We start from the raw sequence: 111,054 nt of genomic DNA, 5'->3' as shown, positions 1-111,054 counted from the left end.
CGCTGCCGAACGGCAGCAGCCACAGCACGTTGAAGGCGAGATGGGTGAGATTGGCGTGCAGCAGCGAATAGGTGATGAAGGTCCAGACCTTGGCGCCGGCGCCGCCGGCGAACTGCAAATTGACCAGCGAGGAATCGTAGCGCTTCGGGATGAAGCCGAAGACCTCGACGGTCCAGTCCTCCAGTTCCGGCGGCAGCAACACCCGCAGATGGATCAGCGCCAGGAAGACGATATAGGCCGTCAGCGCCAGCGGCAGCGTCAGGATCGGCTCGCGCGGAGCCATCTCGATGACGGCCGGTTCGTCCGGCGGAGGTTGTGGCGGGGAATCCAAGAGCTTCGCTTTCAGGCGCGATCGGAGCAACAGGCTTGACGACAGGCCTTGGAGATAGTCGCCTTTACCCACCCTGTGCAAGTGCACAAAAGGAAAAGGCAGGGCCCTGGGAAAGCCCTGCCTGTCCGTGTCGGCCTTCCGGTGCCGAAAGGAATAAGGAGTATCCCCACCCCTCCCCGCGGCCCGTGACCAAACTGTTTGACGCCCGTGTACAGGCCTCGCCGAGAACCTGGATGAAAGCGGCGAGGCTTGCGACCGCGATCACCATAGCAGTGCCGCGGGCAGCGCAAAGCGCATAGTTAATTTAACGTTAACGACGCAAAGACACCGCCGCAGGCCGCGAAAACGCGCCCGCGGCATGGACGCTGCAATTCCCCTCCTGCACAACAACACAGGGATCTTGGGTGCACTGAAGCGGGACAGCTTTGTCCCGAGAGGTTGCGCCCCGGGGTAAGCGTTCAGACATGAAACATAAGTCGAGCCGAGCGTTCTTCGCGTATTGGGACAAGAAGCGCGGCATTGCGCGGGCGCCGGACCGTGCCGATATCGATCCGTCTGCCGTTCGCGAGCTGCTTGGCGACATCTTCGTTCTGTCCTGCGAACCGAAGCTCGGCTTTCCGTTCCGCGTCGCCGGCACCCGCGTCTGCGCGCTTGCCGGGTGTGACCTCAAGGACCAGAGCTTTGCGGCGATGTTCACCGAAGCCAGCCGCCGCGAGATCGAGGAAATCACGACCGTCGTCGCCGACGAGACACTCGGTGCCATCGCCGGCGTCACCGCCACGCGCGAGGACGGCAGCAAGGCGCATCTCGAGCTGCTGCTGCTCCCCTTCAACGCCCGCCCGCACACGCCGGTCAGCGTCACCGGCGTGCTGGCGCCGTTCGACGACGAATGCGGTGCGCTTGGCCCGTTCACCGTCACCTCCTGGCGCTATTTGCACCAGCCGGAGAAGCTCCTGCCGCGCGCCATCCGCAAATTGCAGATCGCACGCGGGCTGATGGTGTATGAGGGCTTGAGGTAGCTCTCGATTCGATGTGAGCGAGTGCCGCCTGGATCCAGCCTCTCTCACCGGGACGAAACAGCCATGTCCGCCATTATCAATTTCGGCTCGCTTCAGCTCCGCTTCCTGCACAGCAAGGATGACACCGGCGGCAGCGTCGACGTCCTCGAAATGACGTTGCAGCCAAATGCGCGGATGCCGATCCCGCACTATCACGACCGCTGGGACGAAACGATCTACGGGCTGTCCGGCGTCTCAAACTGGACGATCGATGGCAAGCAGAGCGATCTTGGCCCCGGAGAATCCGTCTTCATCAAGCGCGGCATCGTGCACGGCTTTACCAACCGTTCGATGGGACCAGCGACCTGCCTGTGCATCCTGAGCCCCGGGGTGCTGGGACCGCAATATTTCACGGAGATGGCCGCGCTCCTGTCGTCCGGCGCGCCACCCGATCCCGCCAAGATGAAAGAGACGATGCTGCGCTACGGACTGGTGCCGGCGCCGACTGCGTGAACCAGGCTCGCCGTTCGATGAAACAGCGGGCCGCCTTTATTGTCCAGCCAACAGCCGCGTACCGGCGGCGGTGAGCTCGAGTTCGCCGAGCCGCCTGATCGCGTAGCCCAGGTGCACGAGACGCTCCCAGTGCAATTGGGGGATCTCGCTTTGGCGGTCGGCCTGGCCGACCTTGCGCAAGGAGTCGAGTTCATCGCTGCTGAGCGGGGGATGATCGGCCATTAGGCGATCTCGTCGGTCCAGACCCTGAAGCTGACCAGTTCGTTCGGGCCAAAGGTCTGGGTGATCGGAACGTCGCAGGCGTCGCGCCCCTGCGCGATCAGGATGCGGCCCTGCCGCGGCTCGTTGTTGCGTGGATCAAAGGTGTGCCAGCGCCCGCCGATGAAGGCCTCGAACCAGCCCGCAAAATCGCCCACCGCCCAGGGCTGCGGCGTGCCGACGTCACTCAGATACCCGGTGCAATATCGTGCGGGGATGTTCATGCAGCGGCAGAACGCAATGGCGAGATGCGCATAGTCGCGGCAAACGCCCTTGCCCTCCTGGTACGCCTCCCACGCCGTCTTGGTGGCGCGCGCATGCTCGTAGCCGAAGACGATGTGGCAGTGGACGAAATCGCAGATCGCCTGCACCCGCGCCCACCCCGAAGGCGTCTTCTCGAACAACTTCCAGGCGATGTCCGAAAGCCGGTCGGTCTCGCAGTAGCGGCTGCCGAGCAGATAGACCAGCGTATCGGATGGCAGCGCTTCGATCCTGTGTTCGACGGCCGAGGCAAACACCGGGTCCGGCAGACCGCTGTCGCGAACGACGCCGTCGGCGGCAAGGCGCATGCGACCGGCCGGCGCGACCATGCGGCTGCACCAATTGCCGAATACGTCCCGATAGGGTGTGATCTCGACCGCCGGCGTGGCGGTCAGGAAGTCCGGCACGATGATATCCGAGGCGCGCGTGAAATGCGTGCCCAGCACCATGATCATCGGCGTTGGCTGCGGGAAATCGTAGAGCATTTCGAATCCGACACGGAACTTCATTCGAAACGCCTTTCCGGCTGCTGCCTGCTCGAAATGGCTACGAAACCATCGAATACAAGGCAGTCAGCCGGATTTCGCCTGTCCCGCGCAGCGCTCCGCTCGTTCAGCGAGCCTCGCACGGCGGATTACACGGGCCGCGCTCGCCGTCTAGGCAATGACGGAGGCGCGATCCATCACGGCATCGCCAGATGCCAGGCGCCGTTCAGAAAGCCGTCGCCGGTGATGTCGCCGGGCTTCTGGTCCTTGGCGAAGGTATAGAGCGGCTTGCCCTTGTAGGCCCATTGCTTGGAACCGTCGTCGCGCGCGATGATGGTGTAGCCGTCGCCGCCGGCGTCGCTGGCCTCGGCCTTGAGCACCGGCCAGTTTGTCGCACACGGTCCATTGCAGGCCGACTTGCCGCCCGCATCCTTGTCGAAGGTGTAGAGCGACATGCCCTTCGCATCGGTGAGCACCGCGCCCTTGTCGGTCTTGCCGGTCTTGGTCGGCGGTGCGGCGAATGCGGCGGGAATGATCGCGAGCGATGCGGCGAGCGTGAGCGCGAGGCGGATCGGGGATGTCGTCATGGTGGTGTCTCCTGTCATGCAATTGGCTTGCATGGGGTAGGACGCCGCACGGCGCTTCGTATTCCTCGAAGATTGCCAAAGAATTTTTTGCTGTGCGCGGCGACGCGGCGGAATAAACTGCGATCGATGAGACGGAACAGCAGATCGACATGAGCAAGCCGCATTGGCGCCACGCGCACGTCTCCGACCTGCCGGCGATCGGCACGATCGCGGCTCGGATTCATCCCGATCTGCCTGAAAGCCCCGAGGTGTTCGCGGAGAAGATGCGACTCTGCCCGGATGGCTGCCTCGTGCTCACCGCAAACAATGAGATCGTCGGCTACGGCCTCTCGCATCCCTGGATGCAGTACCAGATCCCGCCGCTCGACGGCTTCCTGGAAGGGCTGCCTGATGATGCGGACTGCCTCTATGTGCACGACGTCGCCGTGCTGCCGGATTTTCGCGGCGGCGGCGTAGCACGCGCTTATGTCGCAACGATCGAAGGACTGGCACGATCGTCAGGCATCGCGGCGCTTGCGCTGGTCTCGGTCTACGCCACGCGATCGCTGTGGGAGCATTTCGGCTTCCGAGCCGTGACGGCGAATGCGGAGCTGCGTGCAACGCTCGCATCCTATGGCGAGAGCGCCACCTACATGCTGCGCGATCTCGCTGGTCCGCAACGCTCTGTTAGATAACCAACCTTCCCAAGCCGGTCCGGCTCACGCGGGCGTGAAGCCAGAAGCTTCGAACCGGTGTCGATCAGCCCCGTCGAAGGACTGGCGACTTCCGCTTCCCTTGGACCTTCGCCGACAAATCAGCCGCGATGCTTCTTCTTTGCCTTTTTCCCGGGTGCGGCTTTTGTGGGCCAGGGGGTGACGGCCTGCGACTGTCCGGCGTGGCCGGGCTTGTTGCCATGTTTCTTTTTCTTTCCGAAAGCCGGCCCATCGCCGAATTTCGAGCCGCCTTCGCCGTGTGGTTTGCCATGATGCTTCGGCCCTGTTGCCGCATGCGAGGGATCGCTTCGACGAGCACCGTGATCTGCCTCGCCGGCCTCGCGCCGGGGCGCGTGCGACCGCTTCTCCGAAGGCGCCTGCCCCTGCGGCGCATCCGCCATCGGCTCGAGGCGGATATTGTCTTCCTTGTCCGGACGCTTGATCTTGGCGGCGAAGGATTCCGCCACCCGCTCGGAAATCTCGAACTCGGTGGTGGTGTCCATAATCTTGATGGCGCCGATGTCGCCCTTGTCAATGCCGCCACGACGGCAAATCATCGGCAACAGCCAGCGCGCCTCCGCATTCTTTCTTCGTCCGATGTTGGCCCGGAACCATACGCTGGACTCCGCCATGCCGTGACGCGGCGAGGATTTACCGGGTTTCGACCGCGGTCCAGCAGCGCGATCATCACCGCGCGGCGTCCGATCCTCACGACTGCGATCGTCACGCGGCCGGCCACGCGCCTCGCCGGGATCGAGAATGTCTTCGGGCGACGGAAGTCGCGCGCGATAAAGCCGCGCGAGGGCCGCGGCGATATCCTCGGCCGACCGCTCCGCCAGCAATGCCCGCGCCAGAACCAGATCGTCGGCGGTCGTCTCCTCGGAGAACAACGCGTCCTTCAGCATGCGCTCGTGATCGAGCTTGCGGATGTCATCCGCCTGAGGCGCCGTTCCCCAGACAGCGTCGATGCCGGACAGATTCAGCAGCACCTCCGCACGCCGCCGTCGTACGGGCGGCACCAGCAGGACGCTGACACCCTTGCGGCCCGCACGGCCGGTGCGGCCCGAGCGATGCTGCATGACTTCGGCGTCATTGGGCAGGTCCGCATGAATAACGAGATCCAGGCTCGGCAGGTCGATGCCGCGCGCCGCCACGTCGGTCGCCACGCAGACGCGGGAGCGTCCGTCCCGCAACGACTGAAGCGCCTGGGTGCGTTCATTCTGGGTCAGTTCGCCGGAGAGCGCCACCACCGAGAAACCGCGCTCCAGCAAGGCCGACTGCAAATGCCTGACGGCATCCCGCGTGTTGCAAAACACCAGCGCGCTCGGCGACTCGAAGAACCGCAACACGTTGACGACCGCATGCTCGACATCGCCGGGGGCGACCCGGATGGCGCGATATTCGATATCGGCGTGACCGCCTTCGTCGCCCGCGACCTCGATCCGAAACGCCTGCTGCTGATACTGCTTGGCCAGCGCGACGATGCCGCGCGGAAACGTCGCAGAGAACAGGAGCGTCCGGCGCGTCTCCGGCGTGGTCTTGAGGATGAACTCCATGTCCTCGCGAAATCCGAGATTGAGCATTTCATCGGCCTCGTCGAGGACGACAACTTTCAATTCCGAGATGTCGAGACGGCCGCGCCGCAGATGATCGCACAACCGGCCGGGCGTGCCGACCACAATGTGGGCGCCCGCGGCAAGCTCGCGCTGCTCACGACGCGGATCCATGCCGCCGACGCAGGAGACGACGCGCGCTTCCGCGTGCTGATAAAGCCATGCGAGTTCGCGATGGACCTGCAAGGCGAGCTCGCGGGTCGGTGCAACGATCAGGGCCAGCGGTGCGGCCGCCCGCTCAAACCGCTCGGCATCGCCCAGCAGATCCTTTGCGATGGCCAATCCGTAAGCGACCGTCTTGCCCGAGCCGGTCTGCGCCGAAACCAGGAGGTCGCGGTCGACGGCTTCGTCGGCGAGAACGGCGAGCTGAACGGGGGTCGGTGAATCGTAGTTGCGCTCGGCCAAAGCACGGGCGAGCGGCGGACTTGTGGTCGGGAATGACACGAGAAGGAAAACCTTGGTTGGGTCCAGGCGCGGAACAGTGAGCCGCGCGACCTGAAGCTGCATGCGCGGCAAATGGTTCGGCCGCACGCATGGTGATTTTGATTTGAACGCTCTTTACGCCAAGAGCGGGCAAATCACCATGCTTATGACGCATGGCCTTCTGGCGATGCGGAGAATAAGCTTATCGGCCTGCCCGACCCACTACATCCAGCATTTTCGAGCCGTTTTGCTGGATATAGCGAGATTTTAAGCCAAATCAGGGTCGGAGGACCGCGTCGCCGGGCAAGATCGCCCCGATTGGCTGGCTAAAAGTCTTGTCGCATCCGCAATTCGATCCCAGATCGAGCATCGCCAGAGAGCGGGATATGGGTGAAACATGGCCGACGGGATATCGCTTGCCGACAAACTCGCGACCTTTCAGGACCTCTGGTCTCCGCGCACGATCACGACCTTCAACGATTGCGACGTGATGGTGGTGAAGGTGAAGGGAGAGTTCACCTGGCACAAGCACGACGACACCGACGATTTCTTTCTCGTCCTGAAAGGCAATCTGGACATCGAACTGCAGGATCGCACCGTGACGCTCGGGCCGGGCGAACTCTACGTCGTGCCCAAAGGTGTCGAGCATCGCCCGGTGGCACGCGAGGAGGTTCATCTCCTGCTGATCGAGCCGACCGGCACGCCGAACACGGGCGACAAGGCAACCGCCGCGGCGCGCAAGCTCGCATAGAGGGGAGCTCGCCTGGTCTAATCCCTGGAGGTCACCAGTCTGCTGAAGCCGCCGGCGAGCTTTGCTCTTGCCCGCGCAACATAGTCTCCCGCCGCGTGCCTCAGGGCGCGGACGGTGCGCCAGGCTTCGGTTGCTTGGAGCCATGCCCTCACCTCTGTGAACTTCCCGTACACGCAGGCGAACGCCGGAATCCTCATCAGCTTGTCACGCGTGAGATGAAACAGGCGCTCGACGAGTACGAGCTTGAGCAGCTCAGCGACGATGAAAGTCACTGCCCCGCTCAGAACCTGCCCCGTAGCGGCGAGGTAGGCTGCAACGGGCTTGATCGGCTCCAGAATGATCACGGGCACGGAAAACAAGGCAAGCGAGGGATAGGGCGGTAGCGATCTGATCCAGGCCCGCAATCGCTTGAATTCGAGATGCCGCCCAAGCCAGCGCGATATTGGCCTCGCCACGGCCATGAAGACCGCATCCACCAGGAAGTAGATGGCGGCCAGGATGTAAGTGACGGGTTTCAGGATTCGTTTCACGGTAAACTCTCCCGTGAACTAAAAGCCGGAACTAGGGCCTAAGTTTCACCTCAGCGTGAATAGTTCGCGGATTCTCGATGGAACTTTTTGGGCATGTAGTCGATGACGCGGAAAGGCGACTTGCTTTTGGGACCTTGTTCGTTCGAAGTCTCACTCAACCGTCTTACTCCACCAATTCCGGCCACGGCACGATCGTTGACTTAACCGTCTTCATCGCCACCGCGTCCTTGACCGCCTGCGCGACGCCCTCTTCCGTGAACGGATAGATCGTCTGCATCTTCAGCCACGGATATTTGTCCCGCGTCCGATAGAGCATGTCGACGCCGAGCGGCAGGTCGTTGGCGGTAAAGCCCCAGGAGCCGAGCACATTGAGGTCCTTGGTGCAGATGCGGTGCCATGAGGTCTCGATTGAGCCCGCATCAGTGAACTGGCCCATCTCGACATAGGTGCCGCCGTCACGCAGCATCTCGATGCCTTCGGGGCCCGCGGACGGATGGCCCGAGCAATCCATCACGAGATCGGCGCCGAAATGGCCTACGATCTCGCGCACGCGCGCGATACGCGCCGCAGGCGATTTGAGCTCGTCGATGTTCACCGTCGCCTCCGCGCCAAACTCGCGCGCGAGCTTGAGCCGCGGCTCTTCCGGTGCGCCGACGCAGATCACGCGCCCTGCCCCCATTTCCTGCGCGGCGGCGACCGCCAGAATGCCGATCGGGCCCGAGCCCTGGATCACCACGGTGTCGCCCCAGCTGAAACCACCGGCGCGGCTCGCGCGGTTGAAGGCGCGGATGCAGGAGGTCAACGGCTCCGACAACGCGCCCAATCGCAGCGACATGTCGTCCGGCAATTTGTAGATCTTGGTGCCCGGCAGCATGTCGAGATCGACATAGACATATTCGGCCCAGCCGCCCCACATATGAGGCGGCTTGTCGAAGCCGAGGTAGCGGCCGTAATAGACCGGCGTCAGGCATTTGTTGGCGGTCTGCGGATAATGGATGCAGTAGTAGCAGCGGCCGCACGGCATCAGCGGCGGGATCATCACCTTGGAGCCGACCTTCAGCGGCTTGCTCATGAAATCCTCGGTGAACTCGTCGCCGCATTCGACGATCACGCCGCCGAGCTCGTGGCCGAGCGTGAACGGCCAGGGCAGCGGCTTCGGCCAATGTCCTTTGAGGATATGCAGATCGGTGCCGCAGACGCCGCAGGCGCCGATCTTGATCAGCGCGGCCTTCCGGCCGACCTTCGGCCACGGCACGGTGCGGATGACGGGCTCTGAGCCCGGCCCTGCGTGAGTGCAGACGCGGATGGATTCCATGGTTGTTGCCTCGGCGCGCGCTTGTTGTGATTGATTGATGCGGGCTTAAGCGAAGCGTATGTGAGATGCGCCGGCGTGCCAAGCCGTGGTCTCGTAGCCCGCATGGAGCACCGCGGAATGCGGACCGGCGGTCCCGGATTGCGCTGCGCTCCATCCGGGCTACAGGCTGCCGTTCTTGGATGTGGGATCAAGACATTCGCAGCAAAGGCGACATATCGTGACAAACTGGACCAGTGGAGTCTGCCAAGCAAACGGCATCGATATCCACTATCTGCGAACGGGCGGCGGCAAGCCTCCGCTGATTGCACTCCATGGACTGACCGGAAGCGGCGCTTGCTGGACCCTATTGGCACGCGCTCTCGAAGACAGCTACGACGTCATCATGCCGGACGCCAGAGGCCACGGGGCGTCAAGCGCACCGCTTCATGGTTATCTGTACCGCGATCTTGCCAGCGACGTCATTGGCCTCATCGAAGCACTCGGACTTGTCGCGCCGATCCTACTCGGCCACTCGATGGGAGGCATGACTGTGGCTGTGGTCGCAAGTGAAGTCGGCACGGCTATTCGCGGCGTCATCCTGGCCGACCCGACCTTCTTGAGCCCCGAGCGCCAGCGCGAGGTTTATGAGAGCGACGTCGTCGCGCAGCATCGCCGGCTTCTCAGCTTGGACAAGACTGAAGTGTTGGCTCAAGCACGGCTCCGACACCCGCATCGGTCCATCGAGTTGCTCGAACGCATCATCGATGCGAGACTTCAGACTCAGGTCAAAGCCTTTGAAGTTTTGACGCCGCCTAACCCTGACTTTCGCGATTTGGTCGGCTCGGTTTCCGTCCCGGCTCTTCTCGTCGTGGGGGACAATGGCGTTGTGACCCTCGAAACGGCACGGGAGCTACAGACGCTCAATCAACGCCTGCGGTACGAGCTGATACCGAAAGCCGGCCATGGGCTGCCATATGACAGGCCGGATGAATTTGCGGCGGCGGTCAGATCTTTTCTTGAGACGACAATCGTGTGATGGCCTCTTTCGCGAACGCGTACCTTCGTGGCCCGCATGGAGCGAAGCGGAATGCGGGGGCCAGCATTCCCGGATTTCGCTGCGCTCCATCCGGGCTACGGGCCCTCAAGACGTTCGCCAATCATACCCTGCTCACTCAAGAGCCAAACCGCAGGACTTGCATTTTCACCGAACATGGTCGCCAGCACATCCAGACCGTTCGTTTCGCGTTTCAGGCTGCGCACGGTCGCACGATGCACCACACGCCGAAATGCAATCGTCGGCGTCGTGTCGCGCTCGTCGCTGACCATCACCCAGGTGCTCAGTTTATCGTCGACATATGAGACTGTGGCTCGCCTCAGGGCTTCGAGATCAACGTTGTTGGCTTTCATCATCTCCGATGCATCCGGATCATCCAGCAGCGCGAGTAAGAGATGCTCCAGCGTCGCGAACTCGTGCTTTCGCGCTTTGGCATAGGTGATAGCTCTATTAAGAGTCAGGTCGAGTTCGCGGGAAAATCCCGAAGGCCACTTGATGCTCGCACGCGGCAGCTGAGTCCGGGCCGTATCAGACGCAGGCGGTCCGCGCCGGATAGTGGCAGCAAGCGTATTCCAGTCAGCCAAGCCAAACAGCTCGGCGATCAGTTCGAGGCTTTCGGCAACCGAAAGCTTGAGACCTTTGGAGGCAAGCGAGGCGCGTAGCGTGTGCGCCATACCTTTGGCATCGCGGAAGTCGCGCATGGCTTATTCCTTTGCTTGAACTATTCGGGAAGCCAGTGCTTGCGTTGCTGACCCGCAGTTTAGCAAAGGGGCCAAAACTATGCGTGCGATACGTTCACCATCCCGTAAAGGGTGCAAGCGGCAGGTCGTATCTACCCGGAAAAAAGGTGGCGCGCCGGCCGGCGAGTGTCAATAGTGACACCCGGCGCGGCGATCGGCATTCACTGGTCGCTCGGGCTTTCAGGTGCGTTGCTGCTTCTGCTCAATCAGCGCGCGGCGAAAGGCGTAGTGCCTCCCGCAGCTGCCCGTTGACACCGGCATCGCTCCACCGCAGGGTCATCGCAGCGGCTGGGGAGATGAAGCGTTGCGCAATCGCTGGGCCATTCTTGCGATCCTGTTCTTTGTGCGCCTCACCATCGCATTCCAATTCCAGAGCGTGGCGGCGGTCGCGCCGCTTCTCGAGAAGACGTTCAGCGTTGGGCTGGCCGATATCGGCGTCCTGATCGGGCTCTATTTCACGCCGGGCGTGGTGCTGGCGCTGCCGGGCGGCGCGATCGGCCGGACCTTTGGCGACAAGCCCACGACGATCGCGGCACTGCTGCTGATGACGGCCGGCAGCCTGGTCATGGCCACGACCGACGTCTGGGGCTGGCAGATGGCGGCGGGCCGGCTCGCCTCCGGCGCCGGCGGCGTGCTGCTGACGGTGCAGCTCACCAAGATGGGCACCGACTGGTTTGCCGGAAAGGAGATCGCGACCGCCATGGCGATCTTCGTCAATTCCTGGCCGGCCGGCGTCGCGATCTCCCTGCTGGTGCTGCCGGCCATCGGTATCGCGCATGGCGCGGGAGCCGTGTTCCTGGCGGTCGGCGCGCTGACCGCGGCCGGGATCGTGCTGGTCGCGTTCTATCAGCCTCCGCCAACGACAATCGCGACAGCGGGCACCTCGGCGCGGCTCGATCCCTTGGCGCTGCTGGCCGTGATCGTCGCCGGCCTGATCTGGGGCCTCTTTAATGTCGGCTTCGCCATGATCTTCTCGTTCGGCCCCACGCTGCTGGCCGAACGCGGCTGGAGCATTGCCGCGGCAGGCTCGGCGATCAGCCTCGTGCTGTGGCTGTCGGTGATCTCGGTGCCGGCTGGCGGCTTCATCGCCGACCGGACCGGTCGACCGCTGACGCTGGCGGTCGCGGCATGTCTCGTGGTTGCGCTGCTGCTGGTCTGGCTGCCGCGGACGGATGCGGTGATCGCGATCATTGTCCTGATCGGCCTGATCAGCGGCCATCCGGCCGGCCCGATCGTGAGCTTGCCGGCCCGGGTGCTCGCCCCGGAGACAAGGGCGATCGGCATGGGCGTGTTCTACACTCTCTTCTATGCCGCAATGATGCTGGGACCGGCGGTGGCGGGGCGGCTCGCCAAATCGGCGGGAAGCGCCGCGATCGCGCTCGACCTCGGTGCACTGACGGTCCTCGCCTGCCCGCCATTGATGTGGCTTTTCGAGCGTATTGTGTCTGTCCGTAATCGCCGCACCAAATCATAACGCAGCATTAACCCTATGCACCTTAGGGTCGTCTCGGACTCCGCCCGGGCGGGGGGTCGGGTAGTGAAAATGGCGTTGGCGAACAAAAAATTTCTTCCGGCCGCCGAGGAACGTCGGCGTTTCCAGCGGGTGAAAGTCCACCTGCTCGGCCGCTACATGCTGCCGGACCGCCGCGAATTCCCCTGCCAGGTGATCAACATGTCGCCGGGCGGGCTCGCGCTGCTGGCGCCGGGCATCGGCAATGTCGGCGACCGCGTGGTCGCCTATCTCGACCATATCGGCCGCGTCGAGGGCAAGATCACCCGCATCATCGACAATGGCTTTGCCATGACCGTCGGGGCGACGCCCCGCAAGCGCGACAAGCTCGCGGCACAGCTGACCTGGCTCGCCAACCGCGACATCCTCAATTTGCCGGAGGACCGCCGCCACGACCGTATCGTGCCGCGCAACCCGATCGCGGTGCTGACGCTCGAGGACGGCACCAAGATGACCTGCCGCATCATCGACCTTTCGTTGTCCGGCGCGGCCATCGCCGCGGAAAACCGCCCGCCACTGAAATCGACGATTTTGCTCGGCCGGGTGCAGGGCCGCGTGGTCCGAAACCTCGAAGACGGCTTCGCGCTCGAGTTCTTGCACTCGCAGCCGATCGAGACTCTCGAAGAGAGCGTTACCGCGCGGTAAAGCGCGACGGCGCTAAAACCTCTTTTATTCCAACCTGAAAGGCGGCCTCCACGATGCGGACGCCGCCTTTTTCGCGCGTGGCGACGGCCTCACGCGGGTTAACGCCCGGCCTCTTCGCATGCCGAAACAGCAGTTCCGCCAGCGTTTCCACGTTAATCCATAAAATTTGAATCAATTGCAGTAATATCGAATTTTATTCGAATTATATTCAAGTATAGATCGAATTCGCCGCTCGTTTTACTTGTATTCGTCTCGACTTGACTTGGCTGACTTAGCGGCAACTCAAAAGCTCGGTGCGCAATGTGGTCCCAACAAAAAACGGGGGCCACGATGTTCGACTTCAGGGGACAGGGGAAGGGGCTGGCGATCGCCGCCATTCTCTTCGGGATCAGCGCGGCAGCGCAGGCCGGTGAGAGCCGTCTGCTCTACGCGAGCCTCGGCGACACCACGCGTGCGCCGATCGGCTGGGTCGAGTTCTGTGCAGAGAATGCCGCTCAGTGCCAGAGCGGGCCGACGCAGCCGCGCGACATCGTGATGTCGCAGACCGCGTGGCGCGACCTGACCAAAGTCAATCGCTGGGTCAACGAGACCGTGAAGCCTTTGACCGACCAGGAGCACTGGGGCGCGATCGAGAAGTGGTCGCTGCCGACGGATGGCTACGGCGACTGTGAAGACTACGTGCTGTTGAAGCGCAAGATGCTGATCGATGCCGGATGGCCGCGCGAGGCCCTGCTCATCACCGTCGTGCGCGACAAGAAGGGCGAAGGACACGCGGTGCTGACGGTAAAGACCGACAAGGGCGAGTTCGTTCTCGACAATCAGAACGAGAACGTCGTCGCCTGGACAGAGACCGGCTACCGCTTCGTCAAGCGCCAGTCGCAGAGCGATCCCAACGTCTGGGTCTCGCTTGGCGATACCAAGCCGGCGGTCTCCACCGCCAGCGCCAGAGATCAGTAGTTACGAGAGGACGAGTTACGCGACCCGGTCACATCCCCACCCCTCCCCGTCCCAGACCGGTTCGCGCGCGCCCAGCCATCCCCCAATGGCTGGGCGCAACTTTTTGGGGGAACGCTGAGCGTGAGGCACACTTACAAGGCCTGATCGAGGTCCGCCCCTGTCAACGCGGCAGGATGTTCTTGTAGACCGTGCCGCCCTTCATGATCACCACGAAATTCTTGGCGGGATCTTCGACGAGGGCGATGTTGTCGAGTGGATTGCCGTCGACCAAGAGGAGATCGGCGAGCGCGCCCTCCTCCACCACGCCGAGCTTGCCCGGATAGGGATTGCGCGGACCCGACAGGCTCAGCAACTCCGCATTGGTCGATGTCGCCATGGCCAGCGCCTCGGCCGGCGTGTACCAGCGCGTCAACGCAGCCAGCATTGAGCCCTGCTTGTCCGCCAGCGCCTTCGAGAACAGGACATCGGTCCCGAACGCGGTCTTGATGTGGTATTTCTTTGCGAGCGCATAGACCCTGTCGGTGCCGGCGACCACCTGCCGCATCTTGTCCTGCTCCGCGGGTCCGAGCGCAGCGGCGCCGGAGATATCCAGGAATGGCTGTGTGCTGAGCCAAATCCCCTTCTCGGCGATCAGCTTCGCACTCGCCTCGTCCATGAGATGACCATGCTCGATGCATCTCACGCCGGCTGCGATCGATCGCTGGATCGCGACCGGGGTATAGGCGTGCGTGGCAACGTAGGTCCCCCAATTGTCGGCGGCTTCGACGGCGGCGCGCAACTCGGGTTCGGTGAAGGTCGAGACATCGAGCGGGCTGAAGGGCGACGCGACGCCGCCGCCCGCGGTGAGCTTGACCTGCGAGGCGCCCTGCATCAGCTGCTCTCGCGCGCGCAGGCGAACCTCGTCCGGACTGTCGGCGACCATGCTGCCGCCGATCCGCTCCATGCGGCTGAGCATGCCGCCGATGGTTCGCGGCAGATCGGAGAGCTGCCGGAAGTCGCCGTGACCGCCGGTGATGGTGATCATGGCGCCGGAGGGATAGATGCGCGGACCGGCGACGAGATCCTCGTCGATGGCCTGCTTGAGGCCGAAGACCGGCCCGCCCATGTCGCGCACGGTGGTGAAACCGCGCATCAGCGTCGCCGTCGCTTCACTTGCGGCGAGCAGATTGTTGTAGCCGATATCGCCTGCGAGCACGGCCATCGGCGTCGGGCGCACCAACATCGCATGCCAATGCGCATCGATCAGCCCCGGCATCAGCACACGCCCGCCGCCGTCGATCACCTGGCCGGCGGCGGCGATATCGGCGGTCGAGATCTTCTCGATCTTCCCATTCCCGACGAGGACATTGGACGCGGCTGAGAGCGTGCCGTTCTTTCCGTCGAAGATCCGGACGTTGCGAAACAGGACGGCAGAGCCCTGCTGGGCCGGCGCAGGCGACACGCTGCACAGCATCGCTGCAAGCAACACGGCGACGCCGGCCTGTCTTCTCAGACCCCACATGTTCAATCTCCGATCCGGTGCGCCGCTACGCGGTTGCGGCGGCGGGCCGCCATGCAAAGGTCAGCCAGCCGATGCCGTGCGACAACAGATCGATGCCGAGCAGCATTCCCAACACCCAGAGCCCGGTCATCGGAAAACCCGTGAGAATGACGAGGCCTGCCAGCACACCGAACAGGCCGGACGCCAGCATGATCCACCCGCCCTGCTCCCGGTGGCCGATTCCGATCAGCATGCGCACCACACCGGAGATCAGGAGCGCGAGGCCGAGAACATAGGTGAGCAGCAGCGCGCCGGTCAACGGCTGGCTGACGAGGACGATGCCGAAGGCAATGTAGAGAATGCCAAGCACCACCTGCCAGACGAAGCCGCCCCAGCCCTTGGTCCAGAATGCGTGGAAGATCTCGAAGGCACCGGTGGCGATCGCCATCCAGCCGATGAACAGTGCGCTGATCACGGTGAAGAACGCAACATCGCCCAGCACCATGAGTCCCGTGAACACCATGAAGAGACCCAACAGGACGCAGACCCAGCGGGGCGGTTGCGGCAGGCCAGTAGCGCCCATCGGCGCGCTACGATCGTAAGTCGTCATGACATCCTCCCTCGATTAACGCCAACGCCAGCCGCAATGGCGACGGCCACGATGCCACCAGCACACCCAGCGCCGGCGTCGCCGGTGCAGCGGCGGCCGGGGCCGTGGGCGATGGGCCGGAGCCGGCAACGGGCGGGCAGCTTGCGCATAGGTGGGACCGGCGGCTTCACGCCTGTTCGGGGCGGGCGCGTCGATCAGCGACACATCCGGCAAGGCCGCGGCGTCGCCCGGCCACAGGCTCACGCCTGCGCTCGCGAGGATCACGCCTCCAACCAGTGTGCGTAGCGCGTTGCGGCGATCCATCTCGCTCATGGGGTTCTCCTTCGAGAAATCCCCTGCCCGTTTTCTTTGCTCACGTCTTTGCAGCCGTCTCACCGCTGGGAATCTCGCCCGGCAGATAGTTCGGGAGCCGTCCCGCCGGGATGATCGCAATCAGGGCGAGCCCAGCCATGATCAAAAGTCCGATCTTCAACGCGCGCAGCCGTGCCTCGGTATTCACGCGCACCGCTTCCGCAATCTGCTGCGGCGTCCCGCTCGTGCCTTCAAGCACGCTGCGCAGGCGGTCGTTGCTGACGAAGGTGATGTTGCCGAGATCGACCTGGGCCTGAAGCTCCGGTGTCAGCACTGGACTCGCCGTGATCTTGCCGAGCGCGATGGTGCTGAGCAGGCCGACCAGCAGTGCCCCGGCGACTGCCGTCCCGAGCGCCGCGGCCAGGTTTTGCGTCGTGCCGCGCAAGGAGCCGACGTCACCGGCCAGCGCCTTCGGCGATGCCGTCACCAGGACGTTGAACAGCAACGTCACCAGCGAGCCCTGCCCGATGCCGAACAGCACGAGCCCGAACAACACGGGAATCTCGCTCCAGTCGTTGCGCACGACGAAGGCGAGCCAGACCAGTGCGATGGTACAGAGCGCAAAGCCGTAGCGGCCGATCTGGCGCGGCGTCAGCCGTTCATAGAAATTGACGATCAGCATCGCCGAGAAGAAGACCGTGAGGTTGAACGGCATCATCGCAATCGCAGTCGCGATCGGCGAACGTCCCTGCACGATCTGGATGTAGAGCGGCACTGTGAAATTCAGCGCGGCCTCCAGCGCCACCACCGCAAACAGCGCAAAGACCGCGCAGCGCTCCTCCGGCGAGTCGATCACTTCGAGCGCCAAGAGCGGCGTCTTGCCCGCGGCCTGGCGCCGGTGCGTCCAGAGCAGAAATCCCTGGCCCAGGACGATGCCGAGCACGATCATGATTGGCGCGGGCGACAACCCGAGCAGATCGAACGGCGCATTCGCGGTCGCGACCGCGAGGCCCCAGCCATTGAGATTGTTGAAGCCGAAGCTGATGAGGATGATCGCGCTAGCGGCAAGCGCGACCCCGACGAGATCGATCTGCACGTCCGGACGGCCGCGATCCGGCTTCAGGCGAAAGCTCATCAGGAAAACGATGGCCGAGGCCGCAATCAGGATGCCGAACGCCGGCCGCCAGCCGATATAGGTGCCGAGCACGCCGCCGATGACGAAGGCGAGCACGCCGGCAGCCGCACGTGCCGAGCCGAGTGCGCCGAGTGCGGTTGCCTGTTGGCGGCCCGCATAGTTCTCGGCGATCAGGGCTACGAGCGAGGGCACGATCACCGAACCCGACGCGCCACAGAGCGCCTGCGCCGAGATCATGACCGTCGCCGTCGGGCTGAACGTCATCATGAGCTGAGAAACGAAGAACAGCACGACCGCGCCGCGGAACACCTGCAAGGCGCCAAAACGCTGAGCGAGCTTGGCACCGAGCATCACGAAGCCTGCGACCAGCATGGAGTAGGCCACGATCCCCGTCGCGACCGTGGTCGGCGCCACGCCGAAGCTCGTGACCATGCCGCCCATCGCGACGGGAAGCGAGGCCACGTTGAACGACATAATCATCTGGCCGAGCGCGATCGAAATCATGGGAATCCATGACACGCGTTCTTCCTGGTGAATGCCACCGATCGAGATTGTCTGCGTGGCCATGACGTCCTCCGGCTTGATCGGCGTTGCGATCGGTCAGGCCCGCGAGCCGCCGATCTTTTTTGCGCATTCATTGTTCCGGTTGCGACACGAACAGATCCATTCCCAGCTGCTGCGACAGGAATTCTGCGGCAAGCTGTCCGCGCACGCTGTTGCCCGCGGCATCGAGCGGCGGCGCAAAGGTGCCGAAGCCTCCCTTGCCGGGCGACACCGCGACGATGCCGCCGCCGATCCCGCTCTTGCCAGGCAGGCCAATGTCGTAGAGCCAGTCGCCGGAGGTCTCATAGAGGCCGGCGGTGATCATGACGGCGAGTGCGTAATGGCAGACCGAGGCGTCGACCACGCGCTGCTTGGTGACCGGGTTGACGCCGCCATCGGCGAGCGTCGCGCCCATCACGGCAAGGTCGCGGGCGCTCACGTTCAACGAACATTGCCGCGTGTATAGGTCGGTTGCTTCCTTCGCGTCGCAATAGACGCGGTCATAGCTCTCCAAAAGCCGCGCGATGCTGCGATTGCGGAAATTGGTCTGCGACGCTGACGCATAAACCTCTTCGTTGAGCGGCAGTTCGCGGCCGGCGAAGCGCGACAATCCGTCATGAATGAACTTCCACCGCGCATCAGCCGTGGCTCCCGGCGCGAGGCTGGTGGTCGCAATCGCGCCGGCATTGACCATCGGATTGGTGCGGCCGCCGCCCTGCTCGATCGCGGCGAGCGAGTTGAAAGGAAGCCCGGTCGCGTTCGCACCGAGCTTCGCTCGTGCGTCCTCAGGACCGATGGTCTCGCAGACAAGCGCGAACAGGAACGGCTTTGACACGCTCATGATGGAGAATTCGTAGTCGACGTCTCCGGCGCCGTAGACGCGCCCGCTGACGCCGACGACGCAGACGCCGAACAGCTCGCTGGGAACTCTCGCAAGCGCCGGGTACACCTGCGAATTCTCGCCGTCACGATTTGATTTAAACCGTCGCTGCGCCTCGTTCACCAGAGACTGAACTGTCTCCGGGCCAGGCAAATGGCCGGTCGAGACGTAAGCCGGCTCTCGCTCTTCGGCGACCGAACGCGACGCCATCGCACCACTCCACAGAACGGCTTCGCCTAATGTCGGCGCCGTTCCAGAACTCAACGCAGCAGGGCAATTTGATGCCGACGGCAGACCGGAGTCAATTTCAACTCTAGGGCGATTATGCAATTCAGCCATACGACTTGAAGGGAGACGCATCATCAGAAAAAATGGAAACGACTTGCCGATAAAAGAGTCAGAGCGGCTGTCTCACTTGCATTGAACTCAAATCAAATGCGGATATCACAACCAGCTCGTGATCAACGCCAGATTGCAACTGATGCATCCGAGAGTACGATCCTGCGCGGCCTGCTCGACAGGAGACTTGGGCAAGACCCGGGTTCGAACGCGGGCGCGACATCAAGTGACGAGGCGTAACATGGTGGCACAGGCGAGTGACGGACACATCCTGCTGGTCAAGAAGCTCGGCGGGCTCTTTGCAATCATCATCGGATGCATGCTGACCGCGGTCGGCATGACATTCGAATACTACGGCACGACTTTCGTCGGCGTCCTCTTCCTTGCGCTTGGAGCGATCCTGCTTGTGCTGAAGATCATCAGGCGGAACGAGAGACCTCCGCTGACATAGCGGGCCGCCGCGGTTCGGCTCACACGCCGAGCACGTCCGCGAGCCGCAGCTCGTCGGCGGCAGGATCCTTCAGGAACAGCTCGGTCTCGATCTCGCGGAGATGCGACAGCATCTGCGCGCGCGCAGCCTGCTTGTCGCGTTTGCGGATCGCGGTGACGATCTCGGCATGATGATCGGTGCCGCAGGCGGGCGTGTCGTGCCGGCGGTAGAGCAGGATGATCAGCGAGGACCGCGCGATCAGCTCCTTGAGGAAGCCGAGATAGATGCTGTGGCCGGACATCTCGGCGACGAGACGGTGAAATTCGCCGGAGAGCCGAACCGAGGCGCGCGCGTCGCCACGCAGCTCCGCCTCGCGCTCCTCGGCAAGATGCCGTTGAAGGCGATTGATCCAGGCCGGCGACACCGCGTCGACAGCGTGATCGACAATGGTGGGCTCGATCAGGCGGCGCGCCTCGAACACCTCGCGGGCGTCCGCCGGCGTGGGACGCGCCACGAACGCACCGCGGTTCTTCTCGATGTTGACGATGCCCTCATACGCGAGCTGCTGGAGCGCGGTGCGAACCAGCGTGCGGCTCGCGCCATAGATCTCGCCGATCTCGTCCTCGCCGAGCTTGGTGCCCGGCAGCAGACGATGCTCGAGGATCGCCGCGGTCACGCCTTCCCTGATCCGGCTGACGCGATCGCTCGCGTCTGGCGCATCGGACTTTTGGCGGGTTTTGGCGGCCATGGATTTGAGGGCTCGGGCGGCGAAGTTCGGCCCCAAATGTTAGTCGACGAGCTGTATCCAATCACAGGCGAAACTTTATACAATCTGCGCCCATTTTGTGTGCAGACCGATGCCCACGCGGCGAGCCACGTTGCTGCGCTGGATTCGACCTAACGACCTGACTCCGCTGCACAGTTTTGGAATTCGGCACGTGCGAGGCGATTGGCACGGACCTTGCGGAGAGACGCGGAGCACCGCCCCTCCTTCGGACACGCCATGGCCACTCCCGCCGCTCTCGAACTGGTCGCCGTCACCAAGCGCTATGACACGACGCTGGCGGTCGACAACGTCAACCTGAAGATCCCGGCCGGCACCTATTGCTGCCTGCTCGGCCCGTCCGGCTGCGGCAAGACCTCGACCTTGCGCATGATCGCGGGTCACGAGGCGGTCAGCGAGGGCGACATCATCCTGGGCCCGCAGAACGTCACCGACCTCGAGCCCGCCAAGCGCGGCACCGCGATGATGTTCCAGTCCTACGCGCTGTTTCCGCATCTGACCGTGCTCGACAATGTCGCATTTGCCCTGAAAATGCGCGGAGTCGACCGCGCGACGCGGCACAAGCGCGCCGGCGAATTGCTTGAGCTCGTCGCGATGACCCCCTATGCGGCGCGGCTGCCGGCGCAGCTCTCCGGCGGCCAGCAGCAGCGCGTCGCGCTCGCCCGTGCGCTGATCACCGAGCCGCAGATACTGTTGCTCGACGAGCCGCTCTCCGCGCTCGATCCTTTCCTGCGGGTCAGGATGCGCGGCGAGCTGAAGCGGCTACAACGCGAGCTCGGCATCAGCTTCATCCAGGTCACCCACGGTCAGGAAGAGGCGATGGCGCTCGCCGACCACATCGTGGTGATGAACCATGGCAAGATCGAGCAGCAGGGCTCGGCCCGCGACATCTTCCACCATCCCCGCACCGAATTCGTGGCCCGCTTCATCGGCGGCCACAACGTCCTCAGCGACGCCGGCAAACTCATCGCCGTCCGCGCCGATCAGCTCGGCATCGTGCCGATCGCCGACGGCGTGGTCGGCGCGCCAGCGCTGCTGACCCAGACCGAGTACCAGGGCTCCTACGTCGCCGTCTCGCTCACGCTCGAAGACGGCACCGCCCTGTTCTCCCACCTTCCCGAGGCCGCGTTCGACGTCCACCCGTTCCGTCCGGGCGATCGCGTGCTGGCCACCTGGGATCCCGCCAAGGCGCAGCGCCTGCAATAGCGCCCGACGTTCATGACAATGCGCAACAGAGGAGTGATTGATATGACCGAGACGACCAAGAAGACCGGCGTCAGCCGCCGGACGCTATTGAAAAGCACCGCGGGTCTCGCGGGCCTTGCTGCCGGCTCCGGCGCCATCACCGGCTTTCCCTACGTCATGTCGGCCGAGCCCAAGGTGCTGCGTTATCTCGGCACGGCCGTGAACGAGGGCGACGACATCTCGAAGCAGTGCCTGAAGGACACCGGCATCAAGATCGAATACATCACCGCGACCACCGACGACGTCACCAAGCGCGTGATGACCCAGCCGAACTCCTTCGACGTGCTGGACACCGAATATTTCTCGCTGAAGAAGCTGGTGCCATCGGGCAATATCCTTGCCCTCGACGCCAAGAAGATCAAGGAATTCGACAACATCACGCCTGTCTTCACCAAGGGCGAGACGCCCGGCGGCAAGAAGATCGGCAATCAGGGCACTGCGCCCTGGAAGGTGCTCTATCTCGAAGGCAAGGACTCCAAGACCTTCTCCAAAACCGCCACCGAGTTCGTCACGCTGATCCCGACCGTCTACAACGCCGACACGCTCGGCATCCGTCCCGACCTGATCAAGCGTCCGATCGGTTCCTGGTCGGAGCTGCTCAATCCCGAGTTCAAAGGCAAGGCCTCGATCCTCAACATCCCCTCGATCGGCATCATGGACGCCGCGATGGTCGTGGAAGCCACCGGCAAATACAAATATGCCGACAAGGGCAACATGACCAAGGAAGAGATCGATCTCACCATGAAGGTGATGACCGAAGCCAAGAAGGCCGGCCAGTTCCGCGCGTTCTGGAAGGATTTTAATGAGAGCGTCAACCTGATGGCATCAGGTGAAACTGTCATTCAGTCGATGTGGTCGCCGGCGGTGACCAAGGTGCGCTCGATGGGGATCGCCTGCACCTTCCAGCCGCTGAAGGAAGGCTACCGCTCCTGGGCCTCGGGCTTCTGCGTCTCCAAGGGCGTGTCCGGCGCCAAGCTCGACTGGGCGTATGAGTTCGTCAACTGGTTCCTGTCCGGCTATGCCGGCGCCTATCTCAACCGCCAGGGCTACTACTCGGCCGTGCTCTCGACCGCGAAGGCCAACATGGAGCCCTACGAGTGGGCCTACTGGATGGAAGGCAAGCCGGCCGAAAAGGACATCAAGGCGCCCGACGGCTCGCTGCTCGAGAAGGCCGGCGCGGTGCGTGACGGCGGTTCCTACGAGGACCGCATGGGCGGCGTCGCGTGCTGGAACGCCGTGATGGACGAGAACGACTACATGGTCCGCAAGTGGAATGAGTTCATCGCCGCGTGATGGATACGTCGGAAGACATCCTGCAACAGGCATCCCCGGACCTCGTCCGGGGATCGGAGACGGCGCGTCGCCCGGCGGCGGCGCGCCTGTCGGCGTCCTTCATCTCCTGGCTCCAGGCCGGGCCGATGATGCTGGTGTTTCTCGCCTTCTTCCTGATCCCGCTGGTCTTCGTCGTCATCGTCTCCTTCTGGGACTATAACGAATATCAATTGCTGCCGGCCTTCTCGGGCCGCGGCTACACCGACACGTTCGAAGGCTGCATCGCGCAGCTACCTGATCTCTGCACGATCGGGCGAACCTATGTGAAGACGTTGAAGCTCTGCGTGATGGTGTGGGCGATCACACTTTTCATCGGCTTCTGGGTCGCCTACTTCCTCGCCTTCCACGTCAAGTCCAAGACCTGGCAGATGGGACTGTCGCTGCTCTGCACGATCCCGTTCTGGACCTCCAACGTGATCCGCATGATCGCCTGGATCCCGCTGCTCGGTCGCAACGGCCTGGTGAACTCCGGCCTGGTCAAGAGCGGGCTGATCAGCCAGCCGCTGGAATGGCTGCTGTTCTCCGAATTTTCCGTGGTGCTGGCGCTGGTCCACCTCTTCACCTTTTTCATGGTGGTGCCGATCTTCAATTCGATGGTGCGCATCGACAAGTCGCTGATCGAGGCGGCCTACGACGCCGGCGCAACCGGCTTCCAGACGCTCGTCAACGTCATCATTCCGCTTGCCAAGCCCGGCATCGTGATCGGCTCGATCTTCGTCATCACCATCGTGATGGGCGACTTCATCACCATCGGCGTGATGGGTGGCCAGCAGATCGCCTCTGCCGGCAAGATCATCGAGACACGGGTGAACGCGCTGCAGTTCCCCGCGGCAGCGGCCAATGCCGTGATCCTGCTCGTCATTACGTTCCTGATCATCACCATGATGTCGCGCATCGTCGACATCAAGAAGGAGCTGTAGGCGATGACGGAGGGACGCCCGCGCTCATTCTACGTGCTCGCGATCTTCTTCGCGGCCTATGTGCTGTTTCTCTATGGTCCGATGATCGCGATCTACGTGCTGTCGTTCCAAGGACCGCAGGGCGGCCTCACCTTCCCAATGAATGGCGTGTCGACCTACTGGCTGTCCAAGCTGTTTCAGGGCACCGGCATCGTCGATCTCGGCGCGGCCTTCCGCCGCTCGCTGCTGCTTGGCATCATCGTGATGGTTGTCACCGTCGTGCTGTCGGTCGCCGCCGGCATGGCCTTCCGCCGGAAGTTCAAAGCGCAAAGCATTTTGTTCTACTCGGCGATCGCGAGTCTCATCGTTCCCTCGATCATCACCTCGCTCGGAATCTCGCTGGAATTCCGCATCATCGATGACCTGATCAAGTCACACTGGAACGAGAACTTCGAGACTTCGATGGGCCTGCTGACCTCGGGGCTTGGCGCACACCTGACCTGGACGCTCCCATTCGGCCTGCTCATCATGTTTGCGATTTTCAACCGCTTCGATCCGCGCCTTGAGGAAGCCGCGCGCGATCTCGGTGCGACGCCGTGGCAGGCCTTCCGCCATGTCGTGCTGCCGATCATTCTACCCTCCGTGATTGGCATTGGACTGTTCGGCTTCACGCTGTCCTGGGACGAGCTCGCGCGCTCCAGCCAGGCGATCGGGGCGGTGAATACATTGCCGCTCGATCTCCAGGGCCTCACCACCACCGTGACGAACCCGGACATCTATGCTTTGGGCACGGTGATCTCGGCGGTGTCGTTCGCGGTGATCACCCTTGCGCTCGGCACCATTCACATGCTGAACAAGCGGCAGGCGGCCAAAGGCTCGGACGCCGGCAAGGGGCTTGTCTGATCTGATGCGACTTCATGTCGTCAATCCCAACACCACGGCGTCGATGACGGCGAAGATCGCCGCTGCCGCGCGCGCGACCGCCCTGCCCGACACCGTGATCGATGCGCGCCAGCCGACAATGGGCCCGGTCTCGATCGAGGGGTTTTACGACGAGGCGTTTGCCGTCCCCGGCATGCTCGGCTGCATCCGCGAGGCCGACCGCGACGGCGCGGATGCCCACATCATCGCCTGCTTCGACGATACCGGCCTTGATGCCGCGCGCGCGGCGGCAAAGGCGCCGGTCATCGGCATCGGCGAAGCCGGCTTTCACATGGCGAGCCTGATCGCGGCGCGCTTTGCCGTGGTGACGACGCTCGGTGTCTCCATCGTGCCGATCGAGCACAATTTGCGGAAATACGGCCTCGCCGGGCGCTGCGCCCGCGTCCGCGCCGCCGAGGTCCCGGTGCTCGCGCTGGAAGAGCGCAATGCCGAGGCGCTCGCAAAAATCTCCACGGAGATCACGGCCGCGATCCGCGACGACCGCGCCGAGGCCATCGTGCTCGGCTGCGCCGGCATGGCCGAGCTTGCAACCGAGCTCGCCGCCCAGCATGGCCTGCCCGTGGTCGACGGCGTCGCGGCGGCGGTGACGCTTGCCGAGGGGCTGGTGCGGCTTGGGCTGAAGACGTCCCGGCTCGGGCCCTACGCAGCACCGCGATCAAAATCCTATTCCGGCCCATTCTCGCCGTTTCAGCCATGAGCTCCGCGACGATCCGGCGCCCTGATCAAATTTTATCTTTCTGTCATGAGCGACCCAAGTTTCGCCCGAAGCGTTGATAAGAATTCGGATCGGTATTTTTACGGGGTTTCCATGAAAAAGAACGATGTCACGTGCTCGGCGTGCGGGGCCGGCTTTCGGCGGCTGGAGCTGGCGACACCGCCGGCCAACAGGGGAGAGTATCGCTGTCCGGCCTGTGACGAGGTCGTTGAAACCTTCGACGGCAGCGCGTTCATCGCCTACCGCATGACGATCCAGCCTTCGATGAAGGCCGCTCGTCCCTAGAGCATGTTCCGGAAAAGTGCGAAGCGGTTTTCCGGAAAGGTCATGCTCAAACAATAACCTAAAGCGCGGTGACGATTCATCCTGATCTCATCGCGCTTTAGTGGGTCCGTGACGAACCGGGCCGTCGCAGGACGATCTATCCTACCCAAATACCCGCTCATGCCAAAGTCGGTGTGGGCGGGATTTTTATGGCCTGGCCAATCCCGAACGCCGCCGGCGCCTTTGGGATTGGGCTGACTGCGCTTTTTCCACGTGCGGCCACCTTTTTGTCCCATTTGTTGCTGAACAGTAACACTTTCGAGACGCCCCGGCCGCCCCTTGGGTTGCCGGTCTTCGCCACTCACCAAGTTTCAATTTGGGTTTTGTCAGCGATGATCGATCTCGCAGAGGACAAACCGTCCAATCCCCTCCTCCGTCTCGGCGCGCAGCCCATCGCGCTGACCGCTGCGGCCCTTGTGCTCCTGATCGTCGGCGTCACCTCGATCGCGATCTGGCGCGCCTATACCGGCGCCGCACCGGAGACCGACCGGGTGGTCGCCTCGCGGCAACTCCAGGTCCGCACGGCGCAGGCCTCCGAGCAACTCGTCGAAAAGACCAAGGGGCTGGAGGCGACCCAGCAGGAATCGATCGACCAGCTCCAAGTCGTGCAGGACCAGCTTCAGACCATGAAGCGGCTGCTGGCTTCGCAGCAGGCCGACACCAAGCGCCTGTCCGAGCAGGTCGCCAACCTGAACGAGTCCATCGACGGGTTGCGGCAATCCTTTGCCAGCGCCCGGGCCACCGAGGCCGATTCACCGTCGGTTACCCGGAGGAAACCGGTGCGTCATCATGCCAGCACGAGAAAGCGTGGCGGATCACGGGGTTGATCGGGGCGAGAACACGCCCGACGATTATTTTCACGGCTTGTGAACTGGATCACATTTGTCCGTATGATTCCGCGCGATGATGGCGGCTACCGGATGGCGTGAGCCGATTTCAATATCCGGGGCTGGCAAGGTCGTTGACGGTATACTGCGTCAACGGCCTTGTTTTTTTTAGTGGCCGGCCAGGCGTCTACGCACCTCGCAAACCCTTACTCACAGACCTGGGCGCGGCGGATTTGCCAGCCCCATTGCGTCATGACGCGCTTCCGCACGAGGTAACACGGTCCGTCATAGCCGCCGTCGCCATAGCCGGCGCCGTAATAATAGGGGTCACCGTAGGACGGGTAGCCGTAACCATAGTACCCGCCGTAATAGCCGGCGCCCGCGATGCCGGCGCCGATGGCCAGACCGGGCCAGAAGCCACCGCCGTGCCAGCCGTGGCCCCAGCCTCCGCCATGGAAACCGCCGCCACCTCCCCAATGGCCTCCGCCGCCGAAACCGCCTTGCGCCTGTGCCGCCTGAGGCACCGACAGGCCGACCACCGCGACGGCCAGTGCGGCCAACATCATCTTGCGTAACATCACTCAACCCTCCGCGTGGAAACGCTCCACACACCAAGCAGGGTCAAGGTAATGTCATTCAGGCATTCATGACAGGCGTGCTGGCTCACTTCCGCGCGAGCGTCAGCAGCCGCGGCAGATGCTCTTCATCCTCTTGTCGAGCAATTTGTTCTCGGCATTGACGGTGGCATCAGCATCTGGGTTTGCACCGGAGGCGGTGCCGGTGGTGACGCCGGGCGCCGTATTTGCACCGGACGATTGCGCCGTGCCCAGACTGTTGGTGCCGGGCGGCGGCGCCGGGGAATTGGCAACGCCAGTGGTCGATCCGGCGGCCCCGCCGGTGCCTTGAGCGAACGATACGGCCGGCATTGCAGCGAGGCCGAAGATGACGATCAAGGTCTTGATCGAAATGGTTGCGGGCGATCCGGGCATGGGAAATTCTCCTTGTGGCTCAACGGCGGCGCCAAGGGCCGGTTCCGGAACAAATCCCCTCACATCAGCTTGAAATAGGGAGGCAGCCACGATCATGCGCAAACTGATCGCGTTCGACGAGGATACGTTCGACAAGCTGAAGCAACTGGGCCGCGACAGGATGGCGACGTTTCAAGAACTCGCGGATGAAGCCTTTGCCGACCTCCTGAGGAAGCACGGCATCCCCATCGACCTCAGGGACGCCTTGCGCAAGAGCGCAAGTCTCGACAGCGAGGCGAACAAAGCAACGGCGCGCCCCAGAACCAGAAAGGCAAAATCACGATGAACGATCGCGATCCCTTTGCAGAGGGCGAGCGCGCCGCCCGCGACAACATCCCGGCCGAAGCCAACCCGTACCTCAACGGCAGCGACGAGCATGCGCTGTGGGCAGCCGGCCACGCGAAAATCGCAAGCACGATCGAAGCCCGCGAAACCGAAGGAAGCTGATCTCACCCGATCCGCTTCAGGCCTTTCTTGAAGCGCGGGCCATTGGCGACATAGAATCTCGCCGCGCTCCCCGTCTTCTGCACCTGGCCGTCGTCGAGCGTGCGGATCACGCGCGCGGGCGAGCCGATGATCAGCGAGCGGTCGGGAAATTCCTTGCCCTCGGTGATGACGGAGCCGGCGCCGACGATGCTATTGCGGCCGATCTTCGCGCCGTTCATCACGATCGAGCCCATGCCGACGAGCGCGCCCTCCTCGATGGTGCAGCCGTGCAGGATGACGTTGTGGCCGACGGTGCAGTTCTTTCCGATGACCATGGGAAAGCCGAGATCGGTATGGCAGGTCGAGCCGTCCTGCACGTTGGCGCCCTCGCCGATCTCGATCCACTCATTGTCGCCGCGCAGCACCGCGCCGAACCAGACGCTGGCACCCGGCTTCAGGCGCACGCGGCCGATCACGGTTGCGGTCTCCGCGATGAAATAGTTGCCGTCGGCGGGAAGATCGGGCGCTTGCCCGTCGAGCTCGTAGATCGCCATGGAGGTCTCCTGTCAGCCAAAGCATGACCCGAACCCGAAGGGCCGCGTTAGCGCAAAGTGTGCCGCGGTTTTCCGGAAAGATCATGCGCAAACAAAATTTGAAGCGCGATCATCGCGCTTAGGACCCTGGCATAGCGAAACGGCGGTGAAGAGGCAAAGGGCCGCCTTGCCGGCAGCCCGCGACAGCGAGTGTCAGACCAGAACGCCGGCCGCGCGCAGCGTCATCAGGAAGAAGGTGCCGCTCATCATGCTCCAGAAGCCGGCGATGACGGTCGCCATCATCACGAATTCGAAGCGGCGGCTCTCCACCCGCATCCCGCGCAGCGTGTTGCGCATGATGATGAAGGGCGCGGCGAACACCAGGAAGGGCACCGCCGCAAATGTCTTCGGGGCCACACCCTCCTGCAACAGACCGAAGCCGGCGGGCCGCTCCGCCACCGCCTGGTATCCATTCACGAGCGCACCCGCGAGCGCGAAACCGATGCAGATCGAGAAGAAGGTATTGAGAGCTTCAGGTGTCATCGGAATGGCTCCGCCTATACGCAACGCCGGTACCTTCCTGTGACAAATAGTGCCGGTTAACGCTACATTATCCTTAAGCGAGGGTTAACGGTGCCACCCGGCCCGCGCAGAGCTCTCTCCCATTCCTGGTAGCCAGGAACCTTCCGTGAAATCGCCGCCGCATGGCATATTCGCCGCTGATTCGTCGGCCGCCGGCCGACTTCTGGTTCACTCGCGCGACGTCATGACGGTGTTTTCGGCAGCCACCCCTCGCTCCCCCAGGACGCGCACCCGGGCGCATCTCATCCCGGTCGTGCTCGGCGGCGTGTTCGCGGCGAGCGCGATCGCGCTGGTCGCCTGTCTGTTGTGGCCGACCTGGAGCACCGGCGGCGCGAACGCCCCGGACAAGCTGCCCGTGAGCGTCGGCGGGACGCTGTTCAACGTGCCGACATCAGCGGTCCGGATGAAGATCCAGCGGCACACCGGACCGCAGGAACGCATCGACGTCGATTTCCTCTATCCCTCGCTGGAGCCGCCGGACGTGCCGAGGCACGTCACCGCCGACACTGTGGACGCGGCGATGCAGCCGATCGACCGCATCTTCCTGTCGGTCGCGGCGCATCACGATGCGCTCTCGCCCGAGCAGCGAACGGCCACGATCTATCCCCGTTATCTCGACCAGGCCACGGTGATACCGGAAGACGGGCTGACGATGCGGATGTTCCGAGTCGATACGCCCTATGGCAACGAGGATCTGTATTCCGGAACGAGCCCTACGCTCACCGCGCGCTGCACACGCGATGCGGTCACCCCGGGCATGTGCCTGTCCGAGCGCCGCGTCGACGGCGCCGACCTCACCTTCCGCTTTCCGCGGAGCTGGCTGTTGCAATGGCGTGACGTGGCGGAAGCGATGGACAGGCTGACGGTGCAGTTGCGCGGGCCGCGGAGCTGACGCGCGTCTCGCTTGCACGACATTGACCGGCTGATAGGCTCGTCACCGATACATCAAGCGCGGTGATCGACGTGAGCGATGCGGCAACAAACCTGCCACCGGGCGCCCAACTGCTGGGACGCGAATGGCTTGGTTTCGACGAGAGCGGGCACGCCCTGATCCGCTTCCAAGGCCAGCCCTCGTTCACCAACAGGCATGGGACGATCCAGGGCGGATTCCTGGCGGCGATGCTAGACTCCGCCACCGAGATTTGCGCGCTGGCAGCAGTCTCTCCTGACCTGACCGTGGTCACCAAGAGCCTCGATACGCGCTTCCTGAAGCCCGCAACGATCGGGCCAATCACGGCTCGGGCACAAGTCGTCGAACGAACGGAGCGCGACGTGATCGTGCAAGCCCACCTCGTCGATGCGGAGGGCATCATTGTCGCGGACGCCACAGCGCGGCTGCGGATTCTTGCGAAGAGATAGATTAATGGGGTCACGCGTCCGCGCGGCCCCATTAAGTGACACGATCGACTATTCCTGATCGACGAGATCGTCTTCGAGGATCGCCATCTGGAACTGGAACGAGCGATCATCGTCCTCGTCGTCGACGAAGAGCACGCCGATGAACTCCTCGCCGATATAGACCTCGGCGGAATCATCCTTCTTCGGCCGCGGCACGACGCGGATCTTGGGATTGCCGAATACGCGCTTCAGATACGCGTCGAGCTTCCTTACTTCCTTGACGTCCACGGCAAGTCTCCAATCGAAATCTGGGTTGGCGGGGTTTTAGGCCGAGACGCGACGAACCACCAGCACGAATTGCCAAAGAATTCGGGGACGAAAAGGGCTGGAAAACCCGGCCCTCTTCGAAGTCAAAGACCCGTATCAAATTCCCATGGCGTTGATCATCTGGTCCATGGTGCGCGACGGCTCGGCGCAGCCGGCCTCGCCGACGATCTTGGCGGGCACGCCGGCGACGGTGACATTGTGCGGCACGGGCTTCACCACGACCGAGCCGGCAGCGATGCGCGCGCAATGGCCGATCTCGATGTTGCCGAGGATCTTCGCACCGGCACCGATCAGGACGCCGTGGCGGATTTTTGGATGACGGTCCTCGTTCTCCTTGCCGGTGCCGCCGAGCGTGACGCCGTGCAGGATCGAGACGTCGTCCTCGATCACCGCGGTCTCACCGCAGACGAAGCCGGTAGCGTGGTCGAGGAAGATGCCGCGGCCGATGCGCGCGTTGGGATTGATGTCGGTCTGGAACACCGCCGAGGCGCAGCTCTGGAGATAATACGCAAAATCCTTGCGGCCCTTCAGAAAGAGCCAGTGCGCCAGGCGATGGGTCTGGATCGCGTGGAAGCCCTTGAAGTAGAGCAGGGGATCGATGAAGCGAGAGGTCGCGGGATCGCGGTCGTAGACGGCGACGAGATCGGCGCGGAAGGCGTTGCCGAGATCGGGATCGTCGCGCAGCGCCTCGTCATAGGTCTGCCGCACCAGGTCGCCCGACAGCGCCGAATGATCGAGCCGGTCGGCGAGCCGGTGGATCACCGAATCTTCCAGGCGGCTGTGATGCAGCACCGTCGAATAGATGAAGGTCGCAAGCTCCGGCTCGCGATGGACGATGTCCTCCGCTTCGCCCCGAATCCGGTCCCAGATCGGATCGAGCGATGCGAGCTTTCCTCCCGGATTGACCTGATGCACTGCCATGGGATCTGCTCTTTCGAATTGGCTCGTTTTGTTGGTTCTATAGCACAGTCTAGGCGACAAAGTCCTGGCGGGCTTGCCTGAGAGTGAACAGTGCCTTGCCCCGCGAAAGCACGCCAACGCGTTGAATCACAATAGCTTCTTCTGACGCCCCCAGCCGGCAAGGTCGGCTCAAGGTGGTCAGAGTTTTGCCAAATTCAAGCCGGGCAGCGTCAAACTATTGGTGAATTTCGTCTCAACCGTTATTGCGGGCATGGTCCAAAGGACGACGGAGCCGATTTGAGCATCACCACCGATATTTTGCGCGCCCGCGCCGCGGGGTCATTTTGGCTGCGGCTGGCCGCGGTGACCCTCCCCATCCTGATGATCGCGCCGGCGTTCTGGAACGGCTACCCCCTGCTTCAATGGGATACCGGCGGCTATCTGGCGCGCTGGTACGAAGGCTATCTCGTGCCGAGCCGCTCCACCGTGTTCGGCCTCTATCTGCACTATGGCGAGAACTCCGGGTTCTGGATCAACCTCGCCGTTCAGTCGCTGGCGACGCTGTGGCTGTTGCAACTCACCTTGCGCGTGCTCGGATTGATGCAGACGTTCCGCTTCGTCGCGATCAGCCTGCTCCTGGTCCTGTCGACAGCGCTGCCCTGGCTCGCCAGCATGCTGCTCACCGACATCTTTGCGGGATTGTCGGTGCTGTCGCTGTTTCTCCTGATCGTCGCGGGCAACCGGGTCTCGGGGGTCGAGAAAGCCTCGCTGTTCGTCTTCACGGCCTTTGCCGCCGCGACCCACAGCGCCACGCTCGGCGTGCTGCTTGGGCTCTGCGCCGTCGGCTGGATGATGCGGCCGTTGCTGGGACGCCGTCTGCCACTTGCCGGATTGACGCAGGCGAGCCTCACCATCGTCGCGGGCGGCCTGATGCTGGTATCGGCAAACCATGCGCTGTCCGGTAAATGGGCCTGGACACCCGGCGGCTACGGCGTCGCCTTCGGCCGCATGATGCAGGACGGTATCGTCGCACGCTATCTCAACGACCGCTGCCCGCATGAGAGCTTCAAGCTCTGCCCCTATCGCAATGAACTGCCTGCGACCGCCGACGACTTCCTGTGGGGCAACAGCATGTTCAACACGCTTGGCCGGTTCGAGGGCATGAACGACGAGATGGGCTACATCGTCGTGCATTCGCTCGCGGACTATCCAGCCTTGCAGGTCGAGGCGGCCTTGAGGGCGATGGGGCAGCAGTTGCTTCTTGTCGCGACCGGCGAAGGCACCACTGTCTGGATTCCACACACCTACGGCATCATCGAGCGTTACATCCCCTCGCAAGTCGCGACAATGCGCGCCGCACGCCAGCAGCACTGGGAACTCGATTTCGAATACGTCAACCGGCTGCACGTTCCCGTTGCGCTCGCCTCGATGCTGGCGCTGCTCGGCCTGCTCGCGCATGCGCTGGCAAAGCGCCGGCTGGACGATCTGACGCTGCTGGCGGCAACCGTGACGCTGGCCCTGCTCGGCAACGCCTTCATCTGCGGAATCATCTCCGGCCCGCACGACCGCTATGGCGCGCGGATGGTGTGGGTTGCAACCTTCGTGGTGCTGATGGCGCTGGCGCGCGCGTTCGGTGACGACGCACCCGCGGACGAGATCTCAGCCGCGACGTGACAGGAAATCCAGCACGCCGGTCTTGTAGACCTTGTCGCCGACCGCGCGCATGTGATCGCGGTTGGGTATGTCGAGCACTTCCGAGCCGGGGATGATCGCGCCGAGCGCGCTGGCGGAACCTGCAACGTCGTCGGTGCTGCCGACCGCGATCAGCACGGGCACGTCGATGCGCGCGGCCTCGTCCTTCCTCATGAGGTCGCGCGTGCCGCGCAGGCAGGCGGCGAGCGCGCGGCGGTCGGAGCGGGTCTGATCAGCGAATGCGCGAAACGTGCGGCCCACGGGATCGGTGACGTCATCGAGCGAGGGCGCTTCCAGCGCCTTCGCCACATTCTCGCCGGGCCCGGAGCCCTCGATCAGGCCGCCGATGCCGATGCCGCCGAGGATCGCCGAGCGCAGGCGCTGCGGCTCGTTGAGGCCGAGCCAGGCGGTCATCCGCCCGCCCATCGAATAGCCCATCATGTCGGCCTGCGGAATGCCGAGATGGTCCATCAGCGCGAGCACGTCGCCGGCCATGGTCGGGATCGAATATTGCGTAGGCTCGTAGAGCTTCGCGCTTTCGCCATGGCCGCGGTTGTCCAGCGCGATCGCGCGGCGGCCGTTCTTGCGCAGCTCCGAGACCCAGGTCGGATAGACCCAGTTCACGTTCTTGCTCGAGGCAAAGCCGTGGACCAGGATGATCGGATCGCCCTCGCCTTCGTCGAGATAGGCAATTTCAACGGCGCCGTTGTGAAAGCTCGGCATCACATATTCCGCAGTGTTGAGGGGAAAGGCTGATCTTAAACCTTGAGGGCCGCGCTTGCCAGAGCGGCCTCAGCGGCAATCTGCGCGCGGCGAAGCCTGCGCGCCCGCCTGCGATCGCACCAGGCTTGCGTGAGGCGCTCGGTCGTCGCCTTGATCGATGACAGAAGGCCGAACAGCGTCAACGCCGCGCTGAACAGCCAGAGCGCGAGATCGAACGCGCCGCCGACGAGCAGCAGCGCGCCGCGGCCAAGAAGCTTCATGATCGCACGGGTCTTGCTGCCCTGCGCCTCCGCAAGCCGCGCCGCACGCGCGACGTCCTTCGGGCCCTCGGCGATGCGCAGCGTATCCATGGCGCCGCGCGTGCCGGTCTTCTCGGCAACGCGCGTGACATCCTTGCCGAGCCGAACCAGCGCCCCGGCCTTCTCGACGCGGAACGCGGCCTTGATCGCGCTCACGGTCTCGCCCGGGCGCAGCACCGAGCCGGAGGCGACCGCGTTCTGGAGCATCGGCGTGTCGACCACTTCGCGTGCGGACCTGCCGGCCCATGCGGCGAGTCCCTCGCCGAGCCGCCCGACTTTCCGCGCATCCTTCACCAGCGTCAGCCCGGCGCGCACCGGCGCCGCGCCGCCGACCGACACATAGGTCGCGGCGGTCACCGCAAGGCCCGCGGTTGCAAGGCCCAGCACCAGACGGTCGGTGTCTTCACCCATGGCGAGATGCTTGCCCTCGCGCACGACGTCCCTGATGTCGCCGATCACGAAGAGATCGCCCGCCACCGTGCCGGACAGGCTCGCGACATCGTCGGCGCTGCCGGTAACGAGCCCGGTGGCGAAGCGCTTTGCGAAATGCGAGCTGGAGCCCTCTTCCTTGACCGCATCGCTGACGCGGCTCAGGACGTCGTCGGGAAGCGCGATGTTGCGGTCGCGCGCGAGCGTAACAAAACTGTCGGCGAGGTCGGCGTCGCCCGCCGCAAGCGCGGCCTCGATATTGTCCTGAACCAGAAGGTCGTTTTGCCGCAGAACCGCGTCGAGCTTCAGCTCGGACAACGCGGCCGGATCATCCTGGGCGGCAAAGATGGCGCCGGCCTCGCGGGCATGCGGTACTACCTGCGCGAGCATAACGCCGCATGCCGCGATCCCGGTCAACGCTGTGCTGATTCGCAGCCACTTCATGCTGAAAGCCTGGACATTCGCAGGATCATTTGCTCCTGATGGTTCGTCTTTTGCCGCAATTGCGCGCGCGCACAGACATAGTATGCCAAAATTGCGACACAACGTCCCCGACGAAAGAAGGGCTTTTCTCAGGCCGCAAGATTGTGTCGAATTTGCATGAGCAAATGAGCATGGGGCATTGCGAACCTTTCGGTTCCGCTGGACTAGCAATCATCTGCACCCGTCAGTATGGTCCGCGACGCCTCAAAGATGCCGCGTCAGTTGTTGATTGTGTCTGCCGCCATTGCCACTCCAGGATGAGTTACGATGTCCGATCATGTCGTCCCGCACTTCCACAACGATGCCGGTGTTCCCGTCATCGAGATCGGCTCGCAAGAGTTCATGTGCGTCGGCGCCAACCCTCCGTTCGACCATCCGCACGTCTTCCTCGACCTCGGCAACGACAACGAAATCATCTGCCCCTACTGCTCGACGCTGTACCGCTTCGCTGCCGACCTGAAGGCGGGCGAAGCCCGTCCGCCGGAATGCGTCCTGAAGGACAAGGTGGCCTGACCGGTCCCATCGGTCAGGGGTGGCGCTCTCCCGAACGATTGTCATCGCCGGTGCCGGAATCGGAGGACTGACGGCCGCGCTTGCGCTGGCCGCCCGCGGTCTCCGCATTGTCGTGCTGGAAAAGGCCGAGCGGCTTGAGGACGTCGGCGCCGGCCTGCAACTCTCCCCCAATGCCAGCCGCGTGCTGGTCGAGCTTGGCCTGACGGAGCGACTCAAGCTGCGCGCCGTCGTCCCGGAGGCGGTCTCGATCATGAGCGCGCGTGCCGGCGGCGAATTGCTGCGGATGCCGCTCGGTGAAGCCGCCGCCGACCGCGCCGGCGCCCCCTATTGGGTGGTGCACCGCGCCGACCTGCAATCCGCGCTCGCCGGCGCGGTCTCGGACCATCCCGATATCGAGCTGAAACTCGGCGCGACATTTGAAGATGTCGCGTCTCACGCCAAGGGGCTGACCATCGTCCATCGCAGCGGCACGATCCGCCGTAGCGATCTGGCGAGTGCACTGATCGGCGCCGACGGCATCTGGTCGACGGTACGCCAGCATCTGTTCCCCGAGGTGCAACCGCGTTTCTCCGGGCTGATCGCCTGGCGCGGCACGCTCGACGCCACCCAACTGCCGAAGGACTACACCGCGCGGCGGGTGCAACTCTGGATGGGCCAAAACGCCCATCTCGTCGCCTATCCGATCGCCGGCGGGCGCCAGATCAACGTCGTGGCGGTGCTGCCGGGCACCTGGAACAGGCCAGGCTGGAGCACGCCAGGCGATCCCTTCGAGGTGATGGACGCCTTCGCCGCGCCACGCTGGCCGCCGCCGGCGCGGCTGATGCTCGCCACCGTCGACAGCTGGCGCAAATGGGCGCTGTTCGGCGTGCCCGAGGGATGCCCGTGGAGCAAAGGCCAGGTCGCGCTGCTCGGCGACGCCGTGCATGCGATGCTGCCGTTCGCGGCGCAAGGAGCCGGCATGGCGATCGAGGATGCCGCCGTGCTCGCACAGCATTTGAGCGTTGAGGCCGCCGAGAGCGCAGCCGGCGTCGCGACGGCGCTCAAGCAATATGGCCGGGCGCGTCAGGCCCGTGTCAGGCGGGTGCAGCGGACCGCCCGCCAGCAGGGCCGCATCTATCATCTCGGCGGGCCACTCGCGCTCGCGCGCGATCTTGCGATCCGCGCACTCGGACCGGAACGCATGTTGGCCCGGCAGGACTGGATCTACGGCTGGCGTCCCTGACGGCGGACGCAGTCGAATCGACTCAGCGAACGGCGCTACCGGATTTCGGGGCGGGCTTGATGATCGGCCGCTGCGGAGGAGAAGCCGGTGGCGGTGCATCAGGCGGCGTTTCCCGGCACTTGTTGCGGCGCCAGGCGTCCTCGGCGAGCTGCGTCGAGCCGCGTACCGCGATGTAGTCATTGCGATAGGCGAGTTCGGACACGACCGCGCCGCCGGTCCCGGTCTCCGCCTTGTCCATCAGTTTCTGCAAGTCCGCGGTGCGGCCGGCCAGTGCCTTGCGCTCGGCCTCGAGCTGCTTGCAGTCATACAATTCGTATTTGGCGGGATCGGCAAAGGCCGGAGCGACCGTCTCGCTCATGCTGGCGCAACCGGACAGCGCGCAGCCGGCCGCGAGCAGCGCAGCAGCCGCGCAACACAGGCGCAGGTGATGGGAAAGCGAAGCAGGCATGCCGGATGAATAGTCCCCGTGAATTGAGAATGCCTAAAGCAGGCCCAGATGTCCGGATTGAGGCTTTGCCTTGTGCGGCCGGCTCGCTTAAGGAAGAACCGCCTGCCCGGCCTGCAAAGCGCCAATTCCAGACGGCCGGACAGGACTTAAGTATTTGATCTCGTTGGATCAAGCGGGCATGGCGGAATTGGTAGACGCAAGGGACTTAAAATCCCTCGGTGCGCAAGCGCTGTGCCGGTTCGACCCCGGCTGCCCGCACCACGAGAGCTGACGGCGCGAACTGTGCCAACAGCATGATGCAGAAGCGAACTCTGCCTGCGTTCCGCCCGGCACATCCTGCGCTCCGCTCGATGCGACGTCAGAAATTCGCAACCGTCTTTAGCCCGAACACCAATGCGTTTGAATTCGTGCTCGTGCCGCCTGGGTCGATCACGTACTGGATGTTCGGTCGCACTTGGAGGCCGGCGAGCGGCCGATAGGTGTAGTAAAACTCCAGGACGTATTCGTTGCCTTGCACGGCCACCGGACCAAGGCCGGCCAGGTTCTGCAACTCTTCCGACCAGGCGACGCGGCTGTTGACGTGGGTGGTGCCGACCGCAAATCCGATATCGTCCTCGGGCCGTGACCGGAATGGGCCGGTATAGGTCAGACCGCCTGCGACCTGATAATCGGTGGTCGACGTGCGCCGGTCGGCCACCGTAGCGTTGAGAAAGAGGCTCAGTGTGCCCGCGGAATTGGTTTGCGACGGACGCAGCACCTGCTGAACGAAACTCACATAGGCGCCGTAACGCCCGCGGCTCTGCAGCAGCGGCTGTCCGCTGAGGATCGCCGGATTGCCGTTGATGTCGGTGACCACATCGGGGGCGGTCGAAGTGTCGTACCAGCCGCCGAACTTGTAGCTGCCCTGCAGCTCGCCGAACTTCGGCAGCCATCCGAGCTCTGCCGGGATGAGAAGGCCCGTGGATCCCGAATAGAACACCGGAAGCGCCGATTGCGCCACCTTCAGGTAATTGGGATTGGCGTCGAACACACCGAACTGGAAATAGCCGAAACCCTGCAGGTTGAACTTCAGCCTGGTTGCCCATTGGCTGACTGGCCAATTGTAGATGTAGTTGCCGACGAGGTTGCCGGGCTGCGCGCCGCAAAAGGTCAGGTTCTGGAAATCGCACGCGAACGATGCGAAATCCTCGCCGAAGGTGATTCGCCCGATCTTCCAGTCGACCAGGCCGTCGACGAATTTCTGATCGTACCAGAATTGCGTGAGCCGTAGCGTCTGGCCGCGTCCGAACACCTCCTGCACCTGTTGCAGCGTGCCGAGGCCCGCGTCATCGCTTAGATTGCTGCCGTTGCGATCCGTCCATGTCACCTGGATCGTGCCGCCGGGTACGACGCCAAGCTTGGTCAGATCGAACGTGGTGCCAAAGGTCCATTGATCGGTGTAGGCAACCTGACGCCGCTGACCGCCCGTTGCATTACCGGCGATTTCGCTGGTGTATCCGAACTGGAAATCGATGCCCGCATTCAACAGCCGGGTTCTCGCGCCGTCCCAGTCGCCGAGCAGCCAGGGCACGGGGGCCGGCGCCGGGCTAGTCGCACCGATGGGAATCTTCAGGTCGGCGGCATAGGCGGCATGGCCCCCCGGACAGGCCGATATCGCTGCAACACCCAACCAGAGGTAGAGCGTCGTTGGGCACTTCGCTCGATCACCGGCTGATGCACTCATGGCGACGCTCCCGGGTTCAATCCTTCAATGTGTAGGCGATGACGTAATCCCCGCGCTTGGTGCCGAACGAGCCGTGGCCGCCGGCCGCGGTGACGACATATTGCTTGCCGTCGGCCTCGTAGCTCATCGGCGTCGACTGGGCGCCGGCCGGCAGGCGATCTTCCCAGACCACCTTGCCGTTGCGCACGTCGTAAGCCCGGATCGTGTACTCGTAGGTTCCGGTGTAGAATGCGACCCCGCCGGCGGTCGTGATCGGCCCACCCAGCATCGGAACGCCCATCTTGAAAGGCAGAGGGAGCGGCGTGGTGTCCCTGATGGTGCCGTTGGGATGCTGCCAGACGATCTTCATGGTCCTGAGATCGACTGCGGCCATGTAACCCCATGGCGGCCGGTAGCACGGCACGGAGAGCGGCGAGAGAAAGCTCCAGATATCCACCCCGAACGGCGTGCCATACATCGGCTGCGTCCCCACCTCGCTGCCGACCGGCTTCTCGGCCGTCGGCGCCGGAGGATTGAGCGGGCCGCGTGGAATGAGCCGCGACGCGAACGGCAACGCCATCGGGTTGGCGATGGCGATCTGTCTCACCGGATCAACCGCAATGCCGCCCCATTCGAACATGCCGAGATTGCCCGGGAAGACCAGCGTGCCCTGCAACGATGGCGGCGTGAACGTCCCCTCGTAACGCAGTCGATGGAACATGATCCGGCACAGCAGCTGATCGAAGATCGTGCCGCCCCACATGTCCGCGCCGGTCAGCTTGGCTTCCGGGCGGAATGTCAGCTCGGAAAACGGCTGTGTCGGCGCGGTACGGTCGCCGGGCGCGGCGCCCTGCGGGACCGGACGTTCCGGCGCCGGCACGATGAGCTCGCCGTTCCTGCGGTCGAGCACGAACAAATTGCCCACCTTGGTCGGCTGGATTATCGCGGGAACGACGCCCTTGGCTGTCGCCACGTCGATCAGGCTCGGTTGCGACGGAACATCCATGTCCCAGAGGTCGTGATGCACGGTCTGGTACGACCAGGCGCGCCTGCCCGTGTTGATATCCAGTGCAACGATGGAGCTGGAATAGCGCTCGACGAGCTCATTGCGGTTGCCGCCCCAGATGTCGGGTCCGTTATTGCCGGTGGGGATGTAGACGAGGTTCAATTTCGGATCGAACGCTGCCGCGATCCATGAATTCGGCGAACCGTTGACGTAATGACGCGTCGGCGACGGCATCTCGTTCTCGTCGGCCGCGCCGGAGTCCCAGACCCAGACCAGCTTGCCGGTGTAGACATCGAAGCCGCGGATGACGCCCGACGGCACTTCGACCGCGTAATTGTCGATCACCGCTGCGGCGACGACCAGGATCTTGTCACTGACAACAGGCGGTGACGTCGGCTCGAAGAAGCCCACTGTCTTGATCCCCATCCCTTGCTGCAGGTCGAGGGAGCCGTGATCGCCAAAACTGTCGCAGGGCTTGCCGCTGTCGGCATCGAGCGCGATCATGCGCCCATCATTAACAGGCAGGAAGATGCGCCGGGGGCATTCGGCCGGTGCCGGACTGCCGCTGCTGTCGACGGCGCCCGCCGCGGTTTCGTGGTAGGTGACCCCGCGGCAGGTCATGTGCTGGAACGTCTTGTTGTACGTCAGCTTGGGATCGTATCTCCAGCGCTCCGCGCCGGTCTTGGCGTCGAGCGCAAACAGGATCTGGTGCTGTGAGCAGAGATAGAGCGCATCGCGCACCTTGATCGGAGTGACCTCGAAAGTGGTCTCGCCGGAATCCTCTGGTGTCGGCATGTCGCCGGTGCGGAAGATCCAGGCGACCTTGAGGTTGCCAACATTGTCCGGTGTGATCTGCTTCAGCGGCGAATAGCGTTGTCCGAATTGGGTGCGTCCATACGCGCGCCAATCGCTATCCGGTTGCGGGTCGGCTTCGCTTTGCTGCACGGCAGAGCCGGACTCGACGATCGTGCCGTTGATGTTGTGATAGCTGGAGAACAGCCCGATCACGAGCACGACCGAGGCCAGCACAATGCCAACCCAGAGCGGCGCCGTTGCGCTTCGGTAGGATACTGGCTCGTTTTGCACCAGCCCGCGGACGATCACCGGCGTGAGCAGCCAAAGCGCCATCGGGAACACGATGTCGCCACGCGCCGCGAGCGGCCACCAGTCGAATTGTACTTCGTAAACGGCCCACGCCAGCGTGCCGACCAGCACGATTGCAAACAGCCATAGCGCCGATCGGCGCTGCGCCAGTAACAATGCGCCCGTGGCGAATATGCCGGCGCCGAGGATGATGTAGAAGATCGTACCGCCCAACGCGGCAAGCCAAATGCCACCGCCCGCAAGGACCAAGCCTATCAAGGCATAGATGATAGCCGTGACAAAGACTGCCCTGGATCGCTGCATGATCGCTCCCGGTACGGACAAGGAACCGGGCCTGTCCCGCGCAACCGCAACAGACCGCGTCCGCTTTCGAACAGTTTCGTCCAATCAACCGAAACTAACAACCGTTAGATGCAACATCCGCGGGGCAAAGTTGCGACGCAGCAGCAGAAACCTACAAGATGTGCGTGCAATGTTCAAAAGCGAGCAGGTACTCGGTCGATTAGGCTGCCCGCACCACGAGAACTGACGGCGCGAGCAAGCGCGAGAGCAGTATCCAGAAGCAGACCAGGGCGGTCGCGAGCGGGCCGAAGCCGCCCAAGAAGGCGTTGCCGGAGATCGACGCCGCGGTCGGGAGAACGATGGCCACCGACAGAACCGCCGCCGCTGCTGTGGCGGGAAGGTCGACGATGAGCACAGCAACGTAGAGCGCCAGTTCGAAGAAGGCATATTCTTTCAGCCGAGGTGCGCAAAGATAGAACGCATACATCGCGAGCACGGTCACGCGCATCGCCGCGCGGGGGTGATCCATCAGCCAGCGGTCGAGTGTCGCAAGGCGCGAGCCTACCGCGGCCGAGCGCTGCGCGCTGATCGCGCGCCATACGGACACGGCGAGCGGCGCGAGCACAAGTGCGATAGCGGCGAAGCCGTAGATCGCGGCCACGACCGGCTTGCTGCCGGCGAGTGCAAAGCGATTGGCAAGGATGAGCGACATGAACAGCAGCGACGGATTGACCTCGTTGCCCGGCGCGTGCTGTCCGGGAATTTGGCCGGAGATCGCGCTCAGCCAGCTCTGAAATAGATCTGCGTAGAACACTATCGAGATCAGAATCGGGAGCGAGAACATACCGGCCGCCGCCCCTATCAGGACCAGTTTGCGCGTCCGTGGCTGTGGCAAGAAATAGAGCGCGGCCAGGACTGGGACGAAGACCAGCTTGAACGAGGTGACGAGGCCGAGCACGGCTGCGCCGGCGAAGAGCGGCAGGAAGCTCGCGTTGCCCCGTCCGTCGGATGACAGCGGGCGCAGCAACAGCGCCAGCGCGACGACCGTCAGCAGGCCGCTCAGCATCGCGAAATTGCCGGTAGCGAATACCGATTCGAAGCCGAGGAAACCGCCAAAGGCGAAAACAACCCTCAGCGCGATATCGCGCCGGCTCCGGCGAACTGCGCCGGGGGCGGGCAGCAGAAGCGCGCAGAGCACGGCAAGAACGAGATAGATACCCTGGTAATGTGCGACGAGAAATCCGCCGGCGCAGAGCGGCCGGAAGGCGTCCAGCGTCATCGGCAGATAGGGATAGGAGAGCTTCGTGCCCTTCAGGTTCCGGACGAAATAGGGATCGAGGCCCTCGATGTGAGCATCGACCGCCGCGCAATTCACGCGCGCGTCCCAGCCCAAGATATCGCTTCCGCCGAGATCGATCGCGAGGCCGACGGCGAGCAGGATGGCTACGGCCCAGATGAAGCGCGTCATCCAGATCGTCCCCGGCGCACCGGTCAGGCGAGGCCCTGCTCCCGCGTTGGCCGATGAGGCTGCGACTTGCCCTGTCATGAATGCGGGCCTCGCGGCTCGGCGCGTTCCAGCATTGCACTGAAATCCAGCAGCATGATCCAGAAGCAGGTGAGCGCGACCGCGATCTGGGCAAAACCACCCTCGATCGTATTCCCCGTGATCGAGACGAGCGTTGGAATGGCAATGCCGATGGTCAGCACGGCTGCGAGAGCTGCGGCCGGAAGATCGACGATGAGGACGGCAGCGTAGACCGCCAGTTCGAAAAAGGCATATTCCTTGAGGCGCGGCGAGCAGAGATAAAGTCCGTACATCGCGAGCACCGTGACGCGCATCGCTGCCTGCGGATGATCGATCAGCCAGCGGTCGAGGCGCCTCAGTAACGATCCCTCACCGTTGCGGATCGCGCGCAGCATCGACCAGCCGAGCGGTGCGAGCACCAGCGCGGTCGCCGCCAACGCATAGATGGCGAACACGATCGGCTTGCTGTCGGCCAGACCGATGCGGTCCACGACACTTTGCGCGAGCAGCAACAGCGATGGATTGGCTTCCTCGAGCTGGACCGAATGCTGATCGGGGATTCCTCCCGTGATCGCGAGCAACCAGCTTGAAAACAGATGTGGATAGAAGACGACCGAGACCACTATCGGAAGCACGAAGCTGAAGCCCGCCACCATGATCAGGAGGAGTTTCCGCCGACGCGGCAACGGCAGGAAATACAGCGCGGCCAGCACCGGGCAGAACACCAGCTTGAACGACATGACAAGACCGAGCAATGCAGCCCCCGCGACACGAGGAACGTCATTTCGATCGTCGTGCGCCGCAGACTTTGCGGGGCGAAGCAGAAGCGCAAGTGCGGCGGCAGTCAAGAAGCCGCCCAGGATCGCAAAATTGCCCGAGGCCAATACCCATTCGAAGCCTACGAAGGCGCCGAGCGAGCAGAGCACTCCGAGCCCGACGTCACGCACGCTGCGCGCCCGGCCGAGACCGGGCAAGAGCAGGCCGCAGAGCACGGCGAGGACGACAAAGACGCCTCTGTGATGACCGGCGAGAAAGCCGCCCGCGCACAGAGGACGGAAGACATCCAGCGTTGCCGGCAGATAGGGATAGGAGAGCTTGGTGCCCTTCAGATTCTTGACGAAGTAGGGATCGAGCCCGTCGGCATGCGCATCGACGGCCGCGCAATTGACGCGAACATCCCAGCCATAGTTCACATCCATCGCGGTGTCGTTGGCGAGATTGCCGAGCACCAAAAGCGTCACCAGCGCGAACAGGCAGGCAAGCCAAATGTTCCGCCTCGCAGCCGTGTCGGCCGATCCCAACCATCTTGCTGTACCGGTGACGTCCGACACCTCTGATACCCTGTCTGTTCTGAGTTCCCTTGGCGCCTGGCGCCTAGTCAGGCCACAGTGGACAGGATGCGTTGCGGATTCATCTCCCCGATGTGCCGTCCCCGATCTTATGGTGAATCCCTGGTTTCCAACCCGTGCCTCGGACGGCGGACAATCTCGTCGTTCGACGCTCCCGGGCCATCATGCCCGACGAGAACCCAAGCCCAACAATGATGACCCGCGCCGGCTCCAGCCGCGAATGACGCGATCCCCAGCGCGAAACCCGTCCCAAGGAGACGATCATGCGACAAGAGAAGCGTTCGAAGCTTGGCTCGAATCTGAATTGCGCAATCAGGGGATTCCGGCGACTCCCTCACCAAGTCTTGTTCGGTCCCACCTCGCCTACCACCCATCCCAAAACATGGGTTGTGCATCGCAGCATGGACAATAGATAAAGCCTCCGAAATCAGGGGTGAGCTTTTTGTCCGACGTCAATGCCGACGATTGGGTGTCCTCGGGACACCGTCCGATGGGATTTCCCGAATTCGTCATCGTGATCGCGTCCATCATGGCGCTGAATCCGCTCGCGATGGACATGATGCTGCCGGCGCTGCCCAATATCGGGGCGGCCTTCAACATTCCGGTCGCCAACCATCTCCAGCTCGTGCTGTCGACCTTCCTGATCGGCTTCGGTGCGGGCCAGTTCGTCATGGGCCCCTTGTCCGACCGGTTCGGGCGACGGCCGGTGCTGCTCGGCGGCATGGCGGTCTATGCGGTGGCGAGCGTGCTGGCGGTTGCCGCGCCCTCGTTCGAGACCCTGCTGCTCGCGCGCGCGCTACAGGGACTAGGCACTTCGGCGACGCGCGTGATCGCGACTTCGATCGTGCGCGACTGTTATGTCGGCCGCCGGATGGCGAGTGTGATGTCGCTCGCCATGATGGTGTTCATCGCCGTGCCCGTGATCGCGCCCTCGTTCGGACAGGCGGTGCTGCTGGTCACGCAGTGGCGCGGCATCTTCGTCGTGCTGATGTTCTACGGCCTGCTCGCGCTGGCATGGAGCGTTTGGCGGTTGCCGGAGACGCTGCCTGAGACGGAGCGCAGGTCGCTTGCACCTGCCGACGTGCTCTCGGCCTTCCGCCAGACCGTCACCAACCGCCAGACCATCGGCTACGCGATCGCCGCCGGCAGCGTGATGGGCGCACTGTTCGCCTATGTGTTCTCGGCCCAGCAGGTTTTCACCGGCATCTATCACCTCGGCCCCTACTTCCCGCTCGCCTTCGCCGCGATCGCGGCCGGCACCGCTATCGCCGGCTTCCTCAACGCGAAGCTGGTCGGAACGCTCGGCATGCGCGTGATCTCGCACGGCGCACTGACGCTCTATACCGCCGTGGCAGGCGTGATGCTGCTGACGGAAAGTCTCGGCATACTGCCACTTGCCTTGTTCATGGCGCTGTCGGCCCTGATGATGTTCTCGTTCGGCATGATGGTCGCGAACTTCACCGCGCTCGCGATGGAGCCGCAGGGCCACATCGCCGGCACCGCCTCCTCGCTCTACGGCTCGATCACGACGCTGATCGGCATCGCGGTCGGCACGGCCATCGGCCAGAGCTTTGATGGCACGCTGCTGCCGTTCTCGGTCGGCTTCTTCTTGTCGACGCTCGCGGCGCTCGCGATCGTGCTGGTGGTGGAGAAAGGACGGCTGTTCAAGCCGCACCATCACCCCATCGTGTGAGGAACTACGCGGGTCTCTCGATGTTGTCCTGCAGCAATTCGAAAGGCCGCCTCAATGGAACCGGAACGCAACGAAACCGATCATGCGTCGGAACAGACTGAGGCGCAGCGTACCGCCTCTGCCGTAAAGCAACCCGTCTTGACACCGCCCTTCGCAAGCGAAGGACTTGAACGGTTGCGCGAAAGCCACTGCTGAGGCGCGCCCTATTCCGGACTGCGCTTGCTGGCGCTGAAATCGTCCGCAGCACTTTCAGGCGTTGCCCCGCTGTCCGCGCGTGGCGGCACCATCAGCACGACCACCTCCCGCGTCAGCCCGGGCTTGCCCCACAGCGACGCCTGCACGGTGAATTCCCGCCTGACAAAATTCCCGGCACGCGCGGACACCCATTCCATCCATCGGCCACAATCGTCCTGGCCGCGGAAGCAGAGCGCAGCCCAGCCGCGATCGAGCGTCGTCTTGCGCGGTAGCCCCCATTTGTATTGATAGACGAAGGGCCGCGCGTAATACGGGTGATCCGGACTGTAGAAGGCCGTGGCGAACGCCAGCGAATCGTCGCCGCTCACGGCGCTGAGCGGCTCGCCGGTCAATTCGCGCCATTGCCGCGTGAGCTCATTCGCGGCCGGCGCGTAGAAATTCCGTCCCTCTTCATAACCGTGGATGTTGCGGTAGACGGCGTGGATCGGCGCGGCGACCAGGACGGCGGCGAGCGCGACGCCCGCGGCAATCACTGTGGCATTGACCGTGTAGAAGCGCTCGATCGGGTAGCGGGTGCCGCAGACGACGAGCACGACGAACAGGAACAGCCCCTGCAACGCCCACAGCGAGGGCAGATCCGTGCCCATCGCCAGCGACGTCAGGACCGGCAGCAAGATCGTGCCGATCGCGACATAGAACAGAAGTCGCAGGCCCGGGCTCATTGCGGCGAAGTCGGCCGGAAACTGCTTCAGCCGTGTGCCTGCGATAAACATCCAGGTGACGGCGGACACGCTCACGGCCGCCACCAGTCCGAGCAGAAAATTCCTCACATCGCCAAGCGAACTCACGGCATTGCCGTTGGCGTGGGTCAGCGCGTAGGTGAAGGTCGACGCACCCGTGGTTGCGAGCCAGTAGATGTGTGGTGACAGGAGCGCGAACCCGGTGACGACAGAGATCCAGGGCGAAGCGGAGGTGAAATAGGCGCGTCGCGCCGGATGAGCCAGCGCGGCAAATGCAAAGCTTGCGACCAGGAACACCGAATAATACTTCCCGACCATTGCGAGTGCCGTCGTGCAGCCGACGGCAACCGCCCAGAACGCACTGCGGGTCCCGAACGCGCGCAGGAAACACCAGGTCGCAAGCGGCCAGGTCGCGAGCAGCACGGCGTTGGCGTTGAAGCGCTGGGCGTGGAATTGATAGGCCGGCGTCAGCATCAAAAGCAGCAGCACCAGGATGCGCTTGTGCCCGGTCACGAATTGCCGCGCGATCTGGTCGACAAAAAACAATGCGAGCCCGGCGTTGACCATCGCCATCAATTGCAGCGACCAGTCGCTGACCGGGAAGACCGAGGTCCAAACCGCGGCCACCCAGCCCATTAGCGGCGGATGTTTGTGATAGCCCCAGGCGAAATGCCGCCCCAGCGTCCAGGCCTCGAGGGTATCAGGGTGCAGGCCGCCGCCGGCATAGGCGTTGGCCAGATATAGCGTCCAGACCGCGACGAAGCCGACCAAGAGCAACGGAACGGCCCAGCCCGCCTCCACGCCATCGAGCCAGTGCAGCAGAGGCCGGCGCCACTGCGCCGGTGCGCGATCGGACCGTTCGGCCATCGCCTGGAATGCAAAATCGATTGGCACGTGATTCAAATCGACGGGAGGGAAAGTAAGTAACGTCCGAAGACGAACCATCTATTTCAGATTGGAAATAAATAGCAATGATTGGAAACTGGAAGGGTTAAAAGCTCCACGCCTTTGCGGCTAGCAAAAGACGACGGCGCCGCTGGTGACAGCGGCGCCGCGTAATGATCGAGACAAAGCGCGACAGGCGCGCCCTTCGCTTACTCCGACTTGTCGATGTTCCAGAACACCGGGGTCGCCGGGCCGTCGAGCACGCCGGACAGCGACTTCCGCCACGCGCTCGGCCCCTGATATTGCCCCAGCGGGACGTAAAGCACCTGGTCATAGGCTTCCTTCTGGATCTCGATCGCGATCCTCTTTTGATCCTCCGCCGAGGTCGCGCGAACGAAGGCGTCCTTGAGTTGCTCGACCTTGGCGTCCTCCGCCCAGCCGAACCAGCCGCCCTTCTTGCCCTGCCCGCCGACAGCGACGTTGGAGATCGGATTGACCACGTCGGCGCTGACCCAGTTTGTGATGAACATGTTCCAGCCGCCCTCCTTCGGGGGCTTCTGGCTGGCGCGCCGGCTCACCACCGTCTGCCAGTCGGTCGCCTGCAAGTCGACCTTGAAGCCGGCTTCGCGCAGTTGCTGGGCCACCACGATCGGTTGAGCCTTCAGCGTCAGCACGTCGCCCGGCGCCATGAGCACGACGGGTGTCCCGTCGTAACCGGACTCGGCGAGCGCCTTCTTGGCCGCGGCAATGTCGCCGCCCTTCGCGAGGGTCTCACCGCCAATGTCTGTCGCGAACGGCGTGTCGCAGATGAAGAACGCAGCGCAAGCCTTGTAGTATTTGGGATTGCCGATCAGCGCATCGAGCACGTCCTTCTGGTTGATCGCCAGGAGTGCTGCGCGGCGGACCTTGACATTATCAAATGGCGGATGGAGGAAGTTCATCCGTGCGCCCGTCTGGAATCCGAACTTGTTCAGAATTTCGACTTTGAGGTCCTTGTCGGCTTCAATGGTGGGCAACATTTCGATGGCAGGATTTTCCATGAAATCGATGTCACCCGACTGAAGCGCGTTCAAAGCCGTCTGCGCGTCCGGCATCGTAATCCATTCGACGCGATCGACCTTCACCACCTTGCCGCCGGCGGTCCAGCTCGCCGGCTCCTGGCGCGGCACGTAGTCAGTGTTCTTGACATAGACCGACTTCACGCCCGGCTGGAATTCGCTCTGCACGAACTTGAAGGGGCCGGAGCCGATCTGCTCGGCAATCTGCTTGTCCGGCGGCGTCTCGGCGAGACGCTTCGGCATCATGAAAGCGACCCGCGAGGACGGCTTGCCGATCGATTCCAGCACGAGCGCGTACGGCTCCTTCAGCTTCAGCGTGATGGTCTTGGTGTCGGTCGCCTCGATGCTCGCGGTGAACAGCATCATCTGCTGCCCCATGCCATCGACAGCGGCCCAGCGCTTCAGGGAGGCAACGCAATCTTCCGCGGTGACCGGCGTACCATCATGCCACTTCAGACCATCGCGCAGCGTGAAGGTGTAGGTCAGCTTGTCATCGGAGATCTTCCAGTCCGCCATCTGCGGCTGGATCTTGAAGTTGGAATCCGTCGTGATGAGCGTGTCGTAGACCATGTAGCCGTGATCACGCGAGATATAGGCGCTGGTGAAGATCGGATCGAGGATGCGCAGATCCGAATGCATCACGGCGGTAATGGTCTTACCTGCGGCAACAACTGGCGACGCCAGTGCCGAAAGCGCCACGACCGAAAGCGCAAGCTTGGAGGCGAACGCGCGGCGTCCGCGGCGCATGATTTGGAACATGAAGTTCTCCTGGCGAGCGGCGCCGCCGATGAGCGCGGCGCCGCGCGATGGTCGAGACGAAAGGCGCGGGATGCGCCCTTCGCTTACTCCGACTTGTCGATGTTCCAGAACACCGGGGTCGCCGGGCCGTCGAGCACGCCGGTGAGCGACTTCCGCCACGCGCTCGGAGCCAGGTACTGGCCGAGCGGCACGTAGATCACCTGGTCATAAGCTTCCTTCTGGATCTCGGTCGCGATCTTCTTCTGATCGTCAAGCGAGGCCGCGCGGACGAAGTCATCCTTGAGCTTCTCGATCTTGGCGTCTTCCGCCCAGCCGAACCAACCGCCCTTCTTGCCCTGGCCGCCGATCGAGAGGTTTGAGATCGGGTTGGAGACGTCGGCGCTGACCCAGTTGGTGAAGAACATGTTCCAGCCGCCCTCCTTCGGGGGCTTCTGGCTGGCGCGACGGCTCACCACCGTCTGCCAGTCGGTCGCCTGCGCATCGACCTTGAAGCCCGCTTCGCGGAGCAGCTGCACCGCGACCGTCGGCTGCGCCTTCAGCGTCACGACATCGCCGGGCACCATGACCACGACGGGCGTGCCGTCATAGCCGGACTCGGCGAGCAGCTTCTTGGCTTCCGCCATGCCGTTGCCCTTGACCAGCGATTCGGAACCGACGTCGGTCGCGAATGGCGTGTCGCAGACGAAGAAGGCACCGCAGATCTTGTAGTATTTGGGATTGCCGACGAGCGCGTCGAGCACGTCCTTCTGGTTCATCGCCAGCAGGGCCGCGCGACGGATCTTCGGATTGTCGAAGGGCGGATAGAGGAAGTTCATGCGCCCGAGCGTCTGATAGCCGAACTTGTTCAGCGTCTCGACCTTGAGGTCGGAATTGCCTTCAAGCACCGGCAGCAGGTCCCACGGCGGCACTTCCATGAAGTCAATGTCGCCCGATTGCAGCGCGTTCACCGCGGTCTGCGAGTCCGGCATGGTGATCCACTCGACGCGGTCGACCTTCACCACCTTGCCGCCGGCGGTCCAGCTCGACGGTTCCTTGCGCGGCACGTAGTCGGTGTTCTTGACGTAGACCGCCTTCACGCCGGGCTGGAATTCGCCCTGCACGAACTTGAACGGACCGGAGCCGATCTGCTCGGGGATCTGCTTGTCCGGCGGCGTTTCGGCCAGACGCTTCGGCATCATGAAGGCCACGCGCGAAGAGGGTTTTCCAATTGAGTCCAGCACAAGGCCGTAGGGCTCCTTCAGCTTCAGCGTGATGGTCTTGGGATCGGTCGCCTCGATGCTCGCAGTGAACTGCATCATCTGCTGGCCCATGCCGTCGACGGCGGCCCAGCGCTTCAGGGAAGCAACGCAGTCCTCCGCCGTCACCGGCGCGCCGTCATGCCATTTCAGGCCGTCGCGCAGCGAGAAGGTGTAGGTGAGCTTGTCGTCGGAGATCTTCCAGTCCGCCATCTGCGGCTGGATCTTGAAGTTCGAATCGGTCGCGATGAGGGTGTCATAGACCATGTAGCCATGGTCACGCGTGATGTAGGCGGTGGTGAAGATCGGGTCGATGATACGCAGATCCGAATGCATCACCGCGGTGATGGTCTTGCCGGCCGCAAGCACCGGCGAGGCCAGCGCGGTCGAAAGCGCGACGACCGACAGCGCAAGTTTGGAGGCGAACGCGCGACGCCCCCGGCGCATCAAGCTCAACATAAAAGTTTCTCCTGACGTGAAACTGTTCAAAGGCGGGTTATTGGTTGAGCATTCGGTTCGTTCTTTAGGCGAACTAACCTTATGCAATGCCTTTATCTTTTCGAGACTTACAGACAGTGCCGAGCGCGTCAATCCGGTTTCGGCGCAGCCCATGGCGGCGCGCGCACGGGCTCCACAAAGATCGGTTTGGCTCTACAACGCTGTCCGCCTATCCCGCCTCTCGCGGATGCAATGCGCGTTCCATCTTTCAAAGCTTGAGAGACCTCCCGATGAATCCAACCAATCTCCCCTTCGATTCCGAGGCCATGCTCCAGGGTCTGCGCAGCTGGGTGGAATGCGAAAGCCCGACCTGGGACGCGAACGCCGTCAACCGCATGCTCGATATCGCAGCGCGGGAGATGGCGATCATGGGTGCGACGATCGAGCGCATCGCCGGCCGACAGGGCTTCGGCGGCGTCATCCGGGCGCGCTTTCCGCATCCGAAGCAGGGCGAGCCGGGAATCCTGATCGCCGGGCACATGGATACCGTCCACCCGGTCGGTACTATCGAGAAGCTGAAATGGCGTCGCGAGGGCAGCAGATGCTACGGCCCCGGCATCTACGACATGAAGGGCGGCAACTACCTCTCGCTGGAAGCGATCCGGCAACTGGCGCGTGCCTCCTTCACCACGCCGCTGCCGATCACCGTGCTCTTCACGCCCGACGAGGAAGTCGGCACGCCGTCGACGCGCGACATCATCGAGGCCGAGGCTGCACGCAACAAATACGTCCTGGTGCCGGAGCCCGGCCGCGCCGACAACGGCGTTACCACCGGACGTTACGCGATCGCCCGTTTCAATCTCGAAGCGACGGGCCGGCCGAGCCACGCCGGCGCGACCCTGTCGGCGGGACGCTCGGCGATCCGCGAGATGGCGCGGCAGATTCTCGCGATCGACGCGATGACCACGGACGACTGCACCTTCTCGGTCGGCGTCGTGCATGGCGGCCAATGGGTCAATTGCGTCGCCACGACCGCTACCGGCGAGGCGCTCTCCATGGCCAAGCGCCAAGCCGATCTCGACCGCGGCGTGGAGCGGATGCTGGCTCTGTCGGGCACAGCCAATGACGTCTCGTTCAAGGTCACGCGCGGCGTGACGCGGCCCGTGTGGGAGCCGGATGCTGGCACCATGGCGCTGTACGAGAAGGCGCACGGCATCGCCAGGTCGCTCGGCGCCGAGCTGCCGCATGCAAGCTCCGGCGGCGGCTCCGATGGCAACTTTACGGGCGCGATGGGCATCCCGACGCTCGACGGTTTGGGCGTGCGCGGTGGCAACGGTCACACGCTGGAGGAGTTCATCGAAGTCGACAGCCTGGTCGAGCGCGGGCGCCTGCTGGCGGGACTGCTTGCGACGCTGGAATAATTTGAACCAACTTCGCACTGCACAATGCGTTGGCAGTGGCGGTCGAAATTTAGCCTTGTCCAAAAATGAGGCGTATCGTACTGCTCGATGGTCCACGCGACGATGCGGGAGAGATCGCAGCGAAGGTTTCGGCTTTCGTTGCGGCGCCGACGGAGCAACCGCCCCGGAAACTCTCAGGCAAAAGGACTGTATCGTCAGGACGATCTGGAGAGAGACGGCACGGCCAGCGTGGTCGTGACGTCCACCGAAGGGGATAGTCCGCAAAGGTCTTATGAGGTTCGCCTCGCAAGGTCCCGCGCCGGATCAAGCTCTCAGGTAACCGTGACAGATGGGGCGCCGCCAACGGCCTTATGGCCGGCGGTTAGCCGACTCTAACTCACGGGAGCCCCGAACTCATCATGACTCATATCGTCATCATCGGCGCCGGCATCACCGGCGTAACGACCGCCTATGCCTTGCTCGAACGCGGCTACAAGGTGACGGTGCTCGACAAGCACCGCTACGCCGCGATGGAGACCTCCTTCGCCAATGGCGGACAGCTCTCTGCCAGCAATGCCGAGGTGTGGAATAGCACTGCGACGATCCTGAAAGGCCTACGCTGGATGTTCCGGCGCGATGCGCCGCTGCTGATGAACCCGCGGCCGAACTGGCACAAATATTCCTGGATGAGCGAGTTCGTCGCCAACATCGGCAACTACCGCACCAACACCATCGAGACCACGCGGCTCGCAATCGAAGCCCGCAAGCACCTGTTCGCGATCGCCGAACGTGAAGGCATCGACTTCGATCTCGAGCGCCGCGGCATCCTCCACATCTATCACGACAAGAAGGGTTTTGAATCCGGCCTTCGCGTCAATGCGCTGTTGCAGGAAGGCGGCCTCGATCGCCGCCCGGTAACGCCGGAGGAAATCCGCAGCATCGAGCCGACGCTGCGCAAGGCGTATTACGGCGGCTTCTACACACCTTCGGATGCGACCGGCGATATCCACAAGTTCACGCGCGGGCTGGCAGACGCCTGCAAGCGGCGCGGGGCGACTTTCATCCACGAAGCCAACATCGATTCGATCGCCCGCGCAGGCAGCGGCTTTGTCATCGGCTGGGCCGATCTTGCCGCAAGCGACGCGGCCACGCGCGGAATGCTGAAGGCGGACGGCGTCGTGGTCTGCGCCGGTGTGGCCAGCCGCCACTTCGCCGCCCTTCTCGACGAGCGCGTCAACGTCTACCCGGTGAAAGGCTACTCGATCACGGTGCAGCTCGACTCTGCCGAGAGCCGTAACGCGACGCCGACCGTCAGCCTGCTCGACGAGGCCGCCAAGATCGTCACCAGCCGGCTCGGCGCCGATCGCTTCCGCGTCGCCGGAACGGCCGAGTTCAACGACTTCAATCGCGACATCCGCGCCGACCGCGTTCAGCCCTTGGTCGACTGGGTGCGCAGCAACTTCCCCGCCGTCGAAACCTCGCGGGTTGTGCCGTGGGCCGGACTGCGCCCGATGATGCCGAACATGATGCCCGTGATACGCGCAGGGCGGATGCCGGGCGTGTTCTTCAACACCGGCCATGGCCATCTCGGCTGGACGCTGTCGGCTGCAACTGCGCAGATGATAGCCGGGACCATCGACGGCTGGCGCGGGCTCAATGCGCCACCCACCGTCCCCTCACTTGTGGTTGAGCGCGCGATGCGCCGTGCATCTTGAGTGGTCGAATACCAGTGCGGGGCGGCCCCTTGCGACCGCCCTGCCCTTGGCACACAATTTGCCCCGAAAAGGCGGCATCTCCTGCCGGCTTTTCCAGCCCGAATGACAGGCACGCATGATAGACACGACAGACTCCACGGCCGCCTCAGGCCGCCACAAGTTCCGCAGCCGGAGATAGGTGCATGCTAGGTTATCTCATTCGCCGCGTTCTGGCCGCGGTGCCCGTGATGGGGGTGGTGGCGCTGTTCGTCTTCCTGCTGCTCCGCCTCACCCCGGGCGATCCCGCCGCGATTCTCGCCGGCGACAACGCGACGCCGGAGCGGCTCGAGCGCATCCGCACCTCGCTCGGCCTCAACGACCCCCTGATCGTGCAGTTCGTCACCTGGGTAGGCAAGTTGCTGCACGGCGATCTCGGGACCTCGCTCATCTCCAACCTGCCGGTGATGAAGATGATCGGCCAGCGCGTCGAGCCGTCGATCTCGATCGCGCTGTCGACCATCATCCTCGCCGTCGTCGTCGCCGTGCCCCTGGGCGTGATCGCGGCCTGGAAGCACGGCACCTGGATCGACCGCTTCGTGATGGGGCTCTCCGTGCTCGGCTTCTCGGTGCCGGTGTTCGTGATCGGCTATGTCCTGATCGAGGTCTTTGCAATCGACCTGCGCTGGGTGCCGGTACAGGGCTTCAAGAGCATCAGCACGGGCTTCGGGCCGTTCTTCGAGCGCATCATCCTGCCGACCTGCGCGCTGTCGTTCATCTACGTCGCGCTGATCGCACGCATGACGCGCGCAGCAATGCTCGACGTGCTTGGCGAGGATTATGTGCGCACCGCACGCGCAAAGGGCATCAACGAGGTCGCGGTGATGATGCGGCATGCGCTGCGCAACGCGGCCGTGCCCGTGATCACCGTGATCGGCACCGGCTTTGCGCTGCTGATCTCGGGCGTCGTCGTCACCGAGAGCGTGTTCAACATCCCCGGCATCGGCCGCCTCACGGTGGACGCGGTGCTGGCGCGCGATTATCCGGTAATCCAGGCGATGATCCTGCTGACGTCGCTGATCTACGTCGTCGTCAATCTTCTCATCGACGTCGCCTACACCCTGCTCGATCCGCGGATCCGGTACTGAGGCAACGACAAGGACAAAAATGTCAGTCGATACCCTTCCCCAGTCGTCCATTCCGATCACGTCGCCGCTGCGGCCGCGTTTCGGATTCCTCACCTCGACGCCGATCATCGCGACGGCGACGGTCTGCCTCGTACTGATCGTGCTGATCTCGATCCTCGCGCCGCTGATCGCGCCGCATGACCCGATCCAGCTGGCGCCGTCGCTGCGGCTGAAGCCCTCCTCGGCGCAGTTCCTGCTCGGCACCGACGCCTATGGCCGGGACCTCTTGTCACGCGTCATCTATGGCGGCCGCGTCTCGCTGCTGATCGGCATCGGCTCGGCGATCCTGTCGATCGTCATCGGCCTTGTGATCGGCCTCGTCTCCGGCTTCTTCAAGCTGATCGATTCCGTCCTGATGCGCGTCATGGACGGCCTGATGGCGATGCCGAGCATCCTGCTCGCGATCGCCGTAGTCTCGCTGTCCGGCGCCAGCATCTGGACCGTGCTGATTGCGATCACGATCCCCGAGATCCCGCGCGTGGCGCGCCTGGTGCGCTCGGTCGTGCTATCGGCGCGCGAGGAACCTTATGTCGAGGCCGCGATCTCGGTCGGTTCATCCCTGCCGAAGATCATGTGGCGGCATTTGATGCCGAACACGATTGCGCCGCTGATCGTCCAGGGCACCTATGTCTGCGCGTCTGCGATCCTCACCGAGGCCATCCTTTCCTTCCTCGGCGCCGGCATCTCGCCGGAGACGCCGACCTGGGGCAACATCATGGCCGAGGGCCGCCAGTATTTTCAGCTCAAGCCGACGCTGATCTTCTGGCCGGGGCTTTTGCTCTCGATCGCCATCCTCAGCATCAATTTGATCGGCGACGCCGCCCGCGACGCACTCGATCCCCGCATGAAGCAGCGGGAGGGCAAGTGAAACAAGCAACGCTGTCATTCCGGGGCGCGCCTCTTGGCGCGAGCTCGGAATCCATTTCACCGCTTGTATTGCGGCCCGATGGATTCTCAGATGCGCAATTGCGCATCATAGTTCGCGCTGCACGCGCCCCGGAATGACGAAAGAGCTTGCATGACCAACACAGCCCTCGACATCAACAACCTCGTCGTGTCTATCGGCAAGAAGCCGAAGGGCGCGAACATCATCGATGGCATCTCGATCCAGGTCCATGAGGGCGAGACGCTGTGCCTTGTCGGCGAAAGCGGCTCGGGCAAGTCGGTGACCTCGCTCACCACGATGGGCCTGCTGCCGAAGGGCACGCTGGTTCCGACCAGCGGCAGCATCAAGCTGGTCGGCGAAGAGCTGCTCACCGCCACCGACCGACGCCTGCGGCAGCTACGCGCGACGCAGATGGCGATGATCTTCCAGGAGCCGATGACCGCGCTCAATCCGGTGGTGCCGGTCGGCCGCCAGATCGACGAGGTGCTGCGCGCCCACACCAATCTCGACGCAAAGGCGCGGAAGAAGCGCATCCTCGACATGATGGAGCAGGTGCGCCTGCCCCAGGTCGAGCGCATCTTCGCCTCCTACCCGCACCGCCTCTCCGGCGGCCAGCGCCAGCGCATCATGATCGCGATGGCGCTAGTGCTCGAACCGAAGCTTCTCATCGCTGACGAGCCGACCACGGCACTCGACGTCACCACGCAGAAGCAGATCCTGACACTGATCCGCGACCTCCAGCGCGATCACGGCACCGCCGTGCTGTTCATCACCCACGACATGGGCGTAGTGGCCGAGATCGCCGACCGTGTCGCGGTGATGCGGCAGGGCCGCCTCGTCGAGACCGGCACGCTGGATTCCATCCTGCGCAATCCGACGATGGAGTACACCCGCAACCTGCTTTCCGCGGTGCCGAGCCTGGTACCGCGCGCGCCGCGTGAGGAGAGCAAGGAACCGGTGGTGCTGGAGGCCAACGACCTCAGCAAGGTCTATAAGGAGCGCGCCTTCTTCGGCAAAGGCCGCGAGGTCGTCGCCGCCGACAAAGTGACGCTCACGCTGCGCAAGGGCCGCACGCTCGGCATCGTCGGCGAAAGCGGCTCGGGCAAATCGACGGTGGCGCGCTGCATCGTCCGCCTGATCGATCCGACCTCCGGCGGCGTGCGCCTCGCCGGCCGCGAGATCTCCGACATCTCGCGCAGGCTGCTCCAGCCGCACCGGCAAAAGATCCAGATCGTGTTCCAGGATCCCTACCGCTCGCTCAATCCGCGCGTCACTGTCGGCGAGAGCATCGCGGAAGGTCCGATCAACTATGGCGTGTCGCACGCCAATGCGATGAAGCGCGCCCGCGAGCTGCTTGAACTCGTCGGCCTGCCGGCCGATGCGGTATCGCGCTATCCGCACCAGTTCTCCGGCGGCCAGCGCCAACGCATCGCGATCGCGCGTGCGCTCGCGCTCGATCCCGACGTGCTGGTCGCAGATGAGGCGGTCTCCGCGCTCGACGTCTCCGTACAGGCGCAGGTGCTGGAACTGCTCGACGAGATCCAGAAGCGGCTCGGCATCGCCATCCTGTTCATCACCCACGATCTGCGCGTCGCGGCACAAATCTGCGACGAGGTCGTGGTGATGCAGCACGGCCGCGTCGTCGAACAGGGCCCCGCTGCCGAAGTGCTGACGCATCCGAAGGAGGCCTACACCCGGGCGTTGCTAGAGGCAGCACCGGGTCGCGGCTGGGACTTTGCGAATTTCCGGCCGGTGCCGGAGGGCGTGGCGGCGAGCGCGTAAGGTCTCTCAACACGTCGTCCCGGCGAAGGCCGGGACCCATACCGCGGAATCTATCGATCGCGCGCGGTGGAAATCCCAAACTCCGAGTCTTCGCCAAATTTCTCCCTGGGATTATGGGTCCCGGCCTTCGCCGGGACGACACCGAGAGTGTGGTTGGCGGAGTGACTCACGACACCCACCGCATCCGCAGCATTCCCAAAACAGCTTGACCCCATGCGCTTTCGAATTGCTTCCCGGCTTGCTCTCGCCGCAAGCACAAGGCTAACGTCGCGCACTCTTGATCGACCGGACTGAATTGATGACACGTATCGCCGTCGGCGGCTTCCTGCACGAGACCAACACCTTCGCGCCAACGAAGGCGACGTTTGCGGACTTCCAACATGGCGGCGGCTGGCCGGCGATGACGCAAGGCGCTGACGTGCTGAAGGTGATGCGGCGCATCAATGTTGGGCTGGCCGGCTTCGTCGACAGCGCCGAGGCCAATGGCTGGGAACTCATTCCGACGATTGCCTGCGGTGCGAGCCCGTCGGCGCATGTCACCAAGGACGCGTTTGAGCGCATCGTAAAGGTGATGGTCGACGGCATCGCCGCCGCCGGCCCGCTCGACGCCGTCTATCTCGACCTGCACGGCGCGATGGTGACCGAACATCTCGACGACGGCGAAGGCGAGATTCTGGCGCGCGTGCGCCGCGTCATCGGAAAGGATGTTCCGCTGGTCACGAGCCTCGACCTGCACGCCAACGTCACGCCCGAAATGATGGAACATGCGGACGCGCTGATCGCCTACCGCACCTATCCGCATGTCGACATGGCCGAGACTGGCCGCGCCTCCGCAAAGCACCTCGCTTTGCTCCTGAAGACCAAGCAGCGCTTTGCAAAGGTGTTCCGGCAATTGCCGTTCCTGATCCCGATCAGTTGGCAGTGCACCAACGACCAGCCCACCAAGGGCATCTACGAAAAGCTCACCGCGCTCGAAAACGACACCGTTCCGACGCTGTCCTTCGCCCCGGGCTTCCCCGCCGCCGATTTCCGCGATTGCGGGCCGAGCGTGTTCGCCTATGGCACGACGCAGGCAGATGCCGATCGCGCGGCGGATGCGATCGTGAAACTGATCGAAAGCCATGAGGACGATTTCGACGGCAAGATCTGGTCGCCCGACGCCGGCGTGCGCCATGCCATGGAACTTGCCAAGGGCGCGAGCAAGCCGATCATCATCGCCGATACCCAGGACAATCCCGGCGCCGGCGGCGATTCCGATACCACCGGCATGCTGCGCGCGCTGGTGCGCAACAGGGCCAGCGCCGCCACCGGCGCGATCTACGATCCGGAGTCGGCCAAGGCCGCGCACGCGGCCGGCGCCGGCGCCACCGTGACGCTCTCGCTCGGCGGCAAATCCGGCATTCCCGGCGACGAGCCCTATCGCGAGACCTTCGTGGTCGAAAAGCTCTCCGACGGCCGCTTCATCGCGCCCGGTCCCTATTACGGCGGCCGCGAGATGGAGATGGGCCCATCCGCTTGCCTTCGCATCGGCGACGTCCGCGTCGTCGTCTCCTCGCACAAGGCGCAGCTCGCCGACCAGGCGATGTACCGCTATGTCGGCATCGAGCCGACCGCGCAGAAGATCCTGGTCAACAAGAGCTCGGTGCACTTCCGTGCCGATTTCGAGCCGATTGCAGAGAAGCTGATGATCTGCGCCGCGCCCGGCGCGATGCCGGCCGATACCGCTTCGCTGCCCTGGACGCGCCTGCGGCCGGGCATCCGCATCAAGCCGAACGGCCCCGTTTTCACTCCCCCCTCACGCTAACTGGACAGGATCACATGCCCACCATTGACCGCATCGACGGCTATGCCGACGAACTCACCGCCATTCGCCGCGACCTCCACGCCCATCCGGAGATCGGCTTCGAGGAAGTGCGCACCTCCGGCATCGTCGCCGACAAGCTGAAGGGCTGGGGCATCGAGGTGCATCGCGGCCTCGGCGGCACCGGCGTGATCGGTGTCATCAAGGGCAAGGGCGGCAGCGGCAAGCGGATCGGGCTTCGCGCCGACATGGACGCGCTGCCGATGGAAGAGAACACCAATTTGAAATGGCGTTCGACCATTCCCGGCCGCTTCCATGGCTGCGGCCATGACGGCCACACCACCATGCTGCTCGGCACTGCGCGCTACCTCGCCGAGACCAGAAACTTTGACGGCACCGTGCATCTGATCTTCCAGCCGGCCGAGGAAGGCCTCGGCGGCGCGCGTGCGATGATCAAGGACGGGCTGTTCGAGAAGTTCCCCTGCGACGAGCTCTATGGCCTGCACAACGCGCCCGACCTCAATCTCGGCGAGATCGCGATCCTGCCGGGCCCGGCGATGGCCGGCGCCGACTTCTTCGACCTCCGCATCACCGGCTATGGCGCGCATGGCGCGATGCCCGAGCGCTCCAAGGACGCGGTGATCATCGCGACCACGCTGGCGCAGGCGATCCAGACCATCGTCAGCCGCAACGTCGAGCCGCTCCAGGCCGCCGTGGTGTCCATCACCCAGATCCATGCCGGCTCCGCCTACAACGTCATTCCCGGCGAAGCCCATCTCTGCGGCACCATCCGCACCTTCTCGGATGAAGTCCGCGCCCTGATCAGCGAACGCATCCGTACGATCTGCGCCGGCATCGCCGCCGCGTATCAGTGCGAGATCGACGTTGACATCCGCGACACCTTTGGCGTGCTGATCAACCAGGTCGAGCAGTCCAAGGTGGTCGAGGACGTCGCGCGCACCATCGTCGATCCCGCCAAGGTGATCACCCGCACCACGCCGAAGATGGGCAGCGAGGACTTTGCCGACATGCTGCAAACCATTCCCGGCGCCTATTTCTGGGTCGGGCACGAGGGCTCGGTGCCGGTGCACAATCCCGGCTATGTGCTCGACGACAAGATCCTGCCAATCGGCGCCAGCATGTTCGCCCGGATCATCGAGACGCGCATGCCGGTGGGCGCCCATGCATAAGAAGGGCGTCGAAGAGGCGGTCACCTCGCTGCACGATCTCACCGCGGTCGATCTGATCGCGGGCTATCGCGCCAAGCAGTTCTCGCCGAGCGAGGTGCTGGAGGAAGTGCTCGAGCACGTCGCTGCGTGGGAGCCGCATCTCAAGGCGCTCTATGCGTTCGATCCCGACAGCGCGCGCGAGGCCGCAAAGGCCTCGACCGCGCGCTGGAGCGGGGGTGAGCCGTCCGGCGCGCTCGACGGCGTGCCGGTGACGGTGAAGGACAACATCGCGACCAAGGGCGTGCCGGTGCCGCTGGGAGCTGCGAGCGTGAAGCTCGTGCCGGCCGAGAAGGACGCGCCGCCCGCCGCGCGGCTGCGCGAATCCGGCGCGATCATCTTCGCCAAGACAACCATGCCCGATTACGGCATGCTGTCCTCTGGACTTTCCAGCTTCCATGCGCTCGCGCGCAATCCCTGGGACCTCTCCAAGAATCCCGGCGGCTCCAGCGCGGGTGCCGGCGCCGCTGCGGCGGCCGGCTATGGTCCCTTGCATCTCGGTACTGACATCGGCGGCTCGGTGCGCCTGCCCGCGGGCTGGTGCGGCCTCGTCGGATTGAAGCCGAGCTTTGGCCGCGTGCCGATCGATCCGGCCTATGTCGGCCGCGTCGCCGGCCCCATGACCCGCACGGTCGACGATTGCGCGCTGATGATGAGCGTGATCGCTAAGCCCGACCGGCGCGACGGCATGAGCCTGCCCGCGGAGCCCCTCAACTGGAAGACGCTGGAGAAGTCTCCGCGAAAATTGCGCATCGGCCTGATGCTCGATCCCGGTGTCGGCCAGCCGCTGGAGAAGCCGGTCCGCGAGGTCGCGGTAAAAGCTGCGAAGGCGTTCGAATCCGCCGGCGCGGTGATCACCGAAGTCGACGGCATCCTCACGCGCGAGATGCTCGACGGCCTCGACAATTTCTGGCGCGCGCGGATGTGGGACGATTTGTCGAAGCTGACGCCGGCCGAACAGGCAAAGGTGCTGCCCTACATCTTCAAATGGGGCGGGTCCGGTGCAAAACTCTCCGGCGTCGACGTGATCCGTGGCTTCAACCAGACCATGGCGATCCGCGCGGCCGCAGCAAAGCTGTTCTTCGACCTCGACTATGTGATCTCGCCGACCGCGCCGAACGTGAACTATCCGGCGGAGTGGGCCTCGCCGACCAATGATCCGATGAAGCCGTTCGAGCACATCGCCTATACCGTGCCGTGGAATATGTCGGAGAACCCGGCCGTCTCCATCAACGGCGGCTTCGACGCCAAGGGATTTCCCATCGGCGTGCAGATCGTCGGCCGCCGCTTCGACGACATCGGCGTGCTCAGCATGGCCAAGGCTTTTGAGAGCCTGCGTGGCCCGCAGCGGCCGTGGCCCAAGCCGCCGGCGAAATAGTCTACACGCTCCGTCATGGCCGGGCTTGTCCCGGCCATCCACGTCTATACGCTTGCGCTGAAGCAAGTACGTGGATGCCCGGGACAAGCCCGGGCATGACGACAGGCTGCGTAAAGAACCAAGAAAGGGAAGGAAACCACCATGGCGTATGAGACGATCAAATACGAGATCGCCGAGCAGGTCCTCACAATCACGCTGAACCGGCCCGACAAACTCAACGCCTTCAACGCGAAGATGCAGGCGGAGCTGATCGACGCGTTCGATGCGGCCGACAAGGACGACAACGTTCGCGCCATCATCGTCACCGGCGCCGGCCGCGGTTTTTGCGCGGGCGCTGATCTCTCCTCGGGTGCCGACACATTCGACCGCGACGCGCGACGCGGCCCCGTCAAGCGCTTCGCCGACGGCAAGGTCGATTACAGCGATCCGCAGGTCCGCGACGGCGGCGGCCAGGTGACGCTGCGCATCTTCAAGTGCCTGAAGCCTGTCATCGCCGCGGTGAACGGACCCGCCGTCGGCATCGGCGTCACGATGCAGCTCGCGATGGACATCCGCATTGCCTCCGATGCCGCGCGCTTCGGCTTCGTGTTCTCCCAGCGCGGCATCGTGCCCGAAGCCGCCTCGAGCTGGTTCCTGCCCCGCATCGTCGGCATCTCGCAGGCGCTGGAATGGTGCTATTCCGGCCGCGTCTTCCCGGCGCAAGAGGCGCTCGCCGGACGTCTGGTCAGCAAGGTCGTGCCGCCGGACGATCTGCTGCCGACTGCCCGCGCGCTCGCCAAGGAATTCGCCGCCAAGACCGCACCGGTGTCGGTGGCGCTGATCCGCCAGATGATGTGGCGCATGATGGGCGCCGACGATCCGATGGAAGCCCACAAGGTCGACAGCCGCGGCATCTACGCCCGCGGCCGCTCGGACGACGTCAAGGAAGGCGTGGTGTCGTTCCTGGAGAAACGGCCGGCGCAGTTCAAGAACAAGGTGTCGAGCGACATGCCGGACTATTTCCCGTGGTGGACGGAGCGGGAGTACAAGTGAGGCATCGTGGGCAAAGCGAAGCGTGCCCACCACTTCGATTTCAATCGCCGATAGATGGTGGGCACGGCGCAAGAGCGCCTTTGCCCACCGTCAATCCATCACCAGCGCCACACGCCCGATCGCCTTGCGATCGATTAGGAGCCGCATCGCCTTCGCGTAATCTTCCAGCGGCAGGCGGTGCGAGATGTTGGGACGCAGCTTGCCCTCCTCCGCCCATGTGAGCAACGCCTTCAGGCGCACCTCGCCGAGCGCCGGATTCTTTCGCACAGCTTCGCCGGCACGGACGCCGAGCACGCTGGCGCCCTTGATCAGCAGCAGATTGGTTTTCGCCGAGCCGACGCCCCCCGTAAAACCGATCACCAGCAGCCGCGCGCCCCAGGCGATACAGCGCATCGAGTTCTCAAAGACCTCGCCGCCGACGGGATCGAACACGACATCCGCCCCGCGGCCATCGGTGATGCGCTTGACGGCATCGCGAAACGGCTCGCGGTCGTAGCGTACGAGATGATCGGCGCCACGCGATTTCGCAATCGCGAGCTTCTCGTCGCTGGAGGCCGTCGCGATCACGGTCGCGCCCAGCATCTTGCCGATCTCGACGGCTGCAAGGCCCACGCCGCCGCCAGCGCCGTGCACCAAGAGCATCTCGCCCGGCTCGACCCTGCCGCGATCGATCAGCGCGTGATAGGCGGTGCCGTGGCCGGCGAGATAGGTCGCGGCTTCCGCGTAGTCAAAATTCGATGGCATCGGCGTGAGCTGCGATGGCGTCACCACGGCTTCATCCGTGAATGCGCCGTGGCGCATCTTCACGATGACCTTGTCACCGACCGCAACGTCTCTCGCCTTTGCGCCCACCTCCGTCACGTCACCGGCGGCCTCCATGCCGGGTGTGAACGGCAGCTCCGGCTTGAGCTGATACTCTCCGGCCGCCATCAGCACGTCCGGAAAATTCAGCCCGGCGGCGCGGATCGCGACGCGCACCTCGCCCGGCTTCAGGGGGCACGACGGAAACTCCTCCAGCCGCAACGTCTCGGGCGCGCCGAGCGCGCGGCAGACGACAGCCCGCACCATCAGGCCGCACTCGCCTTGCGACGCAACAGCGCCTCGCGGATCAGCGGCAGGCGGTCGTTGCCAAAGTACATGTCGGTTTTGCCGACGAAGATGGTCGGCGAGCCAAAGCCGCCGCGCGCGACAACCTCTTCCGTATTGGCCTTGAGCTGATCCTTGATGGCCTGCGCCGAAATGCCGGCAAGGAACTTTTGCTCGTCGATGCCGACCTTCCTGCAGATCTCGGCCAGCACCGCGTCCTGTGAGATATCCTTGTCGCCGCTCCAATAGGTCTCGAACACGGCGGTGGCGAACGGCACCATGTCATTACCAAGCCAGATGCAGCCGCGCATCGCCTTGACGCTGTTCACCGGAAACACCGTCGGCGGCATCTTGATCGCAAGCCCAGCAGAGCGCGCCCAATCGGCGAGGTCCTTCTTCATGTAGCGCGCCTTGAGCGGCACCGGCGTCTCCCGCTGCGCGTAGACGCTCGGGTTGACCGTGTTGAAAATGCCGCCGACCAGGATCGGCCGCCAGGCGATCTCAGCGCCGAGCTCTTTTGCCAGCGGCTGGATGTTGTGGAAGGCGAGATAAGTCCAGGGGCTGGAACAGTCGAAGAAGAAATCGATCATAGCGTTTCCTTTTATTTGTTGGACCTCATCCTGAGGAGGCCGCGTAGCGGCCGTCTCGAAGGATGGCCTCGGGTGACACTCGGGCCGTCATGGTTCGAGACGGCGCTACGCGCCTCCTCACCATGAGGAGCTGGCACTATTTTTTTCCCAACAGCTCCTTAGCTTGCTGCCCAAACATGATCCTGCGTGATTCCTCGTCGAACGGCTCTTTCACGAACTTGCCGATCGCGAGCCCTGCCTGCACTTGTGGCCGGGCGCGCACCTCGGCGTACCACCGTTTCACGTTCGGATAGTCGTCCAACGTAAAACCCTGCGCCTTGTGGGTCATGGTCCAGGGGAAGCAGGCGATGTCGGCGATGGAATAGTCGCCGGCGACATAGGCGCCGGTCTTAGCCAACTGGCGGTCGAGCACGCCGTAGAGCCGCGCCGCCTCGTCGCGATAGCGCGTGATCGCGTAGGGAATCTTCTCGGCCGCATAGAGCGCGAAATGACCGTGCTGGCCGAGCATCGGCCCCAAGCCCGCCATCTGCCACATCACCCATTGGATAGTGGTGGAGCGACCACGCAAATCCGCCGGCAGGAAGCGGCCGGTCTTCTCCGCGAGATAGATCAGGATCGCACCTGTCTCGAACACCGAGAACGGCTCGCCGCCATCAGCAGGCTCGTGGTCTACAATCGCCGGGATCCGGTTGTTCGGGGAGACCGCCAGAAACTCAGGGCGAAATTGCTCGCCGGCGCGGATGTTCACCGGAATCACTTTATAAGGAAGCCTCAGTTCCTCCAGCATGATCGAGATTTTCCAGCCATTCGGCGTCGGCGCATAATGGAGATCGATCATCTCTGTTCCTGCCCGAAATCGCCCGATCGAGCGACTTTTGTTGTTCTGTACCTCGACGTTAAGACATGGCAGGAAGGGGCGCAACACAACCCGCCGGGAGGGCCGCCATGCTGTTTCCAACCACGATCGCCGGCTCCTTGCCGAAGCCGGAATGGCTCGCCGAGCCCAACATGCTCTGGGCGCCCTGGAAGTCGCAAGGCGACGAGCTTCTCCGCGCCAAGCGCGACGCGACCATGCTTGCCGTGAAGGTCCAGGAGGACGCCGGCATCGACATCGTCACCGAGGGCGAACAGGCGCGGCAGCATTTCGTGCACGGTTTTCTCGAGAAGATCGACGGCATCGATTTCGCCCACAAGGTCGAGATGGGAATCCGGAAAGACCGCTACAAGGCGATGGTGCCGCAAGTGGTCGCGCCGCTCCAGCTCAAGGGGCGCGTCCATGCCGACGAGGCGCGCGTCGCCCGCACGCACACTAAGAAGAAGCTGAAGTTCACCCTGCCTGGCCCGATGACGATCATCGACACCATTGCCGATCGCTACTATGGCGACCGCGTCAAGATGGCCTTTGCCTTCGCCGATCTCCTGAACGAGGAGGCCAAGGCGTTGCAGGCCGACGGCGTCGATCTCGTGCAGTTCGACGAGCCCGCCTTCAATGTCTACATGGACGAGGTCAACGACTGGGGCATCAAGGCGCTGGAGCGCGCCGCGCAGGGCCTGACCTGCGCCACTGCCGTGCACATCTGCTACGGCTACGGCATCAAGGCCAACACCGACTGGAAAGAGACGCTCGGCAGCCAGTGGCGTCAGTACGAGCACATATTCCCGGCGATCGACGCCAGCACGATCCAGCAGGTCGCGATCGAATGCCGCAATTCGAAGGTGCCGCTCGATCTGCTGGCGCTGCTCAAGAACAAGATTGTGCAGGCCGGCGTGATCGATGTTGCCAGCGACACCGTGGAGACTGCGGAGGATGTCGTGAAGGTCATCGACGCGGTGTCGAAATTCGTGCCCAAGAGCAACATCATCGCCACCACCAATTGCGGCATGGCACCGATGCGGCGGGAAGTCGCCGAAGCCAAGCTGATGGCACTCGGCGCCGGTGCCGCGCTGGCACGCGAGAAGCTGGGGTGATGGCGGTGATCCGTCCGATACTCGTCGTCGCGACTCTTGCGGCGATCACGCCTGGGCGTGCGGAGGATCGCTCCGTGCTTCTCAATTGCAAGGCCATGGTCGAGCGCGCGTCGAAGGATGCGGGCTCTGCGAGCGAGGCCGAACTCACCCGCTGCCGCCAGGTCATTCGAGAATGGGCCCTGCGCGATGCGCGCACGACGGTCGACGAACAGGGCCGGCCGCTGCGCTAGGATAGCGCAGTTGGATGCAACACGGGCTGATATCCGGCGTTCAGTGTGCGTAGCGTCGATGGCGGCGTCAGCAGCGTTGCTTCGTCAGAGTGACGCTCGACCGCGGTATATCCCGCCGGCGACCACAGCAGCATCCTGCCCTGCGTCACCAGAAAACTCTCCTCCCCCTGCTGTACCATCGCGGCGTCGGGAAGCTGCTCGAGCGGCATCAGCAGCGCGTGCAGCCGCTTCTTGCCATGATCGAGCCGTTCGTGGTGCAGCACCGTGTCGATGTCGTGCATGCGGACGTTCTGCACGCGATTGCCCTTCTCCCACGCGGCCCGGAAGCGATTGGCATCGTCGCGGCGGCAATAGAAACATGGACGGTGCCCGGCTGCGAGCGCAGTGGCCTCGTCGAGGAAGAACAGCTCGGTCCAGCTTCGCTGCGCCATCACCTCGCGGCGCCGGCCGCGGAATTCGCAGGTGCAGGTGAGCCAGGCCGGCGTAGACCAGCGCTTCTTCAGCAGCGTCTTGGTTGCGGGATCGTGGATGATACCGCGATTGCCGGTGAAGAGGCCCCGGTGAGGTGTGGCGATGATGTCGCCTAGCGGCGTGACGCGGTTTTGCAGGGGCATGGCGCCGCTATTCTCCCTCTCCCCGTTCTTACGGGGAGAGGGTTGGGGTGAGGGGCTGCATCCACAGATATGGTGAGAGACGGACTCGCGGAAGCTCCCCTCACCCGGCGCTTCGCGCCGACCTCTCCCCGCGAGCGGGGCGAAGTAAGAAAAAATCACGCCGCGCCGTCGCGGAGCGGCGGGTGGTAGGACAGCGCGGTGTCCCAGGGAAAGAAGATCCAGGTGTCCTGCGACACCTCGGTGATGTAGGTATCGACCAGCGGGCGTCCCTTCGGCTTGGCGTAGACGGTGGCGAAATGCGCGTCGGGCAGCATCTCGCGGACCAGCTTGCCGGTCTTGCCGGTGTCGACGAGGTCGTCGACGATCAAGAGCCCCTTGCCGGTACCGCCACCGAGCTTCATCGCCGCATCCGAGATACCCTTGAGAACCTGCAGGTCGCCCTGCTTGGTGTGATCGTAGCTTGCGATACAGACCGTATCGATCACGCGCACGCCGAGCTCGCGCGCCACAATCGCGGCCGGCACCAGGCCGCCGCGGGTAATCGCGATCACCGCGTGGAACGGGCCAACCTCGTTGAGCCGCCAGGTCAGCGCCCGGCAATCCCGGTGGAACTGGTCCCAAGAAACCGGGAAGGCCTTGCCTGCGCGCTCCTGCGCGCTCAATTCCGGTGCTTCACCAGCCATCATCGTCTCCTGCCAAATCTTCGTCCGGCAGCTCCCTGCTACCGGCTGATATTCAATCCCGCCAGCATTTCCTTCACCGCTGCCATCGCCGCCGCAAGCTTGTCCGCGTCGCGCGAGCGCACCACCAGATTGGTGTTCGGCTTCGAATCCTCGTCCATGAAGGGATAGCTGCCGATGATGGTGTCGGGGTGGGCGGCGGCGATCGCCCGCAGCGGGCTGCCGATGTCGCCTTCCCGCGCATTGGCGCGGACTGATTCGGACAGCATGCGGACGCCGGATTTCAGCTTGGGCGAGACGATATCCATCATCGCCTGCATGATCGACGGCACGCCGGCCATGACGATGACATTGCCGATCTTGAAGCCGGGGGCGAGGATGGTGGCGCTCTGGATCAGCTCGGCCCCGTCGGGGATGCGCGCCATGCGCAGGCGGGCCTCATTGAGGTCCTGCTCGCTCCAGCGCTCGCGAAAGCGGGCGACCACCTCCGGGTGGTGGTCGATGTCGACGCCAAAGGCCTTGGCGACGCTGTCGGCGGTGATGTCGTCATGAGTCGGCCCGATGCCGCCGGTGGTGAAGACGTAGGTGTAGCGATGCCGCAGTGCATCCAGCGCGGCAATGATGTCGGCCTCGTCGTCGGAGACGACCCGGACTTCCTTGAGGTCGATGCCGATATTGGTCAGATATTCGGCGATGAAGCCAATATTCTTGTCCTTGGTCCGGCCCGACAGGATTTCATCCCCGATGACCAGAATGCCCGCCGTGACGATCTCGCTCATAACTTAAGTCCCTCACCTGTCGCGCCGAATTTGCCGGGGTAACGCGTTGAAGTCACGCGCTTTTGCTGCCGAAATAAGCAGTCCTCAGCCATTTTTTCAGGCAAGCCCCCGGCCATCCCCGGCAAAAATCGCAAGTCCATGCTTATCGCGCTGGCCCGGCCCTTGCTACCACCTAGCAAAGTCATGCACTCTTGCCGCATGGCCACGGAGACAAGTCGGGATCTATGGCAGTCGCGTTTGACGAAATGAACATTCCCGGCGGGGACCTTCGCCCTGCCTACCAGGAGCTGGCGCGCTGGCTCAAGGAGACGCCTCCCGAGGCGCTTGAATATCGCCGCCAGGAAGCCGAGCTCCTGTTCCGCCGAATCGGCATCACCTTTGCTGTCTATGGCGATTCCGAATCCACAGAGCGCCTGATCCCCTTTGACGTAATCCCGCGGATCATGTCGGGCCAGGAATGGGCGCTGCTGGAGAAGGGGCTGAAGCAGCGCGTGCGCGCGCTCAACATGTTTCTGCGCGACATCTATCACGGCCGCGACATCCTCCGCGCCGAGATCGTGCCCGACGATCTGATCTTCCAGAACCCGGTTTTCCGGCCCGAAATGAACGGCCAGCAGGTGCCGCACGACGTCTACGTGCACATCGCCGGCATCGACATCGTCCGGGTCGACGCCAACGACTTCATCGTGCTGGAGGACAATGCGCGCACGCCGTCGGGCGTGTCCTACATGCTGGAAAACCGCGAAATCATGATGCGGCTGTTCCCGGATCTGTTCGCCCGCCACAGGGTGGCGCCGGTCGAGCGCTATCCGGACGAACTGCTCTCAGCCCTGCGCTCGGTCGCGCCGCAAGGCGCTTCGGGCGAGCCGACGGTCGCCCTGCTCACGCCCGGCGTCTACAACTCCGCGTACTACGAGCACTCCTTCCTCGCCGACAAGCTTGGCATCGAGCTCGTCGAGGGGCGTGACCTCATCATCAAGAACAACGAAGTGTTCATGCGGACGACCGAGGGGGTGAAACGGGTCGACGTGATCTATCGCCGCGTCGACGACGATTTCATCGACCCTCTCACCTTCCGCCCCGACTCCGTGCTCGGCGTACCCGGACTGATGTCGGCCTACGCGGCCGGCAACATCACGCTCGCCAACGCGGTCGGCACCGGCATCGCCGACGACAAGGCGATCTACTCCTACATGCCGGATATCGTAAAATTCTATCTCGGCGAGGAGCCGATCCTGAAGAACGTGCAGACCTGGCGCTGCCGCGAGCCGAAGGATCTGGCTTACGTGCTCGACAATCTCGGCGAGCTCGTCGTCAAGGAAGTGCACGGCTCCGGCGGCTACGGCATGCTGATCGGACCGGCTGCGACGAAAGCGACCATCGAGGCCTTCCGCGAGAAGCTGAAGCGCGAGCCGGAAGGCTTTATCGCGCAGCCGACGCTGGCGCTCTCGACCTGTCCGACCTGCACCGCAAGCGGCCTCGCGCCGCGCCACGTCGACCTGCGGCCCTTCGTGCTCACTGGCAGCAAGAGCACGACGATCGTGCCGGGCGGCCTGACACGTGTTGCGCTGAAGGAAGGCTCCCTGGTGGTGAATTCGAGCCAGGGCGGCGGTACCAAAGACACCTGGATTTTGGACGAGTAGAGAGATGCTGTCGCGTACCGCCGAAAACCTCTACTGGCTCGCCCGCTACGTCGAACGGGCCGAATATCTCGCGCGCACTATCGATGCGACGCTACGCGTCACAGCACTTCCAGCCGCCTATATCGGCAAGACCAATGAATGGGACTCGGCGCTTTTGACCGCCGGCGTCGCCGCGAGCTTCTATCAGCAGTATGAGGAAGCCAACGAGCACAACGTCGTCGACTACCTCTCGTTCTCGGCGAACAATCCGTCCTCGATCAGGAACTGCATCGAGGCGGCGCGGCTGAACTCCCGCTCGGTACGCACCGCGCTCACCAGCGAGATGTGGGACACCATCAACTCGGCCTGGATCGAATTGCAGGAGGTCTGGAGCAAGGGCACCTCGACGCGCGAGGATCTCGCGAAATTCCTGCGCTTCGTGCAGGAGACCTCGCTGCGCTTCGACGGCTCGGCCTACCGGACCATGCTGCGCAACGACGCCTACTGGTTCTCGCGGATGGGCGTGCATCTCGAGCGCGCCGACAACACCGCGCGCATTCTCGACGTGAAGTATCACGTGCTCTTGCCCGAAGAGGAGCACGTCGGCGGCCCGCTCGACTTCTATCAGTGGACCTCGATCCTGCGTTCGGTTTCGGCGCTGACGGCCTATCACTGGGTCTATCGCGAGACGCTGAAACCCTGGCTGATCGCGGACCTCCTGATCCTCAACGACACGCTGCCGCGCTCGCTTGCGAGCTGCTACGGCAATCTCGTGCGCAACCTCGACCAGATCGGCGTCGCCTACGGCCGCCAGGGCCCTGCCCAGCGCCACGCCCGCGGCATCCGCAACCGGCTCGAACACAGCAATATGAACGACATCTTCCAGCATGGCGTGCATGAATTCATTCAGGAATTCATCGCGGACAATTCAAGGCTGGGCGAAATCATCACGAAGCAGTATTTGATCTGATACTGCTGTCATTTCAGGGCGCGCCGCAGGGCAAGCCCGAAATGACGACGCCAGAACAACGGTCCAACATGCGCCTGCGAATCCAGCACACCACGACCTATCGCTACGAGCCGCAGGCCACCAGCGTGATCCAGATCCTGCGGATGACGCCGTGCAGCCACGACGGGCAATATGTGGCGGAATGGCAGATCGATGTTTCGACCGACACCAAGCTCGACACCCATGAAGACGCCTTCGGCAACGTCACCCATGTTCTGTCCTGCGGGCCCGTTGGCGACATCAAGATCACCGCCGAGGGCCTGATCGAGACCCACGACACCGGCGGCGTGCTGCGCGGCGCCGACGAGCGCTTTCCGGCCGGCATGTTCCTGCGCACGACCGAACTGACCGAGGTCAATCCAGCGATGGCAGCGGTTGCGCGCCAGTTGCGCAGCGAGGCCGAGAGCGACACGCTCGGCTTCCTGCACACGCTGATGACGCAGATCAGCGAGCACATGACCTTCGACGAGGACCCGACCAACAGCGGCACGTCAGCCGCGGACGCGTTCACGCTCAAGCGCGGCGTCTGCCAGGACTACGCGCATATCTTCATCGCCTGCGCCCGCAGCGGCGGCGTGCCGGCGCGCTTCGTCTCCGGCCACTTTTTGCGCTCCGATGGCACGGTGCATCAGGACGCCGGTCACGCCTGGGCGGAGGCTTACGTCCCCGATCTCGGCTGGATCGGTTTCGATCCCGCCAACAGCATCTGCACCACGGACGCCCATGTCCGTGTCGCGATCGGGCTCGACTATCTCGGCGCCGCACCCGTTCGCGGGACGCGCTACGGCGGTGGCGCCGAGACGCTGTCGGTCGCGGTCAAGGTCGAGCAGGCCGGCCGCGGCGGGCAATCGCAGTCGCAATCACAGCGGCAGAGCTAGCCGTACTCGCCACACGGCGCTGCCGGCCGACCGCATGAGCCGTGCTATAATCGCAGGGTCAGACCAGACCCGCGAGGTACCCCATGGCAACCGTAAAGCTGCTTTCGGACGATGAACTTTCCAGCGAGGCGCGCGCCGTTTTCGACGACATCCGCAGAACGCGGCAGTCGGATTTCGTCAATAATTTCTGGCGCGCGGTGGCGCATGATCCGAAGACGCTGCGGCGGACGTGGGAGAGCGTCAAGGAGGTGATGGCGCCTGGGGCGCTCGATCCCAAGACCAAGGAAATGCTCTATGTCGCGGTTTCGGTGGCGCATGGCTGCAGCTACTGCATCCATTCGCACACCGCCAACGCACGGGCCAAGGGTATGACCGAGGCCGAATATGGCGAAATGCTCGCCATCATCGGCATGGCCGCGCAGACGAACCGGCTGGTCACAGCGCTCGGCGTCCCCGTCGATGAGGCGTTTCTCGTCGATGGCCCTGACTGAGGTGGCCAATCGCAGTCTCAGCGGCAGAGCTAGCCGTCATTCCGGGGCGCGCGGCAGCGCGAGCCCGAAATCCATCGGGCCACAGAGTTAGTGGATGGATAGATTCCGGGCTCGCGACTTCGTCGCGCCCCGGAATGACACGGCCTCCCCGGGAATTGGGGTTGGAGCGGCCCCTGAAATTGGCTACTAGTCTCGCGCAAACGTTCGGGGATTGGAAATGACCTATTGTTGCGGAATCCTGGTTCGGGACGGTCTGGTGATGATCGCCGACACCCGCACCAATGCCGGCCTCGACAATGTCTCGACCTTCCGCAAGCTCCACATCTTCTCCAAGCCCGGCGACCGCATCATGGCCATTGCCAGCGCGGGCAATCTCGCCATCAGCCAGTCCGTGCTCTCCACGCTGACCGAGGGCCTCGAAGATCCGACCACCGGCGACATCGAGACGCTGATGAACTCGCCGACCATGTTTCAGGCCGCCCAGCGCATCGGCCGGGCGATCCGCGCGGTGCATGCGACCGAAGGCCCGGCGCTGAAGTCCGAGGATGTCTCCTTCGACGTCTCCTTCCTGTTCGGCGGCCAGATCAAGGGCGCGCGCATGCGCCTGTTCATGGTCTACACCGCGGGCAATTTCATCGAATGCACCACCGACACGCCGTATTTGCAGATCGGCGAGCACAAATACGGCAAGCCGGTGCTCGACCGCGCCATGCATTACGACGTCGAGCTGTACGAGGCGCTGAAGACCGGCCTGATCTCGATGGACTCGACCATGCGCTCGAATCTCGGGGTCGGCCTGCCGATCGATGTGCTGGTGGTGCGCAGCGACGCCTGCGATGCCGACCTCAACCACCGCATCGAGGCGGGCGAGCCTTATTTCCACGATTTGCGCTCGCGCTGGTCGGCGGCGTTGCGCGCGGCACATCAGAACATCCCGCGGCCACCCTACAAGAACGAAAAAGAACCCAAAACCTGAAAGCCCAAATGAACTTGAAGAGAGAAAAGGCAGGAAACGATGAGTGAAGCAAAAAAGATCGCAGTGGTGACGGGCGCCGGCACCGGTGTCGGGCGCGCGGCGTCGCTGGCGCTGATGAACACCGGCTTCACCGCGGTGCTCGTGGGGCGCCGGCCCGACATGCTCGAGGAGACCGCCAAGCTCGGCCCGGCCGGCAAGAGCCTGTGTGTCACCGCCGACATGACCAAACCGGACTCGATCGCCGCCCTGTTTGCCAAGGTGAAGGAGACCTATGGCCGGCTGGACGTGCTCTTCAACAATGCCGGCATGGGCGCGCCGCCGGTGAATTTCGAGGATCTCGGCCTCGAGCAGTGGCAGGCAGTGGTGAACACCAATCTCACCGGTCCGTTCCTGTGCACCCAGCACGCCTTCCGCATCATGAAGGACCAGACTCCGCGCGGCGGCCGCATCATCAACAACGGCTCGATCTCGGCGCATGCGCCGCGACCGTTCTCTGCCGCCTACACCTCGACCAAGCACGCCATCACCGGCCTCACCAAGGCCTCCAACCTTGATGGGCGCATGTACGACATCGCGGTCGGCCAGGTCGACATCGGCAACGCCGCAACGCCGATGACCGACCGCATGGTCGCCGGTCCCGGCGTGATGCAGCCCGATGGCACGATGAAGCACGAGCCGCGCATGGACGCCAAGGCGGTCGGCGATGCCGTCGCCTACATGGCCGGCCTGCCGCTCGATGCCAACGTGCTGACCATGACGGTCATGGCCAGCAAGATGCCTTTCGTCGGACGGGGCTGAACTAAAAAACGCGAAAACAACCCCATGCACAGTAGGCGTCAAGGGGGGATCGATTGTTGCCGGTAGGCGGGGTGAGGCGAAGTAACCCCTCACGCCGCCTCCACAATCGTCATTGCGAGCGCAGCGAAGCAATCCAGGTAACCGGTCTCGTGCCCCGGACGCTGCGCGGCATGAAATGACGCGCTGCTGAGCCGGGGCCCATCTCTCAGCACGGCCAATATGGGTCCCGGTTCTGCAGCGCATCGTCACACGCTGCGCTGCGCCCGGGACACAAGATCTCGTTACTCCAGGCTCTCCACCTGCCGCAGGCTCGGAAACAGCTTCATCCAGAGCAGCGCCACCGCAATCGTGCAGACGCCGCCGAGCACGGCGGCCGGCATCGCGCCGAGCAGTGCGGCCGCCACTCCGCTCTCGAACTGGCCGAGCTGGTTCGAGGCGTTGATGAAGAGGAAGTTGACTGCCCCGACCCGGCCGCGCATCTCGTCGGGGGTCGCAAGCTGCACCAGCGAGAAGCGGATCACGACGCTGATCGTGTCGGCCGCGCCCAAAATGGCAAGCGAGAGCACCGACAGCCACATCCAGGACGACAGCGCGAATACGATTGTGGCAATGCCGAACACGATCACCGCCTGAAACATGCGCAGGCCGACATGCCGCGTGATGGCGTGACGCGCCAACACCGTCGTCATCAAGAGCGCGCCGACCGCCGGCGCCGCACGCAACACGCCGAGCCCCATTGGACCGGTCTGGAGGATGTCGCGGGCATAGATCGGCAATAGCGCCGTGACGCCGCCGAACAGCACCGCGAACAGATCGAGCGAGATGGTGCCGAGGATCGCCGGATTGCTGCGGATGAAGCGGACGCCGGCAAAGATGTTGTCCGAGCTCGTCCCCTCCTTGGCGACCGCCTGCGGACGCGGCCGGATGAAACCGGTCAGGATCATCCCAAAAATCCAGAACAGCAGCATCACGGCATAGGCAAGATGCGGCGCGATCGCATAGGCGAAGCCGCCGAGCGCCGGACCCGTGATGGTCGCGACCTGTCCCGCACCGCTCGCGACGGCCGTCGCGCGCTGCAGCGATCCCTGCGGCGCGATCAGCGGCAAGAGCGCCGCCGTGGTCGGGCTCTCGAACGCGCCGGCAATGCCGAGCACGAAGGTCGCGACGAAAATCTGTACCTCGCTGACCGCGCCGAGATAGGTGATGACGCCGAGATAGAGCGCGGTCGCCGCTTCCACGAGCTGGCAGAGCTGAACGACGCGCTTGCGCTCAAAACGGTCGGCGGCGTGGCCGGCGACGAACACCAGCAGCGCCGTGGGGAGAAACTGGACCAGGCCGACCATGCCGAGGTCGAAGGCCGAGCCGGTGAGATCGTAGATCTGCCAGCCGATCGCGACCGCCGCGATCTGGCTGGAAAAGCGCGACAGGCTGCGCGAGAGCAGGAAGAACAGGAAGGCGCGGTGGGAAAGGAGCGCGCGGGCACTGACCGGCTGATTCGCTGACACCGGCTGCTCTTCGCCTATCTCTTCGCTTGCCTCTTGGCTCACCTGTGGGACCATCCGCGCCTGACGATAACGAGGCCCCGCGTGGCTGACGCAGAGGTGCTTGTCAACAGCGGGACGCCTACCGGCTCTTCCGGCATTGCGTTTGCAACGCACGCGCGGCCATAATCATTGGGGGTTTGGGGACATCATGCTGCGGCTGCAATCGGCACTCGGCGTTTTCGCATTGCTGCTGATCGCCTTCGCGTTGGCGGAGAATCGCCGAGCGGTCTCGCTGCGCCAGGCGGCGATCGGGCTCGCCGTGACCTTCGTCACCGCGATCGTGCTCCTGAAGGTGCCGGTCGTCGCGCACGCCTTCGGCGCCATCAACGATGCGGTCGGCGCGATCTCCGCGGCCTCGCGCGCCGGCTCCTCTTTCGTGTTCGGCTATATCGGCGGCGGTCCCCTGCCCTTTGATCTGAAGGCGCCGGGCGCCGACTTCATCCTGGCGTTCCAGGCGCTGCCGATCGTGCTCGTGATGAGCGTGCTGACGACGCTGCTGTTCTATTGGCGGGTGCTGCCGCCGGTCGTGCGCGGCATGGCCTGGCTGCTCGAGCGCACGCTCGGCGTCGGCGGCGCGGTCGGGCTGTCGACCGCGGCCAACATCTTCCTCGGCATGGTCGAGGCACCGCTGTTCGTGCGGCCGTATCTGGTGCAGATGACGCGCAGCGAATTGTTTCTGGTGATGACCGGCGGCATGGCCGGCATCGCCGGCACGGTGCTGGTGCTCTACGCGACGCTGCTTGCTCCCCTCATTCCCGACGCAGCCGCGCATTTCGTCATTGCCTCGGTGCTGGGCGCGCCGGCCGCGATCCTCATCAGCCTGATCATGGTGCCCGAGACATCCGACAAGCGCACCGGCGGTGCGCTGGAAGATCCCGAGATGGAAGTGTCCAGCACGATGGATGCGATCGTGAAAGGCACGAGCGCGGGGATCGAGCTGCTGATCAACATCGTCGCCATGCTGCTGGTGCTGGTGGCGCTGGTCTATCTCGTCAATGCCATCCTCGGCCTGCTGCCTGATATCGGCGGCGCCGCGATCTCGTTGCAGCGCCTGCTTGGGCTGGTGATGGCGCCGGTGTGCTGGCTGATGGGGCTGCCCTGGGATCAGGCGGTGACGGCCGGGAGCCTGATGGGCACCAAGACCGTGCTCAACGAATTGATCGCCTATGTCGATCTGTCAAAATTGGCGCCGGACGCACTCGATGCGCGCTCGCGGCTGATCATGCTCTATGCGATGTGCGGCTTCGCCAATTTTGCCAGCCTCGGCATCATGATCGGCGGCCTCGGCGTGATGGCACCGGAGCGCCGCGAGGAGATCAACGCGCTCGGACTGAAGTCGATCGTATCGGGCACGCTGACGACGTGCTTGATGGGCGCGATCGTCGGGGTGTTGAGCTAGGCTCTCTCTAAGCCAAAACTCCAGCCACGGTACGAAATGCCATGACCGCGCGATCAATATCCGCATCATCGATATGGCGATGGGTCACACAACGCAAGCGATGCCTGCCCCAAGGCCTCGCCTTCAGGCCCGCCGACTCGAGAGCCCCCGACCACGCGGCGCTGTCACGCCCGGAGAGAGAGACATCGACCTGCACGATATTCGTCTGCGGGATTGTGGCGCTGACCTTTGGACTCAGCACGTTCAAAGCGTCACTCAGGGCTCGCGCACGCCGGTGATCTTCCGCCAGACGCGCACCCATGACCTGAACGGCCTCCAGGCCGGCTGCGGCCAGGATGCCGATTTGGCGCTGCGTGCCTCCCAGCATGCGGCGGAATCTGCGGCTCCTGTCGATCACGGCGCGCGGCCCGGCGAGCACGGCACCGGCCGGCGCGCTCAGGCCCTTCGATAGACACAGGGAGACCGTGTCGCAATGCCTCGCAACCTGAGCCGGCGCCACTTCAAGGGCAATTGCGGCATTGAAGAGCCGCGCTCCATCGAGATGCACCGGGACGCCGCGGGACGAGGCCATGGCGTGCACCGCCTGCATATGCTCCAGCGGCAGCACGGCGCCGCTCGCATTGTTGTGCGAGGTTTCCATCGCGACAAGGGCGGTCCTGAGCTTATGCCCATCGCCCTGCATCGCGTCCTGAAGCAAATTCAGGTCCATCGCGCCGGCGGTCCCGGCAACGGCGAGATAGAACTGCCCCGTAAACGTAGCCGCCCCTCGTTCAGAGGTGTACATATGGGCACTGGATTCCAACACTATCTGTTCGCTGCGCTGCGACTGCGCCAGCGTCGCCAACAGATTGGCCATGGTGCAGCTCGGCACAAACAGGCCGGCGTCCTTGCCCAACGCCGCAGCTGCGACGGCCTCCAATTCCCTCACCGTGGGGTCACCGTCCAGCCCGTCATCGCCGATCGGCGCCGAGGCCATGCGGGCATACATCGCCTCGGTCGGCCTGGTGACCGTATCGCTGCGCAGGTCGATGGGCGGCAACTCAGCGCCCGCCGAGTTCGTCTCGTGTTGATGTGCCATTGCGGGACCTCTAGAGCGCTTGGCGCGTCATTCGTAGACTGCCGGGTCGCCGGAATCGGTCGGGTTGGCCAGCGCGCGCTTGAGGGCGGCGCTCATCGGAAATTTCAGATTGAGGCCGTGCGGCGGGATTGGTGAATTGAAATATTTGTCGTAGAGCGCCGCGATCTGTCCGCTCTTCATCAGGTCGATCACGGCCTCGTCGACCATCTTCTTGAAAGCAGGATCATCCTTGGGTTCGACGATGCCGTAGGGCGCCATCTCGAGACCCTTGCTACCGATCAGGAAGTCATTCGGCGCCCTGGACGAGGCGACCGTGGCATAGGCGAGACCGTCATCGTTGGCTGTGCCGGCCACCCGGCCCGTCGACACCAACAAGAAGGTCTCGGCGGTGTCTTTGGCCGGCACGACCGTGATGCCAAGATTGTTCCTGGCGTTGATCTGCGTAATCACCTTGAAAGTCTGGCCGCCGGCTTGGGCGGCGATGGCCTTGCCGCGAAACGAAGCCGGGTCGTTGACATCGACCCCGCCATCCTTGCGCGCGACGAGGACGACCTGCGCAACGAAGATGGTGGGAGCAAAGGCGACGAGTTTATGCCGCTCGACATTATTGGTCGTGTTGCCGCATTCGAGATCGATCGTACCGTTGGCGAGCAGCTGAATACGTGTCGCCGAGGTTATGGGGTTATAGCGAGTCTCGAGCTTGGGGAGCTTGAGGGCCGTCTTGATCGCCTGCACCACCCGTTCACAGATTTCCACGGTATAGCCGACCGGCTTCTGGTTGCCGTCGAGATAGGCGAAGGGCACCGAGGTCTCGGGATACCCCAATGTGATCGAGCCGCTCTCACGGATCTTGTCCAGCCTGCTCGCACCCTGGGCCATGGCCTCGCTGGAAAGAAGAACTACAGCGACGGTCGCCGTGGCGAGTGCCTTGATCGCTGTCGCTTTCATGTCGTCCCCTTTTTTCGCGAATGTCCGTGACACCGCCCACGGTGGGTAGGCAACGACAGGACCGCTCCGTGCGAACGGCTTCATGCTCTGGACTATCGTCCAAAAGCTCGATCTGATGAAATTCCAGTTTCACACTCCCCTATACGGATTTGATATGGCCACCAGACGCATGGGCTTGAAGCATGTGGAGGCTTTTCGGGCAGTCTTCGTGACGGGATCGATGACGCAAGCGGCTCAGCGCATGCATACCTCGCAGCCCCAGATCAGCCGGCTGATCGGACAGTTGGAGGCGATCACGCAATTCCCGTTGTTCGACCGCAGTGGCGGCCGCCTCCGCCCGACCGTGGACGGATCGCGCTTTTTCCAGGAGGTCGAGAAGACCTTCATCGGCTTGGCGGGACTGGAGGCCAGCGCAGCCAGCATCCGCTCGTTCGGAATGGGTCGGCTAAGCGTTGCGGCGATGCCGCGCCTGGCCGGCGGCCTGCTGACGCGCATCGCGGCGCGCTTCAAAATGGACTATCCGCATGTGATGATCTCGATCCGATCCGGCGCGGCGAGCGCGGTGCACGACTGGGTCAGTTCGGGGCTTTGCGACGCCGGATTGGCAATGCTCTACGGCGAGGTTGCGGGGGTGCATGTCGAGCCGGTGCTCAAGACCCGTTGCGTCGCGATGATGCCGAAGGGGCATCGTCTTGCGCAGAAGAAGACGCTGCGTCCTGCCGATTTCGCCGATGAGGCCTTCATCTCCTTCGCCACGGGGAGTCCGCTCTACGATCGCATCGATACGATCTTCGCGCAGGCCGGCGTCACACGCCGCATTGTTGCCGAGACCGATCTGGGCGCATCGGTCTGTGCCCTGGTCGCGGCGGGCCTCGGCGTCAGCATCATCAACCCGATTGCCGCGCATGACGAAAGCTCTGGCGCGGCTCTGATCACGCGCCCCTTCAACCCTGCTGTCCCCGTTACGATCGCACTGCTCTATCCACCTTATGCCGCGCGCGGCCGGTTGATCGATGCCTTTAGCGAATATGCACGGAAGGTCATGAGCGAGGAATTGGGCTATCTTGAGCGGTAGTCGGCCGGTCCAGGAATGCCGTGAGATCGCCGCGAGGAGATCAACGCTCGGGCTGAAGTCGATTGTGTCGGGGCCCGCTGACGACGTGTTTGATGGGGGCGATCGTGGGGGTGTTGAGTTAGGACGTGTACTCAAATCCGATCAGCCCGCGAACGCATGCGATGTCCGCTATGCCCTCTTAGGGACCAAGCGGCGTGAGGGCGTTGCGCAGCGGCTCGCTGGAAATTTGCATCAAACCCGCAAATGGCTGACCGAGTTCCAGGACCAGGTAGATCGCCCCGGCAGCCGACAGTGCAAAAATGAACAGCGAGCCGAAAACGGTTGCGCCGGGTCTGGCAAACAAGCCGAAGCTTCCAAAGATGATGGTGAGCCAGAAAATCAGCACCACGAGGAACGGCATGGGGATTGAGTTATTCGTCTGTGCGAACAGCAGCAGGCGGGTTTGCGCAATCTCGGTGGCGATCTGTATGGCCCTGGCTTGCAGGGAGCGCTGGGAATCGTTCTGCGGCGAAAGCTGCTGAAGCTTCGCAAAGAATGCGTCGCTTGCGGCGCTCGCCTCGAAGGGGTTGGTCTTGGTAACCTCCGAACTTTTCTCGCGCCACATTCGATCGGCCAGAATGACGATGCTGCGCCGTAACAGGTTGCGTGAGTTGTTCGTCTCCGGTCCATACTGCGCCAGTAGATTGTCGAGCAGGACAACATTGCTCGTCATCTGCGTGACTTGGGTGCTCTGCGTGTCGTAGGAGCCCTTCGCCGAGGCGATCAGCAAGCCGAGGACAAGCGCGGCTATCGTCCCGATGAGGCCCGTGCCCAGCCTGACCACATCCTTGTCATCTGTGCTCAGACGATGTCCGGGAAGGAACATACCGAGCAGAGCGCCGACTGACATGCATATGAACGTGATGCACGATAACGCGATTGCATTCATGATTCACCCGTGTCGCGAGGCAGCGCCCGTCTCTCTGTTGGACATCCAGTTTAGCGGTGTGTCGCCTAGGCTGCGGAGGCAACTGGGGGTCTCTTAGCGATCAATGTGCGTCGGTCGTGAATCAAGCTCTCCAGCCGGTGGGCTGCCACGTTCAGTGTGGCATCATCCACCGCGCTCTCGTCTCCGGCAGCGGATTTGGCACGTTCCGCCGTTAGAATGCCGTCGATTTCTTCTTCGATATCCGACAGCTCGGCCTCGGCTTCGACTTTCCGGATCCGGCGCGCCAGGGCATAGAGAGAATCCAGCGGTCCTTCGGACGCGCGGTTGCCGATGCCCAGAAATTTCCACGCCGCCGCAAGCATGGTCAAAGCGCCGCCCAGCACCATCGGCGCCAAATAGATCCAGTTGCCGTACTCATCCATGAAGCTCTGCGTGGTGCTGTTATAGACGGCTGCCGCTCCAGGGTGCAGCGGAAGGTAGGCATCCTGGTCGGTGCTGGGCGCGGTAATCTGCGCGAAAATCGGCTGCTCGCGCAGAAGATCCCTGCGCACGCGCATAATCGCCTGCGTGAGGCGGGTTACGAGATCAGTGCCAAGCTTCATCTGCGCAACCAGGTATAGCGAGGTCCTCAAGGTTGTCAGATCGTCTTCCGGGACCGGCGGCGATCCCCGCAGCGTACCCTTCGGGACGTCGAAACTTTCAAAGGCACGTTCGGCATCTGCAATTGCGGCCGCGGACTCGATGGGGATCAGCACCGGCACCTTTTTATGGTCGAGCTGAAAAAATCCGCGGACGAGCGAGAGGTATTTTTCGGCGAGCGGGATCGTGACAAGCAGGACACTGACCTGTTTTGACTGAATGGCTTGCCGGACATCCGTCAAAGCGAGGTTCTTGAACGCAACTTTTGCGCTCGCCAGATCATATTCCTTGGTCAACGCGTCGACAATTTTGGCGTTCGCCACTCCGCCGACCACGCCGACCGTGCGTCCCTTCAGGTTGCTCATGCTATCGATGGACGATCCCGGCGGCGCGATGATCAGTACGACCATATGGCTGACGACGACAACGGCCTGCGCCTGCGACAAGTCACCGACATCGCCGCGAACCACGGCGAGATCGACCTTACCCGCGGAGAAGGCGTTAGCGGCCTCAAGCGCAGTGCCGCTGTCCACGACCTTGAGCCGCACCGGCGCATTCGTCGAAACGAGCTCGTCTGCTATTGCGGACATTGCCTTGGCGGCCTCGCCGTCGACCGAGCCGACCGCCACGGTCAGCGTTACCGGGCGAGTGTAGTACCGATAACCAATGAGACCTGCGCCTGCCGCAAAGACGACGACGCCGATAAGCAGAAAAAAACGAAGCCAGACGGGCAATTTTGTCGACATCATGCGCGTCACTCCAGCTCATTAGCTCTTCCGGTCCAAAGCTACGGCGGCGTCTATACAGGCCTCAAAAAACTCTGAACGTTGTTGTTACTCGCGTGGCACTCTCGTTTGGCGCGTCTTCATCTCGACGGTGCCATCAGGACACCGCGCAGATCGCTCGTGCCTTTCGGCTGGCGACTTCCGCGGGACAGCGCGGCAAGATCAGCTGTACCGCGATGAAATACGTCTTTTCACTTAGCACCGTGAAGCGCGAGTAATGAACCGTGCCAATCAAATCATTGGCTCGGAACAGCTCCGGCATCAGGGCAGGAAGCTCATCTGCCAGCAGCTTTGCGTCTGTCGAGAATTTCAGTGGAAAGCTAAGAGTAAAGTGGTTTTGATTCATCTGCACAACCCCTGGCGATTCCCGCAAGCATGCTGCGACCCATTTTCATGGCGGAGAACTCCCGTTGAGAGCTGTGCCTTGGAAAAGATAAGGTCTCGCAATCTCACAAAGATGGTCGCCTTGAGCGAGCGAACCTTGACTCAGATCAAACGTACAGGTTGGACAAGGTCGGGACGATTTGACGGTAGAGGGAAAATTTATGAGGTCCGGCAGAGGAATGTCCGGTCCGGGTCAAACGGCGAAATGGCCGGAGTGGCTGCTCGAGCCTGCTTCACACCTAGAAGCGGACATCTCACTTTGGACATCTCACTTTTATGAGTCCGCGCCCTAGCTAGTGCGCTCTGGCCGGGCTTGTCCGGCCATCCACGTTCTTCCCTGGGGCCAAGAGGTGGATGCCCGGGACAAGCCTGCGCATGACGAGTGAGACCGTGCCTCCGTCGGAGGCCTACGCCTTCAACTCCACCGTCTTGAACTCCGCCGGCAAGATCACCTCCAGCAGTTCGACGTCGTCCGAATAGTCCAGGATCATGTGCTTGATCTTCGGCGGCTGGGTCCAGGCACTGCCTTCCTTCATCAAGGTCTCGCCCTCTCCGTCCATGTAGGTCTTCACCCAGCCCTTGAGCACATAGACCATCTGGAATTCAACGTCGTGGAAATGCAGCTTTGACACCTCGTCCGGATTGCAGGGGCCTTGCAGCCGGATCACGTGCGCTTGCGCGAGGCCGTGGCTTGCGGCGGCAATGCCGAGATCGCGGTATTTGGCGTAGGCGCGCAAGCCGTCGGCCTTGAAGTCTTCCTCGCGATGATGGCTGATCGCGATGCGCTGCTTCGGTCGTGCGGGTTTCTTGACGGATGATTTTGCCGGTGTCGCGCGTGCTTTCGACTTCACCGCCTTGCGCGCGGATGATCGCGTAGCCGCCTTGGCTCCGCTTCGCTTCTTCACGGCGGCTTGCGTTGCGCTGCGCGATTTCACCTTCTTGGCCATGGGGGCCTCCCTTGTTGTTATGGGCGGAGGCTAGCACAGAATGCGAAATCGGAGGGTGCGCAAAGCGAAGCGTGCCCACCATTGCCAAATGAGATCGTGAGCGATGGTGGGCACGGCGCGCAAGAGCGCGCCTTTGCCCACCCTACGAGTCCGCGGCTGGTCTCAATGCAGCCGGAACACGCCATCCACGGCGCGCAGCTCGGCCGGCTTGATCAGCTTCGAATGCGCCACTGTCACCGAGAACAGGGGACCGTCGAGCTTCTGCTGCCAGAACGCCAGGAAATCCGTCAGCGCCGGGAATTTCGGAAACATGTCGTAGTCCTGCCAGACGTAGGTCTGAAGCAGCGAGCGATGATCCGGCATCCGATAGAGAATTTGCGCCGTCGTCAGCCCGTAACCGAGCACCTGTTTCCGGAAGTCGTCGGAAACAACCCCAACCCGCGAGACCATGCCAACCTCCTTTGCAGGAGCGCATATTCAAGGGGTGGCTTTCCGGTACGCCTCTACGAGCCACCCGGTGGAGATGCGCTCACATGAGAGAAATGTGACGCAAACTGACAATCCATCTCAAGCCCAAAAGTTTAACAAGTTGTTGAAATTCAATGCGTTAGCAGCAGAGGCGGCACCGTGCTAATACGGGCCCGCCAACCGGTTAACGATGGTAAAGAATTCTGGCAGACAGGCCTTCTGAGTGCCGATTTTTCTGCTAGAAGCCCTTGCTCCCGCAAAAATCCTGGCCTATCTCAGCTGTGCCCGCATTGGCACTCGCGGGCATCGATTGCTAACACCCTCAAAACATCAATCCGAGCAAAAGCTTAGGAGGACTGCATGAAATTCCGTCCGCTTCACGACCGCGTCGTGGTCAAGCGCATCGACGCAGAAGAGAAGACCGCTGGCGGCATCATCATTCCCGACACCGTCAAGGAAAAGCCCTCCCAGGGCGAAATCGTCGCTGTCGGCCCCGGTGGCCGCGACGAAGCCGGCAAGCTGATCCCGATTGACCTGAAGGTCGGCGACCGCGTGCTGTTCGGCAAGTGGTCCGGCACCGAGGTCAAGATCGACAATGAAGACCTGCTGATCATGAAGGAAAGCGACGTCATGGGCGTCCTCGACGTCCCCGCTTCCAAGAAGAAGGCGGCCTAAGAGCCCCCTTCTCCCCACCAGCTAAACACCTAAGGAAAAATCCAGATGTCAGCTAAAGAAGTCAAATTCGGCGTAGATGCGCGCGACAAGATGCTGCGCGGCGTCGACATTCTCGCCAACGCGGTGAAGGTCACGCTCGGCCCCAAGGGTCGCAACGTCGTCCTCGACAAGTCGTTCGGCGCCCCCCGCATCACCAAGGACGGCGTCACCGTCGCCAAGGAGATCGAGCTCGACGACAAGTTCGAGAACATGGGCGCGCAGATGGTGCGCGAAGTCGCTTCCAAGTCCGCCGACGCGGCCGGCGACGGCACCACCACTGCGACCGTGCTCGCGGCTGCGATCGTTCGTGAAGGCGCCAAGTCGGTTGCCGCCGGCATGAACCCGATGGACCTGAAGCGTGGTATCGACCTGGCCGTGGAAGCCGTGGTCGCCGACCTCGTCAAGAACTCCAAGAAGGTCACCTCGAACGACGAGATCGCCCAGGTCGGCACCATCTCGGCCAACGGCGATGCCGAAATCGGCAAGTTCCTCTCCGACGCCATGAAGAAGGTCGGCAACGAGGGTGTCATCACCGTCGAGGAAGCCAAGTCGCTCGAGACCGAGCTCGACGTCGTCGAGGGCATGCAGTTCGACCGCGGCTACATCTCGCCCTACTTCGTCACCAACGCCGACAAGATGCGCGTTGAGATGGACGACGCCTACATCCTCATCAACGAGAAGAAGCTCTCCTCGCTGAACGAGCTGCTGCCGCTGCTCGAGGCCGTGGTGCAGACCGGCAAGCCGCTGGTCATCGTCGCCGAGGACGTCGAGGGCGAAGCCCTTGCCACCCTCGTCGTGAACCGCCTCCGTGGCGGCCTGAAGGTCGCGGCCGTCAAGGCTCCGGGCTTCGGCGATCGCCGCAAGGCCATGCTGCAGGACATCGCGATCCTGACCGGCGGCCAGGCGATCTCGGAAGATCTCGGCATCAAGCTCGAGAACGTCACGCTCAACATGCTCGGTCGCGCCAAGAAGGTGATGATCGACAAGGAGAACACCACGATCGTCAACGGCGCCGGCAAGAAGGCCGACATCGAGGCGCGCGTGGCCCAGATCAAGGCGCAGATCGAGGAAACCACCTCGGACTACGACCGTGAGAAGCTCCAGGAGCGTCTTGCCAAGCTCGCGGGCGGCGTCGCGGTGATCCGCGTCGGCGGCGCGACCGAGGTCGAGGTGAAGGAGCGCAAGGATCGCGTTGATGACGCGATGCATGCGACCCGCGCGGCGGTCGAGGAAGGCATCGTCCCGGGCGGCGGCGTCGCCCTGCTCCGTGCTTCCGAGCAGCTCAAGGGCCTGCGCACCAAGAACGACGACCAGAAGACCGGCGTCGAGATCGTGCGCAAGGCGCTCTCGGCTCCCGCTCGCCAGATCGCGATCAACGCCGGTGAAGACGGCTCGGTGATCGTCGGCAAGATCCTGGAGAACAAGACGTACGCCTACGGCTTCGACTCCCAGACCGGCGAGTACGTCAACCTGGTCACCAAGGGCATCATCGACCCGACCAAGGTGGTGCGCACCGCGATCCAGAACGCAGCCTCGGTTGCGGCGCTGCTGATCACCACGGAAGCCATGGTCGCCGAGCTGCCCAAGAAGGGCGGCGCTGGCCCCGCGATGCCTCCGGGCGGCGGCATGGGCGGCATGGACTTCTAAGTCCAGCCGTTCAGGCACACCACAGAATGCGAAACCCCGGCAGCGATGCCGGGGTTTTTGTTTTTGGGACGTCTCTCTCCGCTCGTCATTCCGGGGCTCGCGCCAAGAGGCGCGCCCCGGAATGACGGGAGCGCCTCACCACACCTTCCCCAGTCGCTCAAAGCGCGGCTCGCCGTTGGCGTTGAGCGACCAGAAGATGCGTGTCGCGCGGCCGACGAGATTGTCCATCGGCACAAACCCCATCGCACTCATCGCGCGGCTGTCGGTCGAGTTGTCGCGGTTGTCGCCGAGCACGAAGAAATGGCCCGGCGGCACCGTGTAGACATTGGTGTTGTCGTAATAGCCGTTGTCGATGCAATCGTAGGTCAAATAGCTCGCGCCGTTCGGCAGCGTCTCGCGCCAGCGCTTGACCTTCGCACCGGCCTCCAACCCGCAGGCGGAGCCGCCGGCGAAATCCCGGAGCGCTACGCGAGTCACCGGCTTGTCGTTGAGGACGAGCTGCCCCTCCCGCATCTGGATGCGGTCGCCGGGCAGCCCGACCACGCGCTTGACGTAATCGACGGAGGTGTCCTTCGGCGAGCGAAACACGGCGATATCGCCGTAGTCGGGCTCCGCGGCGAAGATGCGGCCCGAGATCCATGACGGCGCGTAGGGAAACGAATAGCGGTCGTAGCCATAGGCATATTTCGCGGCGAGGACGTAGTCGCCGACCATCAGCGTCGGCTGCATCGACCCGGAGGGGATATTGAACGGCTGATACAGGAAAAAGCGAAACAGGAAGGGTGGTGACCACAGCACCGGGATCAGCAGGATCAGGACGACGATCGCCTTCCATTCCCTGGATTTGGCCTTCGGCCGGATGGTGTCCTGAAGAGTGGTCATGCGCCTGCCCTGCCCAAGATCGTAGCGATCACAAGATTACGCAACCTGCGGTCGTGCGCAATCCCTGCTTCATGGATTTGATCGCGCGGCTTGCGGACTGCGTTCAACAGCGCCGAACCGCGTGACCGCCACAAGCGATCAGCCGTGTGACAGATCCCTGAAGCAGTGGCGGATCCATTCGATCGCGAGGCGCGTCGCCGGGTCGCGCTTGAGATGGTTCTGCACCAGCAGCCAGACGTCGCGGCGCCTGGTTAGAAGCGTCGCGCGCAGGCTCCGGTCGGAGAGCAACGCTCCGCAGCTAAGCTCGGGCAGCACGCCGACGGCCTGATGCGACTGGATCATGGTCCTGACAATACGGACATTGTCGGTGACGCAGCGCGCGTTCTTCACGCGCCTGCTGCGCAGGAACTGCGCTTCGGGAATGGCGTCGAGCTCATCCGGAAAGACGCAAGCGATCGGCTCGCCATCCGGGCTGTCGACGGGCTCGAAGAAATACAGCCGCAGATCGGCGAGTTTCGAGATCGTGAAGTCGCCCTTCTCCGGCTTGCGCAGTCGAATGGCGAGATCGGCCTGCCAGCGCGAGAACTTGACGTTGCCGCTGGAGGTCAGGAATTCCAGGGTCAGCCCCGGATTGTCGCGCAGGAAATTCTGCGCATGCGGCGCCAGCAGCTCTTCGGCCACCGCATTGGTCGAGGCGATGCGGAGGCGGCCGACCGGCCCGGGCTCGCTCTCGCCCAGGCGACCGATCGCAGCAACATGCGCGGCCATTACGCCGACATGTTCGAGCACCGCCTCGCAATGGCGCGTCGGCCGGCGCAGACCATCCACCGCGTCGAACAGCGGCACGCCGAGATCGCGCTGAATGCGCGCGAGACGCCGGCCGACGGTGGTCTCGTCGATGCGCAGCCGCGCACTGGCGCCGGCATAGGTGCCCTCGTCCCTCACCGCGGCGATGATGCGCAGATCGTCCCAGTTCATCGTGGGCCGAGCCTAGCAGGCACAGTCCCATCCTGCAAATTCGCAGCCATATGCTGCAATATTCCTGCACAACGGCAGGCCGCCATCGCGCTAGTCTGGCGCCATCCGATCGTCTCGAAAGGCCTGACCGGCATGACCGCCCCCAAAACCCTGCTCGAACTCGCCGGCGCCGACCTCAATCCACCGAAGCTCGCTGACACCTGTCTCGTGCTGATCGACATCCAGAACGAATATTGCGCAGGTCCGCTTGCGTTGCCGGATGCGGAGGCCGCGATCGCGAACGCCGCGCGCCTGCTTGCACGCGCGCGGCTGAACGGCGCTGCGATCTTCCACATCGCGCACAAGGGCCGCGCCGGCAGCCTGTTCGACCGCGAGGCCGAGCGCGGCGCGATCGTGGACAGCCTGGCGCCGCGCGCGACCGAAACCGTGATCGAGAAGGCGCTGCCGAACGCCTTTGCCGGCACCGACCTGCAGGCACGGTTAGCTGCGACCGGGCGCACCAACATCGTGCTGGCGGGCTTCATGACCCATATGTGCGTGAGCTCGACCGCGCGCGCCGCGCTCGACCTTGGCCTGCGGACCACCATCGCGGCCGATGCCTGCGCCACGCGCGATCTGCCCGACGGCCGCGGCGGGGCGATTGCAGCACGAACCATTCACGAGGTCGCGCTGGCCGAATTGTCGGATCGTTTCGCGGTCATCGCGCGCAGCGATGCGTTGACCTGATCCGGGAGAGAAGCCACATGCTGCAACTCTATTTTTCGCCGATGGCCTGCTCGCTCGCCAGCCGCATCGCGCTGATGGAAGCTGGCCTCGATGCGCGCTACCACCTCGTCCATCTCTTGACCAAGAAGCGCATCGAGGACGATGCCGATTTTCGCACCATCTCGCCGAAAGGCGCGGTGCCGGTCCTGATCATGGAGAACGGCGAGCGGCTGACCGAAAGTGCGGCGGTGCTGCAATATATCGCCGACCTGAAGCCGGAGGCCGGCCTCGCGCCGCCGCCCGGACATGCCGACCGCTACCGGCTCCAGGAATGGCTGAGCTTTATCGGCAGCGAGATCCACAAGGGATTTCTATTCCCGACCTTCTGGTACAAGGAGGATGCGCCCAAGGCCGCGCGCGAGCGGATCGAGCAGAGCATCGCGTTCGTCGCCGATCATCTGAAGGCGCGCAGTCATCTCGTCGGTAACAGCTTCACGGTGGCGGATGCGCACCTCACCTGGGCATTGCTGCTGCTCCGCTATGCGCGGGTCGAGATCGACCGTCATCAGTCGCTGGCCAGTTATCTCGACCGCATGCAGGCGCGGCCCGCCGTGAAGGAGGCAATCGCCACCGAGACGGCGCTGCGCAAGACGGTGACACCTGCCCCGGCGTGACAGGATGTCACGGCCGACAAATCCGACGGCTTCATGAAGAAGGCATTGATGTCGGCGCAGCATGCGCTAATCTGGACGATATTTTTTGATATTTCCTCCGAGGGCATTCATGCGTGCTCTTTCCAGGTTATGCCTTGCCGGATTTTGTCTTGCCCTCGTCGCCTGTTGGCTGGGCCTTTGTCCCGCATCGGCGGAAACGCGGGTCGCGCTAGTCATCGGCAACGGCGCCTATGCCAGCACGGCGCAGCTTCCGAACCCACCGCACGATGCCGAAGACGTCGCGGCCTCGCTCAGGCGCAGCGGTTTCGAGGTCTTCCAGGGTGTCGACCTGCGCCAGGCCGACATGCAGGATCTGACCATCCGCTTCGCGCGCGCCGCAAGCAGAGCTGATGTCGCCATATTCTACTACAGCGGGCACGCGATGCAGTTCAACGGCGTGAACTATTTGATGCCGATCGACGCCGTGCTCACCGACGAAGCGGATCTGAAGCGCTTCGTGCGAGTCGACGACATCGTGAACGACCTGCAACAGGCCAAGAACCTGCGCATCCTGGTGCTCGACTCCTGCCGCGACAATCCGCTGGCCGAAAGCCTCAAGCGCTCTGCCAGCATGACACGCGCCGCCTCGATCGGACGCGGGCTGTCGAAAGTAGAAGCGCCGCGCGGCACGATCGTGTCCTTCTCGACCCAGTCCGGGCAGACCGCGGCGGATGGAAGCGGCCGCAACAGCCCCTACACGACCGCGTTCCTGAAGCACATCGAGGAACCGCAGGAGATCGGCGACGTCTTTCGCGACATCAGCAGCGACGTCTACGACACCAGCGGCAAGACCCAGCTCCCCGAGCTTTCGCTGTCGATCATCGGCAAGTTCTACCTGAACGGGCCGGTATCCGTCACGATTGCACCGACGGCTCCGCAGGCCGCGCCGCGGCCTGATCCCTGCGGATCAGCGGAGGCGCACTGGAAGGCCGCCGACACCATCGGCACCGTTGCCGCCTTTGAGGATCATCTCGCACGATTTTCGAATTGCAGCTTCGCCAATCTTGCCAAGGCGCGTCTCGACGGCCTGAAACAGAAGACGGCGCTGGCGCCTGCCGGCAACACAAAAGCCGGTGGCAGCAAGGACTTCGACGGCAACTGGGACGTGACGTTGAACTGCGCGAGCACCGGCAAGGCGCAGGGCTTCACCAGACCTCTGTCTGCCACCGTTGCGAACGGCGTGTTTCACGCCGAGGCTCAGGGTCAGGGTGGCGTCAACCGGCTGGATATCGATGGCCAGATCCCGCCGGACGGCAAGACCACCTTGAGCGCGCGCGGTTCGACTGGGGCGAGCACTTATACCCTCAATAACCTGCCGCCCGGCTCGCCCTACGCCTTCACGATCGACGCGCAATTCGATCGCAGCCGCGGCACCGGCAAGCGCAACGAAGCGCGGCCCTGCAGCCTGGTTTTCGTCAAACGTTAGCCGTGCAGGAAACGGCGAGGCGCGCGGCGCCTCACTCCACCCGTGCCAGCACCGCGAGCCTGCGGATGCCCTTGTTGCGATAGGCGTCGAGGAATGCGTAGTAGTCCTTGAACGACACGCAGCCGTTGGAATCGCCGTTCGGCCCGAGCATGAAGGTGTGGGCCAGCAGACCATCGCGGCCGTAGATCGCATTCTCGCCGCCGATCGGGGTCAGGCGCAGCGCGGGCACGCCGTGGAACAGCGCTTCGCGCGGCTTCAGCTCGTAGATGTGCGGCGGGGTCACGCCGCGCATGCGGACGCGCGAGGAACGCGGATCGTCGAGGTTGGAGCCGAGGCCGGAATGCGCCTCGAGCCTGGTGCCATCGGGCAGGTACACCGTCTTGGCGGTGATATCGTAGACGGCGGTCGAGCGGTCATAGGGCGGCGAGCCGCCCAGCATCGGGTTCTGTTCCTTCGGCGCGATGCTCGCGGTCACGCTGGCATCGGCCGAGGCATAGGCGAGCAAGCCGCCGGAGGGCTCACGCTTGCCCCAGAGCTTTTCCACCATCGACTGCCGCGGTCCGGTGATCGACATCACCGCGGCCTTGGCGCGATCGGCGAAGGATTTTGCGGGCTTCGCCTCGGGCGCTGGCACAATCTCGGCCGGATCGGCCGAGGCAAGCTGCACCGGCGCATCAGCACGTTTGGCCTTGGCAGCATCCGCGATCTTGTCGGTGATCCTGGCCGGTCCCTGCGGCTTCAGCGCCTCCGCAACCTTCGCGATCACAGCCGGCTTCGCAGTGTCCCTGGCTTCGGCGACCTTCGTTGCGGGCGCCGCGCTCGCCGCGTTCGAATCCACGCCCTGGGTGGCGGCGGCGGCGAAGCGCTCGTTGAACATCTCGCGCGTGATCGGCGTGACCACCTGCACCCGGTCGGGCAGCAGCGCGAAGGCTTCCTTGACGGCCTCGCCCGCCTCGCGCAGCGCAACCTTGGGCGCGCGCTTGATCACGGGCTCATCGTAGCCAATGCTGCCGACGGTCGGATAGACGCTGGCGGCAAGAATGTTGTTGTAAACGGTCCAGCCGGCGCCCAACACGACGCAGCCGATCACGGCGGCGCCAAGCACGTTTTGGGTGGTCATTTTCCGGGAAGGCTTCCGATAAAAATTCTTGGACTTCCGTGCCGCGTTACTATGCGCAGCGATACTCGTACTCATTCGCCTTGCGTCCAGGACGGTGTCACTCAGTCCCCCTTCGAAGTGCCGCTGGTCACGTTCCGGGAACAGCATCTCGCAGAGGGTCGGAGCGGCATTAAGGCGCCTTTTAGTTAAATGCGGATTAAGTTCTGGCAGATCTGGGGCAACTCGTTAACGCTGTCCCATTTCGAGAAAAAAGCCCGCAGAATTACGGACTTAGTCGCGACTGTTAACCATGTTTCTCGGCTGGTTCGGCGCGACGAGCTGACCTCTCGGCCGCGTCCCCAAGGCGCATCCAACTGCGTCCTTTCCGTGGTCGCCAAGGCGACCGAACGATAGCAACGAAGCGTTGCGCGAGGCTGGCGGTGCGCGGTCTTCCATCCGATGCGCACGAGCGGTCGACGCTCGTCGCCGCAGGCTCGCGCGAAAAATGCCCGCCTGACCGAAAGTTGATCGCGCCGGTCTGGAAAAGGCCGCAGCGACAAAATAGCTCCCACCACGGCACTTCTCAGCAGCCTCCACGCGTGATACGGCACCGTATCAACATCGCCTTGAGATGTGCCGAGCGCTGACATGGAGGCTGGCATGACAAAGGTTGCGCGCGCCGGATTTTTCGTCTTGGCGTGCTGGTTGCTGTTGATCGGATCGGCTGCCGCGCAGCCCGCGGCCAATGCGGGCTGTACGTCGTCGGCGTCGGCCGCCGGCACGCAAACATGGCGCTGCGACAACGGCATCACCATCGTGGCAGAAAATGGCGCCAGATTTGAACTTAAGGACGCCAACCGCGACGGACATATTGACTCGATAGAGTTGAGCAGCAAGGCGCTGCTGATCGACGTGCCCAAGAAGCCCGGCGGCAATCCCTTCAAGGTGCTGACGCCGCAGGCAATCGCCGCGGTGCGCGGTACCAGATGGGCCGTCGACGTTGCTGACGCCAAAACCTCGGTGTTCGTCGCCGACGGCCGTGTCGGCGTAGCTCGCAGGGTGCGCGGACGCGGCGTTGTGCTCGGCCGCGGCGAAGGCGTCGACGTCGAGGCGACCGGTCCGCTGACCGTCAAACAATGGGGCCAGCCGCGCATCGACGCCTTGATGGCCAGGCTCGGACAATAAGGCTCGGCCGACAAGGCTCGGACGTTAGAGAAGATTGCAGTACGACGTGATGAATAGACGCGTTCAGATCCTGGTGGCCCTCGTCCTCACCACGCTGTGGGGCGCCGGCATCTATTTGGCGCACGCCAACGGCCATCTGCGCTTTCTCGATCGGCTCGAGGCGACGCTGACCGACCTGCGCACGCTCGCGCGTGGTGTGCAGCGTCCGCCCGATCTCGTCACCATCGTTGCGATCGATGATACGGTCGTAAAACGCGGCGGCAGCTATCCGCTACCGCGCGCCGATCTCGCACGCGTCGTCGACACCATCGTGCGGTTCAAGCCGAAGGTGGTCGCGATCGACCTGCTGCTGGTCGACCGAAGCGCCGCGATCGGCGACGCCACGCTGGCGCATACGCTTGCGACCGGTCCCATGGTCCTCGCCGCCGCGGCGATCTTCCCGAGCGCCAGCCAGACCGTGGCGCCGGGCAGCGACGGTCCCCTCGCCGTCCTGCCCCAGGCCGAGCGCTTCCTGCTGCCTTTGCCGGCGTTCGCCGATCACGCCGATGTCGGCGTCGTCAACGTCGCGACGGGCCAATCGGGCTCGCCGCTCTCCGTCCCGATGCTGTTCCGGACCCGAGACAAGGTCGAGTTGTCGTTTCCGTTGCGGGTCGCGAGTCGCGCGCTCGACAAGCCTCTGACGATCGCGCCCGACCATCTCATGCTCGGCGATCGCGCGGTGCCGACCGACACTGATTTTGCGCTGCCGATCACCTATTACGGCCCGCGCCGCACCATCCGTACCGTCAGCGCGCAGAGCATTTTCGACGGCACACTCGATCGCGCCGCGATCGAGAACCGCATTGTCGTGATCGGCGCCGCGGTCGCCGGCGGCGGCGATTTCTTCCCGACGCCGTTCGATTCCCTGATGCCCGGCGTCGAAGTGGTGTCGACTGCGATCACCCATCTCGTCGCCGGCGACAGCATCATGCGCGACCGCAGGGTTCGCATCGCCGATGCGCTTGCCGCGATCCTGCTGCCGATGCTGCTGGTGGGCCTGCTCGCCTGGGGGCGCAGCGCGCTCGGCCTGATTGCGGCAGCCGCGGTGATGATCGCCTGGGCCGGGCTCAATTTGTTCGCATTCACGCACGGCGTCTGGCTGAATGCCGCAACCACGCTCGCGGCCATGGTGCCGCCGGTTGCGATCTTTGCCGGCGTGCAGTTGTGGATGGGCGGCCGCCGCACGCAATATTTTGCCGCCAAGAGCCGGTCGCTGGCGCAATTCCAGGCGCCCGCGGTGCAGGAGTGGCTGGCGCAGGATCCGGAGTTTCTGGCGAAGCCGGTCCGGCAGAACGCGGCCGTGATCTTCATCGATCTCTCGGGTTTCACCGCGCTCAGCGAGCGGATCGATCCGGATGCGCTCCAGGACATTCTGAAGGCGTTCCACGTGCTGATCGACAAGGCCTCGGTCGATTGCGGCGGCATGATCACCAGCTTTCTCGGCGACGGCGCCATGATCCTGTTCGGCCTGCCGAGCGCGATGCCGGATGACGCGGCGCGCGCGCTGAAATGTTCGATCGAGCTGCATCGCAGTGTCGAGCGCTGGATGGCGTCACTGCCGCCCGCGATCGGCGGCCAGCTCGGTTTCAAGATCGGAGCGCATTTCGGCCCGATCATCGCGTCGCGTCTCGGCGAGAGCCATCAGCACATCACCGCAAACGGCGACACCGTCAATCTCGCGAACCGGCTGATGGAAGTGGCGGCCCAGAACGGTGCACGGCTCGCATTGACCGACACGCTGCTCGATGCGGCCGATTTTCACGGCGCTCCCGACGGCGTCCTGTCGGGCCCCCTGCGCACGCAGGTCCGCGGCCGCTCGGGCGTCGTCACCGTCTGGTTCTGGCGCGACCAGAACAGGCCGAGCCAGGCCGCAGCTCAGGCAGAGATGATTGACTGAATAGCAAGAACTACGGCGCTTCCGGCGGCGGCGAGCGGTCGAGAACATCGCCTTTGGCGCCTTCCAGCAGATCGACCCTGTAGGTTTCGACGACAAGCGGCCCGCGCTTGCGTTGCAATTGCGCAACGCGCGTCACCTGCGTGAAGAGGTCTTTGAGGAACGGTTGGCCTTCGCCGCGCAGCTCGTCGACATAGATCAGCTTGCCCGCGAGCAGCTTTGCATCGGGCTCGGGCATGTTGACCCAGCGGATACGCTGGTTCTGCTGCACCACGCAAGTGCCGCGCGGCAAATAGAAGGCGAGCCAGCCGGTGGTGCCGTAGTCGGGTGCAAGCACGCAGGTCGCGCCCGCGCGCACGCGCGCCGCCTCGATTCCTGCGGCGAGTTCACGCCAGCCCACGCCGACGCTGCGGACGGTCGCATCGCGGCGATAGCCTGACAGCCAGCCGGTATTGGCCTGCACGATGAGGGCTGCGAACATCACGATGCCGGCAGGCGCGGCCCAGCGCAGACAAAAATCGACCAAGCGGCGAGCACGCGGTTTCCACTGCACGAGGTTGGCGGCGGCCGCCGCGGCAACGACAAAGGGCGGATAGACCGGCGCGAACCAGTTGGCCTCGACGCGCGCATGCAGCGAATGCCAGACGAAATAGGCGACAATGGTCCAGAACAGCGTCTCGATCAGCACGCGCGAGGCCAGCGCGCCGGCCCTGCGCCAGGTCAGCGCATGCAGCCCCATCGCGCCGAGGATGAAGACCAGCGGCGTTGCAAACGCGATCTGGGTCGGGATCAACTCGGCAATGAAGACGGGTCGGAAATCCTCGATTCGCGCGCGCCCGAGCTGCTTTGCGAACGAAACCCATTGGTGATCCGCATTCCAGAGGATCACCGGCGAAAACAGCGCGAGTGCCACGAGGCCGCCGAGATAGGGCCAGGGCGAGAGAAACCAGCGCCGCAGTTTTGGCACCGCCGCGAGCCAGATCAGGATCGCCGGCCCAAAGAACATCGCGGTGTATTTCGACAGCAGCGCCGCGCCGACGGCCGCGCCGACCGCGAGCCACCAGACGCCCCGGCCGGTCTCCAGCACCTTGGCAAGAAAGAACAGCACGAAGCTGGAGGCAACCAGCAGCGGCGCATCCGGCGTCACGATCAGCGTGCCGACCGCGGCCATCAGCGTGACATTGAGCAGGATGGCGCCGGTCGCAGCCACCCGCGCGCCGCCAAACAGGATCGCGGCGGAGCGATAGATCGCGTAGCTCATCGGCAGAGCGAGCAGGGTCGAGACCAGGCGCACGCCGAGCTCGGTATCGCCGGCGATCATGGTGCCGGCGCGGATCACATAGGCGACCATCGGCGGGTGGTCGTAATAGCCGCCTGCCAGGCTCTTCGACCACATCCAGTAATAGGCTTCGTCGAAGGTGATCGGCGTGAAGGCGGCGGCGACGAGCCGCAAGCCAACCAGCGCAAGGATCACCAGCGCCGTATTGCGGACGATCCGCGCGTCAGCCCCGCCCATACCGGTTTCCTTGACGCGTTCCTTGACGCCTTCCTGGACGTGGTCCTTGGCGCGCTATTTCTTGCGCCATACGAACAGTCCGGACATCGCGTAGTTCCACACCACGCCCATCATCGCGCCGGCCGCACCGGCCAGCCACCAGATCGGCTCCTGGTCGTAGACCGAGAACGCGACGCCGACATTGGCAAGCAGGCCGACGCTGCACACGACGTAGAACATGATCAGGCCGCGCAGGATCGCAAAGCCCTTCAGCCGCTGATCGCGATAGGTGAGGAAGTTGTTGAGGATGAAGTTGCTGGTCATGGCGACGATGGCGCCGGCGGCCTGCGCCTCCGCAAACGGCACCTTGATCAGCTCGAGCGCGATGAACAGCGTGGTGAGATGCACCACGAGGCCGATGCCGCCGACCATCGCGAACAGGATGAAGCGCAGCGAGACGATGTCGTTGGTCAGCTTCGCCAGCACCAGTCCGATAAAATCCAGTGCGACCATGGAGTCGAGCTTGCTCTCGCCGTGCTGGCGTTCGCCGAACGTGTAGGGGATTTCGACAGCGCGCAAGGTGCCGTTCGCGCTCGCGACGAGGTCGAGCAGGATCTTGAAGCCGTGCACCGACAATTTCGGCGCCAATTGCTCGAAGTGGTCGCGGCGGACCATGAAGAAGCCGCTCATGGGATCGGCGATTTCGACCTGCAGCATCTTCTTCGCGACCTCGGTCGCAAGTGCGCTGGCGCCGGCGCGCTGCTTGTTGAAACCTTCGCTCTTGTAGCCCTCGATGTAGCGGCTGCCGACGACGAGGTCGGCCTGCCCGCTCGCAAGCAGCGACAGCATCTTCGGCAGTTGCGTCTCGTCGTGCTGGAGGTCGGCATCGATCACGGCCGCATAGGGCGCGCTGGAGGCCAGGATGCCCTCGATGCAGGCGCCTGACAGGCCGCGGCGGCCGATGCGGCGGATACAGCGCACGCGGCTATCGCGCTGCGCCAGCGCCCGCACCACGTCCCAGGTGCCGTCGGGCGAATTGTCGTCGACGAACACGACCTCCCAGGCGAGACCGGCGAGCGACGCCTCCAGCCGCCGGTACAGCACCGTGACGTTGTCGCGCTCGTTGAAGGTCGGGACGACGACGGAAAGCTCCGGCGATCGCGAACTCGCCTGCGGGGGATTTTCGGGGCCCGGTCTGATCGCTTCATTCATGACGGCAGCGTATATCCGCCGCGTCCTGCGATGCCAAGGACCTGCGATGCCAAGCCGGGTTCTCGGGGGAATGGCCCAAAAAGGGCCCTAAAATGCCAACGACCCCGGAACGGCAGACCGCGCGTACATCCGGCGCAGCCCGAGCTATTCCAAGGTCGTCCCAGCAACGGAGATTGTTACTCAACGTTGCCGTTAGGACCTAAATAGGGACGACAAGGCGGTTTCGCAAGGGGCCGAAAGTACCTTTTGGGTCACTATTGGTTCGGGACTTCCCGGATCACCGGGCCCCGCGGCGGCGCAGGGGCTGCCGGCGCTGCGGCTGGGGCCTGCTCGACCTTTGCAGGCCTGGCGGGCTTGCCGTATTGGCCGATCGGCCCGAAGACGACGGCGACCGCAAGCACGATCGCCGCGACGATTGCGCCAAAAATGCCACCCACCGACTCAGACGACATGCGATCCCCGCCCTGTTCCAGATCAGCCCAGTAATACCATGGATGAACGCGCGGCCGGAAGGGCTCGCCGCGGAGGGGCGAATAGCGAATGGCGAGTAGCGAACGAGGAAAGCCCGCTTTCCCACCCCATTCGCTATTGGCCATTCGCCACTCCCCTACTTTGCTGGCGGCCTGTGCTTGACGAAGGCGGTCACGATGTCCTTCTGCGCCGACTCGACCGCCCTGTTCGCGGTCGCGAGATGGGCGCCTGAATCGATAGTCGGATATTGCGTGGTGAGGTAGTCGAGCAGCGCGACCCGATAATATTGCCGTTCCGACGGACAGGCGCCGGCGACCGAGCGGCCAAAATCCTGTTCCGACAGGCCCTGATTGCTGTCGCGCGAATATTCTCGCGCCAGGCAATGCCAGTAGTCGTCACGGCCCTGCATGGCGAGCTTCTGCGCCCCCTTCGCATCGTCATCGTCAGCCATAACAGCAGATGTCATGGCAGCAGATGTCATCATCACGAGCGCCGCTCCCACAATCAGCATCCGCATCTTGTTCTCCATTTGCGCAGATTTCGCTGTGAGCTTAGACGGGACGCGGCAACTGGCCAATCACATCTGGTTTGACTAGGATGAAGCCCTTCCTCCCGTCCATCCGAGATCATCCCGTGGCCAAAGCAAAAACCGCGTCAAAAAAATCCGGCAGCATCTTCATCGGCGTCGGCGGCTGGACCTTCGAGCCCTGGCGCGGCGTGTTCTATCCGGAGAAGCTGACGCAGGCGAAGGAACTGTCCTACGCGGCGTCGAAGCTGACCTCGATCGAGATCAACGGCACCTATTACGGTTCGCAGAAGCCAGAGAGCTTTCGCAAATGGGCCAGCGAAGTGCCGGACGGTTTTGTGTTCTCGGTCAAGGGACCACGCTTTGCCACCAACCGCCGCGTGCTGGCCGAGGCCGGCGATTCCATCAAGCGGTTCTATGATTCCGGCGTTCTGGAACTCGGCGATCATCTCGGCCCCGTGCTGTGGCAGTTCGCGCCGACCAAGAAATTCGACGGCGCCGATTTCGGCAAGTTCCTCGAACTTCTGCCGCGCAAGCTCGAGGGCCGTGCGCTGCGCCATGTGGTGGAGGTGCGTCACGATAGTTTCTGCACGCCGGATTTCGTTGCGCTGATCCGCGACTTCGAAACGCCGGTGGTGTTCGCCGAGCACGGCAAATATCCGGCGATCGCCGATGTCGCCGGCGATTTCGTCTACGCCCGGCTTCAGAAGGGCAATGACGAGATCAAGACCTGCTACCCGCCGAAAGAGCTCGACGCCTGGAGCAAGCGCTTTCAAGCCTGGGCCGACGGCAGCGAACCCGACGACCTGCCCAAGGTCGACAACGCCAAGCCGAAGAAGGAGCCGCGCGACGTGTTCGCCTACGTCATCCACGAGGGCAAGGTGCGTGCACCGGCTGGCGCCATGGAACTGATCGCGCGAGTGGCGTGAGAGTAGTCCATGGCAAAGGCGGAGCTCTTTACGATTGGCTATGAGCAGACACCGCCCAAGGCCGTGCTGGACGAGCTGGAGCAGGCCGGCGTCAAGCTCCTGGTTGACGTCCGCGCGGTGACCTCGTCGCGGCGCCCGGGCTTTTCCAAGAAGCAGCTGGCCGCAGGCCTCGATGAGCGCGGCATCGCCTATGTCCATCTCGCCGCCCTCGGCACACCCAAGGAAGGCCGCCTCGCCGCGCGCAGTGGGCAATACGATTTGCTGGAGAAGATCTATTCAAAGCACCTGAAGACGCCGCAGGCGAGAGAAGAGATGGACGAGCTCTCCGCGCTGGTGAAGAGGGCCGGCCCAGTCTGCCTGCTCTGCTACGAGCGCGACCACACCCACTGCCACCGCCAGATGATCGCGGAGGTGATCGAGGAACGGGATGGGGTGGCGGTGAGAAATTTGGTGGGACGGCAGGTGTAGCCGCCTCCGTCATTCCGGGGCGCGACGAAGTCGCGAGCCCGGAATCCATTCATCCACCGACTCTGCCGCGCGATGGATTCTCAGATACGCAATTGCGCATCATAGTTCGCGCTGCGCGCGCCCCGGAATGACAATTATCCCTCCCCCGCCAGCCGGAACGTCCCTTCCATCATCTGTACGCAACTGCCGCCGACATGCGCGGAGACGATCTTGCCGTCCTGCTTGCGCACGCGCGTCAGCAAGAGGCTCGGCCGGCCCATGTCAAAGCCCTGGCCGACGGTGAGCTTCATCTCGCCGTCGCGCGCGGGATCGAGATCGGCGAAAAGCGCGGCGGCTGCGACCGTGGCGCTGCCGGTGGCGGGATCCTCCACCAGGCCGCTGGCGCCGCGCATGAACATCCGCGCCTGCCGCTCGCACGGCGCCTCCGCCGCGGGCACGTCGCGCGTATAGAACCACACCGAGAAGGCACCGTCGCGCGGAAGGATCCTGCCGAAGGCCGCCGCGTCGGGCCTGGCCCGCTTCAGCGCATCGCGCGAATGCAGCTCCATCACCAGGAACGGCGTTCCGACACCGACAATTTGCGGCGCATGCCGATCGGTCTTGATGTCGTCAGCCGTCAGGGAGATGCAGGCCGCGACCTCCTCGGCGGACAACTGCGCGAAGCGCGAGAGCGGCTGCGGCGCGGTGAGCTCGGTGCTGACCACCCGGCCCTGCTCCCGAAAAATGTCGACCGGCACGAGGCCCGCCTTCTCTTCGAACAAGAGACGCGGCTTCGGCTCCTTCGCGATCGTGGCCAGCACGAAGGCGGTGCCGACATTGGGATGGCCAGCGAACGGAATCTCTCTCACCGGCGTGAAGATGCGCACCTCCGCATCGTTAGCCTTGTCGCGCGGCGGCAGCACGAAGGTCGTCTCGGAATAGTTGAACTCGGTCGCGATCGCCTGCATCTGCGCCGTCGACAACCCACCAGCATCGAGCACCACGGCAAGCTGGTTGCCGCCGAAGGCGCGGTCGGTGAACACATCGACGGTGATGTAGCGGCGCTGCATGTGATGTCCTTACGCAAGTGACGGCCGCAACCGGCCGCCTCGCCCGCAGTCTACAAGCCGGCGACATCGTCCGTCATGCCCCAAAATTCGGAGCAATCGGAGCAATCACAAAGAGTGTCAGAAGCAGAAGAGCGGCCGCGGCGATGCCAGCATTTGCGCACGCTCGCCTGGATCGGCGATCAGCGCGTCGAGAAACTGCCGGTTCTTCGCGTAGCTCTGCGAGGCCTCGAACTGCGTGTGCGGCCAGTCGCTGCCCCACAGCAGGCGATCGAGACCGTAGGCGTTGCGAAGCAGCGGATAGGCCTCCTTCGCAAAGGTCTCGCCGGCCGCGCCGTTGCGATACGGCGCCGAGATCTTGACCCAGACATTCCGCGTCGCGCCGAGCTTCAGCACCGACTGAAAGCCGGGATCGGCGACGCCAAGCTTGGGATCTGGCAGCGCGTAGTGATCGAGCACGACGGCGACGCCGTGATCGAGAAGCTGCGGCGCAAGCACGGCGAGGTCGGACGCGTTGCGCTGGATCTCGACCTGCCAACCCATCGCTTTCACCTCTGCAAGCAGCGTCTTCCACTCGGCAGCGGTGAGATCGGGCAAGGGCTGGCCAACGAGATTGAGGCGGATGCCGACGATTCCGACACGATCGAGGGCGCGCAGCTCGTCCGCGGAGACGGCGGGATCGACGACGGCGATGCCGCGCAGGCGGCCTGCCGTCTCCTTCAGACACTCAACCAGATAGGAATTGTCGGTGCCGAGAAAGCTCGGCTGCACCAGCACGCCGTTGCTCATGCCGTTGCGGTCGAGCTGCTCCAGATAGAGAGCGAGCGGTGCGTCATAGTCCGGCGCGTAGCGCCGGCCCGGCGCAAGCTTGAGGCCGCGATGAAACACATGCGCGTGGGTATCGATCGTCTTCACGTTCGTCTCACTCATCGCTTGGCTCGCGACGGCCATAGCCGGCACGAGGGACACAAGGCCCGCGCCGAACCGGCGGCGCGTCAGGCCGCGCTGGAGGATTGTCATGGTGGTGGCTCCCCATCCCTGTCAGGCGCGCGCCGCAGCCTGCTCAAACACCTTGCCGCGGGTTTCGGGCAGCATCAGCACCGCGATCAGCACCAGCGCGTAGGCGAAGGCTGCATCGATCCCGATCGCCGGCCCGAGCCCGATGTGGTCGCTGAGAAAGCCGACCAAGAACGGGAACGCGGCGGAGACGACGCGGCCAAAATTGTAGCAGAAGCCGACGCCGGTGCCGCGCACGCCAGCCGGATAGAGCTCGCTGAACAACGCCGCCATGCTGGCAGGAATTCCCGCGGAGAAGAAACCCAGGGGGAAGCCGAGCACCAGCATCTGCGCATTGGTCAGCGGCGCGAAGATGTAGACCAGCACCGTCACGATGCAGGCCGCCGCAAACGATGCGACATTGGCGCGGCGCCCGATACGGTCGCTGATGATGCCGCTTGCGACACAGCCACAGAAGAAGGCGACGATGATGACGGCGAGATAACCGCTGGAGCCGAGCACCGACAGATGCCGCACTTCGCGCAAGTAAGTCGGCAGGAACGTCGTCAACGCAGCGTAGCCGCCATGCGCGCCGATGCCGAAGAGGCCGCCGACCAGGGTCGAGCGCAGCACGTCGCGATGGAAGATTCCGGAGAGCGTGGCGAAGAACGGCGCCTTGGCGTCGGCTGCGACGGCGCGCGGCGGTTCCTTCAGTCCGCGGCGGATGAAGATGACGAGGAGTGCCGGCAACAATCCGATAGCAAACAGGATGCGCCAGGCAATATCCGCCGGCGCGTAGGTGAAGACCAGCGCGGACAACAGCACGGCCGCGCCCCAGCCCACAGCCCAGGCGCTCTGGACCGAGCCGAGCGCCTTGCCGCGATGCTCGGAACGGATGATCTCGGCCATCAGCACCGCGCCGACGGCCCATTCGGCGCCGAAGCCGAGGCCCTGGATCGCCTTGAGCACCACAAGCTGGGTGTAGCTCATTGCGAATGCGCAGGCGAAAGTCGCAAGCGCAAAGGTCAGAACCGTGATCTGGAGCGCCTTGACGCGACCAAAACGGTCGCCGAGTGCGCCACCGAGCCAGCCGCCAAACGCGCCGAAGAACAGCGTCACGGAGCCGAGCAACCCGGCATCAGCCTTGCTGATGCCGAACGCTGCGATCAGCGCCGGAATCGCAAGGCCGAACATCTGGACGTCGAGCGCATCCAGCGCCCAGCCGCCGAAGCTTGCCCAAAACGTCCGCTTCTCAAGCGGCGAGCATTCGCTGTACCAGTTTGACATTGTTTCCCCCTGAACTCTTTGTTGTTTGATGCTTGGTGCCTGGAGCCTTGTTGACGAACGCCTTGGCTCTCAGCGGATCTCGGCGTGGTAGCGGAACCGGTCGGCCGGTCCGCGCGACCGTCGCCATTCGATCGGCCGCCGTTCCAGGTCGAGCGCGAGGCGCTCGATCACGATCAGCGGCGCGTTCGCCTCGAGCCGCAGCAGACGCGCCTGCATCTCGTTGGCCATCTCGACCGTCAGGATTTCCTCGGCCGACACCACCACTTCGCCGCAGCGTTCCTCGTAGAGCGGATAAAGCAGGTCGCCGAACTCGGCGGTGTCGATCTCGAGGATTTTTGCGAAGCGCGATTGCTGGAGCCAGATTTCTTCGGCCAGTAGTGGCACGTCGTCGATCAGGCGCAGACGCGACAGGCTGATCACGGGCTCGCCGACCGGGATGCGTAGCGCCGATGCCACGGCCGAGGTCGCCGGCACGCTCTTACGCCGGATGATGCGGCTCTGCGGCACGCGGCGCTCGCCGCTCTCGGACTGGAAGCGGAAGAAGCGAAACAGAGACGAGTTGAAGCGCGCCCGGCGCACGAAGGTGCCGCGGCCCTGCTGGCGCTCCAGCACGGAGTCCGAGACGAGCTGGTCGATTGCCTTGCGCACGGTGCCGATGGCGACGCCGTAATGCGCGCCGAGCTCGGCTTCCGACGGGATCGGTTCGCCCGGCCGCCATTCATTGCGGTTGATCCGCGCGGCGAGATCGTCGCGCAGGCGCTGGTAGCGTGGCAGGCGGTCGTCGCGCACGGCGGAATTCATCTAGTCATATAGATGACTAGATGACGGGTGAGTCAAGCGCTACTGAAATACCGCAAGGGCTGAGCTGGCCGCACAGGGCGGCGCGAGGTCGGGCTGCAGACTTCGCCAACCCGACCTCGCCTGCTCGTCAGTTCGTCGTCTTGGGCATGCAGGGCGGCTCCTTGTAGGGGGCAGAGGCATACGCGCCCTCTGCTGGAGCCCTCACGCAGTCCGCAGTCGCGTGGGACACCGCGCGCCGCGCGGGGGCGACGTCGCGGGCGGCTGCGGCCTGGGATTGATAAACGGCCGCGGCGATCAGGGCGGCAGAGACAAGAGTCAATCGGGTCATGGATTTTCTCCGCGTGACAAACGGAAGCCGAGAGGTTTCGACCTCCTGAGTGCAAGAGCGGAGTGCTGGGGGAGATATTTCATCGCGTGTCTTCAAACAAACGCGAGCAGCGTCCGTCACCCCAATTGAAACACCGCGACCGGCTGCTCGTAACCGCGCACCGTAACCTCGCCGAGCGCCACCGCATCGCCGCCGTCCTCGCCGAGCGCCTCGCGCACGGCCGCGGAGATCAGGAAGTGCGAGCCAAACTCCTTGTTCAGCGCCTCCAGCCGCGAGGCAAAATTCACGGTGTCGCCGATCACGGTGTATTCCTTGCGTCGCGGCGAGCCGATATTGCCGGCGACGACCTCGCCGAAATGGATGCCGATGCCGATTCTGAGCGGCCAGCTCGTCTGCGCGTTGATGCGGTCCATTGCGATCAGCATCTCGCGGCCGGCGGCGACCGCGCGATACGCGGCGTCGGAGGCTTCCAGCGGCGCGCCGAACAGCGCGAGGAAACCGTCGCCCAGAAACTTGTTCACGATGCCGCCCTGGCGGTCTAGGATGTCCACCAGCACGGCGAAGGCGCCGTCGAGCCGGTCGACCACCTCCTGCGGCGTGCGCGACTGCGCGCCCGCGGTGAAGCCGCGAAAATCGACGAACATCACGGCGACGCGGCGGAGATCGCCGGCCGCGCTGGTCCCCTCCGCCATCAGCCGCTCGACCACCTGGGGCGAGACGTGCTGGCCGAACAAATTGGTGACGCGATCGCGCGCGGTGGCGGCCGCAATGCTCGCCGCAAATTGCCGCCGCAACCGCGCGCCGACGGCGCCCGCGAGCACGCCGCAGATCAGGATGATGGTGCTGCGCACCGCGTGAAAGTAGATCAGGGGTTCGCCGGCGTCGTTAGCCGAATCGTAGTACAGCGCGACGGCCAAGAGTTCGGCTGCGGCCACAAATCCCGTGAAGGTGGACAGCCAGAAATCGAGCCGCAGCGTCGAAAGAATGATGAAGATAAAATAGACCAGTGGCAGCACGAAGCCGAGCGCCTGGCTGGCGCCCATGCTGCGAATCTGCAGGATCAGGATGATCGTCGGCAGCGACGTTTCGATGAGAGCGCTGATATAGCGCCTGATCACCGGCAGGTCGCGATCGAGCTTGAGGTTTCGCCTGATCTGGCTGTGGACCCAGACTTCGAAGAGGATGAAGCCCGCCAAGAGGGTGTATTCGCGGACGAGGCCCTCCGTCCCGCGCCAGACCCGGTTCACGATGGCAGGGTCGATCAGGTAGGTTGCGGTGAGGAACAAGATCATGACGCAGCCAGTGATGATCAGTGTCCGCACGCGCAACAGCTCGGTGCGCAGCACCTCCCGCGTCAGCTCACGTTCGAACTCCTCCGACAGAACGGCGCGCCCACCGGTCTTCCTGCTCGCAAAGCTGACCATTCCGCCCCTCGATTCCGGGGCATCTTGCCTCAATCCAGCGTGCGGCGGAAGCGCGTCACGGCGATGGTCATGGCGACCAGCATCAGGGCCGCCAGCGCCAGCGTGTCGAAGCGTAGATTCTGCATGGTCGCGCCCTTCAGCATGATAGCGCGGACGATGCGTATGTAATGCGTCAGCGGCAGGCCTTCGCCAACATATTGCGCCCAGGCCGGCATGCCGGCGAACGGAAACATGAAGCCGGACAAGAGAATGCTCGGCAAGAAGAACATCATCGACATCTGCATGGCCTGGAGCTGGTTCTGCACCACCGTCGAGATCGTGTAGCCGATCGCGAGATTGGTGGTGATGAACAGCGTCGAGAGCAGCGCCAGCAGGAACAGATTGCCGAGCACGGGCACGCCGAACAGGCCTACACCGATGCCGATGATCAGGAAGGCCTGGACGAAACCGACCAGCACGTAAGGGATGATCTTGCCGAACATCACCTCGACCGGCTTGATCGGCATCGACAGCAGGCTCTCCATGGTGCCGCGCTCGACCTCGCGCGTCACCGAAAGCGCGGTGAAGATCAGCATGGTCATGGTGAGGATGGTGCCAACGAGTCCTGGCACGATGTTGAGGCTCGAGACTGCCGCCGGGTTGTAGCGGGCATGCGCGCGGATCTCGAACGGCATCGCCGGGGGATCGCCGATGTAGAGATCGTGCTGGAGCGCGGTCTGCACGATCATGCCGAGCGAACCGAGTGCGGAGCTCGCGGCGACCGGATCGGTCGCATCGGCCGCGACCAGCAGCGCCGGCTTGTCGCCGCGCCGCACCGCGCGTTCGAAGCCGCGCGGGATCTCGACCCCGAACAGCACCTTGCCTGATTTCAGCAGATTGTCGAAATCGTCGACGTCGTGCACCTCGTAGATGAAGCGGAAATAGGCGGTGTTCTCCAGCGCCTTCAGGATCGAGCGGGCGAGATCGCTATCCTCCTGCAACAACACCGCGCTCGGCAGATGGTGCGGCGTGGTGTTGATGGCATAGCCGAACAGCAGGAGCTGCATCACCGGCAGCATCACGATCATCGCGAACGACACGCGATCGCGCTTGAGCTGGATGAACTCCTTGATCAGCATCGCATAGGAGCGCTTCCAGAAGCCGAAACGCTCGCGGATTTCGTGCGCGGGGGCCGGATGGTCGACAGTGCTCATTGGAAATTGTCCTTGGAGCGGCCCATCAGCTCGATGAAGACGTCTTCCAGTGAGGGTGCCGATTTCTGCCAATGCAGGCCGCTTTTGTCGCGCCATGGCGCGATGCTCGCCTCGAGCGCCGCGACATCGCGGCCGGAGACGTGAAGTGAGGTGCCGAACGGCGCCACCATATCGACGCCGGGCTTGCCGGTGAGCTCGGCCGCGAGGCCGTTCAAATCCTCGCCCGTCACGGTGTAGGTCGTGAGCGCGGATTTTGCGATGACTTCGTCCACGGTGCCGTGGGCGAGCAGATGGCCGTAGGCAATGTAAGCGATCTCGTGGCAGCGCTCGGCCTCGTCCATGTAGTGGGTGGACACCAGCACGGTGAGCCCGTCGGCGGCGAGCGCGTGGATCTCGTTCCAGAAATCGCGCCGCGCCTTGGGATCGACACCGGCGGTGGGCTCGTCCAGCAGCAGCAATTGCGGATTGGGCAGCGTGCAGGCCCCTAATGCCAACCGCTGCTTCCAGCCGCCGGAGAGCTCGCCTGCAAGCTGCTCCTCGCGGCCCGAGAGCCCGATCCGCTTGATCATGTCGCGCGCAACACCGCGTGCATCGCGCAGGCCGTAGAGCCGCGCGACGAATTCGAGATTTTCGCGCACCGAGAGGTCCTGGTACAGGCTGAAGCGCTGGGTCATGTAGCCGACCTGGCGTTTGATCTTTTCGGCGTCTTTCAGGATGTCGTAGCCAAGACAGGTGCCCTCGCCACTGTCGGGCGTGAGCAACCCGCAGAGGATACGGATGGTGGTGGTCTTGCCCGAGCCGTTCGGCCCGAGGAAGCCGTAGATCGAGCCACGTTTCACCTGCATCGACAGATCGTGCACGACCTCACGGCCGCCGAACGATTTGGTCAGGCCCTTGACGTCGATCGCGATGTTGTTGCCGCCGCTCATCGCTTGTCCGCCACCGGCGTTTTGGGATTGAGATAGACGCTGATAGGTTGGCCGACGCGCAAGGTATCCAGCCGCGAGGGCCGCGCCTGAATCAGATAGACGAGCTTGTTGCGCTCATCGAGGCTATAGATCACCGGCGGAGTGTATTCGGCCGAGGTCGCGATGAAGTAGATCTTTGCGGTGAGATCGGCGGCACAATTGTCGCACGCGATCCTCACCTCATCACCGATCGCAAGCTTCGGCAGCTCGGTCTCCGGCACAAAGAAGCGCAGCTTCATGTTGCCGGGCGGCATGATCGAGAGTACCGGCCGCTGCGCCGCCACCATCTCGCCCTCGCGAAAATAGATCTGCTGGATGGTGCCGGCAACCGGCGCAAAGCCCTTGCGCCGCGTCAGCCGCGTCTGCGAGGTGACTACCCGCGCCTGCGCGACCCGCAGATCCGAGACGGCGGAATCGAGCGCCGCCTGCGTGCCGGAGCCGGTCTTTCGCAAGGAATCCGCGCGGTCAAACACCTGCTGCGCGTTGGCGAGCGTCGCCTTGTTCTGGTTGAGATCGGCGAGCTGGAGATCGTCGTCAACGTCATAAAGGGCGTCACCGACCTTCACTGCGTCGCCCTCGCGGACGTCGAGCTTCGTGACCCGGCCGGCTTCGTCGGGGCTGACGAAGATCATGTCGGCCTCGACCCAGCCCTGGAAACCGAGATCGCGCTTCTCGTTGCAGCCGGCAAGCCCGGTCGCGAGCATGACGGCCAGCGCCAGTCCAAGGATTGGTTGCGACGACCTCATGTCGTCCTCCGTTCGCCAAAAATCAAATCGAGATGGACGCGCAGCATCTCCTGCGCATCAAGCGGCGCGTGCTGCGCAAACAGGCTCTGCCAGATCACCGCGATCATCGCGGGCGCGATCAGGATCTGCGGAAAGCGCGCGAGGTTCTTTTCGTGGATCTCGCCGCGAGCGATGCCGAGCTCGATCAGCGCGCGCATGCCGGTCATCCCGCGCGAGACCACCTCGCGGTAATAGAAATCGGCGACAGACGG

The 111,054-nt window shown here is 63.8% G+C and carries 113 protein-coding genes, 1 tRNA gene and 2 riboswitches (2 of these 116 running past the window's edge); of the genes, 53 read left to right on the top strand and 61 right to left on the bottom strand.

Going from position 1 to position 111,054, the window contains the following annotated elements:
* On the bottom strand, positions 1–283 hold the beginning of the coding sequence (locus ABIB73_RS17825; RefSeq protein ID WP_354225950.1) for a rhomboid family intramembrane serine protease. 476 nt of this gene lie to the left of the window's left edge; the window shows 283 of its 759 coding nt (coding positions 1–283); it begins with the start codon at positions 281–283; its stop codon lies beyond the left edge, outside the window.
* Between the two features lie 512 nt (positions 284–795).
* Here ABIB73_RS17825 and ABIB73_RS17820 point away from each other — a divergent pair.
* Positions 796–1,350: a PAS domain-containing protein gene (locus ABIB73_RS17820; protein WP_354225725.1), complete on the top strand. Its 555-nt coding sequence runs from the start codon at positions 796–798 to the stop codon at positions 1,348–1,350.
* Positions 1,351–1,413: 63 nt separating this feature from the next.
* Positions 1,414–1,842: a cupin domain-containing protein gene (locus ABIB73_RS17815; RefSeq protein ID WP_354225723.1), complete on the top strand. Its 429-nt coding sequence runs from the start codon at positions 1,414–1,416 to the stop codon at positions 1,840–1,842.
* Positions 1,843–1,878: 36 nt separating this feature from the next.
* On the opposite strand, the gene ABIB73_RS17810 is transcribed toward ABIB73_RS17815, so the two are convergent.
* The 3 genes from ABIB73_RS17810 to ABIB73_RS17800 all read right to left on the bottom strand — a co-directional run bounded on the left by ABIB73_RS17810 (position 1,879) and on the right by ABIB73_RS17800 (position 3,433).
* Complete coding sequence (locus ABIB73_RS17810; RefSeq protein ID WP_354225721.1) at positions 1,879–2,064, bottom strand: hypothetical protein; 186 nt, start codon at positions 2,062–2,064, stop codon at positions 1,879–1,881.
* Positions 2,064–2,870 (bottom strand): transglutaminase-like domain-containing protein, encoded by an 807-nt coding sequence (locus tag ABIB73_RS17805; protein WP_354225719.1) that lies wholly within the window; start codon positions 2,868–2,870, stop codon positions 2,064–2,066. The genes ABIB73_RS17810 and ABIB73_RS17805 overlap by 1 nt, the downstream gene beginning before the upstream one ends.
* 173 nt (positions 2,871–3,043) lie before the next feature.
* A complete protein-coding gene (locus tag ABIB73_RS17800) occupies positions 3,044–3,433 on the bottom strand; it encodes a COG4315 family predicted lipoprotein (RefSeq protein WP_354225717.1) in 390 nt (129 codons plus the stop codon).
* A 149-nt stretch (positions 3,434–3,582) separates the two neighbouring features.
* On the opposite strand from ABIB73_RS17800, the gene ABIB73_RS17795 reads away from it, so the two are divergent.
* Positions 3,583–4,107, top strand: coding sequence for a GNAT family N-acetyltransferase (locus ABIB73_RS17795; protein ID WP_354225715.1), 525 nt, complete (start codon positions 3,583–3,585; stop codon positions 4,105–4,107).
* Positions 4,108–4,226: 119 nt separating this feature from the next.
* Here the strand turns inward: ABIB73_RS17795 and ABIB73_RS17790 are convergent, their stop codons facing one another.
* Entirely contained in the window at positions 4,227–6,182 is a 1,956-nt protein-coding gene (locus ABIB73_RS17790; RefSeq protein WP_354225713.1) for a DEAD/DEAH box helicase, read from the bottom strand.
* Between the two features lie 376 nt (positions 6,183–6,558).
* Here ABIB73_RS17790 and ABIB73_RS17785 point away from each other — a divergent pair, with 376 nt between their 5' ends.
* The gene (locus tag ABIB73_RS17785) at positions 6,559–6,912 is read left to right on the top strand and encodes a cupin domain-containing protein (protein ID WP_354225711.1); all 354 of its coding nucleotides are present in this window, start codon (positions 6,559–6,561) and stop codon (positions 6,910–6,912) included.
* Positions 6,913–6,929: 17 nt separating this feature from the next.
* Here ABIB73_RS17785 and ABIB73_RS17780 read toward each other — a convergent pair whose 3' ends face one another.
* Complete coding sequence (locus tag ABIB73_RS17780; protein ID WP_354225709.1) at positions 6,930–7,442, bottom strand: hypothetical protein; 513 nt, start codon at positions 7,440–7,442, stop codon at positions 6,930–6,932.
* Positions 7,443–7,605: 163 nt separating this feature from the next.
* Positions 7,606–8,757, bottom strand: coding sequence for a zinc-binding dehydrogenase (locus ABIB73_RS17775; RefSeq protein ID WP_354225707.1), 1,152 nt, complete (start codon positions 8,755–8,757; stop codon positions 7,606–7,608).
* Between the two features lie 217 nt (positions 8,758–8,974).
* Between ABIB73_RS17775 and ABIB73_RS17770 the strand changes: the two genes are divergently transcribed.
* On the top strand, positions 8,975–9,772 hold the full coding sequence (locus ABIB73_RS17770) for an alpha/beta fold hydrolase (protein WP_354225705.1): 798 nt from the start codon (positions 8,975–8,977) through the stop codon (positions 9,770–9,772).
* Positions 9,773–9,867: 95 nt separating this feature from the next.
* Here the strand turns inward: ABIB73_RS17770 and ABIB73_RS17765 are convergent, their stop codons facing one another.
* Entirely contained in the window at positions 9,868–10,491 is a 624-nt protein-coding gene (locus ABIB73_RS17765; protein ID WP_354225703.1) for a Clp protease N-terminal domain-containing protein, read from the bottom strand.
* Positions 10,492–10,834: 343 nt separating this feature from the next.
* On the opposite strand from ABIB73_RS17765, the gene ABIB73_RS17760 reads away from it, so the two are divergent.
* Entirely contained in the window at positions 10,835–12,004 is a 1,170-nt protein-coding gene (locus tag ABIB73_RS17760) for an MFS transporter (protein ID WP_354225702.1), read from the top strand.
* A 69-nt stretch (positions 12,005–12,073) separates the two neighbouring features.
* Positions 12,074–12,685, top strand: a complete 612-nt coding sequence (locus ABIB73_RS17755; RefSeq protein WP_354225700.1) for a PilZ domain-containing protein — start codon at positions 12,074–12,076, stop codon at positions 12,683–12,685.
* Here ABIB73_RS17755 and ABIB73_RS17750 read toward each other — a convergent pair.
* Complete coding sequence (locus ABIB73_RS17750) at positions 12,672–12,836, bottom strand: hypothetical protein (protein ID WP_354225698.1); 165 nt, start codon at positions 12,834–12,836, stop codon at positions 12,672–12,674. The two genes, ABIB73_RS17755 and ABIB73_RS17750, sit on opposite strands and share 14 nt — an antisense overlap.
* Before the next feature lie 179 nt (positions 12,837–13,015).
* Here ABIB73_RS17750 and ABIB73_RS17745 point away from each other — a divergent pair, with 179 nt between their 5' ends.
* Complete coding sequence (locus ABIB73_RS17745; RefSeq protein WP_354225696.1) at positions 13,016–13,642, top strand: transglutaminase-like cysteine peptidase; 627 nt, start codon at positions 13,016–13,018, stop codon at positions 13,640–13,642.
* 160 nt (positions 13,643–13,802) lie between these two features.
* On the opposite strand, the gene ABIB73_RS17740 is transcribed toward ABIB73_RS17745, so the two are convergent.
* From ABIB73_RS17740 to glsA, 5 genes are all read right to left on the bottom strand, one after another.
* Positions 13,803–15,143: a metal-dependent hydrolase family protein gene (locus tag ABIB73_RS17740; protein WP_354225695.1), complete on the bottom strand. Its 1,341-nt coding sequence runs from the start codon at positions 15,141–15,143 to the stop codon at positions 13,803–13,805.
* Between the two features lie 25 nt (positions 15,144–15,168).
* Entirely contained in the window at positions 15,169–15,732 is a 564-nt protein-coding gene (locus ABIB73_RS17735; RefSeq protein WP_354225693.1) for an HdeD family acid-resistance protein, read from the bottom strand.
* Between the two features lie 15 nt (positions 15,733–15,747).
* Positions 15,748–16,044 (bottom strand): hypothetical protein, encoded by a 297-nt coding sequence (locus tag ABIB73_RS17730; protein ID WP_354225691.1) that lies wholly within the window; start codon positions 16,042–16,044, stop codon positions 15,748–15,750.
* A gap of 40 nt (positions 16,045–16,084) precedes the next feature.
* The gene (locus ABIB73_RS17725; RefSeq protein WP_354225689.1) at positions 16,085–17,725 is read right to left on the bottom strand and encodes an MFS transporter; all 1,641 of its coding nucleotides are present in this window, start codon (positions 17,723–17,725) and stop codon (positions 16,085–16,087) included.
* A gap of 67 nt (positions 17,726–17,792) precedes the next feature.
* On the bottom strand, positions 17,793–18,791 hold the full coding sequence (glsA, locus tag ABIB73_RS17720; RefSeq protein ID WP_354225687.1) for a glutaminase A: 999 nt from the start codon (positions 18,789–18,791) through the stop codon (positions 17,793–17,795).
* A gap of 370 nt (positions 18,792–19,161) precedes the next feature.
* Between glsA and ABIB73_RS17715 the strand changes: the two genes are divergently transcribed.
* The gene (locus tag ABIB73_RS17715) at positions 19,162–19,371 is read left to right on the top strand and encodes a hypothetical protein (RefSeq protein WP_354225685.1); all 210 of its coding nucleotides are present in this window, start codon (positions 19,162–19,164) and stop codon (positions 19,369–19,371) included.
* Between the two features lie 19 nt (positions 19,372–19,390).
* Here ABIB73_RS17715 and ABIB73_RS17710 read toward each other — a convergent pair whose 3' ends face one another.
* A complete protein-coding gene (locus ABIB73_RS17710) occupies positions 19,391–20,098 on the bottom strand; it encodes a GntR family transcriptional regulator (protein WP_354225683.1) in 708 nt (235 codons plus the stop codon).
* A gap of 255 nt (positions 20,099–20,353) precedes the next feature.
* On the opposite strand from ABIB73_RS17710, the gene ABIB73_RS17705 reads away from it, so the two are divergent.
* The 7 genes from ABIB73_RS17705 to ABIB73_RS17675 all read left to right on the top strand — a co-directional run bounded on the left by ABIB73_RS17705 (position 20,354) and on the right by ABIB73_RS17675 (position 26,418).
* The gene (locus ABIB73_RS17705; RefSeq protein ID WP_354225681.1) at positions 20,354–21,340 is read left to right on the top strand and encodes an ABC transporter ATP-binding protein; all 987 of its coding nucleotides are present in this window, start codon (positions 20,354–20,356) and stop codon (positions 21,338–21,340) included.
* Between the two features lie 42 nt (positions 21,341–21,382).
* Complete coding sequence (locus ABIB73_RS17700) at positions 21,383–22,672, top strand: ABC transporter substrate-binding protein (protein ID WP_354225679.1); 1,290 nt, start codon at positions 21,383–21,385, stop codon at positions 22,670–22,672.
* Complete coding sequence (locus tag ABIB73_RS17695) at positions 22,672–23,631, top strand: ABC transporter permease (protein WP_354225948.1); 960 nt, start codon at positions 22,672–22,674, stop codon at positions 23,629–23,631. Before ABIB73_RS17700 ends, ABIB73_RS17695 begins: the two co-directional genes overlap by 1 nt.
* Before the next feature lie 3 nt (positions 23,632–23,634).
* Positions 23,635–24,513, top strand: coding sequence for an ABC transporter permease (locus tag ABIB73_RS17690; protein ID WP_354225677.1), 879 nt, complete (start codon positions 23,635–23,637; stop codon positions 24,511–24,513).
* 4 nt (positions 24,514–24,517) lie between these two features.
* A complete protein-coding gene (locus ABIB73_RS17685; protein ID WP_354225946.1) occupies positions 24,518–25,249 on the top strand; it encodes an aspartate/glutamate racemase family protein in 732 nt (243 codons plus the stop codon).
* Between the two features lie 111 nt (positions 25,250–25,360).
* Entirely contained in the window at positions 25,361–25,552 is a 192-nt protein-coding gene (locus ABIB73_RS17680; protein ID WP_354225675.1) for a hypothetical protein, read from the top strand.
* Between the two features lie 371 nt (positions 25,553–25,923).
* Entirely contained in the window at positions 25,924–26,418 is a 495-nt protein-coding gene (locus tag ABIB73_RS17675) for a hypothetical protein (RefSeq protein ID WP_354225674.1), read from the top strand.
* A 206-nt stretch (positions 26,419–26,624) separates the two neighbouring features.
* Here ABIB73_RS17675 and ABIB73_RS17670 read toward each other — a convergent pair whose 3' ends face one another.
* Both ABIB73_RS17670 and ABIB73_RS17665 read right to left on the bottom strand, forming a co-directional pair.
* Positions 26,625–26,996 carry a hypothetical protein gene (locus tag ABIB73_RS17670; RefSeq protein ID WP_354225944.1) on the bottom strand — a complete coding sequence of 124 codons (372 nt, stop codon included), beginning with the start codon at positions 26,994–26,996 and terminating at the stop codon, positions 26,625–26,627.
* A 102-nt stretch (positions 26,997–27,098) separates the two neighbouring features.
* Complete coding sequence (locus ABIB73_RS17665; protein WP_354225942.1) at positions 27,099–27,407, bottom strand: hypothetical protein; 309 nt, start codon at positions 27,405–27,407, stop codon at positions 27,099–27,101.
* Positions 27,408–27,501: 94 nt separating this feature from the next.
* Between ABIB73_RS17665 and ABIB73_RS17660 the strand changes: the two genes are divergently transcribed.
* Positions 27,502–27,732, top strand: a complete 231-nt coding sequence (locus tag ABIB73_RS17660; protein WP_354225673.1) for a hypothetical protein — start codon at positions 27,502–27,504, stop codon at positions 27,730–27,732.
* A complete protein-coding gene (locus ABIB73_RS17655; RefSeq protein ID WP_354225671.1) occupies positions 27,729–27,893 on the top strand; it encodes a hypothetical protein in 165 nt (54 codons plus the stop codon). Before ABIB73_RS17660 ends, ABIB73_RS17655 begins: the two co-directional genes overlap by 4 nt.
* 2 nt (positions 27,894–27,895) lie before the next feature.
* Here the strand turns inward: ABIB73_RS17655 and ABIB73_RS17650 are convergent, their stop codons facing one another.
* Positions 27,896–28,426: a gamma carbonic anhydrase family protein gene (locus ABIB73_RS17650; protein ID WP_354225669.1), complete on the bottom strand. Its 531-nt coding sequence runs from the start codon at positions 28,424–28,426 to the stop codon at positions 27,896–27,898.
* Positions 28,427–28,618: 192 nt separating this feature from the next.
* Positions 28,619–28,948 (bottom strand): DUF6949 family protein, encoded by a 330-nt coding sequence (locus ABIB73_RS17645; RefSeq protein WP_354225667.1) that lies wholly within the window; start codon positions 28,946–28,948, stop codon positions 28,619–28,621.
* Between the two features lie 223 nt (positions 28,949–29,171).
* On the opposite strand from ABIB73_RS17645, the gene ABIB73_RS17640 reads away from it, so the two are divergent.
* Both ABIB73_RS17640 and ABIB73_RS17635 read left to right on the top strand, forming a co-directional pair.
* Positions 29,172–29,879, top strand: a complete 708-nt coding sequence (locus ABIB73_RS17640; RefSeq protein WP_354225940.1) for a hypothetical protein — start codon at positions 29,172–29,174, stop codon at positions 29,877–29,879.
* Positions 29,880–29,950: 71 nt separating this feature from the next.
* Positions 29,951–30,346 (top strand): PaaI family thioesterase, encoded by a 396-nt coding sequence (locus ABIB73_RS17635; RefSeq protein ID WP_354225665.1) that lies wholly within the window; start codon positions 29,951–29,953, stop codon positions 30,344–30,346.
* A 48-nt stretch (positions 30,347–30,394) separates the two neighbouring features.
* Here ABIB73_RS17635 and ABIB73_RS17630 read toward each other — a convergent pair whose 3' ends face one another.
* Positions 30,395–30,613 (bottom strand): DUF3126 family protein, encoded by a 219-nt coding sequence (locus ABIB73_RS17630; RefSeq protein ID WP_007602550.1) that lies wholly within the window; start codon positions 30,611–30,613, stop codon positions 30,395–30,397.
* Between the two features lie 135 nt (positions 30,614–30,748).
* A complete protein-coding gene (cysE, locus tag ABIB73_RS17625; protein WP_354225663.1) occupies positions 30,749–31,573 on the bottom strand; it encodes a serine O-acetyltransferase in 825 nt (274 codons plus the stop codon).
* A gap of 276 nt (positions 31,574–31,849) precedes the next feature.
* Here cysE and ABIB73_RS17620 point away from each other — a divergent pair, with 276 nt between their 5' ends.
* Positions 31,850–33,226 (top strand): hypothetical protein, encoded by a 1,377-nt coding sequence (locus ABIB73_RS17620; protein WP_354225661.1) that lies wholly within the window; start codon positions 31,850–31,852, stop codon positions 33,224–33,226.
* Here the strand turns inward: ABIB73_RS17620 and ABIB73_RS17615 are convergent.
* The gene (locus ABIB73_RS17615) at positions 33,212–33,967 is read right to left on the bottom strand and encodes an alpha/beta fold hydrolase (protein WP_354225659.1); all 756 of its coding nucleotides are present in this window, start codon (positions 33,965–33,967) and stop codon (positions 33,212–33,214) included. The genes ABIB73_RS17620 and ABIB73_RS17615 overlap by 15 nt on opposite strands.
* Before the next feature lie 35 nt (positions 33,968–34,002).
* The gene (locus ABIB73_RS17610; protein ID WP_354225657.1) at positions 34,003–35,139 is read right to left on the bottom strand and encodes a hypothetical protein; all 1,137 of its coding nucleotides are present in this window, start codon (positions 35,137–35,139) and stop codon (positions 34,003–34,005) included.
* A 306-nt stretch (positions 35,140–35,445) separates the two neighbouring features.
* On the opposite strand from ABIB73_RS17610, the gene ABIB73_RS17605 reads away from it, so the two are divergent.
* The gene (locus ABIB73_RS17605; protein ID WP_007602543.1) at positions 35,446–35,691 is read left to right on the top strand and encodes a zinc-finger domain-containing protein; all 246 of its coding nucleotides are present in this window, start codon (positions 35,446–35,448) and stop codon (positions 35,689–35,691) included.
* A 19-nt stretch (positions 35,692–35,710) separates the two neighbouring features.
* Positions 35,711–36,913, top strand: coding sequence for an FAD-dependent monooxygenase (locus ABIB73_RS17600; protein WP_354225655.1), 1,203 nt, complete (start codon positions 35,711–35,713; stop codon positions 36,911–36,913).
* Positions 36,914–36,935: 22 nt separating this feature from the next.
* On the opposite strand, the gene ABIB73_RS17595 is transcribed toward ABIB73_RS17600, so the two are convergent.
* Entirely contained in the window at positions 36,936–37,361 is a 426-nt protein-coding gene (locus ABIB73_RS17595; protein ID WP_354225653.1) for a twin-arginine translocation pathway signal, read from the bottom strand.
* A gap of 172 nt (positions 37,362–37,533) precedes the next feature.
* Between ABIB73_RS17595 and ABIB73_RS17590 the strand changes: the two genes are divergently transcribed.
* Positions 37,534–37,622 (top strand) — tRNA-Leu (locus ABIB73_RS17590).
* Positions 37,623–37,719: 97 nt separating this feature from the next.
* Here the strand turns inward: ABIB73_RS17590 and ABIB73_RS17585 are convergent.
* From ABIB73_RS17585 to ABIB73_RS17570, 4 genes are all read right to left on the bottom strand, one after another.
* Positions 37,720–39,084 (bottom strand): carbohydrate porin, encoded by a 1,365-nt coding sequence (locus tag ABIB73_RS17585; protein WP_354225651.1) that lies wholly within the window; start codon positions 39,082–39,084, stop codon positions 37,720–37,722.
* A gap of 16 nt (positions 39,085–39,100) precedes the next feature.
* Complete coding sequence (locus ABIB73_RS17580; protein ID WP_354225650.1) at positions 39,101–41,476, bottom strand: glucose/quinate/shikimate family membrane-bound PQQ-dependent dehydrogenase; 2,376 nt, start codon at positions 41,474–41,476, stop codon at positions 39,101–39,103.
* Positions 41,477–41,675: 199 nt separating this feature from the next.
* Positions 41,676–43,001: a hypothetical protein gene (locus tag ABIB73_RS17575; protein WP_354225649.1), complete on the bottom strand. Its 1,326-nt coding sequence runs from the start codon at positions 42,999–43,001 to the stop codon at positions 41,676–41,678.
* Entirely contained in the window at positions 42,998–44,311 is a 1,314-nt protein-coding gene (locus tag ABIB73_RS17570) for a hypothetical protein (protein ID WP_354225647.1), read from the bottom strand. The genes ABIB73_RS17575 and ABIB73_RS17570 overlap by 4 nt, the downstream gene beginning before the upstream one ends.
* Before the next feature lie 460 nt (positions 44,312–44,771).
* Here ABIB73_RS17570 and ABIB73_RS17565 point away from each other — a divergent pair, with 460 nt between their 5' ends.
* Positions 44,772–46,022, top strand: coding sequence for a multidrug effflux MFS transporter (locus ABIB73_RS17565; protein ID WP_354225938.1), 1,251 nt, complete (start codon positions 44,772–44,774; stop codon positions 46,020–46,022).
* A gap of 203 nt (positions 46,023–46,225) precedes the next feature.
* Here the strand turns inward: ABIB73_RS17565 and ABIB73_RS17560 are convergent, their stop codons facing one another.
* The 3 genes from ABIB73_RS17560 to ABIB73_RS17550 form a co-directional block, all read right to left on the bottom strand.
* The gene (locus tag ABIB73_RS17560) at positions 46,226–47,824 is read right to left on the bottom strand and encodes a glycosyltransferase family 39 protein (RefSeq protein ID WP_354225936.1); all 1,599 of its coding nucleotides are present in this window, start codon (positions 47,822–47,824) and stop codon (positions 46,226–46,228) included.
* Between the two features lie 227 nt (positions 47,825–48,051).
* Positions 48,052–49,659 (bottom strand): ABC transporter substrate-binding protein, encoded by a 1,608-nt coding sequence (locus tag ABIB73_RS17555; RefSeq protein ID WP_354225645.1) that lies wholly within the window; start codon positions 49,657–49,659, stop codon positions 48,052–48,054.
* An 83-nt stretch (positions 49,660–49,742) separates the two neighbouring features.
* Complete coding sequence (locus tag ABIB73_RS17550; RefSeq protein WP_354225643.1) at positions 49,743–51,353, bottom strand: ABC transporter substrate-binding protein; 1,611 nt, start codon at positions 51,351–51,353, stop codon at positions 49,743–49,745.
* A gap of 269 nt (positions 51,354–51,622) precedes the next feature.
* Here ABIB73_RS17550 and ABIB73_RS17545 point away from each other — a divergent pair, with 269 nt between their 5' ends.
* The 9 genes from ABIB73_RS17545 to ABIB73_RS17505 all read left to right on the top strand — a co-directional run bounded on the left by ABIB73_RS17545 (position 51,623) and on the right by ABIB73_RS17505 (position 63,715).
* Positions 51,623–52,753: a M20/M25/M40 family metallo-hydrolase gene (locus ABIB73_RS17545; RefSeq protein WP_354225641.1), complete on the top strand. Its 1,131-nt coding sequence runs from the start codon at positions 51,623–51,625 to the stop codon at positions 52,751–52,753.
* Positions 52,754–52,848: 95 nt separating this feature from the next.
* Positions 52,849–52,952: riboswitch (glycine riboswitch) on the top strand.
* 3 nt (positions 52,953–52,955) lie between these two features.
* Positions 52,956–53,083: riboswitch (glycine riboswitch) on the top strand.
* A gap of 68 nt (positions 53,084–53,151) precedes the next feature.
* Complete coding sequence (locus ABIB73_RS17540) at positions 53,152–54,447, top strand: D-amino acid dehydrogenase (RefSeq protein ID WP_354225639.1); 1,296 nt, start codon at positions 53,152–53,154, stop codon at positions 54,445–54,447.
* Between the two features lie 182 nt (positions 54,448–54,629).
* A complete protein-coding gene (locus ABIB73_RS17535; protein ID WP_354225638.1) occupies positions 54,630–55,571 on the top strand; it encodes an ABC transporter permease in 942 nt (313 codons plus the stop codon).
* A gap of 19 nt (positions 55,572–55,590) precedes the next feature.
* Positions 55,591–56,478 (top strand): ABC transporter permease, encoded by an 888-nt coding sequence (locus ABIB73_RS17530; RefSeq protein ID WP_354225636.1) that lies wholly within the window; start codon positions 55,591–55,593, stop codon positions 56,476–56,478.
* A gap of 150 nt (positions 56,479–56,628) precedes the next feature.
* Entirely contained in the window at positions 56,629–58,278 is a 1,650-nt protein-coding gene (locus ABIB73_RS17525; RefSeq protein WP_354225634.1) for an ABC transporter ATP-binding protein, read from the top strand.
* A 298-nt stretch (positions 58,279–58,576) separates the two neighbouring features.
* Positions 58,577–60,082 (top strand): M81 family metallopeptidase, encoded by a 1,506-nt coding sequence (locus tag ABIB73_RS17520; protein ID WP_354225632.1) that lies wholly within the window; start codon positions 58,577–58,579, stop codon positions 60,080–60,082.
* A gap of 14 nt (positions 60,083–60,096) precedes the next feature.
* Positions 60,097–61,269, top strand: coding sequence for a M20 aminoacylase family protein (locus ABIB73_RS17515; RefSeq protein ID WP_354225630.1), 1,173 nt, complete (start codon positions 60,097–60,099; stop codon positions 61,267–61,269).
* On the top strand, positions 61,262–62,683 hold the full coding sequence (locus ABIB73_RS17510) for an amidase (protein WP_354225628.1): 1,422 nt from the start codon (positions 61,262–61,264) through the stop codon (positions 62,681–62,683). The genes ABIB73_RS17515 and ABIB73_RS17510 overlap by 8 nt, the downstream gene beginning before the upstream one ends.
* A gap of 141 nt (positions 62,684–62,824) precedes the next feature.
* On the top strand, positions 62,825–63,715 hold the full coding sequence (locus ABIB73_RS17505) for a crotonase/enoyl-CoA hydratase family protein (protein WP_354225627.1): 891 nt from the start codon (positions 62,825–62,827) through the stop codon (positions 63,713–63,715).
* 90 nt (positions 63,716–63,805) lie between these two features.
* Here the strand turns inward: ABIB73_RS17505 and ABIB73_RS17500 are convergent, their stop codons facing one another.
* The 3 genes from ABIB73_RS17500 to ABIB73_RS17490 all read right to left on the bottom strand — a co-directional run bounded on the left by ABIB73_RS17500 (position 63,806) and on the right by ABIB73_RS17490 (position 66,229).
* Positions 63,806–64,783 carry an NADPH:quinone oxidoreductase family protein gene (locus tag ABIB73_RS17500; protein WP_354225625.1) on the bottom strand — a complete coding sequence of 326 codons (978 nt, stop codon included), beginning with the start codon at positions 64,781–64,783 and terminating at the stop codon, positions 63,806–63,808.
* Positions 64,783–65,391 carry a 2-hydroxychromene-2-carboxylate isomerase gene (locus ABIB73_RS17495; RefSeq protein ID WP_354225623.1) on the bottom strand — a complete coding sequence of 203 codons (609 nt, stop codon included), beginning with the start codon at positions 65,389–65,391 and terminating at the stop codon, positions 64,783–64,785. Before ABIB73_RS17495 ends, ABIB73_RS17500 begins: the two co-directional genes overlap by 1 nt.
* A gap of 136 nt (positions 65,392–65,527) precedes the next feature.
* Positions 65,528–66,229 carry a glutathione S-transferase N-terminal domain-containing protein gene (locus ABIB73_RS17490; RefSeq protein WP_354225935.1) on the bottom strand — a complete coding sequence of 234 codons (702 nt, stop codon included), beginning with the start codon at positions 66,227–66,229 and terminating at the stop codon, positions 65,528–65,530.
* 107 nt (positions 66,230–66,336) lie between these two features.
* On the opposite strand from ABIB73_RS17490, the gene ABIB73_RS17485 reads away from it, so the two are divergent.
* Both ABIB73_RS17485 and ABIB73_RS17480 read left to right on the top strand, forming a co-directional pair.
* Positions 66,337–67,359, top strand: coding sequence for a methionine synthase (locus tag ABIB73_RS17485; protein WP_354225621.1), 1,023 nt, complete (start codon positions 66,337–66,339; stop codon positions 67,357–67,359).
* Positions 67,359–67,589 carry a hypothetical protein gene (locus ABIB73_RS17480; protein WP_354225619.1) on the top strand — a complete coding sequence of 77 codons (231 nt, stop codon included), beginning with the start codon at positions 67,359–67,361 and terminating at the stop codon, positions 67,587–67,589. The genes ABIB73_RS17485 and ABIB73_RS17480 overlap by 1 nt, the downstream gene beginning before the upstream one ends.
* Here the strand turns inward: ABIB73_RS17480 and ABIB73_RS17475 are convergent.
* From ABIB73_RS17475 to ABIB73_RS17465, 3 genes are all read right to left on the bottom strand, one after another.
* A complete protein-coding gene (locus ABIB73_RS17475; protein ID WP_354225617.1) occupies positions 67,586–68,203 on the bottom strand; it encodes a hypothetical protein in 618 nt (205 codons plus the stop codon). The two genes, ABIB73_RS17480 and ABIB73_RS17475, sit on opposite strands and share 4 nt — an antisense overlap.
* Before the next feature lie 155 nt (positions 68,204–68,358).
* Entirely contained in the window at positions 68,359–68,886 is a 528-nt protein-coding gene (gene gpt, locus ABIB73_RS17470; protein ID WP_354225615.1) for a xanthine phosphoribosyltransferase, read from the bottom strand.
* Between the two features lie 38 nt (positions 68,887–68,924).
* Positions 68,925–69,662 carry a competence/damage-inducible protein A gene (locus ABIB73_RS17465; RefSeq protein WP_354225614.1) on the bottom strand — a complete coding sequence of 246 codons (738 nt, stop codon included), beginning with the start codon at positions 69,660–69,662 and terminating at the stop codon, positions 68,925–68,927.
* A 224-nt stretch (positions 69,663–69,886) separates the two neighbouring features.
* Here ABIB73_RS17465 and ABIB73_RS17460 point away from each other — a divergent pair, with 224 nt between their 5' ends.
* The 6 genes from ABIB73_RS17460 (at position 69,887) to ABIB73_RS17435 (ending at position 75,436) form a co-directional block, all read left to right on the top strand.
* Positions 69,887–71,305, top strand: coding sequence for a circularly permuted type 2 ATP-grasp protein (locus ABIB73_RS17460; protein ID WP_354225612.1), 1,419 nt, complete (start codon positions 69,887–69,889; stop codon positions 71,303–71,305).
* Positions 71,306–71,309: 4 nt separating this feature from the next.
* Complete coding sequence (locus tag ABIB73_RS17455) at positions 71,310–72,254, top strand: alpha-E domain-containing protein (RefSeq protein ID WP_354225610.1); 945 nt, start codon at positions 71,310–71,312, stop codon at positions 72,252–72,254.
* 68 nt (positions 72,255–72,322) lie between these two features.
* Positions 72,323–73,171 carry a transglutaminase family protein gene (locus tag ABIB73_RS17450; protein WP_354225933.1) on the top strand — a complete coding sequence of 283 codons (849 nt, stop codon included), beginning with the start codon at positions 72,323–72,325 and terminating at the stop codon, positions 73,169–73,171.
* Positions 73,172–73,254: 83 nt separating this feature from the next.
* Positions 73,255–73,662, top strand: a complete 408-nt coding sequence (locus ABIB73_RS17445) for a carboxymuconolactone decarboxylase family protein (RefSeq protein ID WP_354225608.1) — start codon at positions 73,255–73,257, stop codon at positions 73,660–73,662.
* A 217-nt stretch (positions 73,663–73,879) separates the two neighbouring features.
* Positions 73,880–74,638, top strand: a complete 759-nt coding sequence (locus ABIB73_RS17440; RefSeq protein WP_354225606.1) for a proteasome-type protease — start codon at positions 73,880–73,882, stop codon at positions 74,636–74,638.
* 39 nt (positions 74,639–74,677) lie between these two features.
* Positions 74,678–75,436, top strand: coding sequence for an SDR family oxidoreductase (locus tag ABIB73_RS17435; protein WP_354225604.1), 759 nt, complete (start codon positions 74,678–74,680; stop codon positions 75,434–75,436).
* A 281-nt stretch (positions 75,437–75,717) separates the two neighbouring features.
* Here ABIB73_RS17435 and ABIB73_RS17430 read toward each other — a convergent pair whose 3' ends face one another.
* Positions 75,718–76,995 (bottom strand): MFS transporter, encoded by a 1,278-nt coding sequence (locus tag ABIB73_RS17430; protein WP_354225602.1) that lies wholly within the window; start codon positions 76,993–76,995, stop codon positions 75,718–75,720.
* 133 nt (positions 76,996–77,128) lie between these two features.
* On the opposite strand from ABIB73_RS17430, the gene ABIB73_RS17425 reads away from it, so the two are divergent.
* Positions 77,129–78,379, top strand: a complete 1,251-nt coding sequence (locus tag ABIB73_RS17425) for a NupC/NupG family nucleoside CNT transporter (RefSeq protein WP_354225600.1) — start codon at positions 77,129–77,131, stop codon at positions 78,377–78,379.
* A 7-nt stretch (positions 78,380–78,386) separates the two neighbouring features.
* Here the strand turns inward: ABIB73_RS17425 and ABIB73_RS17420 are convergent, their stop codons facing one another.
* Positions 78,387–79,457, bottom strand: a complete 1,071-nt coding sequence (locus ABIB73_RS17420) for a threonine aldolase family protein (RefSeq protein WP_354225598.1) — start codon at positions 79,455–79,457, stop codon at positions 78,387–78,389.
* 27 nt (positions 79,458–79,484) lie between these two features.
* Positions 79,485–80,405 (bottom strand): amino acid ABC transporter substrate-binding protein, encoded by a 921-nt coding sequence (locus ABIB73_RS17415; protein WP_354225596.1) that lies wholly within the window; start codon positions 80,403–80,405, stop codon positions 79,485–79,487.
* Between the two features lie 154 nt (positions 80,406–80,559).
* Between ABIB73_RS17415 and ABIB73_RS17410 the strand changes: the two genes are divergently transcribed.
* Complete coding sequence (locus ABIB73_RS17410; protein WP_354225594.1) at positions 80,560–81,480, top strand: LysR substrate-binding domain-containing protein; 921 nt, start codon at positions 80,560–80,562, stop codon at positions 81,478–81,480.
* 178 nt (positions 81,481–81,658) lie between these two features.
* Here ABIB73_RS17410 and ABIB73_RS17405 read toward each other — a convergent pair whose 3' ends face one another.
* From ABIB73_RS17405 to ABIB73_RS17385, 5 genes are all read right to left on the bottom strand, one after another.
* Positions 81,659–82,408, bottom strand: a complete 750-nt coding sequence (locus tag ABIB73_RS17405; protein WP_354225592.1) for a bestrophin-like domain — start codon at positions 82,406–82,408, stop codon at positions 81,659–81,661.
* Positions 82,409–82,473: 65 nt separating this feature from the next.
* Positions 82,474–83,796 carry a TAXI family TRAP transporter solute-binding subunit gene (locus ABIB73_RS17400; protein ID WP_354225590.1) on the bottom strand — a complete coding sequence of 441 codons (1,323 nt, stop codon included), beginning with the start codon at positions 83,794–83,796 and terminating at the stop codon, positions 82,474–82,476.
* Between the two features lie 133 nt (positions 83,797–83,929).
* Positions 83,930–84,178: a hypothetical protein gene (locus ABIB73_RS17395; protein ID WP_354225588.1), complete on the bottom strand. Its 249-nt coding sequence runs from the start codon at positions 84,176–84,178 to the stop codon at positions 83,930–83,932.
* Positions 84,179–84,623: 445 nt separating this feature from the next.
* Positions 84,624–85,163: a cupin domain-containing protein gene (locus tag ABIB73_RS17390; protein WP_354225586.1), complete on the bottom strand. Its 540-nt coding sequence runs from the start codon at positions 85,161–85,163 to the stop codon at positions 84,624–84,626.
* 162 nt (positions 85,164–85,325) lie between these two features.
* Entirely contained in the window at positions 85,326–85,613 is a 288-nt protein-coding gene (locus ABIB73_RS17385; RefSeq protein ID WP_354225584.1) for an usg protein, read from the bottom strand.
* Between the two features lie 378 nt (positions 85,614–85,991).
* On the opposite strand from ABIB73_RS17385, the gene ABIB73_RS17380 reads away from it, so the two are divergent.
* Together ABIB73_RS17380 and groL are read left to right on the top strand one after the other, a co-directional pair.
* A complete protein-coding gene (locus tag ABIB73_RS17380; RefSeq protein ID WP_045008422.1) occupies positions 85,992–86,306 on the top strand; it encodes a co-chaperone GroES in 315 nt (104 codons plus the stop codon).
* 45 nt (positions 86,307–86,351) lie between these two features.
* Positions 86,352–87,992, top strand: a complete 1,641-nt coding sequence (gene groL, locus ABIB73_RS17375) for a chaperonin GroEL (RefSeq protein WP_071912538.1) — start codon at positions 86,352–86,354, stop codon at positions 87,990–87,992.
* A gap of 135 nt (positions 87,993–88,127) precedes the next feature.
* On the opposite strand, the gene lepB is transcribed toward groL, so the two are convergent.
* Both lepB and ABIB73_RS17365 read right to left on the bottom strand, forming a co-directional pair.
* A complete protein-coding gene (gene lepB / locus ABIB73_RS17370) occupies positions 88,128–88,874 on the bottom strand; it encodes a signal peptidase I (RefSeq protein ID WP_354225582.1) in 747 nt (248 codons plus the stop codon).
* A 138-nt stretch (positions 88,875–89,012) separates the two neighbouring features.
* Positions 89,013–89,852 carry a LysR family transcriptional regulator gene (locus tag ABIB73_RS17365; protein WP_354225580.1) on the bottom strand — a complete coding sequence of 280 codons (840 nt, stop codon included), beginning with the start codon at positions 89,850–89,852 and terminating at the stop codon, positions 89,013–89,015.
* Positions 89,853–89,984: 132 nt separating this feature from the next.
* On the opposite strand from ABIB73_RS17365, the gene ABIB73_RS17360 reads away from it, so the two are divergent.
* From ABIB73_RS17360 to ABIB73_RS17350, 3 genes are all read left to right on the top strand, one after another.
* A complete protein-coding gene (locus ABIB73_RS17360) occupies positions 89,985–90,578 on the top strand; it encodes a cysteine hydrolase family protein (protein WP_354225578.1) in 594 nt (197 codons plus the stop codon).
* Positions 90,579–90,595: 17 nt separating this feature from the next.
* Positions 90,596–91,231, top strand: a complete 636-nt coding sequence (locus ABIB73_RS17355; protein WP_354225576.1) for a glutathione S-transferase N-terminal domain-containing protein — start codon at positions 90,596–90,598, stop codon at positions 91,229–91,231.
* A 109-nt stretch (positions 91,232–91,340) separates the two neighbouring features.
* Positions 91,341–92,696 (top strand): caspase family protein, encoded by a 1,356-nt coding sequence (locus tag ABIB73_RS17350; protein WP_354225574.1) that lies wholly within the window; start codon positions 91,341–91,343, stop codon positions 92,694–92,696.
* 31 nt (positions 92,697–92,727) lie between these two features.
* On the opposite strand, the gene ABIB73_RS17345 is transcribed toward ABIB73_RS17350, so the two are convergent.
* Complete coding sequence (locus tag ABIB73_RS17345) at positions 92,728–93,816, bottom strand: DUF2778 domain-containing protein (protein WP_354225572.1); 1,089 nt, start codon at positions 93,814–93,816, stop codon at positions 92,728–92,730.
* 639 nt (positions 93,817–94,455) lie between these two features.
* Between ABIB73_RS17345 and ABIB73_RS17340 the strand changes: the two genes are divergently transcribed.
* Both ABIB73_RS17340 and ABIB73_RS17335 read left to right on the top strand, forming a co-directional pair.
* Positions 94,456–94,980, top strand: a complete 525-nt coding sequence (locus ABIB73_RS17340; RefSeq protein WP_354225570.1) for a FecR domain-containing protein — start codon at positions 94,456–94,458, stop codon at positions 94,978–94,980.
* 49 nt (positions 94,981–95,029) lie between these two features.
* On the top strand, positions 95,030–96,916 hold the full coding sequence (locus ABIB73_RS17335; protein WP_354225568.1) for a CHASE2 domain-containing protein: 1,887 nt from the start codon (positions 95,030–95,032) through the stop codon (positions 96,914–96,916).
* Between the two features lie 10 nt (positions 96,917–96,926).
* Here ABIB73_RS17335 and ABIB73_RS17330 read toward each other — a convergent pair whose 3' ends face one another.
* The 4 genes from ABIB73_RS17330 to ABIB73_RS17315 all read right to left on the bottom strand — a co-directional run bounded on the left by ABIB73_RS17330 (position 96,927) and on the right by ABIB73_RS17315 (position 100,608).
* On the bottom strand, positions 96,927–98,429 hold the full coding sequence (locus ABIB73_RS17330; protein ID WP_354225566.1) for a glycosyltransferase family 39 protein: 1,503 nt from the start codon (positions 98,427–98,429) through the stop codon (positions 96,927–96,929).
* A gap of 54 nt (positions 98,430–98,483) precedes the next feature.
* Positions 98,484–99,620, bottom strand: coding sequence for a glycosyltransferase family 2 protein (locus tag ABIB73_RS17325; RefSeq protein ID WP_354225564.1), 1,137 nt, complete (start codon positions 99,618–99,620; stop codon positions 98,484–98,486).
* 254 nt (positions 99,621–99,874) lie between these two features.
* The gene (locus ABIB73_RS17320; RefSeq protein WP_354225562.1) at positions 99,875–100,072 is read right to left on the bottom strand and encodes a hypothetical protein; all 198 of its coding nucleotides are present in this window, start codon (positions 100,070–100,072) and stop codon (positions 99,875–99,877) included.
* A 155-nt stretch (positions 100,073–100,227) separates the two neighbouring features.
* Complete coding sequence (locus ABIB73_RS17315; protein WP_354225560.1) at positions 100,228–100,608, bottom strand: hypothetical protein; 381 nt, start codon at positions 100,606–100,608, stop codon at positions 100,228–100,230.
* 116 nt (positions 100,609–100,724) lie between these two features.
* Between ABIB73_RS17315 and ABIB73_RS17310 the strand changes: the two genes are divergently transcribed.
* Entirely contained in the window at positions 100,725–101,546 is an 822-nt protein-coding gene (locus tag ABIB73_RS17310; protein ID WP_354225558.1) for a DUF72 domain-containing protein, read from the top strand.
* Positions 101,547–101,555: 9 nt separating this feature from the next.
* Entirely contained in the window at positions 101,556–102,014 is a 459-nt protein-coding gene (locus tag ABIB73_RS17305) for a DUF488 domain-containing protein (protein WP_354225557.1), read from the top strand.
* A 134-nt stretch (positions 102,015–102,148) separates the two neighbouring features.
* Here the strand turns inward: ABIB73_RS17305 and ABIB73_RS17300 are convergent, their stop codons facing one another.
* From ABIB73_RS17300 to ABIB73_RS17255, 9 genes are all read right to left on the bottom strand, one after another.
* Positions 102,149–103,063 carry a PhzF family phenazine biosynthesis protein gene (locus ABIB73_RS17300; protein WP_354225555.1) on the bottom strand — a complete coding sequence of 305 codons (915 nt, stop codon included), beginning with the start codon at positions 103,061–103,063 and terminating at the stop codon, positions 102,149–102,151.
* A gap of 117 nt (positions 103,064–103,180) precedes the next feature.
* Positions 103,181–104,080, bottom strand: a complete 900-nt coding sequence (locus tag ABIB73_RS17295) for an amidohydrolase family protein (protein WP_354225553.1) — start codon at positions 104,078–104,080, stop codon at positions 103,181–103,183.
* 21 nt (positions 104,081–104,101) lie between these two features.
* Positions 104,102–105,343 carry an MFS transporter gene (locus ABIB73_RS17290; protein WP_354225551.1) on the bottom strand — a complete coding sequence of 414 codons (1,242 nt, stop codon included), beginning with the start codon at positions 105,341–105,343 and terminating at the stop codon, positions 104,102–104,104.
* 69 nt (positions 105,344–105,412) lie between these two features.
* Entirely contained in the window at positions 105,413–106,144 is a 732-nt protein-coding gene (locus tag ABIB73_RS17285) for a GntR family transcriptional regulator (protein ID WP_354225550.1), read from the bottom strand.
* A gap of 444 nt (positions 106,145–106,588) precedes the next feature.
* On the bottom strand, positions 106,589–107,896 hold the full coding sequence (locus ABIB73_RS17275) for an adenylate/guanylate cyclase domain-containing protein (RefSeq protein ID WP_354225546.1): 1,308 nt from the start codon (positions 107,894–107,896) through the stop codon (positions 106,589–106,591).
* Between the two features lie 29 nt (positions 107,897–107,925).
* A complete protein-coding gene (locus ABIB73_RS17270) occupies positions 107,926–109,089 on the bottom strand; it encodes an ABC transporter permease (RefSeq protein WP_354225544.1) in 1,164 nt (387 codons plus the stop codon).
* Positions 109,086–110,018, bottom strand: a complete 933-nt coding sequence (locus ABIB73_RS17265; protein WP_354225542.1) for an ABC transporter ATP-binding protein — start codon at positions 110,016–110,018, stop codon at positions 109,086–109,088. Before ABIB73_RS17265 ends, ABIB73_RS17270 begins: the two co-directional genes overlap by 4 nt.
* On the bottom strand, positions 110,015–110,803 hold the full coding sequence (locus ABIB73_RS17260; protein WP_354225541.1) for an HlyD family secretion protein: 789 nt from the start codon (positions 110,801–110,803) through the stop codon (positions 110,015–110,017). The genes ABIB73_RS17265 and ABIB73_RS17260 overlap by 4 nt, the downstream gene beginning before the upstream one ends.
* A protein-coding gene (locus ABIB73_RS17255; protein ID WP_354225539.1) for a TetR/AcrR family transcriptional regulator crosses the window boundary here: on the bottom strand, positions 110,800–111,054 show its 3' portion. It continues 432 nt past the right edge of the window; 255 of the gene's 687 nt are visible here — the last part of the coding sequence; its start codon lies beyond the right edge, outside the window; the stop codon is at positions 110,800–110,802. Before ABIB73_RS17255 ends, ABIB73_RS17260 begins: the two co-directional genes overlap by 4 nt.

It is taken from the genome of Bradyrhizobium sp. F1.4.3 (assembly GCF_040548375.1).
In the GTDB taxonomy this organism is placed as follows: domain Bacteria; phylum Pseudomonadota; class Alphaproteobacteria; order Rhizobiales; family Xanthobacteraceae; genus Bradyrhizobium.
Note: the sequence above shows the minus strand (reverse complement) of the source record. Positions and strands in the feature narration are given on the sequence as shown.

Excerpts from the sequence above, each read along its gene's own strand:
- ABIB73_RS17815 (WP_354225723.1), top strand. The coding sequence starts at position 1,414 with ATGTCCGCCATTATCAATTTCGGCTCGCTTCAGCTCCGCTTCCTGCAC.
- ABIB73_RS17745 (WP_354225696.1), top strand. The coding sequence starts at position 13,016 with ATGTTCGACTTCAGGGGACAGGGGAAGGGGCTGGCGATCGCCGCCATT.
- ABIB73_RS17485 (WP_354225621.1), top strand. The coding sequence starts at position 66,337 with ATGCTGTTTCCAACCACGATCGCCGGCTCCTTGCCGAAGCCGGAATGG.
- ABIB73_RS17530 (WP_354225636.1), top strand. The coding sequence starts at position 55,591 with ATGTCAGTCGATACCCTTCCCCAGTCGTCCATTCCGATCACGTCGCCG.
- ABIB73_RS17405 (WP_354225592.1), bottom strand. The coding sequence starts at position 82,408 with ATGAATGCAATCGCGTTATCGTGCATCACGTTCATATGCATGTCAGTC.
- ABIB73_RS17800 (WP_354225717.1), bottom strand. The coding sequence starts at position 3,433 with ATGACGACATCCCCGATCCGCCTCGCGCTCACGCTCGCCGCATCGCTC.
- ABIB73_RS17365 (WP_354225580.1), bottom strand. The coding sequence starts at position 89,852 with ATGAACTGGGACGATCTGCGCATCATCGCCGCGGTGAGGGACGAGGGC.
- ABIB73_RS17520 (WP_354225632.1), top strand. The coding sequence starts at position 58,577 with ATGACACGTATCGCCGTCGGCGGCTTCCTGCACGAGACCAACACCTTC.
- ABIB73_RS17810 (WP_354225721.1), bottom strand. The coding sequence starts at position 2,064 with ATGGCCGATCATCCCCCGCTCAGCAGCGATGAACTCGACTCCTTGCGC.
- ABIB73_RS17290 (WP_354225551.1), bottom strand. The coding sequence starts at position 105,343 with ATGTCAAACTGGTACAGCGAATGCTCGCCGCTTGAGAAGCGGACGTTT.
- ABIB73_RS17335 (WP_354225568.1), top strand. The coding sequence starts at position 95,030 with ATGAATAGACGCGTTCAGATCCTGGTGGCCCTCGTCCTCACCACGCTG.
- ABIB73_RS17650 (WP_354225669.1), bottom strand. The coding sequence starts at position 28,426 with ATGGCGATCTACGAGCTCGACGGGCAAGCGCCCGATCTTCCCGCCGAC.
- ABIB73_RS17450 (WP_354225933.1), top strand. The coding sequence starts at position 72,323 with ATGCGCCTGCGAATCCAGCACACCACGACCTATCGCTACGAGCCGCAG.
- ABIB73_RS17350 (WP_354225574.1), top strand. The coding sequence starts at position 91,341 with ATGCGTGCTCTTTCCAGGTTATGCCTTGCCGGATTTTGTCTTGCCCTC.
- ABIB73_RS17395 (WP_354225588.1), bottom strand. The coding sequence starts at position 84,178 with ATGAATCAAAACCACTTTACTCTTAGCTTTCCACTGAAATTCTCGACA.
- ABIB73_RS17610 (WP_354225657.1), bottom strand. The coding sequence starts at position 35,139 with ATGAAGTGGCTGCGAATCAGCACAGCGTTGACCGGGATCGCGGCATGC.
- ABIB73_RS17315 (WP_354225560.1), bottom strand. The coding sequence starts at position 100,608 with ATGCGGATGCTGATTGTGGGAGCGGCGCTCGTGATGATGACATCTGCT.
- ABIB73_RS17660 (WP_354225673.1), top strand. The coding sequence starts at position 27,502 with ATGCGCAAACTGATCGCGTTCGACGAGGATACGTTCGACAAGCTGAAG.
- ABIB73_RS17275 (WP_354225546.1), bottom strand. The coding sequence starts at position 107,896 with ATGGTCAGCTTTGCGAGCAGGAAGACCGGTGGGCGCGCCGTTCTGTCG.
- ABIB73_RS17740 (WP_354225695.1), bottom strand. The coding sequence starts at position 15,143 with ATGTGGGGTCTGAGAAGACAGGCCGGCGTCGCCGTGTTGCTTGCAGCG.
- ABIB73_RS17440 (WP_354225606.1), top strand. The coding sequence starts at position 73,880 with ATGACCTATTGTTGCGGAATCCTGGTTCGGGACGGTCTGGTGATGATC.
- ABIB73_RS17325 (WP_354225564.1), bottom strand. The coding sequence starts at position 99,620 with ATGAATGAAGCGATCAGACCGGGCCCCGAAAATCCCCCGCAGGCGAGT.
- ABIB73_RS17655 (WP_354225671.1), top strand. The coding sequence starts at position 27,729 with ATGAACGATCGCGATCCCTTTGCAGAGGGCGAGCGCGCCGCCCGCGAC.
- ABIB73_RS17535 (WP_354225638.1), top strand. The coding sequence starts at position 54,630 with ATGCTAGGTTATCTCATTCGCCGCGTTCTGGCCGCGGTGCCCGTGATG.
- ABIB73_RS17495 (WP_354225623.1), bottom strand. The coding sequence starts at position 65,391 with ATGATCGATTTCTTCTTCGACTGTTCCAGCCCCTGGACTTATCTCGCC.
- ABIB73_RS17420 (WP_354225598.1), bottom strand. The coding sequence starts at position 79,457 with ATGGCACATCAACACGAGACGAACTCGGCGGGCGCTGAGTTGCCGCCC.
- ABIB73_RS17670 (WP_354225944.1), bottom strand. The coding sequence starts at position 26,996 with ATGTTACGCAAGATGATGTTGGCCGCACTGGCCGTCGCGGTGGTCGGC.
- ABIB73_RS17675 (WP_354225674.1), top strand. The coding sequence starts at position 25,924 with ATGATCGATCTCGCAGAGGACAAACCGTCCAATCCCCTCCTCCGTCTC.
- ABIB73_RS17460 (WP_354225612.1), top strand. The coding sequence starts at position 69,887 with ATGGCAGTCGCGTTTGACGAAATGAACATTCCCGGCGGGGACCTTCGC.
- ABIB73_RS17755 (WP_354225700.1), top strand. The coding sequence starts at position 12,074 with ATGGCGTTGGCGAACAAAAAATTTCTTCCGGCCGCCGAGGAACGTCGG.
- ABIB73_RS17355 (WP_354225576.1), top strand. The coding sequence starts at position 90,596 with ATGCTGCAACTCTATTTTTCGCCGATGGCCTGCTCGCTCGCCAGCCGC.
- ABIB73_RS17615 (WP_354225659.1), bottom strand. The coding sequence starts at position 33,967 with ATGCCGAGCTTTCACAACGGCGCCGTTGAAATTGCCTATCTCGACGAA.
- ABIB73_RS17585 (WP_354225651.1), bottom strand. The coding sequence starts at position 39,084 with ATGAGTGCATCAGCCGGTGATCGAGCGAAGTGCCCAACGACGCTCTAC.
- ABIB73_RS17295 (WP_354225553.1), bottom strand. The coding sequence starts at position 104,080 with ATGACAATCCTCCAGCGCGGCCTGACGCGCCGCCGGTTCGGCGCGGGC.
- ABIB73_RS17515 (WP_354225630.1), top strand. The coding sequence starts at position 60,097 with ATGCCCACCATTGACCGCATCGACGGCTATGCCGACGAACTCACCGCC.
- ABIB73_RS17775 (WP_354225707.1), bottom strand. The coding sequence starts at position 8,757 with ATGGAATCCATCCGCGTCTGCACTCACGCAGGGCCGGGCTCAGAGCCC.
- ABIB73_RS17425 (WP_354225600.1), top strand. The coding sequence starts at position 77,129 with ATGCTGCGGCTGCAATCGGCACTCGGCGTTTTCGCATTGCTGCTGATC.
- ABIB73_RS17330 (WP_354225566.1), bottom strand. The coding sequence starts at position 98,429 with ATGGGCGGGGCTGACGCGCGGATCGTCCGCAATACGGCGCTGGTGATC.
- ABIB73_RS17380 (WP_045008422.1), top strand. The coding sequence starts at position 85,992 with ATGAAATTCCGTCCGCTTCACGACCGCGTCGTGGTCAAGCGCATCGAC.
- ABIB73_RS17555 (WP_354225645.1), bottom strand. The coding sequence starts at position 49,659 with ATGTTCCAAATCATGCGCCGCGGACGCCGCGCGTTCGCCTCCAAGCTT.
- ABIB73_RS17270 (WP_354225544.1), bottom strand. The coding sequence starts at position 109,089 with ATGAGCACTGTCGACCATCCGGCCCCCGCGCACGAAATCCGCGAGCGT.
- ABIB73_RS17320 (WP_354225562.1), bottom strand. The coding sequence starts at position 100,072 with ATGTCGTCTGAGTCGGTGGGTGGCATTTTTGGCGCAATCGTCGCGGCG.
- ABIB73_RS17785 (WP_354225711.1), top strand. The coding sequence starts at position 6,559 with ATGGCCGACGGGATATCGCTTGCCGACAAACTCGCGACCTTTCAGGAC.
- ABIB73_RS17645 (WP_354225667.1), bottom strand. The coding sequence starts at position 28,948 with ATGACACCTGAAGCTCTCAATACCTTCTTCTCGATCTGCATCGGTTTC.
- ABIB73_RS17700 (WP_354225679.1), top strand. The coding sequence starts at position 21,383 with ATGACCGAGACGACCAAGAAGACCGGCGTCAGCCGCCGGACGCTATTG.
- ABIB73_RS17695 (WP_354225948.1), top strand. The coding sequence starts at position 22,672 with ATGGATACGTCGGAAGACATCCTGCAACAGGCATCCCCGGACCTCGTC.
- ABIB73_RS17505 (WP_354225627.1), top strand. The coding sequence starts at position 62,825 with ATGGCGTATGAGACGATCAAATACGAGATCGCCGAGCAGGTCCTCACA.
- ABIB73_RS17725 (WP_354225689.1), bottom strand. The coding sequence starts at position 17,725 with ATGGCCACGCAGACAATCTCGATCGGTGGCATTCACCAGGAAGAACGC.
- ABIB73_RS17735 (WP_354225693.1), bottom strand. The coding sequence starts at position 15,732 with ATGACGACTTACGATCGTAGCGCGCCGATGGGCGCTACTGGCCTGCCG.
- ABIB73_RS17500 (WP_354225625.1), bottom strand. The coding sequence starts at position 64,783 with ATGGTGCGGGCTGTCGTCTGCCGCGCGCTCGGCGCGCCCGAGACGTTG.
- ABIB73_RS17465 (WP_354225614.1), bottom strand. The coding sequence starts at position 69,662 with ATGAGCGAGATCGTCACGGCGGGCATTCTGGTCATCGGGGATGAAATC.
- ABIB73_RS17445 (WP_354225608.1), top strand. The coding sequence starts at position 73,255 with ATGGCAACCGTAAAGCTGCTTTCGGACGATGAACTTTCCAGCGAGGCG.
- ABIB73_RS17260 (WP_354225541.1), bottom strand. The coding sequence starts at position 110,803 with ATGAGGTCGTCGCAACCAATCCTTGGACTGGCGCTGGCCGTCATGCTC.
- ABIB73_RS17305 (WP_354225557.1), top strand. The coding sequence starts at position 101,556 with ATGGCAAAGGCGGAGCTCTTTACGATTGGCTATGAGCAGACACCGCCC.
- ABIB73_RS17430 (WP_354225602.1), bottom strand. The coding sequence starts at position 76,995 with ATGGTCCCACAGGTGAGCCAAGAGGCAAGCGAAGAGATAGGCGAAGAG.
- ABIB73_RS17400 (WP_354225590.1), bottom strand. The coding sequence starts at position 83,796 with ATGATGTCGACAAAATTGCCCGTCTGGCTTCGTTTTTTTCTGCTTATC.
- ABIB73_RS17525 (WP_354225634.1), top strand. The coding sequence starts at position 56,629 with ATGACCAACACAGCCCTCGACATCAACAACCTCGTCGTGTCTATCGGC.
- ABIB73_RS17340 (WP_354225570.1), top strand. The coding sequence starts at position 94,456 with ATGACAAAGGTTGCGCGCGCCGGATTTTTCGTCTTGGCGTGCTGGTTG.
- ABIB73_RS17705 (WP_354225681.1), top strand. The coding sequence starts at position 20,354 with ATGGCCACTCCCGCCGCTCTCGAACTGGTCGCCGTCACCAAGCGCTAT.
- ABIB73_RS17435 (WP_354225604.1), top strand. The coding sequence starts at position 74,678 with ATGAGTGAAGCAAAAAAGATCGCAGTGGTGACGGGCGCCGGCACCGGT.
- ABIB73_RS17360 (WP_354225578.1), top strand. The coding sequence starts at position 89,985 with ATGACCGCCCCCAAAACCCTGCTCGAACTCGCCGGCGCCGACCTCAAT.
- ABIB73_RS17490 (WP_354225935.1), bottom strand. The coding sequence starts at position 66,229 with ATGATCGATCTCCATTATGCGCCGACGCCGAATGGCTGGAAAATCTCG.
- ABIB73_RS17410 (WP_354225594.1), top strand. The coding sequence starts at position 80,560 with ATGGCCACCAGACGCATGGGCTTGAAGCATGTGGAGGCTTTTCGGGCA.
- ABIB73_RS17285 (WP_354225550.1), bottom strand. The coding sequence starts at position 106,144 with ATGAATTCCGCCGTGCGCGACGACCGCCTGCCACGCTACCAGCGCCTG.
- ABIB73_RS17560 (WP_354225936.1), bottom strand. The coding sequence starts at position 47,824 with ATGGCCGAACGGTCCGATCGCGCACCGGCGCAGTGGCGCCGGCCTCTG.
- lepB (WP_354225582.1), bottom strand. The coding sequence starts at position 88,874 with ATGACCACTCTTCAGGACACCATCCGGCCGAAGGCCAAATCCAGGGAA.
- ABIB73_RS17805 (WP_354225719.1), bottom strand. The coding sequence starts at position 2,870 with ATGAAGTTCCGTGTCGGATTCGAAATGCTCTACGATTTCCCGCAGCCA.
- ABIB73_RS17540 (WP_354225639.1), top strand. The coding sequence starts at position 53,152 with ATGACTCATATCGTCATCATCGGCGCCGGCATCACCGGCGTAACGACC.
- ABIB73_RS17765 (WP_354225703.1), bottom strand. The coding sequence starts at position 10,491 with ATGCGCGACTTCCGCGATGCCAAAGGTATGGCGCACACGCTACGCGCC.
- ABIB73_RS17710 (WP_354225683.1), bottom strand. The coding sequence starts at position 20,098 with ATGGCCGCCAAAACCCGCCAAAAGTCCGATGCGCCAGACGCGAGCGAT.
- ABIB73_RS17595 (WP_354225653.1), bottom strand. The coding sequence starts at position 37,361 with ATGCCTGCTTCGCTTTCCCATCACCTGCGCCTGTGTTGCGCGGCTGCT.
- ABIB73_RS17680 (WP_354225675.1), top strand. The coding sequence starts at position 25,361 with ATGAAAAAGAACGATGTCACGTGCTCGGCGTGCGGGGCCGGCTTTCGG.
- ABIB73_RS17795 (WP_354225715.1), top strand. The coding sequence starts at position 3,583 with ATGAGCAAGCCGCATTGGCGCCACGCGCACGTCTCCGACCTGCCGGCG.
- ABIB73_RS17265 (WP_354225542.1), bottom strand. The coding sequence starts at position 110,018 with ATGAGCGGCGGCAACAACATCGCGATCGACGTCAAGGGCCTGACCAAA.
- ABIB73_RS17730 (WP_354225691.1), bottom strand. The coding sequence starts at position 16,044 with ATGAGCGAGATGGATCGCCGCAACGCGCTACGCACACTGGTTGGAGGC.
- ABIB73_RS17665 (WP_354225942.1), bottom strand. The coding sequence starts at position 27,407 with ATGCCCGGATCGCCCGCAACCATTTCGATCAAGACCTTGATCGTCATC.
- ABIB73_RS17385 (WP_354225584.1), bottom strand. The coding sequence starts at position 85,613 with ATGGTCTCGCGGGTTGGGGTTGTTTCCGACGACTTCCGGAAACAGGTG.
- ABIB73_RS17690 (WP_354225677.1), top strand. The coding sequence starts at position 23,635 with ATGACGGAGGGACGCCCGCGCTCATTCTACGTGCTCGCGATCTTCTTC.
- gpt (WP_354225615.1), bottom strand. The coding sequence starts at position 68,886 with ATGGCTGGTGAAGCACCGGAATTGAGCGCGCAGGAGCGCGCAGGCAAG.
- cysE (WP_354225663.1), bottom strand. The coding sequence starts at position 31,573 with ATGGCAGTGCATCAGGTCAATCCGGGAGGAAAGCTCGCATCGCTCGAT.
- ABIB73_RS17605 (WP_007602543.1), top strand. The coding sequence starts at position 35,446 with ATGTCCGATCATGTCGTCCCGCACTTCCACAACGATGCCGGTGTTCCC.
- ABIB73_RS17575 (WP_354225649.1), bottom strand. The coding sequence starts at position 43,001 with ATGACAGGGCAAGTCGCAGCCTCATCGGCCAACGCGGGAGCAGGGCCT.
- ABIB73_RS17545 (WP_354225641.1), top strand. The coding sequence starts at position 51,623 with ATGAATCCAACCAATCTCCCCTTCGATTCCGAGGCCATGCTCCAGGGT.
- ABIB73_RS17455 (WP_354225610.1), top strand. The coding sequence starts at position 71,310 with ATGCTGTCGCGTACCGCCGAAAACCTCTACTGGCTCGCCCGCTACGTC.
- ABIB73_RS17475 (WP_354225617.1), bottom strand. The coding sequence starts at position 68,203 with ATGCCCCTGCAAAACCGCGTCACGCCGCTAGGCGACATCATCGCCACA.
- ABIB73_RS17390 (WP_354225586.1), bottom strand. The coding sequence starts at position 85,163 with ATGGCCAAGAAGGTGAAATCGCGCAGCGCAACGCAAGCCGCCGTGAAG.
- ABIB73_RS17580 (WP_354225650.1), bottom strand. The coding sequence starts at position 41,476 with ATGCAGCGATCCAGGGCAGTCTTTGTCACGGCTATCATCTATGCCTTG.
- ABIB73_RS17300 (WP_354225555.1), bottom strand. The coding sequence starts at position 103,063 with ATGCAGCGCCGCTACATCACCGTCGATGTGTTCACCGACCGCGCCTTC.
- ABIB73_RS17550 (WP_354225643.1), bottom strand. The coding sequence starts at position 51,353 with ATGTTGAGCTTGATGCGCCGGGGGCGTCGCGCGTTCGCCTCCAAACTT.
- glsA (WP_354225687.1), bottom strand. The coding sequence starts at position 18,791 with ATGGCGTCGCGTTCGGTCGCCGAAGAGCGAGAGCCGGCTTACGTCTCG.
- ABIB73_RS17820 (WP_354225725.1), top strand. The coding sequence starts at position 796 with ATGAAACATAAGTCGAGCCGAGCGTTCTTCGCGTATTGGGACAAGAAG.
- ABIB73_RS17715 (WP_354225685.1), top strand. The coding sequence starts at position 19,162 with ATGGTGGCACAGGCGAGTGACGGACACATCCTGCTGGTCAAGAAGCTC.
- ABIB73_RS17510 (WP_354225628.1), top strand. The coding sequence starts at position 61,262 with ATGCATAAGAAGGGCGTCGAAGAGGCGGTCACCTCGCTGCACGATCTC.
- groL (WP_071912538.1), top strand. The coding sequence starts at position 86,352 with ATGTCAGCTAAAGAAGTCAAATTCGGCGTAGATGCGCGCGACAAGATG.
- ABIB73_RS17415 (WP_354225596.1), bottom strand. The coding sequence starts at position 80,405 with ATGAAAGCGACAGCGATCAAGGCACTCGCCACGGCGACCGTCGCTGTA.
- ABIB73_RS17480 (WP_354225619.1), top strand. The coding sequence starts at position 67,359 with ATGGCGGTGATCCGTCCGATACTCGTCGTCGCGACTCTTGCGGCGATC.
- ABIB73_RS17345 (WP_354225572.1), bottom strand. The coding sequence starts at position 93,816 with ATGACCACCCAAAACGTGCTTGGCGCCGCCGTGATCGGCTGCGTCGTG.
- ABIB73_RS17685 (WP_354225946.1), top strand. The coding sequence starts at position 24,518 with ATGCGACTTCATGTCGTCAATCCCAACACCACGGCGTCGATGACGGCG.
- ABIB73_RS17640 (WP_354225940.1), top strand. The coding sequence starts at position 29,172 with ATGACGGTGTTTTCGGCAGCCACCCCTCGCTCCCCCAGGACGCGCACC.